Origin of the sequence: Actinoplanes sp. NPDC023714 (genome assembly GCF_040639855.1) — a bacterium.
Taxonomy (GTDB): Bacteria; Actinomycetota; Actinomycetes; order Mycobacteriales; family Micromonosporaceae; genus Actinoplanes.
Window position 1 is genome coordinate 1 of record NZ_JBFAAR010000016.1, and the last position, 115,343, is coordinate 115,343.

Sequence of the window (115,343 nt, forward strand, 5' to 3'; positions counted from 1 at the left end):
CGGTTACATTCCGAACCCGGTAGCTAAGCCCTCCAGCGCCGATGGTACTGCACTCGGGAGGGTGTGGGAGAGTAGGACGCCGCCGGACTCAACGTATGGAAAGGCCCACCCCACGAGGGGTGGGCCTTTCTGCTTTTCCGAAAGAATCACCCCAGAACCATTCCGTCGGTATTCGCCGGCGCCGGATCCGGATGGCGTCTCATCCGTATCGAGTTGAGCAGCCCCAGCAGCGCCGCCACCAGAGGGATCACCAGCGCCACCTGCAGCGAGATCGGCCGGGCCTCGGTGTTGATCCGCAGGATTTCGGCCTGGGTCGCCGGTGGCTGGCCGATCAGGAGTTCTTCCAGGTGGGTGTTCGTCATCACTTCGGCGTTCTCCTCGAGCACCTCCGCCACCCGTGTCTGCTCGGCGGGGGAGAGGACGTCGCTCGCCTCCGCTCTGTTCGTGAAGGAGAGGGACAGCGTGGCGAGCATGATGGCGCCCGCGAAGGCGAGGCCGAACGACAGCCCGAAGGACCCGCCGGCCGAGTTCACCGCGGCCGCCTCGCTCACCCGCTCCTCGGAGATCGGGGAGAGGGTGTAGTCGTTGAGCTGCGACACCAGCAGGCCCAGGCCGCTGCCGGCGATCGCCAGCGGGATCAGCAGCGCCCAGCCGAAGTCGGCCCGCGGCACCAGGGGGATCAGGATGGCGACGCCGACGGTGACCAGGAGGAAGCCCGCGCCCACGAGGTTCGCCGGGCGCTTCCGGCCCGCTCTCTTGCCGGCGATCAGCGCCACCACGAACATCGACAGCGAGAGCGGCGCGAGGGAGAGGCCGGCCTCCATGGCGCTGTATTCGAGGACCATCTGCAGGTAGATCGGCAGCGCGATCATCATGCCGCCGAGGGCGATCTGCTGGAGCAGCTGCTGCGAGATGCCGAGCCGGAACAGCGGGGACGTGAACAGGTCCGGGTCGAGCAGGTGCGGTTTGCCGGCGCGTTTGCGGCGGACGAGCCAGTAGGCGAGGCCGGCCAGGGCCGCGGCACCGAAGACCAGCAGGGCGAGGACGCGGGAGCCGCCCTCCTGCCAGACCAGGATGCCCAGGACGATGCCGCCCATGCCGACGACCGACAGCAGCGAGCCGACGACGTCGAGGGTCCGAGGGCCGGTGTATTCGACATTGCGGACCAGGCCGATGCCGGACAGCACCCCGGCGATGATGACGACCTCGAGGGCGAAGCCGACCCGCCAGGACAGGTAGGTGGTGATGAAGCCGCCCAGGAGGGGACCGACCGCCGCCGCGATCGCCGCGGCCGCTCCGACCAGGGCGTAGACCCTCCGCTGCGCGGCGCCCTGGAAGTTGCCGTGGATCAGGGACTGCATGGCCGGCAGGAGCAGCGATGCGCCGATGCCGCCGATGAGAGCCCAGAAGACGATGACGGCGATGAGATTCTGGGCGACGGTCATCGCGAGCGCGCCCACGGCGTACCCGAGAAGTCCCAGCACATAGGCGCGCTTGCGTCCGATGAGGTCGCCGACCTTGCCGCCGATCAGGATGAAGGCGGCCGAGACCAGCGCCTCGAGCGCGATCGCCGACTGGACGCCGCTCGTTGTGGTGTCGAGGTCGCGGACCACCGCGGCGATCGAGACGTTCATCAGTGAGGTGTCTACGACGAGGACGAACATCGCCATCGCCAGAAGGATCGCCAGGCGTCCGTCACGACCGCTCAGGGAGGCGGTGGGTTGCTCGTCCATGGACGAAGCGTCGGCGCGACGCGGCCGGAGGGCATCATCCGGGAGTGATGAACTCTCGCGGACGATCCCGGTCCAGCGCCTCGGAACCAGAAGAGCGAGACCCATGAGTACGGCGGATGCGGCTCATCGTCGTACCGATCGGGGGGTTGGAAAAACCAGGTGAGGGCGGATCCGGTCGGCTTCGGGCAGGCCGAGGTCGGTGGCGAGGGCCAGCGCCTGCCGGTAGTGCTCGCGTGCCGGGCCGGCCTCGCCGCGAGCACGGTGGGCGTCGCCGATGCCGGTCAGCGCGCGGGCCTGCTGATGACGATCCCCGGTGTCGAGCGCGACGGCGTGGGCCGCGCGGTGGTGGGCCAGGCTCTCGCTCGGGTGGCCGACGGCCAGGGCCGCTTCGCCGAGGCCGTTGAGCGCCCGGGTCTGGCCGTGGCGTTCGCCGGTCTCGCGGTGCAGGGTCAGCGCCCGCTCGTAGCGTTCGGTGGCCCGGTCCGCTTGCCCGAGCCGGCAGTGCAGGGTGCCGAGGCTGTCGTGGGCCCACGCCTCACCGGTGCGGTTGCCGAGCCGGCGGAACAATTCCAGGGCTCGCCGCAGATGACCGGTCGCGGGCTCGTGGTCTCCGGCCAGCAGTTCGGCGACGCCGAGGTTGCACAGCGAACGGGCCTCACCGGCGCGGTCGCCCAGGTCCCGGCAGATCGCCAGGGCGCGCTCGTGGTGGTCGCGCGCCGCCGCATAGCGACCGAGGCGTACCTGGATGAGGCCGAGGTCGTCGAGCGCCGAGGCCTCGCCGGTGCGGTCCCCGATGCGCCGGCGCAGGTCCAGGGCCTGCTGGTGGTGTTCGGTGGCCGGGCGGTAGTGACCGAGCCGCTCCGCGACGGCGCCGAGGTTCGCCAGGGCGCGGGCCTGCCCGATGAGGGAACCGGTCTGCCGGCACAGGCGCAGGGCCTGCCGGAGGTGATCGGCGGCCTCCGCGTAGCGGCCGGTCGTGAGGTGGGTCGCGCCGAGGTTGGTGAGGGCTTCGGCCTGTGCGGCCGGGTCGCCGGTGCGGCGGGCGGCGTCGAGGGCGAAGGCGTGGACGGTCCGGGCGTCGGTGGGGTGCCCGCCGTCGAGGTAGCGGTACAGGATGGCGGCCAGCGCGGTGGTGTGGCCGGGCCATCCGTGCCGGGCGGCGTGCTCGGCGACGGCGATGAGGGTGGGCCGTTCGGTGTCGAGCCAGGCGCGGGCATCCACCGCGGCCTCCAGGGCGGGGGAGGGATGACCCGGCGGGACGGTGGGTCGGCGGTGCTTCTCGGCGGGGTGGAGGGCGTCCATGGCGGCGGCCGCGGTACCGAGGTAATAGTCGAACAGCCTGGTGAGGGCGGCCCGGCGCGCGGCCGGCCGGTCCTCGTCGCCGGCCCGGACGGCCGCGTGGGCGCGGACCAGGTCGTGCAGGGTGTAGCGGCCGGGCCTGGTCTGCTGCAGCAGGTGGTCGTCGTGCAGCAGGCGCAGATGTGCCCGGGCGTCGGCGAGGGCGATGTCGCACAGGGCCGCCGCGGCGTAGGCGTCGAGCTCCTGGCCGGGGTGCAGGGCCGCCAGGCGCAGCAGCCGCCGCCGGTCGGCGGGCAGGTGCCGGTAGGAGACTTCGAGGGCGAGTTCCACGGCGGTGTCGAGGCGCCGGTCCCGATGGCGTTCGTCGAGGCGGTCGGCGTGGTCGGTGAGCGTCCAGCCCGCCGTGGCGCGGATGTGCCCGGCGACCAGGCTCAGCGCCAGGGGCAGGTGGCCGCAGCGCTCGGCGATCCGGGCCGCGGCGTCCGGGTCGGCGCCGGTGGGGATGCCGGGCGCGGCCGGGGTGGGGACGCCGGATACGGCCCGGGTGAGGAACGCCAGGGATTCGGCCGGGGTGAAGACGTTCATCGGCAGCCGGATCGCCGGGTGCAGGCCGGCCAGGCCGCTCCGGCTGGTGACCAGGACGAGACAGCCCGGGGTGGCCGGGAGCAGCGGCCGGACCTGCTCGGCGGAGACGGCGTTGTCCAGCACCACCAGCGCCCGCACCCCGGCGAGCCGGTCGCGGTAGGCGGCCGCGCGGGCGTCGAGCGTGTGTGGGATCTGCCGGCCGGGCATCCCGAGCAGCCGCAGGAATCCGTCCAGGACGGCGGCGGGATCGGCCGGCGGCTGGGCCGGGTCGGGGCCGAAGCCGCGCAGGTTCACGAACAGCACCCGCTCGAACGGGCCCAGCAGGTGGCCGGCGTGCACGGCGAGCCGGGTCTTGCCGACCCCGGCCATCCCCTCGATCACGGCGACCACGGCGGTTTCCCCGCTTCGGGCGGCGTGGCGGAGCCGGTCGAGCTCGGCGTCGCGGCCGGTGAACCCGTCGAGATCCCGCGGCAGACGATCCTGCACCCGGACCTGCGACACCGCCTCGATCTCCCCGCCCACGACCCGCAGCGCCTGCCGCCACGCCGCGACGTACCCGGTCTCCGGATGCAGCGCCTCGACCACCGCGATCACCAGGTCGGTGTCGAGCCGGCGCCGGCCGGGCCGGAAGCAGTACGCCACGGTGGACCGGGACACCAGCTCGCCGGCGGGCCGGCCGGCCGCCGTCCACGCCGCGCCGACCCGGTCCTTGATCACCTCGTACGAGGGGTCGCCGGCCCAGATCTTCAACCGGCGCAGCCGCGCGACGAGGTCGTCGACGCTCCTCGCCCGCGCCGGGTCGGGCGGGGCGGCCGGCTCCTCGGCCAGCGGCATCGCGCACCCCCGGAAAGCGGCGTCCGAATTCGTCCGAACCCCGGCCGCGCCGGGAATGGACGCCCAACTATAGAAGGCGACGGGGGACGGCGTCCGGGCCCGGACGGCATTGATCAACTTGCATGAGTCCCTACACTGAGCCTGCCGGCGTCACGGCGACAAAAGCGACTCGTGGAGGCGCATTCCCTCGTGCCCGAGAAGACGGTTCCACCAGGTAACGGGGGACGTCTGCGCACCGTCGTCGCAGCCGTGGTGGCCCTGGCGATCGCCGGGGGTGCGCAGTTCGCGATGGAGCGGGCCGACAACAGCTGGCTGCTGCTCGTCGCCGCGATGGTGATGGCCGCCGTCAGCATCTGGTCACTGGCCTACCGGGAGTCGATCGCCTGGCTGCTCGACTACCTCTACGGGCTGCCGGGGCGGATGCCGCGCCGGGCCAAGGTCACGGCTGCCGGTGGGGTGCTGCTGGTGCTGGCCGCGTCGTCGGCGGCGCTCTACGAGTCCGCCCGTGAGGCGGTCTGCCCGCAGGCCCTGGAGATGCGGATCCTCACCTCGCCGGAGGGATTGCAGGCGACCCGCGAGGTGGCGCACGAGTACGCACGATTCACCGCCCGGGGCCACGACGGATGCCCGGCCGTCTACCCGTACGTCTACGCCGCCGGCACCCTCGCGACGACCGGCGCGCTGACCCGGCAGTGGGCCGACTCGAAGGAGCAGAAGCCGCTCGAGGAACTCGGCCCCCGGCCGGACGTCTGGCTGCCCGACTCCATGCTGGACGTCCGCGAGGTGCAGGAGATCGCGGTGAAGGCCACGCTCCCGTCGCCGCTGCGGACCGTCACCTCGATCGCGACCTCGCCGATCGTGCTGGCCGGGACGGCGGTGCCGCAGACCGAGGGTGACGCCACGCTCTCCGCGGTGGTCGCGGGGCTGCTCGACAGGTCCGGCGCCGCGCTGTCCGCCGCCGACCCGGAGGCCAGCACAGCCGGACTGCTCGCCGCCGACGTCTACCTGCACGACGCGTCCGGTGAGGCGGTCGAGGCGGCGGTGGCCCGCCGGCGCGCGCAGATCGTCGCCGACTCCACCGTGGCGGGGACCGACGAGGTGAGCGTGCTCTGCGCCTACCTGCGCGAAGGCAAGGCGCCCCCGGCCGTGCTGACCAGCCTGCGTACGTGGCGGCGGTTCGTGAGCGGGCGCGCGCTCGGCGGCGCCGGGTGCTCGTCACCCCGTACCCCGCCTGAAGATCTTCCGGCGCCGGTGGTGCTCGATTCGGCTCCCGCGCTCGATCATCCCCTCGTCCAATTCACCTGGACCGGTCCGGGGCAGCGGGCGGCGGTCGAGGCGTTCCAGGCGTGGCTGCGCGGTGAGGACGCCGATGCGGTGCTGCGGGAGGCGGGTCTCGGCGAGCCGGATCCGGCGTGTGCCGGGCTGAACGGCAACGCGTGCGTGCCGCGCGATCCGGCGGAGACCCTTGATCGGTACGAGCAGGCGAAACGTCCCGGCCGGGTGCTGCTCGCCGTGGACTCGTCGGGGTCGATGGCGCAGCCGGCCGGTTCGCGCCGGACGACCCGGTTCGCGGTGGCGGCGCAGGGTGTCGCTGCGGCGGCGGCGCAGATGGGTACGAGGGACGAGTTCGGCCTGTGGACGTTCCCGATCCCGGACGGCCGGAAGACGTTCGAGCTGGTCGGGCCGGCGGAAGGGTCGGCGCGGCACCGGGAGACGGTGGTCGGGGCGCTGCGGGCCGTGAAGCCGGACGGCGGGACCCCGCTCTACGCCACGATCCAGGCCGGGATGCGTGAGCTGGGCAAGGTCCGGGGCGAAGGGCAGATCCGCGCGTTCGTGGTGCTGACCGACGGCGAGAACACCGGCGCGAAACCCGGCCTGAAGCAGACCGCCGCCGAGGTGGAGCGCATCGCCCGCGACGGCGTCCGGCTCTACGTGATCGCCACCGGCGAGGCGGAGTGCGGCGACGACGGGCCGCTCTACCAGCTGACCCGGGCCGGCCGCGGCGGATGTCTCACGGCGGGCGCGGCCGAGGTGCCCGACACCATGACCCAATTGTTCAAGACGTTGTGGAGCGGCGAATGACGACCCGACTGCGCGACCTGATCTCCGGGCCGATCGCCTGGTTCACCCTCGGCGTGATCGTCATGGTCGTCGCCACGGCCGCCCGCGAGCTGATCTTCTCCGGCGGCGAGGAACCGGCGCCGCGGGCCCAGGCCGGCAGCGCCGAGCTGGTCATCTACTCCGGCAAGGACGAGAGCATCGACGGCCAGCGCCAGAAGCTGATCGACGAGTGGAACGCCGACCCTGAGAACAGGAACACCCCGGCCCGCCTGGTGAGCCTGCCGGCGAACGCGGACGCCCAGCACAGCCAGATGCGCGCGACCGCCCAGTCCGAGGTCTCCGACGCCGACATCTACAACCTCGACACCACGTGGACCGCCGCGTTCGCCTCGGCCGGATTCATCCTGCCGCTCGACCCGTCCACCGACACCGGCGGGTTCCTGCCGGCCCCGCTCGCGACCTGCATGTTCGAGGGCCGGCTCTGGGCGCTGCCGTTCAACACCGACGCCGGGCTGCTCTACCACCGCAAGGGCGTGCTGGAGAGCGCGAAGCCGTCGGCGCTGCCGCCCAGCCCGAACGACGTGCGCGCGCTGCGGGACGCGGTGCGCGGCATCCAGGCCGGGTTCGTCACGCCGCTCGACACGTACGAGGGGCTCACGGTCAGCGCGCTCGAGGCGATCTGGGCCGAGGACGGCGAGGTGTACGACGCCGAACGCGACATCGTCGTGGTGGACAGCCCGGAGGCGCGGGCCGGCCTGCGCAAACTGGCCCAGTCGACGAAGTCGGTCGACGGCCTGCCGCCGGCGCTCTACCCGCCGGCGACGAGCCTCGACGAGAACGGCGGCCGGGAGGCGTTCCGCAGCGGCAAGGTGGCGCTCATGCGGGACTGGCCGATCGCGTACGGGCAACTGCGCGTCGGCGAACAGCCGCTGACCGATTTCGACGTCTGGGAGCTGCCGAAGCCCAGCGTCCTCGGCGGGCAGAACCTCGCGGTCGCCAGCAGCACCGACAACCCGGCCGCGGCGCAGCGGCTGATCCGGTTCCTCACCAGCGAGGAGAGCGAGCTGCGGCTGTTCCGCGACGGCGGGCTCGCGGCCACCCGGGCCTCGGCGTACACGAACCCGTCGGTGCTGGCGAAGCGCCCCTACGCCGAGACGCTGAAGAGCGCGCTCGACAAGGCCCGGCCGCGGCCGGTGACCACCCACTACGCGCTGTTCAGCAGCACCTTCCAGGAGATCGTCAAGGAGACCCTCGCGGCGGACGGCGAGCTGCCCGGCAACGCTGTCGCCCGGCTCACGAAGGCGCTGCACGGCCGGGTCGACTGACCTCTTCCGCCCATCGGAACGAGCACCGGCGATCGCGCCGGTGCTCGTTTTCGTATGCCCACCGTTGACAAAGCAGTGACACATCTGAAACTTTGAATTTCCTGCGCCGCAAGAAGTCGACAGTGCGGCGAAAATCCCCGACAAGGACCGCCATGAAACGTGTGTTGACGACGGCCCTCACGGCCGCGCTGATCCTCCTCGGCATCTCCCCTCCCGCCCATGCGGCAGCGGGCCCCAACCTGGCCGCCGGAAAAGCGGCCACCGCCAGCGGCTCCCTCGGCGCCCAGCCCGCCTCCGCGGTCACCGACGGCAACGCGTCGTCGTACTGGGAGAGCCCGAACAACGCCTTCCCGCAGTGGATTCAGGTCGACCTCGGCAGCGCCGCCACCGTCGACCAGGTCGTGCTCAAGCTGCCGCCGGCGTCTGCGTGGGCCACCCGCACGCAGACCCTGAGCGTGCAGGGCGGCGCCAACGGGTCGAGCTTCAGCACGCTGTCCGCCTCGGCCGGCCGGGTCTTCGACCCCGCGTCCGGCAACACGGTGACGATCGGCGTCACCGCGACAACGGCGCGATATGTCCGGATCAACATCACCGCGAACACCGGTTGGCCGGCCGGGCAGTTGTCCGAACTGGAGGTCTATGGGCCGTCGGGTCCGGTGGATCCTCCGCCGACCGGCACCAACCTCGCGCAGGGCAGGGCCATCGAGGCCTCGTCGAGCGTGCACAGCTTCGTCGCCGCGAACGCCAACGACAGCAGCCTCACCAGCTACTGGGAGTCCAACGGCTTCCCGTCCACGCTGACCGTCAAGCTCGGCGCCGACGCGAACCTCACCGGCCTCGTCGTGCGGCTCAACCCGGATCCGGTCTGGGGCGCGCGCACCCAGGAGTTCCGCGTCCTGGGAAGAGCCGCCGGATCGTCGGGCTTCACCGAGATCAAGACCCGGCAAGGGTACGTCTTCAGCCCCGTGGCGAACCAGAATTCCGTGACTGTCCCGCTCACGGCACGGGCCGCGGAGGTGCGCCTCGAGTTCTTCACGAACACCGGCGCGCCCGGCGCTCAGGTGGCCGACCTCCAGGTGCTCGGTAGCTGGGCGCCCAACCCCGACCTCGTCGTCACGTCGGCGACCTGGTCCCCGGCGAATCCCTCGGAGTCGTCGGCGATCACCCTGAGCGCGGTCGTCAGGAACAACGGCACGGCAGCAGCGGCCGCCAGCAGGGCCGACTTCCGGCTCGGCGGCACGGTCGCCGGCACCGCCGACGTCCCGGCCCTCGCGGCGGGCGCCTCGGCGACCGTCTCGGTGAACGCCGGCACGAAGGCGCAGGGCAGCTACCCGGTCGCGGCGGTGGCCGACGCGACGAGCGCGGTCGCCGAGACCGACGAGTCGAACAACACGTACACGGCCCCGAACCAGCTGGTCGTGGCGCAGGCGCCGGGACCGGACCTGACGGTCACCGCGATCACCACGAACCCGGCCAACCCGGCCGCCGGCGCTGCGGTGAGCTTCACCGTGGCGGTCACCAACCGCGGCACCAGCGCGGCCGGCGCCAGCACCACCCGGGTCGTCGTCGGCGGCGCCACGCTCACCGGCTCCACCCCGGCGGTCGCGGCCGGCGCGACCGTGACCGCGACGATCGGCGGCACCTGGACGGCCGTGAACGGCGGCGCCACCGCCACGGCGACGGCCGACTCCGGCGGCGTGGTCGCCGAGACCAACGAGCAGAACAACGGTCTCGCGAAGGCGATCGTGGTGGGCCGCGGCGCGGCGGTGCCGTACACCGAGTACGAGGCCGAGGCGGCCCGGCACAACGGGACGCTCGTGCAGGCCGACCCGCTGCGCACGTTCGGGCACACCAACTTCGGGTCGGAGTCGTCCGGCCGGCAGTCGGTGCGGCTCAACAGCACCGGCCAGTTCGTCGAGTTCACCTCGTCGAACCAGGCCAACTCCATCGTGGTGCGCAACTCGATCCCGGACTCCGCATCCGGCGGCGGCCAGGAGGCCACGATCAGCCTGTACGTCAACGACGTGTTCACCCGCAAGCTGACGCTCTCGTCGCGCAACAGCTGGCTCTACGGCACCACCGACGACACCGAGTCGCTGCAGAACACCCCGAGCGCGGACGCGCGCCGGCTCTTCGACGAGTCGAACGCGCTGCTCGGCCAGTCCTATCCGGCGGGCACCCGGTTCAAGCTGCAGCGCGACGCCGGCGACACCGCGGCGTTCTACATCATCGACCTGATCGACCTGGAGCAGGTCGCCCCGGCCGCCTCCCAGCCGGCCGGCTGCACCTCGATCACCCAGTACGGCGCGGTGCCGAACGACGGCGCCGACGACACGGCCGCCATCCAGCGGGCGGTCACCGACGACGAGAACGGCGTGATCTCCTGCGTCTGGATCCCGGCCGGTAGGTGGCGGCAGGAAGCGAAGATCCTCTCGCCGGACCCCGCGCGCGGGCAGTGGAACCAGAAGGGCATCCGCAACGTCGTGATCCGCGGCGCCGGCATGTGGCACACCCAGCTCTACTCCGACACCCAGCCGCAGAACGCCACCGGCGGCATCAACCACCCGCACGAGGGCAACGTCGGCTTCGACATCGACGACAACACCCAGATCTCCGACCTGGCGATCTTCGGCAACACGCAGAACCGGGCGAACCGCGGGCACGGCCTCAACGGCCGCTTCGGCAGGAACACGAAGATCAGCAACGTGTGGATCGAGCACGTCAACGTCGGCGCCTGGGTGGGCCGCGACTACTCGGACACCCCGGCGTACTGGAACCCGGGCGACGGCGTCGAGTTCACCGGCATGCGGATCCGCAACACGTACGCCGACGGCATCAACTTCTCCAACGGCACGCGCAACTCCCGGGTGTTCAACTCGTCGTTCCGCACCACCGGCGACGACGCCCTGGCGATCTGGGCCAACCCGTACGTCAAGGACCAGAACGTCGACGTCAACCACGACGACCACTTCCTCAACAACACGATCCAGTTGCCGTGGCGGGCCAACGGCATCGCCATCTACGGCGGCCGCGACAACTCGGCGCAGAACAACCTGATCTCCGACACCGCCAACTACCCGGGGATCATGCTGGCGACCGACCACAGCCCGCTGCCGTTCTCCGGCACCACGCTGATCGCCAACAACGGCCTCTACCGCACCGGCGGGGCGTTCTGGAACGAGGACCAGGAGTTCGGCGCGATCACCCTCTTCCCCTCGACGAAGGACATCGTCGGCGTCACGATCCGCGACACCGACATCGTCGACTCCACCTACGACGGCATCCAGTTCAAGAACGGCGGCGGCAACATGCCGAACGTAGCCGTCACCAACGTGAAGATCGACAAGTCCAACAACGGCGCCGGCATCCTCGCGATGGCCGGAGCCCGCGGCAACGCGATCCTCTCCAACGTCACCATCACCAACGCGGCCGACGGCAACATCGTCACCGAGCCGGGTTCCCAGTTCACCATCACCGGCCGCTGACCCACCCACCCCCACCCCGCCCCGCTCCCGGCCCCGCCCCCTCCCGATCTTGTTGATTCCCGCAGCGCCGGTGCTGCAGAGCTTCACAAGATCGGGAGGGGCGGGCCGAGGGGGCGGGCCGGAGGGAGGGGTGGTCAGCTTCCGGTTTCGTTGGGTGTGGAGAGTGGTGTCGCGTTGCTGGTGATGCCTACCTCGTGCAGGACCGGTGAGCCGCTGCCGCGCACCAGCTCCACCCGGTACTGGGCGTAGCGGGAACTACCGACGACACGATCACCGTCGGCCGCCCGCTTCCAGGCGGTCCAGCCCGCGCCGGCCGTCGAGGTGCTCCCGGTGCGGACGAAGACCCGCACGCCCGGACCCGACGCCTGGTAGGAGAGCCGGTCCCAGGTCACCAGCTGGCCCGCGTCGAGGACCCGGGAGACGAACGTCCCGGACCGGGCCCCGCCGGCCAGCCGCACACCGTCGGAGTCGACCCGCACCCGATCGGAGACGCCGGTTCGCAGGCCGGCGACCGTGTGGTCGGCGACGCCGGCCGCCGCCGAGACGAAGGTGGACGCCGGGGTGACTGTCATGTTGCCGGACTCGTCGACGGTGCGCAGCGAATACCGGTACGTCGCCGACGGCTCCAGGCCGGTCACCACGGCGCTGTGCCGGCGGCCGGTCAGGTCGGCCGGCCAGTTGCCGAGGCCCTCCACCTCGAGGGTCGCGGCGGCCGGCTCGTCGGAGCGCCACGACACCGTGGCGGTGCCGTCCGGCCGGGCCGTCACGGACACCCGGGAGACCACCGGCGGCGTCGTGTCGGGTGCCGCGGTGACGAGCGTGCGCACCGGCGAGACGACCGTCCGGCCGCCCGGGGTGGTGACCCGCGCCCGGTAGTAGTACGTGGTGCCGGGGGTGAGGCCGTTCAGTGTGACGGTCCGCTTCGCCGCCTGGGTGCCGTCCACCACCGTCGCGGTGAGCCGGGACGCGCTGGTCCCGTACTCGATGGTGGTGGAAGCCGCAGCGGACCCACCCAGGGTGACCGACGCGGTGGTCTGGTCGGCCTGCGCCGCCGCCGTGACCGCCGGGGTGGCGGCGGGCGGCGTGTAGACGGCCTGGTAGGCGCCCGCCGAGGCGGCGAACATCGCGTACTCGACGCCCTTGATCACCGTCTTGGTGAACGGGACCGGCGTGCCGGCGCGGGTCAGCGTGGACAGCGTCCGGCCGGCCGGGCCCGCTGTCGGCACCATGCCGGTCAGCCCGGTCGCGCCCGAGCCCACGTTCACGGTGAACGAGAGGTTGTCGCCGGACCAGGCGATGTTCGAGTACGACGACGCGTTGCGCCCGTCGACCCAGGAGAGCAACTGCTTGGCGGTGACGATCGGGACTCCACGGGCCTGCGCCGAGGTGAGGATCTGATCGCTTTCGAACATCGTGGTGGCGTCGGTGTGGATGTTCGCGGTGAACGCCCCGTAGTAGCCCTCCGCCCCGAGCGCCCGGTCGAGCAGCGTGTTCACGGTGAACGGGTAGCTCTGGTTCGACTCGTCGGTCATCTGGGTGGCGGCCTGGTAGACGTCGATGAGCCCGCCGGTCTTGCCGGAGAACCGCATCGGCATGCCGGAACCGGTCATGAAGCCGGGCCGGTCGGTGATCCACGAGCCCGGCCAGTAGTAGTAGTTGGTGTCGAGCCGGATGCCGTTGGCGCCCTCGGTGCCGGCCTGGGTGGACCAGTCCGACCAGACGATGCAGTGCGTCCGGTTGGTGACCGGGCCCTGCACCGCGTTGTACTTCGACCGCCAGGTCGCCAGCTGGTTGGTGTAGAAGCCGGTCAGCGTCGTCGGCGTCCAGTCGGCGCAGTTCGTGTTGACGTGCAGGCCCACCTCGAAGCCCCGGGACTGGTAGTTCGACGCCTGGCCGCCGGTCAGCGGCGCGTTCGGGAACACGTACGACGTGTACCGGGCGCACTGCCACTCGTCGACGACGCAGCCGGTCGGGCTGTTCGCCGCGAACTGGTCGAACCGGCTGGCCGTGCCGCCGACGGCGTGGTCGTCACCGGTGGCGACGACGACCGCCTTGAGGCTGCGCGGGAAGTACCAGAACTTGGGCAGCGGCTTGCGGTCGGCGTTCATCGCGCCGATCAGGTTGGCGAGCAGGCGCTGCTGCTCGTCGGCCTGCGGGACGGCGACCTTGGCGAGGTTGACCCAGTCGGCGCTGCCGCCGCCGAAGTACAGGTCGTCGGAGCGCCGCGGCTGGGTGCCGTCGCGTTCCTGGCCGTCCCAGGCCGGGTTGCCCTGCCGGGTGTAGACCAGCGACTGCGCCAGGTCGAAGCTGAACGCCGCGGCCTGACCGCCGCTCGTCCCCACGTTCACGAGCGACACCGCCGGGTCGGCGGTGGCCGTGGTCGCGTTCGACCAGAGCGTCGCGACGGCCCGGGCGCCGTTGAGCGTGTACCGGTCGGCGGTGCCGTGGAACTGGATGCTCTGGTCGGTGATCCCGGCGCCGGGCGAGCTCGTGGTGTCGACCTTCAGGTATCCCTCGGCGAGGGTCGTGGTCGTGGCGGTGAGGCCGAGCAGCCCGGCGAGCTGCTTGTCCGGCCGGAAAGCGATGAGGTTGCCGCCACCGGTGACCCAGGTGGTGAACAGGGTGACCTGGTCGGCGGTGAGCGCGGCCTGGCCGAGCAGCACGACGTCGTACTGGGCCAGGGTGGCCGCCGTGACCGTGCCGAGGTCGGCCGTGGCGAATTCGTTGAGGCCCTCGGTGCGCAGCACCTCGGCGAGGAACGGGCTGAAACCGGGCGTCCGGATCACCAGGACCGGGCCGCCGGGACCCTGGTCGGGCGGTGGCGGCGGTGGTGCCGCGGTGGTGAACGTCCAGGTCACCGGCGTCATGACGTTGCCGGCGGCGTCCCGGGCGCCGCTCACCGTGACCGTGTACGCGGTCGAGAACGCCAGCGCCGCGGCCGGGGTGAACGTGGCGGTGAGGGTGGCCGGGTCGTAGGCGAGCGCGCCGGTCACGCCGGTCGCCGTGATGCCGGCCTGGGTGACCGGCTCGCTGAACGTGGCGGTCACCGCGGTCGTGGCCGGGACGCCGCTCGCACCGGCGGCCGGGGCGCGGCCGGCCACGGTCGGCGCCACGGTGTCCACGGCGGTGGTGTCGAAGACGACGTCCACCCAGTAGTTGGTGGCCTGGAAGGTCTGGTTCGGGTAGGCGCTCGCCCCGTACCGGTAGACGCCGTTGCCGCCGTTGCCGCTGCTCGCGAGGGCGGTCAGCGGGCCGCGGGTGACGGCCGTGGCCAGGCCGTTCGCGGTGGAGGAGTAGAAGCCGGTGTCGGTGTGGTACGACGCCACGTACGTGGTGTTCGCGGTGACCGCGACCGGGCCGGCGAGGGTGGCGGTCTGCCAGCCGGTGGCCGTCTCGCCGGTGAAGGTGACCGTGGCGAGCCGGGTCCCGGCGGTGTTCCAGAGCGAGCCGGTGTGCGTGCCGGTGTTCCCGGCGCCCTTGTAGAACCGCAGCCCGGTGATGAATCCGGCGCTGGAGGCCCGGAACTTCACGCCGACCTCGACGGCGCTGTTGTCGGCGACCGCCGGGGTGGCCGGGGTCGCGGTCGGCGGCCAGATCGTGCACGGGCAGGACGACCCGGACGACGCGATCGTGAACGACCAGGAGAACGGCGTCATCGTGTTGCCAGCGACGTCCCGGGCCCCGGCCACCGTCGCGGTGTAGGCCGCCGACGCCGTGAGCGCGGCCGACGGCGTGAAGGTGACGGTCCGGGTGGCGGCGTCGTAGGCCGTCGTGCCGGTGACGCCGGGGATCGTGATCGCCGCGGTGCCGGCCTGGAGCGGCTCGTTCAGCGTGGCGGTCACCGTCGTGGTGGCGGGCACGCCGGTGGTGCCGGCGGCCGGCGCGGTGCCGGTCACGGTCGGCGGCGTCGTGTCGGTGGCGGCCGGGTCGAAGACGACGTCGACCCAGTAGTTGGTGGCCTGCCAGGTGTTGGTCGGGAAACCGCCGCCGGTGCCGTACCGGTAGAGGCCGTTCGCGCCGTCCTCGCCGTCGCGCAGCGCGTGCAGGGGAGCGTTGTCGACGCCTGACGCGGCGAACCCGCCGTCGTCGCTGGCGTACCGGCCGTTCGGCGCGTAGTAGGAGGCCACGTACGTGGTGTTCGCCGAGATGGCGATCGGGGTGGCGAACGTGGCGGTCTGCCAGCCGGAGGCGGTCTCCCCGGTGAACGTGACGGTGCCCAGGTTCGTGCCGCTCGCGTTCCACAGGTTGCCGACGTGCGTGCCGGTGTTGGCGCTGCCCTTGTAGAAGCGCACGCCGGTCACGAATCCGTCGGTGTCGGAGCGGAACTTCACGCCCAGCTCGACGGCGGAGGCGTCCGCGTCGGACGCGACCGCCGGCGTCGCCGTGCCGGGCCAGATCGAACAGGGACAGGGGGCGGCGGCTGCCGCCTCGGGGGCGGTGAGCACCCCGGCCACCAGGGCCAGCGATGCCAGGAGCGCTGTTATGGTCCGCCGAATCCGGCCGGCTGGTCGCATCAAGGCCCCTCCTCGGGACTTCAGGTGGCCGGCGCGAACACCACGTCGACCCAGTAGTTGCTCGATTGCCAGGTGCTGTTCGGGAATACGCCGCCGCTGCCGTACCGGTAGAGGCCGTTCGCGCCGTCGGCGCCGTCCTGGAGGGCGTGCAGCGGCCCGGTGTCGACGCCGCCGGTCGCGAAGTAGCCCTCGTCGCTGGCGTACCGGCCGTTCGGGGCGTAGTAGGAGACGACGTAGGTGGTGTTCGCGGCGACGGTGATCGGGGTGGCGAAGGTGGCGGTCTGCCAGCCGGTCGCCGACTCGCCGGTGAAGGTCACCGTGCCGAGGCTCGTGCCGCTCGCGGTCCACAGCTTGCCGACGTGCGTGCCGGAGTTGCCGCTGCCCTTGTAGAAGCGGACGCCGGTGACCTGACCGGCCACGTCGGACCGGAACCGCATGCCGACCTCGACCGCGGAGTTGTCCGAGTCGGCCGGTGTGCCCGGCACGGCGGTGGACGGCCACACCGAGTAGGAGGTCCCCGGCGGGGGAGTGGTGGGCGCCGCCGCCGTGGTGAAGGTCCAGGAGGTGGCCGCCATCGTGTTGCCGGCGGCGTCCTTCGCCCCGGAGACCGTCACCGTGTGGGCGGTGTTCGCCGCGAGGGCCGCGGACGGCGTGAAGGTGACCGTGTTCGTTGCCGCGTTGTAGGAGGTGGAACCGGTCACGGCGGCGACCGCGATCGCGGCATTGGTGACCGGCTCGCTGAACGTGGCGGACACGGCGGAGGTGGTCGCCACCCCGGTCGCCCCGGCGGCGGGCGTCCGGCCGGTCACCGTGGGCGGCGTGGTGTCCGGGGTGCCGCCGCCCGGGGTGAACACCACGTCGACGTAGTAGTTGGCGCTCTCCCACGACTGGGTTGGGAAGCCGGCGCCGTACCGATAGACGCCGTTGACCCCGTCCGCACCGTCGCGCAGCGCGTGCAGCGGCGCGTTGTCGGCGCCCCGCGTCGCGAAGTACCCGGTGTCGCCGGCGTAGTGGCCGTTCGGCGCGTAGTAGGAGACGACGTAGGTGGTGTTCGCCGCGAGCGTCACCGGCGCGGACAGGTTCGCCTGCTGCCAGCCGGACGCCGACTCGCCGGTGAACGTCACCGACGCGAGCTGCGTGCCGGTGTTCGTCCACAGCTTGCCCACGTGCGTGCCGGTGTTGGTGGCCGCCTTGTAGAACCGGATGCCGGTGACCTGGCCCGCGACGTCCGAGCGGAACCGGATGCCGACCTCGGTGCCGGTGCCGTCCGGGTCGGCCGGCGTCGACGGCGTGATGGTCGGGCCCCAGATGCTGCACGGGCAGGCGCGCGGTCCGACGGTGACCGGCCGGGTCACGTCGGCGCCCACGTTGCCGCTGTCGTCGGCGGCCCGGACCCGGATCACCACGGCGCCGGTGTTGCCCGGCCGCCAGGTGTAGGTCCAGTTCGCCCGGCCGGTGGCCGGGTGCCAGGTCGCGCCGTCGTCGGTGGAGACCTCGACGCCGCCGACCACGCCGCCGCCGGTGTCGGCCGCCGTGCCGGAGATGACCGTCGGCGAGCCGGCCTGCACTGTCGAGCCGGCCGCCGGCGCGGTGATGGCCGCGGTCGCCCCGGTCGTGTCGGTGGACTTCGTGGCGGCGGTCAGCCCGGGCTGCAGGGTGCCCGGCTGCACGCCCATGTCGGCGAGCAGGTTGACGGTGGCCTGCCGCATCGGTGTGCTGGCCGCGCCGGACCCGCGGTCGTGGTCGCTGTCCAGGCCCCAGGACCACTGCACGGTTCCGGCGCCGAAGACCAGCGCGCCACTGGCCGCGCGATAGAGCGTCAGGTTGTGGGTGGCGCTGCCGGTCGCGTACGTCGACCCGTAGTCCTGCAGAACGTCGAGCCCGGACGCCGTGGTGGTGGACAGCTTGATCAGGCCGCGCGGCCGGAACCCGTTGTCGGCGTCCTCGTCCCACTCGTAGCCGAGGGTCCCGCTGCCGAGGGTCGCCGTGGCGCCGGCGGCCTGGTTGGCGACGGTGGTGCCGCGCCACAGCCGCATCTTGCCGTCGGCGGCCGGGACCTGCAGGTTCACCGTGCCGGCGTTGACCTCGAAGCTCGTGCCGGTCAGCGCGTTCTCCGGGCGGCCGCCGTCGGCCGGCGGGCTGAACCGCGGGTCGCGCCAGGTGCCGGTCCACGCCGCGGTCGGGTCGATCTTGCCGTTCGCGTGGGTCTCCTTGTAGCAGACCATCGTGCGGTAGCCGTCCTCCCACCGCGTCTTCCAGAAGACCTCGTTGCCGCTGAGGAAGGCCAGGTTCACCCCGGCGTCGCGGGCCGCCTCGACGTTGGCGCGCTGCTGGCCGGACCAGTACTCGTCGTGGCCGACCGACAGGAACGCCTTGTGGTTCTTGAGCAGCGGGCCGCTGCGGTCGGCGTCGACGCCGGCGATGTAGCTGACGTCGTAGCCGTTCGCCTCGAGCCAGCGGACCATCGGGTACTCGGCGTTGAAGACGAAGTCCTCGGCGCCGGTGCCGCGGGTGGTGATCGGCCGGTTGTAGCTCACCTTGTAGGCCCGGCCGGCCGGCGACCCGGTGTAGAGGCTGTTGCCGCCGTAGGTGTTGTACGCCTGCCAGGTCGAGTCGGAGGTCTGGAAGACCACGTCGGAGCGGCCCGCGTCGTCGCGCACCACGAAGACGATGTGGCTGGCCCCGGAGGTGCCGTCGGTGCGCACGAGCCGGGCGAAGTAGATGCCGGAGACCGCGGTGGCCGGCACCGGCCAGGACGCCGAGATCTGCCAGTTCCCGCAGTCGACCAGGCCGGTCGCGGCCTGGCTCATGCAGTTCGGCTGGGTCTGCCGGCCGACCGGGTTGACGGTGGTGATGAACCGCGCGCCGTTGCCGCCGTAGTAGCCCATCCGGTAGATGTCGAGGCGGTACGACGCGGCCGACGACTTGATCTTGAAGTCCACGGGGGTGCCGGCGTTCACGCTGATCTGGGTGGGGAAGCCCTGGAGCGCGTCGCTGCCGTACCCGGAGACGTCCCAGGTGCTCTTCGGCGTGCCGGGCTTGCTGTTCTCGCAGGCGATCGCGTTGACCAGCGGCGCGCAGGGATCGGCCGAGGCGGGTCCCGCGAGCGGCACGGCCAGGCAGGTGGCGGCGAGGATGAGCACCAGCAGCGTCCGCCACCGGAAAGTCCTGAACTGACGCACCGGAATCGCCCCCCGGTCGATGTGGTGAAAGAAGTCAAACGAGAACGCTTCTGCCGATGATCCGAGTTGATCGATGCGGTGTCTATCGGCCGGGCGACAGGCGGGACGGCATGGGCGAAGTGCGAGACTAATCCGCCCGGCCAGTGGGACTCCGGGGACCACACGGAGCGAAAGCCCCGCCGATCAGGGGATTTCCCGGTGACGGGGACGGAACTATGGAGGGTTCGGCATTGACGGTCATGGCGTGGGAGCCCGGCGAGCGGGAGCTGTGGTGGTCGCGGGCCGAAGCCCTCGACCACGGGCGTGAGCAGCCGGACTGGGGTCTCGCGGTCACCGGCGCCGACCGGCTGTCCGATCTGGATCCCGAGCAGGTGCCGTGGCTGATCGCCAAGGGTCCGGAGGGTCCGGCGCGGGCGCTGATCGGCGCCGCCCCGGCGCTGAGCCCGTTCCAGCAGCGGCTCGACCTGGCCCGGGTCGCGGCGGCCCGGTTCGAGGCCGACGCGCTGCCGCTCGTGCTCGCCGAGGCCGCCCGCGAGGCCGACTCCCAGGGTCTGCTGGTGCTGCCGTTCCGCGCGCCCGAGGTGGCACCGCTGGTCGCGGGATGGCTGCGGCACCTCGGCTCGGCCCGTCTCTGGGCCCGCCTGTGGCTCGACCGGCACGCCGAGACCGCCGCTCAGGCGCTGGTTCCGGCCGCCGCGGGCAAGCCGGGCCGGGCGCGGCAGAACGCGAGGGAGGCGCTGGTCCGGCTAGCTGCCCGCGGGCACCGGCCGATCATTTCCAAGACCGCCGCCGGGTACGGGGTGAGCACCCTCGCCGTCATCGAGAAGGTGCTGGATCCGGCGGTGACGCTTCCCCCCGTACCCATGAAGCTCGATATCTTGAAGCGCTCACGGCTCGCGGATCTCCCGGAACCCCCGCCCGGAGACGCCGCGACGGCTCGGAGTGTGGAGTCGTCGGCGGCCGCGCAGCCCATGGTGGCGCCGCTGGAGCCCGGGGCACTCGACGGCGAGGACCCCGACGATCTCGCGAAGCTCGGCCGGACCCTGCTGGAGGGGTGGCTCGCCGACGGGATGCCCCCGGCCGACGCCTGGGTGGTGCTGGCGCAGGCGCACGTCGGCGACGACGCCACGATGGACGTGCTCGCGCCGCTGGTCCGCTCGTGGCCGGCGAAGAACAGGTGGCAGCGGGCCGTCGACGGGTACGCGGTGCTGGCGACCGCTGGCACCGACGTGGCGCTGCGGCACCTGCTCTCGATCGAGGCGGGGATGTCGGGCGGCCCGACGAACGACCGTGCCCTGACCTATCTGGATCAGGCCGCGGCCCGGCGCGGGCTGTCGGTGACGCAGCTGGCCGACCGGCTCGCGGTCACGCACGGGCTGGACGCCGGGGTGGTGCTCGGCCACGGGCCGCGGCGGGTCCCGGTGGTCCTCGACGAATACCTGGTCCCGAAACGACCGCCCGGGTCCGGCGCCCACCCGGAGTTCTCGCGGTTCACGAAGGACCTGCGGGCGACCGTGGCGGCGCAGACGAAGCGGCTGGAGAGGGAGATGCTCGCGCACCGGCTGCGCCCTGTGTCGCATCTGCGCGAGGTGGTGCTGCCGCACCCACTCCTCGGACCCCTCGCGCGCAGGCTGCTGTGGGCAGTGGTCGACCGCGACCGGCCCCTGGCGCTGCGGATCGCCGAGGACGGCAGCTTCGCCGACGTGCACGACTCCCTCGTGGCCGTCGACCCCGACGCGCAGCTCGGCATCGTGCACCCGGCCGAGCTCGGTGACGACCTCGCCGCGTGGCAGCAGCTGTTCACCGACTACGAGATCCTCCAGCCGTTCCCGCAGCTGCACCGGCCCGCCGTGATCCTCTCCGCCGAGCAGCGCGCCGCCACCAGCCTGACCGGATTCGGCACCCTCCCGGCGGACCGGGTCGAGAAGCTGTCGGAGTGGCCGTGGCAGAGCACCTCCCGGGGCGTGCACACCCGGCTGTCCCGGCGGCTGCCCGGAGACCTCACCCTGATCGTCGAGCTGTCGCCCGCGTCCGCCGAGCAGCAGATCACCGAGATCTGGATCGACGACACCCGGTCGGACCACTGGCAGCTCACCCGGCGAACCCCGATGGGGGCCCGCGACCAGGCCGCCCTGTCGGAGTTGCTGGTGGCGCTCCTCTCCTAGCGGTTCCCGGCCGTCACCGTCGTGACCTGGGTGCCGGAGAGGGTCCCGCCCAGGTAGAGGCCGCCGCCCGCCGCCGTCCCGGAGACCGTGCCGCCGGTGCGGACCGCGTACGTCGTCCCGCGCGTGATCTGACCCGACGAGAAGACCACGCCGCGGAACGCCTTCGCCGGCTGGTAGGCGGCGATCTGCGTGCCGGACGTCGTCGCCAGGTGCACGATCGTGCCGGCCGGCTGGTTCGCGCCGAACGTCACCGACACCCAGCCCTGCCCCGAGCCGGGCAGCGTGCTGGTGCTGGCGCTGATCCCGGACGAGATCAGGGTGCCGCCGGTGATGGCGAGCGCGCCGTTGGCGTCGAGGCCGCCCTCGCCGCCGCCGCGGGTCGCCGAGCCGGTCACCACCAGGGTGCCGCCGCCGATCGTGAGGGCGCCGTTGGAGTCGAGGCCGTCCGTGCCGCCGCTCGCCACCACCGTCCCGCCGGTCACCGCGATCAGCGCGTTCGGCGAGTTCTGCATCTCGCCGTACGCCGGGTCGGAGGCGTTGACCGCGTCGTCCGAAGCGGTCACCGTGGCACTGCCGCCGGAGATCAAGACCTTGAGACCCTCAATGCCTTCGTACGACTTCGTGACGCCCACGGTCCCGCCCGCGATGGTCACCGCCGTCTCGGCGTGCACGCCGTCGTCGGCGGTCGCGATCGTGGTGGATCCGCCGTCCACGGTGAGGTTCGCGTCCGAGTGCAGCCCGTCGTCCGAGGCGTTCACGGTCGTGGTCCCGTCGCTGATCGCCAGGAGGACGCCGGCCTTGAGGCCCTTCGCCGAGGTCTCGCCGGGCGTCACGGTGCTGCCGCCACCCGACTTCGCGGTGACCGTCCCGCCGTTCACGATCACGTCGGTCGCCCCGGTGATCGCGTCGCCGGTCGCCGTGACGTTCACCGAGCCGCCGGTCACCGCGACGTACCCGCGGGTCGCGTCCTCGTCGTCGTCCGACTTGAGGCCGTCGCCACCGGCCGTCGCGGTGACGCTGCCGCCGCTGACGATCACGTAGTCCTGCCCGCGCAGCGCGTCGTCCGGCGCCGTCGCGGTGATCGTGCCGCCCGCGACGACCAGGCCGTCCTTCACGTTGATCGCGTCGTTGACGGTGCCGGTCACGACGAGCGCTCCGGTGCCGGCGATGGTGAGGTCGGCGGCCGAGGCGATCGCGCCGTCCACCGACGCGGCGCCGTCGGTGAGCCGGTTCGTGGTACCGGCCTGCAGGAAGACCAGCACCTCGTCGGCGGCCACGACGTCGAGCGCGCCGGTTCCGCCGGTGATCGTCACACCGTTCAGGACGATCCGCACCAGCCCGGCCCCGGCACTGTTCACGACGATCTGCCCGCTCGTGAGCGAGCCGCTGAAGCGATAGGTGCCCGCCTCGGTGACCGTGACCGTGCTGCCGCTGACGGTCACGCCGGGGCTCGTCGTGGTGGCCGAGGAGCCGGTCAGGGTGACGGCCCGGACGTCGGACTCGTTCCAGGTCAGGTCGGCGGCCTGAAGGTGGCTCGCCCGGTTGGCGGCCAAGGCGGCAGCGGCGGCCGGACCCGCGGCCAGGGCGGGGGAGGGCACGGCCCAGGCGGCCAGGGTGGCGGTGATGAGGATTCTCTTGAGCACGGGGATTCCTTCTCCTCGGGGATTCATACGGCGAAGTAGCGACGCAGCTGTCGCCTCCACGGGGCGGCCGGCAGTTCGGGGCGCAGCGCGGCCAGCCCGGTGGCGTATTTGGATAAGCTCACCGGCCGGTGGCCGGCCGCCCAGAGCAGGCGGTCGACGGGTGAGGCGGCGGAACCGGTCTTGGTCTCGACGACCGCGAGGTCCGGCAGGCTCAGCTCGCGGCCGTCCGCATCGGTCCAGGTCAGGTCGGTGTCGACGGTGGCGCGGGAATTGCCGGCCGGCTGGAAGAGGGTGGTTCGCCGGTAGTGGGTGACGATCGTCGGCGTGTAGTCCCCGGTTCGCTTCCCGAGGATCTCGTCGACGAACCACCGACCGGGATTGATCGTGTCGTGGTGGCTCACCTCGTACGCAAGGCGCTCTTTGATGGTCCCCCCGCGAAAGCCCTCGGTCTTGACCTCGAGCCAGCACTGCGACGAGTCCAGATAGGTCCGGGTGCGGATCTTGAATCGTCGCCGCCGTCGATGCGCGGTGAGCCGGAAGCTGATCAGATCCGGGGTGTCGAAGTAGACCGACCGATACCGGAACGTCCGCAGCCCGTCGATCTCCAGCACCCGCGTGCACGGATCGACCCCTTCCATGATTTTGTGGGCAGCCGTCACGGGCAGCAGATACTTGCGGTCCACCCTCGTCTGCAGCGCCGCCTTCGCGGTCAGCTCGGCGAGATCGATCGCGGCCAGGTGGGTGGGCACGCTCATCAGCGCGCCTCGACCAGGGTGCGGGTCCGGCTGCCTGCGGGGTACGAGTACCGCACCTCGACGGTCGTCGTCTCGTTGACCAGATCGACCCGCTCGACGGCTGCCGCATGCACCCGCGCGCCGAGGATCCGCTCGAGCTGGGCGATCAGCGCCGTCCGGTCGGTCATCGCCGTGTCGAGCACCATGACCTGCCGGTGGTAGCCGCGGAACAGCCGCGGATGGTCGCCGAGATACATCACCACGAGGATCAGCGCCATCAGCGCCGGGGTGAGCCAGGCCGGCCCGCCGCTGAGCGGTCCGAGGATGCCGAGCGCGAGCGCCGAGAAGTAGTACGCCACCTCGTGCTGGTCCAGCTCGGTCGACCGCAACCGGATGATCGACAGCACCCCGAACAGGCCCAGCCCGAGCCCCGCCCCGACCGTGCTCGAGCTCAGCGATCCGGCCACCGCCAGCACGCCGACGTTGACCCCGAGATAGGCGACGACCAGGTCCCGGCGCCGGTGACGCGGGAAGTAGAGGCCGAACACCAGCAGGGACACCGCGACGAGATCGATCGCGAAGAGGGCGAGCCGGGGCATGATGGGAGACCTCCGGAAGGTTGCCGATAGATGAACGTCGATGGAACGGTGTCCGCTCAACCTCAAAGGAACCTCGGAGAGCCCTGTGCGCGGCCTGTGCCGTTAGGGTTTGCGCATGTCGTTGAAGTACAAGTCAGCGGCCGGTCGCTGGGTGCTGCTGGCCACCGTCCTCGGCTCGAGCCTCGCCTTCATCGACGCGACGGTCGTCAACATCGCGCTGCCGGCGATCGGCCGTGACCTCGGCGCCGACGCGGCCGGCCTGCAGTGGACGGTCAACGGCTACGCCCTCAGCCTCGCCGCGCTGATCCTGCTCGGCGGCTCGCTCAGCGACCGCTTCGGACGCCGCCGGCTCTTCCTGATCGGCGTCGGCTGGTTCGCCGCGGCGTCCCTGCTCTGCGGCTTCGCGCCGACCGTCGAACTGCTCATCGCGGCCCGGGTCCTGCAGGGCATCGGCGGCGCGCTGCTCACCCCGGGCGCGCTCGCCATCCTCGAAGCGTCGTTCGAACCCGGCGACCGGGCCCGGGCCATCGGCGCCTGGTCCGGCCTCGGCGGCATCGGCGGCGCGCTCGGCCCGTTCCTCGGCGGCTGGCTCGTGATGATCGGCAGCTGGCGCTACATCTTCCTGATCAACGTGCCGATCGCGGCGCTGGTCCTCTGGGTGACCGCCCGGCACGTGCCGGAGTCCCGCAACCCGCAGGCGGCCCGCTCCTTCGACGCGGCCGGGCTGCTGTCCGGCGCCGTCGGTCTCGGCGGCCTCACGTACGGCTTCACGGCCTGGCCCTCGCACGGCCCCGGCGACCCCGTCGTCCTGATCTCCCTGGCCGTCGGCGTGGCGGGCATGGCCGCCTTCGTGGCCGCCGAACGCCGCTCGGCCCACCCGATGCTCCCGCTCCAGGTGTTCCGCACCCCGGCCTTCACCGGCGCGAACCTGGTGACCTTCCTGGTCTACGCGGCGAACGGCGGCGTCTTCTTCCTGGTCGTGGTCAACCTCCAGGTGGTGGCCGGCTTCTCCCCGCTCGCGGCCGGCATCGCCCTGCTCCCCATCACGATCCTGATGCTGTTGCTCTCGGCCCGGGCCGGCGCGCTCGGCCAGCGCATCGGCCCCCGCATCCCGATGACCCTCGGCCCGATCGTCTGCGCGGCAGCGCTCGGATGGCTCTCCACGGTAGGAGCCGGCGCCTCCTACTGGACCGACGTCCTGCCCCCGGTGATCGTCTTCGGCCTGGGCCTGTCCCTGCTGGTGGCGCCGCTGACCGCGACGGCGCTGGGCTCCCTCGACGACTCCTACGCCGGCATCGCCTCCGGCGTGAACAACGCCGTGGCCCGAGCCGCCGGCCTCCTCGCCGTCGCGGTCCTGCCGCTGGCCGCGGGCCTCGGCTCCGGCAACCTGACCGACCCGGCGACCCTCTCCCCGGTCTACCGCAACGTCATGCTGATCTGCGCGGCGCTGATGACGGCCGGCGCGGTGCTGGCGTGGTTCCTGATCCCGGGCCGCCTGGAGAAGCCCGCCACGGACCCCAACTCCTTCTGCGACCCGTGCAGCCCTCCGATGCGCCCGGTCAGTGGGCGTCCGGCCGCTCATTCCAGCTGACCCACCCGCTGCCATGCTGGCTCGCGAGCCTGTCGAGCCATCCGGACCTGGGGCAGGCAGCCTGCCACACCTGACACTTCGAGTGACCGCCTGTCTCGGTACCGTCAGCAGGTGCTCGACTTCGACTCCTCGGTCCAGCCTCGAAGAATTTCCGAGTGGCTCTCCCTACTTGATGCTGTCTACCGGGCCGACCCGAGCGACGAGAAAACGTGGCTCGAATGGAAATCCCGTCTCGACCTGCGCTCCAAAGAGAACATGGCGACCATCGTCGCTAAGGCGATCATCGCTTTCGCGAATCGAAACCCTGATAGAGCAGCAGAGACTACCGGCGGAATCGGCGTCCTCATCATCGGCCTGGAGCCGGGCGCCGTCCACGGCGTAACCAAGGTCGACAATGCCGATCTTGACAAGTTGATCTCACCCTACGTCGGCGCCGAAGGTCCCATCTGGGAGCCGCACTGGACCGAGTACGCCGGAAAGCCGGTCCTCATCATTGAAGTCGCCGCTCCGCAGTGGGGCGATAGGATACACACTTTCCGCAAAGAGTTCGGGAACATCAGGAGCGGCACGGCCTACGTTCGCAAACTCGCCCGATCCGTTCCTGCAGCCGCCGACGATATTGACCGGCTCGCCGAAAGGTTCGCGGCCGGAATCCGCACACCACTGAACGTGACGGTCGGCGTTCGCTATCCCCAGCCCCTGAGCCGTTACCGCTGGATGCAGTCGGACTTGGACATGGTGCTCCACGAACGGCGTAAGGGACTACTGCGAGACCTTCCTGACACACGATTCCCCGAGGAACACGAGAGCAGCGTCAGAGACGGTCAGGTGAAGGCATTCATACGGCCACGAGCGATTACCTCAAGCCTCGGAGATGTCTTTTCTCAGCAGATCCCTGAGCACCGGACGCCGATCGAGTTCGAGAAGGAGGTCGAGGAGTATGCCAGAGCGATCGCCCAGCGTTGGCCCGCGATGATGCAAAAGCTGGCGGCTCGCTTCATCAGGCCGCCGAGGTTCGTGCTGACGAATCCCACCACGAAGAATTTTCACCAGGTACAGGTGGCGATCACACTGCCGGACGGCGTCGAGGCGGCTGAATACGAGCAAAACCCGCCAGGTTTCGACTTCGAGAAGTTGATGCCTGAACGGCCTCGCTCTTGGGGGCCTCGTCCGCTCCGAACCGACGACATGATTCTAGGTATGCAATTCGGTCAGATGGCCACTTTGTGGCGACCGCCACCGAGCATGCACTTCTCTGTCGAAGTACGACGTGATTCCGGCGTGATGCTCACGTTCCCGCCCGTGGACCTTCGCCCTCACGGTGAAGTCGTGCTGGCTGATGATTGGTGTGTCATCGCCTCGACCAGCCACGAGGACCCCGTTGTCGCAAGCTGGACCGCTACCGCGACGAACGCCGACGGCCCGCCGGCCACGGGAAGCTTCGTTGTGGACTTCACCGGGCCGCACGTCGACGTGATGGCAGAAGTGATGCGGCTGAGGGACGCATGACGAGCCACCCGGATATCAGAACCTCTGGGACCTCTCGTGGGTGGTCGCCGATCCGTTCGCGAAGGGTGGGCTGCCAGGAGTCCGCGGCGGCCACGACCAGCTGCCAGGCGAACCCCGCGATCGGCGGCGAGCTGATCGAGGAGCTGGATCTGCGGCAGGCGGCCCGCCACACCTGAGCGATCCTCCAAGGCACAACCCTCAAGAACGAACTCCGGGAACCGATGGCTGGAGCAACATCCGGACAGCCATGGAGGGCTCCCATGAGTGACATCCCGCCGCAGGAGTTCCCCGCCGGCTGGTACGCCGATCCCGGCAACGCCTCCGCCCAGCGGTGGTGGGATGGGCAGCGGTGGACCGACTTCGTCCAGCCTGTGGGCCCTCCCGCGGTCGCAGCCGCGGAGGCGACGCACGGCAGGCCGCCGGCGGCGGGCCCCCGGCATCGCGGACGGTCGAGCCTGGCCGGTGTCATCGCCGGGGCCGCGGCCGTGGTGGTGCTGCTGGGCGGCGGCGCTGCCGCGGCGGCGGTCAGTTCCTCGGCCGAGTCCGAGCTCTGCGGCATCATCAGCGGTGAGGAGTTGTTGCCCGGCGCCGGCGGGGACGACGCGGACCAACTGACTCGCATCGAGACGGCGGCCGGGCGAATCCGCACGCTCGCCGGGCGGCTCGTCTTCGACGCAGAGCTCAAGGACGCGGGCGTGGGCTTCGCCGATGCGCTGGAGAGCATGGCGACGTTTCTGCGTGCCGGTTATGAGGACACCGGAACTGTCGACGCCGTCATGGCCGCCCGCATGAACGAGATCGCGTTGGCCGGCCTGGAGAACCTGAGCCGGATGCAGCGGTCCTGCGGCCTGCCCGCCACGGGCCGGCTCGGTGCCGACCCGGGCGTCACCGCCGGCACGGCCGACGAGTCGGCGAAGTCCGACGTGCGGGGCGCCATCAGCGCGGTCGAGCAGTACTACACCGACATGGGCAACAGCTATCCGGCCACGGCGGTCGCCGCCGACAACAGCGACGGCGGCACCCCGCAGGTGACCCTCGGCGCCTCCGCGAAGACGATCACCCTGTCCGACAGCACGCGGCTGTACTACGTTCCCACCTCCTCCTACACCTACCGGATCTGCGCCACGAACGCCGGTGGCAGCGGCGCGTGGTACGAGTACGACTCCTCGGTCGGCGGCTCGGTCAAGGCCGTCAGCCCGCCCGCCGACCCGGCTCGCTGCGCCTGAGCTGACCGCAAGCGGTCGCTGAAGGGACTGCTCAGGAAGCGTCCACCTGGTATCCCTTGTAGATGGTTGTCGATCCGTTCGCGAAGGGTGGGCTGCAGGACGCCGAGGCCACGCTGAAGAAGCACGGCGTGGACGCCTACTTCCGGGCCGTCGAGGGGTGGACCGGCGACGGGTTCGCGATCCTCGACGGCCGCAAGGTGGTCCTGGCCGGGTCGAACGACTACCTCGGGCTCTCCCGCGACCCCCGGGTGATCGACGCGGCGGTGGAGGCGCTCGGGCGCTATGGGGCGTCGGTGAGCGGATCGCGGCCGCTGAACGGAACCGTCGACCTGCACGAACGCCTGGAGGAAAGGATGGCCGCCTTCCTCGGGCAGGAGGCGGCCGCCGTGACGACCACCGGCTATCAGGCGAACCTCGCGATCGCCGCCGCGCTGGGGCCGGCGGACGTGGCGTTCAGCGACGCCCGCAACCACGCCTCGCTGATCGACGGGCTGCGGCTCGGCGAGGGGACGATCCGGTCATACCGGCACGCCGACCTCCGTCATCTCCGGCGACGACTGGAGGCCGCGGCAGGAGACGAACGCGGGCTGCTCATCGTCACCGACGGGGTCTTCTCGATGGAGGGGGATGTCGCTCCCGTCGCGGGCCTGCGGGACCTCGCCGACGAGTTCGGGGCGAAGCTGGTCGTCGACAGCGCCCACGACCTGGGCGTGCTCGGCCCGCGCGGCGCGGGAATCGGCACCGGGGCCGACCTCATCACCGCCACCTTCTCGAAGGCGCTCGGCTCGACCGGCGGCGTGATCGCGGGACCTGAGGCCAACGTGCGACGGCTGCGCTACAACGCCCGGTCGCTCGTCTTCTCCGCCGGCCTGCCACCCGCCTCGGCCGCTGCCGCGCTGGCCGCCCTCGACATCCTCGAGGCCGAACCGCAGCGCCGGGAGCGGCTGCGCCGGCTGGCCCGCCTGCTGCACGACGGGCTGCGGGCGATCGGTCTGGACACCCGGCCGTCGACCACGCCGATCGTGCCGGTGCCGTTCCCGGACATGGCGGCGGCCGGCGCGTTCTGGGCCGGCCTCGAGCGGGCCGGTGTCGTGGTGAACCTCGTGGGCCCGCCGGCGACGCCCCGCGCGATGCTGCGGGTGACGCTCACGGCTGCCCACGACGAGGGTCACGCCGAGCGGGTGATCGGTGCTTTCGCCCGGGTGGCGGACCTGCTGGGAACGCCGAGGGCGCCGCGGCCGCTGCCGCCGGTGGAGCTCAGCTGAGCCGGCGCACCATGCGCAGGGCGCTGATGTGGTCGTCGGCGCGGGAGAGCGCCGCCCGCACCGTCTGCTGGGGCTCGAAGCCGCGGTACCGGTAGAACCCGATCCCGGCGCTGTCGCCGAGGAAGACCGAGACCCACATCTCGGTGCCGCCGGCCGCGCGGATCCGGTCGGTCACGTGGTTGAGCAGCAGGGTGCCGAAGCCGCGGTTGCGCGCCGCCGACTCCAGGTAGATCAGGGAGAGCTCGCCCGCGGTCGCGCTCGTCATGCCGCCACCGGCCGCGCCGACGACCCGGCCGTCCTCCTCGATCACCTGGTAGCCGAACCACTCCGGGTAGGACGCCTCGATGTCCTCGGCGACCCGGGACTCGTTGTAGAACTCGGTCACGCTGCGCTCGATGTATCCCTGGGGGAGCACGTTGCGGTAGGCGTCGCGGTAGGCCCGGGAGCAGACGCTCGCGATGCTGCTGGCGTCGGCCGGGACGGCTTGGCGGACAACGGCGGTCAACGATGTTCCTGGCACGCAGCCCACCCTAAAACGGTCCGGGCGCCGGAAGGGCACCCGGACCGTGATTAATTTTCTATGCCGTGGTGCAAATAGTGCCGTTCAGGGTGAACACGGACGGTAATACGTTGGGTCCGCTGTAGGAGCCGACGAACCCGACCGACGTGGACGCTCCGGGTGCCAGGCTCGCGTCGCTGGTGACCCGGACGGTGCGGCCCTCCTGGGTCCAGGTGGCGTTCCAGCCGCTGCTCAGGCTCTGCCAACCGGTCGGCCAGTCGAAGGTCAGCGTCCAGCTTCCGGTCGGGCGGGTGCCGGAGTTCACGATGTCGACCTGGCCGACATAGCCGTTGCCCCAATCGTTGGTGTCACGGAACGTCACGGTGCAGGACGACGAGGCGGGCGTGCCGGTCGTGAAGGTCAGCGGCGGCGACGGCGGGGATAGCCGCCCGGCGCCGTCCCGCGCCACCACGTTGATCGTGTAGCGGCGGCCCGGATCGAGGTTGCGCGCGGTCAGCGACGTGCCGGTGGTCTCGCCCCACAGCTCGCTCGCGCCGCCGTTCTGCCGGTACACCTCGTACTTCACCCCACTCGCCGTGGCCGGCCAGCTGATCGTCGCGGTGCGATCAGTAACGGTCACGGTGGGTTGCGCGGGTGCCTTCGGCGCCACGCCAGCGGTGGGTTGCGCCTTCAGGGTCAGGAGCGAGATTCCGTACGCCGGAAGCGTCTGTGCGGACGAGGTCCCCGCCGGGCCCGTCGCCACCGCGTCGTCACCGTTGCCGTACGCCGACACCACCGGCGTGCCGCTCGCCGGCGTGAAGCCGTGGTAGTTCAGCGACACCGTCTGGCTGTTGTCCGGGTCCTTGTTGATCAGCAGGACCGCGAGGTCGCCGTTGGCCCGGCGTACCGCGTGCGCGCTGACCAGCGGGTTGTTCGTGCCGGCGCCGACGAACCGGTCACCGGGCCGGGCGAGGTCCCCGACCAGCGAGAGCGCGTGGTACGGGGCGAACGGCGTGTTCAGCGGCGGCTGGCAGGCCGAGTTGTCGGCGTTGCAGTTGCCGCTGGACAGCAGGCCGTAGTCGCCGTAGTCGGTCTGGCCCTCGATCTCGGAGACCGTGCCGAGGCCGTTGTGCACGTTCCACCAGTGCACGGTGAAGACGCCCTGGGCGAGCAGTCCGCTGTAGACGTCGGCGAGGAAGAGCGCGCCGGGCTGAGTATTGCGCCCGGTATCGACGTTCGTCTCGGTCATGCTGATGCCGATGGAGCGCCCGGCGTACGAATGGATCTGGCTCTTGAGCAGTTGCACCGCGTCCTGGATCTGGGCGGGCTTGGTGAGCGCCTCGGCCGGCGTGCTGCCGCCGGGGTACCAGTGCACGTCCACGAAGTCGATCACCGATCCGGCGCGGGTGAGCACCTCCTGGTTCCAGCTGCCCTGGTCACCGGGACCGACGATGGCGTCCGGCCAGTTGCCCGGCATGGTCAGCACCGCGCCGATCTTGATGCTCGGGTCCACGGCCTTCATCGCCTCGGCGTAGGCCACGACGTTCTCGGCGTACTCCTTCGGGCTCTTGTCGGCGTGGTCGTCGGCCTCCCACGCGGAGCCGTAGTGACCGTTGCCGTAGTTCTCGTTGCCGATCGTCCAGTAGGTCGCGTCGTAGCCCTTGGTGATGTTGGCGTACCGGACCCACGCCGCCGCCTCCTCGGCGGTCCCGGTGCCGTAGTTGGCGATGATCATGGGCTCGGCGCCGGTGGCCTGCGCGCCCGCCATGAAGGTGTCGAAGTCGGTGTCCGGTGCGACGTAGCCGCCGGGCGCGGTGTGGTCCTCCCAGTGGTAGATGTCGGCGTAGGAGCCGCCGGGGTAGCGCAGCATCGTCACGCCGGCGTCGTTGAGCAGGCCGGACACGGCCGGGGTGCCGAGCTGGGAGTCCCAGATGGCGTGGTTGACGCCGACGGCGACGTCGCTGACGGTGGCCAGCCCGGCCCGGACGTCGATGTCGACGCGGGTGCTCGTCGCTGCGGCGGCGGCCTGGGCGCTCGATGGGGCGATGGCGGTTGCGGCGGCGAGCAGGACGGCGCTCGCGTACCGGTTCCAGGTTCTCAATGGAGTCTCCGTGGGGTGCGGAGGGATGGGAGCGCTCCCAATGGTCGGCCCTCGAAATGATGGATGTCAATGCAGGTGGTGGCGATGGTCCACACTGAGGCGCATGGTGATTGCCGCATACGTGGTGCTGCTGATCGGCGCCGTCGGCCTGATCGTCTATTCGATCGACACGCATCGGAAGAATCCGGTGAAGAAGCAGCTCAAGAAGCATCGCGCGGCGGCCAGGCGCTCGCGGCGGTCCGACTCGAGCGGTGGACATTCACATCACGGCTCGGATGACGGCGGCTCGTGGTGGAGCGGCTGGGGCGACGGTGGCGGCAGTGACGGTGGAGGCGGCGGCGATGGTGGCGGGGGCGGTGGAGGCGGCGACTGATCGGTGGCGCTCCAGGGCCTGATCCGCGAGGATCGGAGCATGCGAAGGCTCGCGGGGGTCCTGGCGTCGCTGGTGGCTTTCCTGATCGCGGTCGTCCTGATGCCCGGCGTCCCGGCCGCGGCCGCCGGGCTCCCGGCCGGGCTCAGCCACGTCGGCAACGCCAAGCAGCTCATCGTCGTCAGCGGTCGGAGCTGGAAGTCGACGTACGCGACGGTGCGCGCCTATCAGCGCGGCACCAACGGGAAGTGGACTCAGGTGTTCGGCTCGATGAGCGCCCGGATCGGGTACGGCGGCTGGGTGTGGGCGTCGAAGCGCGTGCAGGACACCGGGAAGACGCCGGCCGGGACGTTCACTATCACGCAGGCGTTCGGGGTGCGCGCCGATCCGGGCACGGCGCTGCCCTACCGCAAGGTGGACGGCAACGACTACTGGGCCGGCGACAACCGGGACGCGAAGACGTACAACCTCTTCCAGCCGTCGGCCTCGGCCAAGCGCACCTGGCGCGTCTCCCAGGCCGAACGGCTGGCGGCCTATCCGAAGCAGTACGCCCACGCCGCCGTCATCAACTTCAACAAGCCGTCCGGGGTGCGCTGGGACGCCAAGCGCAAGCAGTACGTGGCGTCCAAGCCGGCGAACACGAAGCGCGGCTCGGCCATCTTCCTGCACGCCAGCGGCAAGGGCTCGACGGCCGGCTGCGTGTCGGTGAGCAGGGCGAACATGGTCAGGCTGCTGAAGTGGCTCAAGCCGTCGAAGAAGCCCCGCATCGTGATGGCCCCTTCCTCGGACCTCAAGCGGGCTTAATCGTCGAGATCGTCGCCGAGCAGGGCGCGCAGCCTGGTCAGTGCCCGCGCGGTGCGCATCTTCACGACCGACTCCGACACCCCGAGGATCATCGCGACGGTCTCGATGCTGTGATCCTCGGCGTGCCGTAGCACCAGCACCGCCTGATCCTCGACGCTGAGCCGGGCCAGCGCCTCGACGAGCGCCAGCCGCAGTTCCGGCGAGCCGTCCGCGCGCCCCGCATGATCCGGCAGCTCGGCCACGACCACCTCGGAGGCGCTCCGCCGTCTCCGCTGGTCAAAGATCAAATTCATGAGGACCTTGCGACTGTACGCCTCCAGATTCGTCCCGGTACGCAGGCGAGGCCAGGCCGCGTACATCTTGGCGAAGGTCTGCTGGGCCAGGTCCTGAGCCAGGTGCCAGTCCCGGCACATCAGGTAGGCGCTGCGCCGCAGCCGGGTGCCGGCCGCCTCGACGAACGCCGTGAACTCGGCATCCCGGGCCGCCTTGGCGCGCCGGCGGCCGGCACCCCAGCCTCCCTTGCCGGTGTCACCCTTGCCGGCGTCGCCGGCGGGCCGGTACTGCGTCACGGTCTCGGTCACAGAACCCCTCCGACCGGCGCGCCGGCCGGGCAGACCCGCCCGACGACCTGCGCGACGCCGGGCTTCTCCGCATACTCCCGGCTGAACCCGGCGAACGCGTCCCGGTCGTTCAGCCTCAACCGGTACGACACGGGCAGCGACTCCGGCCGCACCGCCGCCACGAAGTCCGGGCTGTCCGCCCACAGCGCCACGAACCGTTCGTACGCATCTCCCCGGCTCTCGAAGACCAGCGCCCCGACCCGCGAGTCCCCCTCCAGTTCGCGACCCACCTCGGCCAGCTCCCGATCGGTGGGTTCGGACAGATAGATGACCGCATCGGTGGCCCCGTCCGCAACCGGATCCGGCGAACACTCCGGCGCCGGCGGTCGCATGGCCGCGGCCACCAGGTCCGTCGGCTTCGCGCCGCCCCCGCCGTCCCGCACGGTCGTATTCGCAAAGCCGACAGCCATCGCCACAGCCACCACCGCGGCAGCCGACCCCGCGACCCCCATCCGCCGCCGCTGCCGGATCCGCCCACCCTCCACCATGGCGACCCGAGCCATCTCCCCCGGATCAGCGCCGGGATCAGCACTCACCGCCACCTCGAAGCGCCTACACAGGTCCGGTTCCACAGCAGTTCTCCTCAATGTCCGCGGGTCTCTGCTTGATAGGACTGGCTGGACCACCGTTCAGGTCACACCCTCGCGAGCCGTGTTTCCGGCGCGATACCTTCCCGCGGCCCCTCTCGTACACCCGTGTGGCAGGGCGCCGGGAGGTTGTCCTTCAACCAAGCCGACGTGGGCGGCGGTCCCATTGAGCGACCGGGACCCGCTGACCGACGCCCCGTACCGCCCGAGCGCCTCCACCGCCGCATCGATCACCCGGGAGCCGCGCGAGAGCCCCGAGGTAGTCGTTCGGCAGCCGCGAACATCATCGGTGAGTTCAACAGGCTTGCGGATGCTCTGTCGCGGCACGACGTCGAAGCGACGAACCGGCTCAGGGAAGCCATGGTGAATACGGCTTGCACCGTCGACGCGGCGGCAGCCGTCGCCGGCGAGGGGGTTAGACAGGAGCTTCGGGCGTTCGCCGCCCTGATCCGGCGTGTACACGAGCGAACGCACGACGGGTCGTTCCCGGTCGTGAAGACGAATGTCGACTCCATCGCCCTTGTGTTCCGATCCTGCGACTTCGCGCCCCTTCCCTGGATTGTTGATCCGGCTCAGGCGGAGCTATTGCCGCCAGCCTGATCGGTGATGGTGGCGTCAGGTGTGGCGGGCCGCCTGCCGCAGGTCCAGGTCCTCGATCAGTTCGCGAGCGACCTCCTCGCTGATCACCCGGTCGCGGACGGCCGTGCCGACGGCGGCGCGCTGCGCGTCGAAGGAGGCGTCAACAGCGTCGACGCCGTCGAGGGAGGCGTCCGGTTCCCGGCGGGCGGCTTCGACCAGGGCGTGGCCCCGGGCGCGCATCGCCCGGTATTCGGCGCGCTCGGTGGTCAGGTCGAATTTCAGGCGGCGGGCCAGCCAGCCGATCGTGGTGCCCTGGATCAGCAGCGTGCCGAGGGTGACGATCAGGGCGATGGCCTGGATGGCGTCGCGGCCGGGGAAGGGGGCTCCGGAGGCGGTGTGCTCGGGGATGCCGGCCGCGGCGGCGAGGGTGAGGATGCCGCGCATACCGGTCCAGCCGACGAGGGTGGTCTCCTTCCAGGACGGGGGAGGAGGCCGGCGTGCGGAGCGGAAAGAGGCGGCGCGGCGCTGGATCCGGTCGTAGCGCAACCGCCATCGGCCGAAGAGAACGAAGACGGCGACGAGGCGGACGACGATCGCTGCGATTAGCAGCACGAAGGCCGCGACAAGGGTGCGGGCCGAGTTGGGTGAGGAGATCACCCATTTGAGCTGCAGGCCGATGTACGCGAACACGAACGTCTCCAGCAGGAAGTCGAGCGTCTTCCACACCTGCTCCTCCTGGAGGCGCGTGCGGTATCCGCCCGGGTACTGGAAGTTCGGATCGAGGGTCAGGTTGATCGTCACGGCGAAGGCGGCCGCGACGACGGCGAGGATGCCGGAGGCGTGCAGCTCCTCGGCGATCAGGAAGGCGGTGAACGGCAGCAGCAGGACCAGCGACGTCTCGAGCGTCGGGTTGCCGAGCCGGCGCCGGATCAGCAGCGTGATCGTGGAGAGCCCGCCGCCGATGGCGATCCCGATCAGCGCGTTGCGGAAGAACGCCGCGACGCCGCCGCCCCAGGTGGCGTGCTCGCCGTTGACCGCCGCGATCGCGATGGTGAACAGTGTCAGGGCCGTCGCGTCGTTGACCAGGCTCTCCCCGGTGAGGATCGAGGTGGCCCGTTTCGGCAGGCCCATCTCGTCGCCGTGCGAGACCGTCGTGATCGTGTCCGGGGGCGCGAGGACGGTGCCGAGCACGAACGCCGCGGCGACCCCGATCGACGGCAGCAGCAGCGAGGAGAGCCAGCCGAGCACCGCGGCCGTGAGCACCACGGTGACCACGCCGAGGTAGATGATCGCCTTGAGGTTGGCGCGGAAGGCGGTGACCGGCGCGTTCCGGGTCGCCGAGTAGAGCAGCGGCGGGATCACCAGGGCGAGGATGAGCTCGCTCTCCAGTTCCAGCCGCGGCACGCCCGGGATGAACGACGCCGCCGCCGCGAGCACCACGATCACCCAGCCGGGTTCGATCCGGTGCCGCCGGGCCACAGCGGTGACCGCGATGCCCACGCCGACGATGAGTAGGAGCTGAACGCCGTTCACCGATTTATCCTAAATGTCGAATTTGACTCCTTGGGCGAGTGGTAGCGACCCGGAGAAGTTGATCGTGTTGGTGGCCCGCCGCATGTAGGCCCGCCACGCGTCGGAACCGGACTCGCGCCCGCCGCCGGTCTCCTTCTCCCCGCCGAACGCGCCGCCGATCTCCGCGCCCGAGGTGCCGATGTTGACGTTGGCGATGCCGCAGTCCGAGCCCTCCGGCCCGAGGAACCGCTCGGCCTCGGCGAGATCACCGGTGAAGACGCTCGACGACAGGCCCTGCGGCACGTCGTTGTTCATGGCGACGGCCTGCTCGAACGTGGAGTAGGGGAGCACGTACAGGATCGGCGCGAACGTCTCCTGCCGGACGATGTCGGTCTGCTCGCTCATCCGTACGATCGCGGGCTCGACATAGAACGCACCCGGCGCCTCCTCCGCCAGGCGGCGATTGCCGCCTGCGACGATCCGCCCACCCTGCTGCCGCGCCGCCTGCAGGGCGTCCTGCATCGATTTGTACGAGGAATCCGAGATCAGTGGGCCGACGAGCGTGCCGGCCTCCAGGGGTGAGCCGATGGCGAGAGTGCGATAGGCCGCGGAGATCCGCTCCACCAGCGGGTCGATCACGGATTCGTGCGCGATGACCCGCCGCAGCGTGGTGCAGCGCTGCCCCGCCGTGCCGGCCGCCGCGAACACGATCCCGCGGGTGGTGAGCTCGAGGTCGGCCGTCGGTGTCACGATCGCCGCGTTGTTGCCGCCGAGCTCCAGCAGCGAGCGGCCGAACCGGTCCGCCACCCGGGGCCCGACCGCCCGTCCCATCCGGGTCGATCCGGTGGCGCTGAGCAGCGCGATCCCGGGATGGTCCACGAGCGCCTCACCGAGGTCGGCGCCGCCGATCAGCACCTGGCTGAGCCCGTCCGGAGCGCCGGTCTCGGCGATCGCGCGGTCCAGCAGCGCGGCCGAGGCGAGCGCGCTGAGCGGGGCGGCCTCGGACGGCTTCCACACCACTGGGTCGCCGCAGACCAGCGCGATCGCGGTGTTCCACGACCAGACCGCCACCGGGAAGTTGAACGCGCTGATCACCCCGACCACGCCGAGCGGGTGCCAGGTCTCCATGAGCCGGTGGCCGGGACGTTCCGAGCTGATCGTGCGCCCGTAGAGCTGCCGGGACAGCCCCACCGCGAACTCGCAGATGTCGATCATCTCCTGCACCTCGCCGGCGGCCTCCGAGGTGATCTTGCCGACCTCCAGGCCGACGAGCGTTCCGAGATCCTCCTTGTGCTCGCGCAGCAGTTCGCCGAAGCGCCGCACCAGGGCTCCGCGCACCGGCGCCGGCACGGTCCGCCACACCCGGAAGGCGTCATTCGCGCGATTCACCGCCTGCTCGGCGTCGCTTCGCGAGTGCATGCGTACGGAGAAGAGCGGCTCCCCGTTGATCGGTGAGGTGACCGGGCGGTCTCCGGCGACCGCGTCCAGGTCGACGCCGCACTGCTCGGCGGCGTCCCGGGCGCGGCGGCGCAGATCCTCGGCGGATGGCAGGCTGGTCACGGCGTCTCCTTCACACGATGTTCAACTCGGGGCGGGTGCCGGCCGCGGTGAACCGGTCCGCGCTGAATCCGCTGACGTCGACGAACGGCTCCCGGCGCAGGTAGAGGTCGCGCATCACCTCGCCGACGGCCGGGCCCATCAGGAAGCCGTGCCCGGAGAAGCCGGTCGCGTACAGGAAGTTCCCCTCCCGGCCGATCAGCGCGTTGTGGTCCGGGGTGTTCTCGTAGAGCCCCGCCCATCCGCTCGCGATCCCGACGTCGGCGAGCCGCGGCGCCCGGCGTTCGATGGCGGCGGCCAGTCCCGGCAGCCAGGCGTCGTCGCGGTCCAGCCGGAAACCGGGCGTCTCGTCCGGATCGGACATGCCGAGCAGCAGCCCGCGGCCCTCGCCGTGGAAGTAGAACGTCGTGCCGAAGTCGATGGTGAACGGCGTGTGCGGATCCAGCCCGGCGACCGGCTCGGTGGTCAGGATCTGCCGGCGCAACGGGGTCACCGGCAGGTCGACGCCGGCCCACCTCCCGATCTCGGCGGACCACGCGCCCGCCGCGCACACCACGGTGGGTGTGGTGATGGTGCCGGCTTCCGCCCGTACGGTGAAAAGCTCTTGATCGTGCTCGAGGCCCGTCACGGCACAGTGCGGAACGAGGGTCGCGCCGAACCGGCGGGCCGCCGTGGCATAGCCGAGGATGACCGATTCCGGCGTGCAATGCCCGTCGATGGGGGAGTAGGCGGCGGCCAGCAGATGATCGGTGGCGATCAGGGGTGAGAGCCGTTTCGCCTCCGCCACACCGATCATCCGCGAGGGAATGCCCAGGTCGTTCTGCAGGGCCACGTTCGCCTCGAACGCCGCCACGTCACCCGGATCGTCGAGCAGGAAGAGATAGCCCACCCGCTTGAAGTCGATCTCCTGACCGAATCTGTTCGGAAAGTCGGCGAACGTCTCGAGGCTGCGAGCCCCGAGCGCGATGTTGACCGGATCCGAGAACTGCGCCCGGACCCCGCCCGCGGCCTTGCAGGTCGAGCCGGATCCGAAGGCGTTCCTGTCGAGCAGCACCACGTCCCGGACGCCGGCCTTGGCCAGGTGATAGGCGGTGCTGAGCCCCATCACCCCACCGCCGATGATCACGACGGCGGCGCGGGAGGGCAGGGGGGAAGAGGGCATCACGGTCCTCCAGCCTTTCCCGTGATCCTCATCCGCGCGGGGGTGATAAATCAAGGCGTGCGGCTTTTGAAGCGTCGGCTTCGTCAAGGCGTTCGGCGCAGCAGGAGCCAGGCGTCGGCGGGGAAGAAGCGGCGGGCGATCGTCCATGCGATGCGGGAGTAGTACGGTCTCGCCTGCTCCTCGGTGAGGATGCGCGGGTCGGTGACCCGGTGGTCGGTGCCCTTCGACGTGATGATGCAGGAGCCGGCGGCCTGGACGTTGCGGACCCAGTTCGTGCGGGCGCCCCACGGCAGGTTGATGACGAAGCCGTCCGGGGTCGCGATGACGACGACCGGGACGGCCAGATCGCGTCCGGACTTGCGGCCCCGATGGTGCACGACCGCCCAGGGCGACCAGCGGCGGCCGGCGAGCTTCACGACGGTGGGCGTGGTGGCGCGGACGAGGTTCATGCGCCCATCGTCCCGCTTCGCCCGGATGGCGCACTTCCCCGGGATCCGTCAGCCGGTGTGGCGGTTTTCCGTCATGCCTTCCCGCGCGCGCAGTGCGTAGAGCACCGCATCGGTCCGGCCCCGGGCGCCGATCTTGCGGTAGAGGTTGCCGAGGTGGCGTTCCACGGTATGGACGGCGATGCCCAGCTGGCGGGCGATCTCGGCGTTCGAGTCGCCGGCGGCCAGCCGGCTCAGCACATCGTTCTCGCGCGGGGTCAGAGCCGGGGCGGCCGGCTTCTCCTGGCGGGCGAGGCCCGGCCGCACGAAGTCGGTGATCAGCCGCAGGTCGGTCGCCGGGTCCTCCATGAACAGCGTCGGCGTCGACCCGGGGCGCTCGACCAGCCGGGCGTCGGGCAGCGCCGCGGCGAGCCGGCGGAAGACCTCGGGCTCGATCTGCTGCTCGCCCTGGCGGTGCATCACCAGCGTGGGCGCCCGGACCGCGGCCAGCTCCCCGGTGACGTCGATCTTCTCGGCCGCGTCGAACCAGGCCCGGGCCACCGGGGCGGTGGTGGCGGTACGGAACGCCTCGGCCGTCCACCGGCCCGACGGCGCCGCGTCCCAGCCGAGCCAGGCGGTCGCGGCCGCGTCGGCGAACAGCCCCCAGTCCTGGTCGATCAGGGACAGCAGCGCCCTCGTCTGCGCCGGCCGCATCGCCTCGCGCATCCGCGGCGCCCCGCCGAACAGCACGAGACGCTCGACCGCCGACGGGTTGCGGGCCGCGAAGGCGATCGCCGTGGCGACCGAGTGGTAGTAGCCGAGCAGCGACGCCCGCTCGACGCCGGCGTGGTCGAGGACCGCCCGCAGGTCGCGCAGGTGGGCCTCCACCCCGAGGTCGCCGAGGTCGATGTCGCGGTCCGAGCTGCCGGTGCCGCGGCCGTCGTAGAGGATCACGGTGAGGTGTTGCGCGAGGCCCTCGTACGCCGCTCGCAGCCAGGAGATCCGCCACTGCGCCACGATGTTGCTGAGCGACGGCATCCAGACGAGGACCGGCCCCGCCCGAACTTCTGATAGCCGATCGTCACGCCGTCCCCGGTACGCGCGAAGCGCAGGCTCTCCACCCCCGGATCATTCCTCCTCCGACGGATAGGCCTCAACCCCGCGCCCCGCCCGCCGATGAAGCTCAGGATGCGCGCGTTCTTCCTGCTCTTCGCGGCCGCCGCCATGATCACTTACGTGATCGCGGGCGACGGCCGGCCGGTCGTGCAGCTGGTGATCGTCGCGACGCCGCTCCTGACGTTCGCGTACGCGCTCGCCAGCCGGCGCCTGCCCCGCCACCGGCCGTGGCTGATCTCCGTCGGCGGCCTCATCCTGCTGCTGATCGGCCAGCTCACCTGGCCGGGCTGGCTCGACGGTCACCTCGGCAGAGCCGAGGGCACACCCGCGGAACTCACCCTCTCCGCTTCCCACGGGCTCTTCCTCATGGGTACGGCGATGGCCCTGCGCCGCCGCCTCGCCTCCGACGCCAGTGGTCTGCTCGACGCGGCTTTGCTCGGACTCTGCGCCGGCGGCCCGCTCTGGGTGTGGGGTGTGCAGCCGCATCTGCCGGCGGACGTGTCACCCGTCGGCCTCCTGCTCCTCATGATCGACGTGTTCGCGATCTCCGGGGTGATCGGCTGCCTGGTCCGGATGGGCGTCGCGCGCGGCCCCGGCCGGGACTCGATCGTCTACCTGCTCCTCACGGCCGTGCTCACCCTGACCGCGCTGGTCACGGGACGGCCCGAGCCCTTGCTCATGGCGTTCCTCACGATCGCCGGAGCCCCGATCCAGCGCGACGCGGCCGCGGTGACCGAGCCGCTGCGGGGTGCGGCCGCGCCCGCCACGAGCCGGTTGACGCTCCTCTGGCTGGCCGTGGCGCTCTGCGTGAATCCGCTGCTCTCCGTCGTACAAATCCTCCGCGGAACCGACACCGCCAGCCTCATGCTCCCGGTGGGCACCCTCCTGGTCATCCCGCTCGTGCTGCTGCGCTTCCATCGGCTCGCGGTCCAGCGCGAACAGGCCGAACGAACCCTCGCTCACCAGGCCACCCACGACGAGCTGACCGGCCTCCGCAACCGCCGCCACATGATGGCCTCGATCGACCGGGCGCTGGCCGGCGGCTCCGCGGTCTCCGTGCTGCTCTGCGACCTCGACGGTTTCAAGCCCATCAACGACAGGTACGGCCATCTGGTCGGCGACGAGGCCCTCAAGGTCGTCGCCGCCCGCCTGTCAGCGGTCACCCGCCCCGCGGATGTGGTCGGCCGACTGGGAGGCGACGAGTTCCTGGTCGTCTGCGAGGAGGGCTCCCCGTCCGAACTGGCCGCCCGGATCCGCGAGACGCTGAGCCTGCCGATGTCGCTCTCGATAGGGGTCGTGTCGATCGGAGTTACCGTCGGTTTCGCCTCGGCGCCGCCCGGCTCCGCTCTCGACCGAGACACGCTGGTGGCCGAAGCCGACGCGGCGATGTACGCCGGCAAGTCAGCCCGAGCAGCCTGAGTCGGCCCTCGAAGCTTTCGGCCGGCTCCCGCCTTCGGCCCTCGGAACTCGCGGCTGGCTCTCGCCTTCGGCCCTCGAGGCTCCCGCCGTCGGCCCTTGAGGATCGCGGCTGGCTCGCGGCTGGCTCCCGCCTTCGGCCTCGGGGCCACGACCTAGCCTCCTAGGACGCCATTACCCTTGCGTCCCGGCGAGCCCGCCGCTCGGCGACCGCTGCAGGACCGCGACCTAGTCTCCTAGGATGCCGCCAACCTTGCGTTCCGGCGAGCCCGCCGCTCAGTGACAGTCGCAGGGCCGCGACCTAGCCTCCTAGGATGCCTGGAGTCGCGTTTCCTTCTGGGTGCCGATGGGCTGACCGGAGACGGCGAAGGGCGCCCCGGCTTGCTGGATCATCGCCTGCCGGAGCGCCCTCGGAGCCGGAACGACGGGTCACGGCCAAGCAACACCCGTTCCTCGACGTATGCTCCCGCAGTTGCAAAGCTTTTGCAACAAGCGACCCTAGACCCGACGCAGGACGGAGACGACCTTGCCGAGGATCACTGCCTCGTCGCCGTCGATCACGTCGTAGGCGGGGTTTCGCGGCTCGAGGTGCACGTGACCGCCGCGGCGCTGGAAGACCTTCACCGTCGCCTCGTCGTCGATCATGGCGGCCACGATGTCGCCGTTGTAGGCGTCCGGCTGCTGGCGTACCACCACGATGTCGCCGTCGCAGATCGCTGCGTCGATCATGGAGTCGCCCTGGACGCGGAGGCTGAAGAGGGTTCCCCTGCCGACGAGGTCGCGGGGGAGGTTGAGCATCTCCTCGTCGGCGGCGGTGTCGGCGGAGGCGAGGATCGGCGAGCCGGCCGCGATGGTGCCGACCAGCGGCACGCTGACGTTATCCGCGGAGATTTCGGATTTGTCGGAGTCGAGGAACATCCGTACGTCGATCGGACGGGTCAGCGAACTTCCGCGGCTCAGGAAACCGTACTCCTCCAACAGCCGCAACTGCCTGCCGACCGTGGAGGGCGACAAGCGCACCGCCGCGCTGAGTTCGCGGGTGGAGGGCGCGTACCCGTACTTCACCGCCCACTCCTGGATGACCGTCAAGATCTTGCGTTGCCGGTCGCTGAGCGCGGAGGTGTCGTGGAGCGGGGAATCGTCGAGGTGCACCCCGAGATCTTGCCTTATCGCCCGATACGAGCACGCCGCGGCACGCTGACGAGGGCGGGAACGGCGGAAACGAGTACGACCACCGCGAACCGTCGCGGTGGTCGTACCCAAGAAAGGTCTTCCGATCAGGACTTGAAGGCGTCCTTGATCTTCTTGCCGGCATCCTTGACGCTCTCGCCGGCCTGCTTGAGGTGCGACTCGCTCTGGTCGGCCCGGCCCTCGGCCTCGAGGCGCTCGTCGTCCGTCGCGCGGCCGACACCCTCCTTGACCTTGCCGCCGAACTCCTCGGCCTTGTTGTCCACCTTGTCGTCGAAAGCCATGGAAGGAACCTCCTAAGTCTGTTCCGTACGGAAGTTCTGGTACCCGGCAGCGCAAATCTCTAACGTCACGCACCGTGATAGAACAATCGCCCCAATCCGACCGTGAAGATCGTGATGCGAGGACGATGAAGGCGCCGACCAGGCCGTAGAAGACCAGCACATGCTCGACGATCAGCCAGATCACACCGCAACCCAGCCGCGCCGGGTTAACGCGCCCTAGCGCGGGTGGAACGCGAACGGGTCGGGCAGCTCTCGCCACGCCTCGAAGCCGTCGGCCAGCTCCTCGTCGGTGAGCAGGCACGCCGTCAGGGTCCGGTCGAGCGCCTCCGCGTCCAGGTCGACGCCGATGAAGGCGAGCTGGTGGTGGCGGTCGCCGTAGTACGGATCCCAGTCGAGGGTGGCCGCGATCCGCCGCTCGGGATGAACCTCCGGCCACGACGAATCGGGCAGATCGGCCAGCCAGCCGCCCGCGCCCTCGATGCGCAGCACGCTCGCCGACTCCCAGGACAGCACCATCTCGGGGCGGCTCGCCAGCCAGAAGTGGCCGCGCGAGCGGATGACCCGGCCGGTGATCTGTTCGAGGGCGGTGTGCAGCCGGGCCGGGTGGAACGGTCGCTTCTGCCGGAACACGCTGGCCACCACGCCGTCCACCGCGATCGGCTCATGCACGCCCACCGAACGCCCGCTCAGGCCCCGCACCACCGGCATCAGCGGCGCACGATGGCTCGTCGGGCGGCACAGGTCGGCGCCGGGCTCGTCGCGGACCGTCGCCCACGGCGCCAGCCGACGCACGAGTGTCCGGATCTGATCGGCTTCCCAGGGCTCGTCGCCCTCCGGGCGACCGGTCACGACCACCGCGTCGGCCTGCTCTATCTGCCGTGCGACCAGGTCCGCGATGCGTCGATCATCAAGAGCGTTCGCGTACGGGTCGACCGAGCACACCGGATTGTCGTCGGCCAGCCCGTCGAGGAGCAGGTCGGCCGCCACCGCCGTGCAGAGCATGCCCAGCGTCACGTCTTCGGGGACGTCCGATTCCGACCAGGCGATTCGGAGCTCGTCCGGTTCGTACCTCTCGGGCAGCAGCGTGACCAGCGACGGCGCCGGCGCCCGCCGCGCCTCCTTGACCACCACGGTGATCAGCGCCTGCGGGGCGAGGCCGGTGGCCCGCAGATCGAGCACCGCCGAACCGTCGAACCGCTGCGCCGCCGCGTCGGTGGCGTGCGGCCAGAAGCCGGCGAGCGGGGTGACAAGCGTCGTCATGTTCTCAGGCGCCATGAACGGATCTTGCCGTGTCCGGCCCGCCGGCGGCTCCCCCGGAACGGTGTGCCACCCGACACAGCCGGCCGAATCCGCCCACTCGCCGGCCCGGCCCGCGACGCGGCTGCAGCCCGTGGTCGGCCCGTCGGTCGGCTGCAGTCCATGGTTCGCGGAGCGGGCGTGAGGCGGCCATGTGCTGCAGCCGGTCGCACGGTCGACTCCGGCCCGAAAGCCGGGCTGTACCAGAGAGCGGCATTTCGGGCGCTGACCCAGCCGTGGTGTTCAGCCAGTGCGGGTTGGCTGTACGGGAGAGCGGCATTTCGGGCGCTGACCCAGCCGTGGTGTTCAGCCAGTGCGGGTTGGCTGTACGGGAGAGCGACATTTCGGGCGCCGACCCAGCCCTGGTGTTCAGCCAGCTCCGGTTGGCTGCACAGGAGGGTGGCAAATCGGACGCGCGGACAGCCCTGGCGTTCAGCCGGGCAGTCAGGCCGCCGCCGCGTGGGACCGGCGGTGGTGGGAGAGGTGCTCGTGGTGATCGTCGCCCGGGTGGGTTGCGGGGTCGACGTGCACGGTGGCGCCGGTCAGGCGCGGGATGTGGTGGGTCAGCTGGTGTTCGGCGTCGGCGGCGATCTCGTGGGCGGCCAGCAGGGTCAGGCCCGCGTCGACGACGATGCAGGCCTCGGCGTGCAGGTGGTGGCCGATCCAGCGCAGCCGCAGGCCGGAGACGTCGCGGATGCCGGCGACGGCGCGCAGTTCGCTCTCGGCGTGGTCGACGAGCGCGGGGTCGACCCGGTCCATGACGCGGTGGTAGACCTCGCGCGCCGCGTCCTTCAGCACGAACGCGATCGCCGCCGTGATGACGAGCCCGATGACCGGATCCGCCCATCCCCAGCCGAGGGCGGCGCCGCCCGCCGCGAGGACGACGGCGAGTGAGGTGTAGCCGTCGGTGCGGGCGTGCAGGCCGTCGGCGACCAGGGCGGCCGAGCCGATCCGGCGGCCCACGGTGATCCGGTAGCGCGCCACGATCTCGTTGCCGGCGAAGCCGATCACGCCGGCCGCGGCCACCCAGGGCAGGTGCGTGATCGTCTGCGGGTCGACCAGGCGGTTCACGGCGAAGAACGCCGACGCCACCGCGGACGCGGCGATCACCGCCACGATCAGGATGCCGGCCAGGTCTTCGGCGCGACCGAAACCGTACGTATAAGCCCGGGTCGCCGCCCGCCGGCCCAGCCAGAACGCGATCGCGAGCGGCACCGCGGTCAGCGCGTCGGCCACGTTGTGCACGGTGTCGCCGAGCAGCGCGACCGAACCGGAGAACGCCACGATCGACGCCTGCAGCGCGGCGGTCACACCGAGCCCGGCCAGCGAGATCCAGAGCGCGCGCAGGCCCTCGCGGGACGACTCGAGAGCGCTGTCGACCTTGTCGGCGGAGTCGTGCGAGTGCCGTGCGAACGGGTGGTGGTGATGATGACCGGACACAGCGTCACCCTAACCCCGGTACTAGGCATGCGACAACGTTGCTACTGCCAATGACGTGCAGAAAGGGATATGATCATGGGTGTCTTTCGTGCTCTTTCCCGGTCGCCATCACCTGTTGACCCGTTTCCAGGCGGACTATCTACACCAACTGGCCGGCCAAAGAACCATCGTCTGGGCGGTCACCTCCGCGAACCACGAGAACACCCGGCGGAACCCCGTTCCGTACCATCGCCGGGAAGCCGCGATCGAGCGCCTCAGCGCGCAGACCGGGCTGCGCTCGCTCGTCGTCCCGATCTTCGACACCGCCCCGACCGACGCGTTCGCCGAGGTCACGCTCAAGACCATCACGGTGGCGACGGGCATCGAGCTGACGCCGGAGAACACGATCCTCGCGTGTTCCACCCCCGAGGTCTCCGACCTCTACCGCAAGCTCGGATTTCCGGTCGCGCTGGTCGAGGCAGACCCTTCCTTGCGTACGATCCCCGCCCGTCCCTGGGATGTCCTGCTGCGCCTCGCGGCGGGCGACGAGGAGTGGCGGAAGCTGGCGCACCCCGCCACCATCGACGTGTTCGAGCGCTACCGGCTGGTCGAGTCGATCCGCGCCGTCGTGAACGACCCGCTCGTCGGCGACGAGGGCGGGCTCACCGCGACGCGGGACTACCGGACGTACGTGGAGGCGTTCGCCGACGCGGCCGACCGCAAGTGGAAGGCGGTCCGGCAGTACGTGCAGCCCGGCCGGATCGTCGACGTCGGCTGCGGGGCCGGCTCGCTGCTCGAACTCGCCGACCGTGAGCCCGCGCTGCACGAGAGCGACCTGATCGGCGTCGAAGTGGCCCGGCACCTCTACCAGGAGTGCGTGCACAAGAAGGCGCAGGGCGTGTTCCGCAACGCCAACGTCTACTTCTACCGGCGCAACGTGCTCGGCGGCGCCATCTTCGCGGACCGGTCGATCGACACGACGCTGACGTTCGCTCTCACCCACGAGATCTGGTCGTACGGCCGGCAGCGCGAGTCCCTGCTCCAGTTCGCCCGCCGCATCTTCGAGCACACCGCACCCGGCGGCGTCTGGATCAACAGCGACGTGTGCGGCCCGGCCGACCCGCGCAAGTCCGTCATCCTGCGCCTGACCACCGACGACGGCGCGAACCCGGCCGAGCCGCGCCGCGACCTGGCCGGTCGTGACACCGCGGAGGTACGGGAGTACGTCGGCGGCCTCTCCACCCGGGCACGCCTCGACCAGTTCGCCGTCGACTTCGCGTTCCCGTGCGCGTTCGAGCCGGTGGGCGACGACGCGGTGCGGATCGAGCTGGCGGCCGCGATGGACTACCTGACGCGCAAGGACTACACCGACAACTGGCTGTCCGAGACGCACGAGCAGTTCTGCGGCCTGAGTTTCGCCGAGTGGTCGGAGCTGCTCGCCGAGGTGGGCTTCACCCTCGACCCGGCCTCGGGTCCGCTCCGCAACGACTGGATCGTCGAGAACCGCATCGCCCCGGTAGCCTCGCTGACCGATCTCGACGGCCGCCCGCTCGAATGGCCCGACACACACCTGTTCACCGTGGCCCGCCGCCCCCGCAACGGCTGAGGAAGCCGGCCCGCCGCCCCCGCAACGGCTGAAGAGGGGGCGGCCGGTCGCCCGTACACATCAAGGGTTAAGCCGCCTTGGCGAGGGCCTCGTATTCGTCGTCGGTGAGCTGGACGTCCGCGGCCGCAAGGTTCTCCTCCAGGTGGGCCACCGAGGACGTGCCCGGGATCGGCACCATCACCGGCGAGCGGCGCAGCAGCCAGGCCAGGGCGAGCTGACCGGTGGTCGTGCCCGGGTGCGCCTTCGCGACCGTCTCCAGCGGACCGCCCGGGCGAGCCAGCGTGCCGGCGTCGACCGGCGCCCACGGGATGAACGCGATGCCCTCCGACGTGCAGTAGTCGAGCAGTTCCTCGGCACGGCGGTCGCCCAGGTTGTACCGGTTCTGCACGGACGCGACCGGCAGTCCGGCCGCCTGGGCCGCCTTCACCTCCTCGACCGACACCTCGGAGAGACCGACCTGCTTCGCCAGTCCCTCGTCGAGGAACGCCTTCATGACGCCGAACTGCTCATCCCGCGGCACCTGCGGGTCGATGCGGTGCAGCTGCCACAGGTCGATCTGCTCGACGCCGAGGCGGCGCAGCGACAGCAGGATGCACTGCCGGAGGTATTCGGGCCGGCCGACGACCTGCCAGATGTTCGGGCCGTGCCGGGTGAAGCCGCCCTTCGTCGCGATCACCACGTCGCCGTAGCCGCTGCCGTCGTGCAGCGCTTCCCGGATCAGGTTCTCCGACACCTCCGGCCCGTAGGAGTCGGCCGTGTCGATGAACGTGACCCCGAGCTCGGCCGAGCGGCGCAGCACCCGGATCGACTCGTCGTGGTCGCGCGGCGGCCCCCAGATGCCGTCGCCGGTGATCCGCATGGCGCCGAACCCCAGCCGGTGGACGCTCTTGCCGCCCAGGTCGATGGTGCCGCTGTTGGAAAGAGTCATGAGTTCACATCTACCCCCTGTCCGGTGATCCGCCCCCGCGAAGTTGACGAGTCTCACCCCGGGAATAGATCGCGTCCCGCAGCCGCCGCGCCTCCCTCACCAACCGCGTCGAGCCGGGACCCGCAGCGAACTCGTCAAGCGCGGGAATCGGCCAGACCATCGCGACCTCGCAGCCGAGCGCGAGAAGATCGGCGAGCCCACGAGGAGGCGCGGAAAGGAGCACCGGCAGCGCGGCGGCGATGACGTCCCCGACCGCGCGCGAGGCGCCGGCCCGATGAGCGTCGGTGAGGGCGAGCACGGTCCGGTTGAGTTTCACGAACCCGCGAACCGCGAGGTCACCGAGATCCCGCCCGACGACCGACCCGAAGGACGCGCCGGGCTCGGCCGCCATCAGCAGGAACGCGTCGACCGCGGCCGTGCGGTCCACCTCGTGGCGAGCGCTCAGCGCGTATGCCACAGCCAGCGACATCGCCGCCCCGAACGGACCGTCCCGCTCGGCCAGCGCCGGCAGCAGGGTCGCGCCACCCCGCTGGTCCCGGTCGGCCAGCTCGGCGAACGAGGACAGCGACCACGCCGCGCTCACCTCCCGATGATGGGGGAGTGCCGCGGCGAGCAGCGACGCGTTCGTGATCCAGCGGCGGGCGTCGAACGCGAGCACCGGATAGCGCGTCAGCGTGAGCAACTGCTCCTCGACGGCCGGCCGCCCGGGCCGCGCCGGAGTCAGATCGACGACGATGCGAGCGGGCGGGCCGCCCTTCTCCGCCGACTGCACGAGCCGCGTACTCATCGGATCCGGCAATCCACCCCCGGCCAGCCATGCGGAAAGCTGTCGCCCGGCCGCACACGTCAGCTCTCCGGCCACCGACGCATCGGTCCCGCGCGGCAGCCGGATCAACGCCTGCTCGAAGTCGATCGGCCACGGCTCCCACCCCTCGGCGGCTGCTTGCCGCAGCCGGGCCACGAGCGTTTCAGCTGCGAGATTCCCGTCCCGGTGGGTGGGTGTCGAGAGGAGCAAGGGTACGGGGGACCGCCGCACCCGCGCGGCCACCTCCGCGACCCGCAGATCGAGGAGCCGGTCGGGCGCACCACCGACGACCGGTTGCGGATCGCCGGGCTCCCCGGAACCGTCCGGGGCGAGCAGAACGTGCAGCGCCAGGTTGAGGTGCCGGTAGCGCGGCAGCAGCGGCCACCGCATCTCGCTGATGTCCCCGTCGTATTGATCCAGCAGATGCCGCAGCGGCGCCAGATCGTCCGAATGCCGGAGGGCGGCCGGCGAATCGCCGCCGGGCCGCTGGATGGGCTCGGGACCGGTCGAGGGTCTCAGGGTGACCAGCGCGGCCAGGATCCGCTCCCAGCGCTCGGCCGTCTCGTCGTGCCGCAGGGCCGCGATCTCCCCGGCCAGCTCGGCCACGCCGGTGATCGGCGCGGGCATCGGGCCGGCGGCGAGCCGGGCCGGCAGCGGGACGACCGGCGCGGGGACGGGCTCGGCCGCAGCCAGGATGGCGGCCACCTCGGCGGCGCGGGACGGGTCCCGGCGGGCGGCGGTGGTGAGCCAGGCACGCTGTCGCTTGACGAGGCCCTTCTCCTTGCGGACCAGCACTGCCTCGCTGATCTCCAGCAGCAGAGTGAGGTCGATGCCGGTGGCCCGCAACGTCTCCTGCGCCAGGGAAGCGACGGTGGACGGTCCGACGGTGAGCATCCGGGCGTAATCGCCGGTGAGGGCCGCCACCTCGCCGGCCGTGGGCGCCAGGGCCTCGTGCAGCTCGAGGAAACCGCGCAGATCGGACGGCCGCCCGCCACGAGCCAGCCGGTCGACGGTCGAGCCGAGAACCACCTTCCGATCGAGGCGTCCGCCGACGGTCAGTTCAGCGATGACGGCGGTGAGGCGCGGCTGCTCCCGCCACGCCTCGATGGACGGGTCCCCGACCGTCGCCGCCGACAGGGCGGAGCCCAGCTCGTCGAACTCGAACAGGGCGGGCAGCATCACGTCGAGGTGGGTGAGGTTCGTCCGGCGCAGGTTGCTCAGCCAGCCGCGGACCACCGCCGGCGTGACCGGGGCCGTCGTGCCGGCCTCGGTCATCAGCGCCGCGATCAGGGGCCAGCCGGCGCGCCACGGGTCGTCGCGGTCGAGCTTGGTGAACAGGCGACGGCCCAGGTCGGCCAGCCACGGCAGCCGGCGGGCGCGGGCGATCCCGGCGGCGCTGCCGACCGGGATCTTCGCCCACTTGCCGCGCATGTCGGGCCGCAGCAGCAGCGACGCCGTGCGGGCCGCGGACGGCTGGCTCGCGAGGACGGCGAGGCCGCGCGCGCCGCTGGGATCGGAGCGCGACCACCACCAGTCCTCCGGCCGGATCGACTCGAACCGGGCGCGCACCTCGGCGCCGAAGGCCAGGCGCTGCTCCTCGGACGCTTCCAGGAGCAGCGCGGTGACCCCGGCGACGTCGCCGCCGCGGGCGCGCTCATCAAGGACGTCCCACGTGAGACCAGCGGACTCCCGGCTGAGATCGATGGACATGCCGCAGAACCTAGCGGGACCCCCCGACAAGAACCGGCATCGCTTCCGTGAGCATGGCGTGCCAATCCGGGAGCGGATCCACGCCGGTCCCGGCCCAGGCGTCGTGGCCGAGGACGCTGTAGGACGGACGTTTTGCGGGCCGCACGAACTTGTCGCTCGTGGTCGGGCGCACCCGCTCCGGGTCGAGGCCGGCCAGCGCGTACGCGGCCCGGGCCAGGCCGAACCAGGTGGTCGAGCCGGCCGCGGTGCCGTGGTAGACGCCCGGCGCAGCGGAGGAGCGGGCCAGTGCCACCAGCTGCCGGGCCAGGGCGTACGACCACGTGGGCGGGCCGACCTGGTCGTCGACCACGTCGACGGTGTCCCGGGAGGCGGCCAGGTTCAGCATGGTGCGCACGAAGTTCGGGCCGTGCTCGCCGTAGAGCCAGGCGGTGCGCACGACGTAGCCACCGGCCGCGAGGACCGCCTGCTCGCCGATGGCCTTGCTCCGCCCGTACGCATTGATCGGGTTTTGCGGGGTGTTCTCGGCAATGGGCGCCGATGCCGTCCCATCGAACACGTAGTCCGTAGAAATGTGGACGAGCCGGTCACCGGCCACCGAGGCCAGCCCCGCGACGGCATCACCGTTGATCGCCGTGGCGGCGGACTCGGACGACTCCGCGGCATCCACGTTCGTCCAGGCAGCCGCGTTGATCACGACATCCACGCCGTCGAGCGCCGCCCGCACGCCTGACAAGTCGGAGATGTCCAGGTCGGCCCTGGTCAGCGCGACGACATCGGCATCGGCCAGCACCGACTGGAGATCCCGCCCCAGCATCCCACCGGCACCCAGGATCACCCAGCGCATCAGAGGGCGCTCCGTGCCTTCAGCGGCTCCCACCACGCCCGGTTCTCGCGGTACCAGGCGACCGTCGCGGCGAGTCCTTCGTCGAGCGTGACCTGTGGTTCGTACCCGAGCTCGCTCTTGATCTTGTCAATGGAGAGGGAATAGCGGCGGTCATGTCCCTTACGGTCAGCGACCGGCTGAACACTCTCCCAGTCGGCGCCGCACGCGTCGAGGAGACGGCCGGTCAGCTCCCGGTTGGAGAGCTCGGTCCCGCCGCCGATGTTGTAGACCTCGCCGGCCCGGCCCTTCTCCAGCACCAGCTGGATGCCCCGGCAGTGATCGGACACGTGCAGCCAGTCACGGACGTTGCCGCCGTCGCCGTAGAGCGGCACCTTCTTGCCGTCCAGCAGGTTCGTGACGAACAGCGGGATGACCTTCTCCGGGAACTGATGGTGACCGTAGTTGTTGGAACAGCGCGTGACGACGACGTCCATGCCGTGCGTGCGGTGCGCGGCGAGGGCCATCAGGTCGGACGCGGCCTTCGAGGCGGCGTACGGCGAGTTCGGCGCGAGCGGCCAGGTCTCGGTCCACGACCCCTCGTCGATCGAGCCGTAGACCTCGTCGGTGGAGACGTGCACGAAGCGCCCGACGCCGGCCGCGCGCGCCGCGTCGAGCAGGACCTGAGTGCCGAGCACGTTCGTCGTGACGAACGGCACAGCGGAGTTGATGGATCGGTCGACATGTGATTCGGCGGCGAAATGGACCACCACGTCGTGACCGGGAAGCAGGTCACGCAACAGGTCGGAATCGGAAATGTCGCCTTGAACGAATTGGAGTCGGGGATCCGACACCGGGAGGTTCGCGCGATTACCCGAATAGGACAACAGATCCAGAACGGTCACCGAGGCTCCGGCTGCCCCCGGGAACTCGTCCTGCAAGAGGGCCCTCACGTAGGCCGATCCGATGAAGCCGGCACCACCGGTTACGAAAATCTGCACGGGTGGGGAGTGTAGACGCTGGCGCCCACTGTTTAGGGTTCCCCGGTGCGCGGAATCTTGCTGGCCGGAGGTACCGGCTCCCGACTCTGGCCGATTACCAAGGCCATGTCCAAACAGCTAATGCCCATCTTCGACAAACCGATGATTTACTATCCGCTGACCACTCTGGTATCGGCCGGGATCCGCGAGATCCTGGTGATCACCACACCGGAGGATCAGCCTCACTTCGAGCGACTGCTCGGTGACGGTACGCAGTTCGGCCTCGAGCTGACCTACGCCCAGCAGCCGAAACCGGACGGGATCGCGCAGGCGTTCCGCATCGGCGCCGACTTCATCGGGGACGAGCCGGTCGCCCTCATCCTCGGCGACAACATCTTCCACGGCGTGGGCCTCGGGCGACAGCTGTCCCGGTTCGATCAGCCGGACGGCGGCCGGGTCTTCGCCTATCCGGTAGCCGACCCGGAACGCTACGGAGTCGTCGAGTTCGACGAATCGGGCAAAGTGCTCTCGATCGAGGAGAAGCCGGCGAAGCCCAAGTCGACCTATGTGGTGCCGGGCCTCTACTTCTACGACGCCGACGTGGTGGAGATCGCCGCGAAGCTGACGCCCAGCGCCCGCGGCGAGCTGGAGATCACTGCGGTGAACGAGGAGTACCTGCGCCAGGGCCGGCTCGACGTGACCGTTCTCGACCGTGGCACGGCGTGGTTGGACACCGGCACGTTCCAGTCCATGGTCCAGGCCTCGGAGTACGTGCGGGTCATCGAGGAACGCCAGGGCTTTAAGATCGGCTGCGTCGAGGAGGCGGCCTGGCGACTCGGTTTCATCTCCGACGACCGGCTGCGCGAGCTGGCTGACCCTCTGCTCAAGAGCGGTTACGGCCAGTATCTGATCCGTCTTCTGGAAACCGGAAGATACGGGGGAGTCCTATGAAAATCCGGCCACTGACCATTGAGGGCGCCTACGAGGTGACGCCCGTCCAGCACCGCGACGCCCGGGGCACGTTCCTCGAGTTCTACCGCTTCGATCACCTCGCGGCGGCCGTCGGCCACCCCCTGAATCTCGCTCAGGGCAACATCTCCGTCTCGGCGCGTGACGTCGTGCGCGGGATCCACTTCGCTGACGTCCCGCCCGGGCAGGCGAAGTATGTGACGTGCGTCAAAGGCGCGGTGCTGGATGTGATCGTCGACATCCGGGTGGGGTCGCCGACCTTCGGCGCGTGGGAGGCGGTGCGCCTCGACGACGAGGAGCGCAGGGCGGTGTACCTCGCCGAGGGCCTCGGTCACGGCTTCTGCGCGCTCACCGAGGGCGCCACCGTGTCCTATCTGTGCTCGGCCGAGTACCGCCCCGGCCACGAGCACGGCATCCACCCGCTCGACCCCTCCCTGAACATCTCCTGGCCTGCGGAAACGCCGCTCCTCTCGGGCAAGGACGGCGAGGCGCCGACGCTCGAGGAGGCCCGCACCGCCGGCCTTTTGCCCCGTTATGACGAATGCCGTGACCATGTCGCAACGCTGCGTCAGAATCACGACCGTGCATCGTCCTAAGTGGCCGATTGACCGCCCGCGCGGCGGGTGTTAGCCGGGGCCGCCGGAAGCGGTTCCCGGCGCGGATGTGGGATGATCCATCACGGCTTTTCGGTATCGTCCGATTCGGATGTGTTGCCCTGCTATGGCGTTCGCCCTCATCCGATCCGCCATTCTCGTCGAACGGAAAGATGTAGCGCGATCGTGCGTGGGTCAGCAGTCTGTCTGGTGTGTCGCACGGGTTTCCACCCAAGGGGAATTTCGGTCTGATGTCCCACTCTCCAGGCATCTCGGCCATGCCGGGTGAATCGGACGTAAGGTTGATCGCAGTCGATACGGGGGCATGAGCGTGCAAACAATCGAATCAGTGGAGACGCTCGATCTCGCTGAGGAGGCACGGCAGCTCAAGGCCGGTCCCCGCGCCACCAAGGCCCGCGCCAGCTGGCAGAGCCGCTACACCCGGCGACTCTGGGTCATCGATTTCGTCGTCGGCCTCTGTGCGGCCTCCTGGGCCCTGGTCCTCCGTTTCGGATCGACCGGCACCGAGCCCTACAACCGCGGCTACCTGATCATCACGGCGCTTTTGCCATTGGCGTGGATCGCATGCCTCGCGATGAACCGGGCCTATGAGCCACGCCACCTTTTCGTCGGCACCGACGAGTACGCCCGGGTGTTCCGTTCCGGATTGGCGCTCACGGCCGGCCTCGCCATTGTTTCCTTCTCGTTCGACCTTCGTTTGGCGCGCGGTTACGTGATTATCGCGATGCCGCTCGCGATCGCCGTCGACATCTTCGCCCGCTACGTGTTCCGGCAGATGCTGCACCGCTCCTGGGCGCGCGGCGAACGATTGAACCGCGTCATTCTCGTCGGTCACGAGCGCGCCGTCGCCGACATGGCCCGCCGGCTGCGCCGTGAGCGTTTCCACGGCCTCGGCGTGATCGGCGCCTGCCTGCCGCCGGGCGTGACCCGCAGCCGCTTCGTGGACGGCCTCCCGCCGATCTACGGCACCTTCGACGGCGTCGCCACGGCGGTCGCCCGCTCCGACGCCGACACCGTCGTCGTCCTCTCCTGCCCGGAGATCGACGGCCCGGCCCTGCGCCGCCTCGCCTGGCAACTCGAGCGCGACGAGATCGACCTGATCGTCGCGAGCACCCTCGTCGACGTGGCCGGCGACCGCACCACGATCCGCCCGGTCGACGGCCTCCCGATGCTCCACGTCGAACACCCGCGCCTCAAGGGCAGCGCCCGATTCGTGAAGAACCTCTTCGACCGTGTCGGCGCCCTCCTGCTGCTCACCGTGATCTCACCGTTGCTCGCCGTGGTCGCCGCGCTCGTCGCCTTCGGACCCGGCGGCCGCGGCCCCGCGATCTTCCGCCAGGAACGAGTGGGCAAAGACGGACAACTCTTCGTGCTCTACAAGTTCCGCACGATGGTCGTCGACGCCGAGGCGAAACTGGCCGAACTCAAGGCCCTCAACGAGCACGACGGCGAACTCTTCAAGATCCGCAAAGACCCCCGCGTCACCCCGATCGGCCGCTTCCTGCGCCGATACTCCCTGGACGAGCTGCCCCAGCTGGTGAACGTCCTCAAGGGCGACATGTCGCTGGTCGGCCCCCGCCCGCCGCTCGCTGCCGAAGTGGCCGGCTACCCCGCCGACATGCGCCGCCGCCTAGTGGTCAAACCCGGTCTCACCGGCCTCTGGCAGGTCTCCGGCCGCTCCGACCTCTCCTGGGAGGAATCGATCCGCCTCGACCTCACCTACGTCGAGAACTGGTCGATGGCCATGGATCTCGCCATCCTCGCCCGCACGGTCAGCGCGGTCGTCCGGAGCTCCGGCGCCTACTGACGGTCACGTGGTGGGTGCGCCCTTTTCAGGGGTACGAAGATTAGCGGCCGCTCCCAACCGCACCACAACCGTCCCCGGCCCACGACGCGGGCTTTCTGCCGGGTGAAGGCCGTTGAGCGCCTTTCGCTATCGCTGCATCGGTCACCCCTGACCAGTCCCAGCCGCCCCAGCCCTTCGCGGGCGACGGCTCCTACCCCCACCGGGTCACGCCGGCTGCAGCCGGACCGAGGGGACTGCGGGCGGCGAGTGTGTGGCCGGGACGCGGGGGAGGGGTGGCGGTAGCGCTTCGGCTGGTGGGGGAGTGGTCAGGGGTGACCATGCACCGATAGCGAAAGGCGCTCGGCGGCCTTCACCCGGCAGGTGCCCGCGTCGTGGGCCGGGGACGGTTGTGGTGCGGTTGGGAGCGGCCGCTCACCTTCGTACCCATGTAAAGAGGAAGAGGGACGGCGGCCGCTCGTGCGGGGGTGCGGGCCGACGAACGGCCGCCGTGTCTGGAGCCCCTTGAAACGATCAGGAAGGGGAGTTGGCGGGGGTGAGGGCGCTCTGCGGCGGGCGCGGCTCGTCGAGCTCGGGCCAGCCCGCGGCCCAGGTGCGGCGCTCCTGCCAGACCTTGGGCCAGTCGACGCCCCGGGAGCGGTCGCGGCCGACTATCGCCTTCGCCAGGCCGCGCCAGGCCACGCCGGTCTTCATCAGGGCGATGGCCAGGCCGGCGCGAGGGCGGGACCAGTGGCGGCGGGCGTAGGTGGCCTTGCCGCGCAGGATCTTGATGCGCTGGCCCTCCGAGCTGGAGGAGGCGCCGCCCACGTGGATGACCGACGCCGAGGGTACGACGACCGGGCGGGCGCCCAGGGCGGCGGCGCGCGTGCAGAGGTCGATGTCGTCGCTGTAGAGGAAGAAGATCGGGTCGAAGCCGCCGAGGCGGTTGAAGAGTCCTCGTTCGATCAGCATGGAGCAGCCGGAGACGGCGGGGACCTCGCGGACGGTACGGCGGTCGTAGCCGGGCAGCAGCTCCGGGTTGGCCCACGCCCTGCCCGGGAAGACCGTGGAGAGGCCGGTCGCGAAGCAGAAGTTGCTCCACACCGTCGGCAGGCCCCAGCAGGAGTACATGTCGTCGGTGCCGTCCGGGTGCAGCGTGCGGCCGGTGTAGATGCCGTGCTCGGGGTGGGCCCGGGCGAACTCGAAGAGTGCGGCGACCGGGTGGCCGACCGGCGCGGCGTCCGGGTTGAGCAGCAGCAGGTGGCTGCCTTCGCTGGCGGTGGCGCCCCGGTTCACGGCGCGGCCCCAGCCGACGTTCTCGGTCAGGCGGATGAGGCGGACCTCGGGGAACGCGGCCGCGATGTGGTCGGCGGAGCCGTCGTGCGAGGCGTTGTCGACGACCGTCACGTCGAAGCTGACGTCCGGGGTGCGGCTGTCCAGCAGCAGGCGCAGGCAGCGCCGGGTGAGCTCGCTGGTGTTGTAGGAGACGATGACGACGGAGACGTCAGGGGTGGTCACCGAGCGTCACCTTTCCGGAAGCGGCCGACAGTGGACGAGGACAGCAGGCGCACCGCGAACGGCACGTCGTGCAGCAGGTAGCGCTTCGCGAGCCGGCCCGGCTCGGACAGCAGCCGGTGCACCCACTCGAGGCCGGTGTCCTGCATCCACTTGGGTGCGCGCCGGTGCGTGCCGGCCACGAAGCCGATCGCCGCGCCGCAGCCCATGAACCAGGCGTTCGGCAGCAGCGGGCGCAGGCGTTCGATGACGCGCTCCTGCTTCGGGAAGCCGAGGCCGACGAAGACGAAGTCGGGTTTCGCGGCGGCGACCTCGTCGAGCATCGCCTGGTATTCGTCGGGCCGCTGATCGAAGCCGTAGGCCGGGCTGAGGTGCCCGATCCCCAGGGAAGGATGACGGTCCCGGAGAACGGCGGCGGCCTGCGAACCCGCGCCCGGTTCACCACCGAGCAGGTAGATCGAGCGGCCGGTCGCGGCCATCGCCGCGGAGATGCTCCAGATCAGGTCGGAGCCGGCGACGCGCTCCGGCAGTGGGTTGCGCTCGATGCGGCTCGCCCAGATCAGCGGCTTGCCGTCGGCGACCACGACGGTCGAGGACTCGACGTGCGCGCGGGCCTCCGCGTCGGAGCCCGCCAGCCGGAGAATGTCCACATTGGGGGTGATGATGCGACCGCCCTTGCCCGCCGACAAGTCACCCAGAACGCGATTGACCACATCTTCTTGGTGTAAAGGGTCGAATCCGACACCCTGGAGGACGACTCGATTCCGTTGGGGCGCAACGGTTTCCTGGGCACTAGACACATGGAGAACCTACCGGCGTCCCGCCACTGGCAAGAGCGACGAAACGATAGACGGTTCCCTCCGTTCGACGGGTTGCCTCATCCGATCGGAGCCGTGACGATCACACGCGTGTCTATCAGCGTCATCATGCCCGCTTACAACGAGGCCGCCGGAATCGGCCGGATTCTCTCCGATTTGCTGGGGGATCCCGACTTCGGTTCCGACATCGAAGTGATCGTCGCTGCCAACGGATGCACCGACGATACGGCCGATGTGGCCCGATCCTACGGCGTGCGTGTGATCGATATCGCAACGCCGTCGAAGACCGCCGCGTTCAACGCCGCCGACGCGATCGCCACCGGTGACGTACTGATCTATCAGGATGCCGACATCCCGGTCACGGCGGCACTCCTGCGTCAGCTCGCCGCGGCGGTCGCCGAGCCCGGCATCGAGGCCGCCGTCCCGGGCCGGGAGATCGACGCGTCCGGTTCGGCCTGGCCGGTCCGCGCCTTCTACGCGATCAACGGCCGGCTGCCCGTCTTCAGTCGCCGGCTGTTCGGCCGCGGCGTCATCGCGCTCTCCCGCGAGGCCCGTTCGCGGTTCGACCGCTTTCCGGAGATCACGGCCGACGACATGTTCCTCGACGCGATCGTGGCGGCCTCCGAGAAGGCCGAGGTCGCGACGCCGGTCCGGGTGGGTGCTCCCAAGACCTCAAGCGATCTTGTACGTCGTGTCGCGCGTGCGCGAGACGGCAATGCCGAGTTCTGGCGTTACGTGGACGCCGGGGCGGAGGGGCACGTGCTCGCCCTCGACCCGGTGGCCGGGCCCAACCAGTGGGCGTGGCTCGGCTCGGTCGTGCGCCGCAAGCCGGCTCTGCTGCCGTCGGCCGTCTGCTACGCCGGGATCGTGGCGCTGGCCGAGGCGAAGCGGCGGTCGCCGGGCTGGGATGTGAAGTCGGGATGGGGCCGGCCGGCCGCGCCGATCCCGCGCCAGCGGTCCGGGGCGCACGACGAGACGAAGGTGCGGGAGAAGTGAGCGGGGAGCAGCAGCAGGGCGGCGGGCGTCATCGTCGGCCGAAGGCGGTCGGTGTGGCCGTGGGGGTGGCACTGGGAGTGCTGCTGGCGACCGGGGCGGTGGCCGCGACGCGGTTCGTCGGGTCGCCGGAGTCCTCGGGGGATGAGCCGGCGGCGTTCGTGCAGCCGTCGGTGACGGCGGCGTCTGCCGGGCCGTCACGTGAACCGTCGCCGACGCCCGGCAAAACGTCCAGATCGCCCTCGAAGAAGGCCTCTGCGAAGCCGTCTCCCTCGAAGTCGAAGAAGACGTCGGGCTACCCCGGCCCGGACGACACCGGCGTCCCGGAGGGCACGAAGCTCAGGACCGTCGGCGAGGTGACCATCACGAAGGCCGGCACGGTCCTGGAGGGCGTCAAGGCCAAGTGCGTCATCGTGCGGGCCAGCAACGTGACCGTCCGCAAGTCGCTGATCCGCGGCGGCTCGTGTGGCAGCGCCCGGCAGTTCGAGGTCGCCGACAACGTCAAGAACGTGCTCATCGAGGACGTCGAGATCGACGGCGCGAAGGTGCACGCGCGCGGCGCCGGCCTCGGCGGCTCCGGCTTCACCTGCCGCCGGTGCGACATCCACGGCATGGCCCGCGGCGTGCAGCCGAACGACAACGTGGTGATCGAGGACTCCTGGATCCACGACCTCTACGGCACGAGCAACAGCGAGAACGCGGCGTTCCAGTCGAACGGCGGCTCGCACCTGGTGATCCGGGGCTCGAACCTGGAGATGAACGAGGTGCCGTTCGGCGGCATGGCGCTCGCGCTGATCGGCGACTACGCGGTGCTCGACGACATCCTGGTCGAGAACAACCTGTTCAACGGCGGTGGCAGCTACGCCATCTGGGCCGGTGACGCGGCCGACGACAAGGACCCGAAGTTCAAGGCGCGCAACACCCGGTTCCTGAACAACGCGTTCGGCCGGAAGATCTACCCGAAGTGCGGCTACTACGGCCCGGTGGCCGGCTGGGACGGCTCGATGCCGGGCAACAGGTGGTCGGGCAACCACTGGCTGGACAGCGGCAAGAAGATCGTCGCCTGATCTCCCCGCCGCCGTCCAGGCGTCCTGGCGTCCTATGCCGGGATCTTGTACACGTGGTGGCCCCAGCCGTCGAACTCGTCGGTGAACGTGCCGGACGCGTCCGCCTTCACCGTGCGGTTCTCGCCGACCACCTCGACCGTCGCGCCGGCGGCGGCCGCCACCGTGAAGGACGCGTCGCCGCCGTTGCCGGTGTTCTCGGCGGCCACGACGTACGTGCCCTGCTTGTCCGCCCGCAGCGTCGCGTCGGCGCCCTTCGCGGTCAGCCCGGCCGGCTGGCGCTGCGCGTTCAGGATCGGCGCGAGGGACTGCACCTCGGCGTTGACCCGGGTCACCGTCTTGACGGTTTCCGGGTGGTCGAAGAGGCCGTCCTCGGTGAGGCCGCCCTTGAAGAAGTCGTGCACGAAGTAGACGATGCCGTTCGCGCCGTGCGCCAGCATGCTCCAGACCGCGGCCTCGACGGCGGCCGGCTCGATCGTCCCGTCCTTCGAGAACGGCGGCCAGTTGCCCGGCGCGTCGGCGAACGGGTGCCCGGTCTCCACGAAGCCCCACGCCGGCTTGGACGCTCCGCACAGGTTGCGGGTGTTCGTCACGGCCTGCCCGTAGTAGTTCGGCAGGTGCTTGTCGGCCGGTTCGTACCCGTCCGTCGCGGCGTAGTAGTCGGAGGACGAGATGTCCACCTCGGAGCAGTACTGCTTGAGGCCGGCCTCGTCGTCGTGCGCGCCGACCCACGGGTAGAGGGCGAACGCCTTGCCCCAGTTGTTGTAGATCGGGCGGCTCGGGTCGAGCGCCTTGATCCGCTGGGCCTGTTCGGTCACCTCTTTCGGCGTGATGTGCTTCGGGTTGGTGCTCATGTCCTGCTCGTCGCCGAGGTGGTAGCCGGTGAGGCCCTCGGTCTCGGCGAGCGATCCGTCCATCACCGCGGCGGTGCCGACCTCGTCGCCGGCGAAGACGTACAGGCCGTCTTCACGCAGTGTTCTGAGCCGCGCCGCCGAGTCTTCACGGGTGGGGAACTCCCACTGCCCGAGGAACGTGTTGATGCCGGCGTTCTTGTAGTTGACCGAGTTCTTCTTCCCGTCGCGCTCGCGGTTCGGATCCTGCAACCAGACGCCGATCGGGAAGAAATCCGGTGAGGAAGGCAGGCTGTTCGGCCACTTCTCGTAGTACGACGGGACGAATTCTCCGCTGTCCGTCAGAGGCGCCGCGGCCTTCGGGGCATCGCCCGACACCGGTGCCGGGTCCTCGTCGTCTCCGCGGGTGACGCTATAGATGCCCACTGTTGCCGCTACCACAGCAGCAGCTGCGACGAGGCCGATTTTCCGGGCGTGTTTCATGCAATCATTCTCCGGTGCATCGTGTGGGAAGGCCGGCAGGACCGGGGCCGCTGCAAAGGCGCGGCGGGGCCAGATGATCGCCGCGGGAGCGTTGCGGCATCATCCCATCTCGGAGGTCGGTGCCCGAACTGTAGCGGGCAGACTGCCGGTTCGACGGACATCCGTCCGGACCAGATTTGACTAGTGTCGGGGTTCGGACTTCCTCCCGGAGGTCCGGGTGCGCTGCTTCCATCATGGGCGAGAGAGCCGTGACGGCAAGATTCCGGTGAGAGGGTAATAGTGGACTTTTGGGACCTGACGCGGCTGGTTCTACGACGCTGGTACGTCGCCGCGCCAATGCTCCTGCTGACCATCGGCGGCGCGGCGTGGACGTTCACCAGTGTCGAGCCCGACTACATCGCCACCGCCCACGTTCAGCTCGTCACCCCGTCGACCGTTCTGCAGACCCCGGACACCAAGGTCAAGACACCGACCGAGGTCGCCCGTAACCCCTGGCTGGACCTCGGCCTCGGCGCGCTCAGCGCGGCCGGCTCGGTCACCGTCCAGGACCAGGAGATCGTCGAGCAGCTCGAGGCCGCCGACCTCAGCACCAACTTCACCGTCGAGACCAGCAACCAGGTCCCGCTGGTGACGTTCGAGGTGGTCGGCAGCTCGAAGGAGGAGGCCACCAAGACGGTGGACTTCCTCGCCAAGAACTTCGACAACAACGTGCTCGCCCTTCAGGAGTCCTACGGCGCCCCGAAGAACGAGATGATCAGCACGAAGCGCCTCGACCTCGGCAGCAACGTCACCGAGTCGACGTCGAAGGTGAAGCGTGCCCTGGTCGCCGTCGCCGGCGCCGGTCTGCTGCTCACCGCCGCGCTGACCATCTCGGTCGACGCCTACATGCGCCGCCGCAACCGCCGCAGGGAACTGCTCGAGGCGGGTCCCGAGGCGCCGGCCACCACCGAGACCTCGTCGCCGGTGCCGGTGCAGCGCAACGGCAGCTCGGCCGCCCCGCAGCCGGTGCAGCCGATGCAGTCGGTGCAGTCGCTCGCCGACCGGGCCGGTCTGGACCGGACCGTGCGGATCACCGCGCCGACCATGTCCCGGGCCGGGAGCACGCCGGTCAACGGCGCCGCGAACGGCGGCGCCGCTCCGGCCGCGAACGGCGGCGAGGCGAAGAACGGCATCGACGCGCCCAAGTCGCCGCCGCCCGCCGACGCCACGATCGTTCTGCCCAACAACATCTACGGCGGGATGTACGGACGGCGTGGTGAGAACAAGGATCGTCAGTGAGCCTGAGCACCGCCCCGCAGCTCGCTGATCTGGAGCCGTCGTTCGTCGGCTCCCGGACCTACGCCACGCGCCGGCGGTTCATGCGGCTGGACGCGGGTGTCCTGCTCAGCCTCATGATCTGCCTGCTGACGCTGATCCCGGCGTCGCTGATCCTCCCCGGCATGACCGACGTCGGGCGCCCGGCGCTCGTCGTGGCCCTGCTCATGTGGTTCTGGTGGATCGCCGCGAAACTCAACCCGAACCTGGTGATGGTCGGGCCGAACCCGATCCGCTTCGCGGTCCTGGCCTACGTCGTGGCGATGCTCGTGTCGTACGCCGTCGGCTTCCTGCGCGGCCTCTCGGTCATGGAGGCCAACGGCGCCGACCGGGCGCTGCTGATGATGCTGGCCTTCACCGGCGTGATCCTGATCATGGCGGACGGCCTGCCCAACTGGGAGCGCCTCAACGGCGTCCTGCGGGTCTTCGTCTGGTGCTCGGCCTTCATGGCGGTCGTCGCGATGTTCCAGGCCGTCCTCAAGCTCGACGTCACGCAGTACCTGATGGTGCCCGGCCTGCAGCCCAAGGGCTACATGCCGGACTTCGAGACGCGGGGCGCCGCGATCCGGGTGGCCAGCACCACCGGTCACTACATCGAGATGAGCGCGTGCATGGCGGTCGCGCTCCCGCTGGCGATCCACTTCGCGCGCTTCTCGGTCGAGAAGTGGCGGCGGCGCCTGTTCCTCGTCGCGGCGCTGCTCGTCGCCGCGGCCATCCCGCTCACCATCTCCCGCACCGGCGTCGTGGCCGCCGGCATCGCGCTCGCCGCGATGCTGCCGGTCTGGGGCTGGCGCATGCGCTACAACATCTTCGCCATGGGCGTCGGCCTCATGGGCGTGCTCATGGTGGCCAAGCCGGGCCTGCTCGGCACCATCCGTGACCTGTTCACGGGCGCCAACGAGGACACCAGCATCCAGGCCCGGACCGATCGGTACGGCATGGTCGGGCACTACTTCGCCCAGCGCCCCTGGCTGGGCCGCGGCACCGGGACGTGGATCCCGCCGCAGTACCAGATCCTCGACAACCAGTGGCTGACCCTCGCTCTCAACGGCGGCATTCTCGGCGTCGCGGCCCTGGCCGCGCTGCACGTCACGGCGATCACGCTGACCGTGATGGCCTGGCGCCGGTCCGGCAGCGAGGAGCAGCGGCACCTGTGCGCCGCCCTCATCTCGGCGCAGCTCGGCGCGTTGTTCGTGGCGGCGTTCTTCGACTCGCTGAGCTTCAGCACCTACGCGACGGTCATCTCACTCATGATCGGCGCCTGCGCCACCGTGTGGCGCTTCACCCATCCCTCGCATGAGGTCCGCACCTCGCGGTCGCGGGGTCTCGGAGACTGACTGCGCCGCCTCGTCACGAGGTGGCCAAAAGGACTACCGGCCCCGGCCGGTCGTCGTGATCATAAAAACCTGCTGAAGGTGGCCGCCAGAGACGTCGGCGGTTACATTCAGGCCGCCTCTCCGTCGTGGGAGCAGAGGCGTTGAAGAGTGGGTGGCGAAGCAGTGTTTCCTCGACGCGACAATGTCGCTTTACGTAACCCTTTCATTGCACTCAGGCAAAGAATGGGCAATCGTCGATCAATGTGGGCCGCGGTTTCCGTGATCGTTGCCGGCGCGGCCGCCGTGGCGGTCCCGACCATGGCCTCAGCAGCGACGGACCCGTGCGCTCCGGCTGTGAACCCGATCGTCTGCGAGAATTCCAAGGACGGCTCGCCGAAGTCGGAATGGCAGATCTTCGGTGCCGGTGATCCCACTATCCAGGGCTTTACCACGGACGCCAGCGTGAATGTCGGCGGCACGATCGACTTCAAGGTGAAAACCGACGCCGACGACTATGAGATTAAGATCTATCGGCTTGGATATTACAAGGGTGACGGCGCTCGCTACATCGACACCGTGAACCCGTCGGTGGACCTGCCGCAGTCCCAGCCGGACTGCCGCAAGGACCCGGCCACGGAGGCCTTCGAATGCGGTGAGTGGGGCGTCTCCGCCTCCTGGGCCGTGCCGTCGACGGCGGTCTCCGGGCTCTACATCGCGCTGCTGCGCCGCGAGGACACCGGCGGCGACAGCCACATCCCGTTCGTCGTCCGCAACGACGCCAGCCACTCCGCGCTGTTCTTCAAGACGTCGGACGCCACCTGGCAGGCCTACAACAAGTACGGCGGCTCCAGCTTCTACGAGGGCGACGCCAACGGCCGGGCCTACAAGCTCAGCTACAACCGCCCCTACGCGACCCGCGAGGGCGTGACGGCGCGCGACTGGCTCTTCGCCAACGAGTACCCGATGCTGCGCTTCCTGGAGCGCAACGGCTACGACATCAGCTACACCACCGACGTCGACACCGACCGGTACGGCTCGCTGATCAAGAACCACCGGACGTTCCTCTCCGTCGGCCACGACGAGTACTGGTCCGGCCCGCAGCGCGCCAACGTCGAGGCGGCCCGCGACGCCGGGGTGAACCTCGCGTTCTTCAGCGGCAACGAGGTCTACTGGCGGACCCGCTGGGAGCCCAGCGCGGACGGCAGCAACACCCCGTACCGGACCCTCGTCTCGTACAAGGAGACCTGGGGCAACGACGACATCGACCCGTCCGACGAGTGGACCGGCACCTGGCGTGACCCGCGATTCGCCTCGTCGACCGCGAAGGGCGCCGGCAACCCGGAGAACGGCCTGACCGGCACGGTCTACATGTCGAACCACAACGAGCTGCCGCTCACCGTGCCCGGCCGGATGGCCGGCCTGCGGCTGTGGAACAACACCGCGGCCGAGGACCTGTCCGCCAACGGCTCGATCAGCTTCACCGAGAACACCGTCGGCTACGAGTCGGACGAGGACCTCGACAACGGCTTCCGGCCGGCCGGCCTGATCCGGCTCTCCGAGACGACCGGCCCGACGCCGGAATACCTGCGCGACTTCGGCAACACGGTCTCGGCGGGCACCACCACGCACCACATGACGCTCTACAAGGCGGACAGCGGCGCGCTGGTCTTCTCGGCCGGCACCATCCAGTACGCCTGGGGCCTGGACGAGGAGCACGACCCGACCCGGGGCGACCCGGCCGACGTCAACATGCAGCAGGCGACGGTCAACCTCCTCGCCGACATGGACGCCCAGCCGGCGACGCTGATGTCCGAGCTCCAGCCGGCCACCGCGTCCGAGGACAAGGTCGGCCCGACCACGGTGATCAGCTCGCCCGCGGCGAACACCAGCGTCAAGAACGGCGCGAAGGTGACCCTCACCGGCACCGCCTCGGACACCGGCGGCGGCGTCGTCGCGGGCGTCGAGGTCTCCACCGACGGCGGCGAGAGCTGGCACCCGGCGGAGGGCACCGACTCCTGGACGTACTCGTTCCACAGCACCGGGATGGGCAGCCAGACCGTGGTTGTCCGGGGCATCGACGACAGCGCGAACAAGGGTGAGCCGGCCTCCCGGCAGCTCACGCTCACCGGTGTGAGCACGATGTTCGGCCAGGCCAAGCCGAAGGTCGAGAGCATCAACGACGAGCAGCAGGCCGAGCTCGGCGTGCGGTTCACCCCGCAGACCGACGGCCTGGTCACCGGCATTCGCTTCTACAAGGGCGACGGCAACACCGGCACCCACACCGGCACGCTCTGGACCGCCGACGGCGAGCGCATCGCGAAGGCGACGTTCTCCGACGAGACCGAGTCCGGCTGGCAGCAGGTCGAGTTCTCCCAGCCGGTCAACGTCGACGAGGGCACCAGCTACATCGCCTCGTACAACGCGCCGCGCGGGCACTACTCGGGTGACGCGTGGGCGCTGAGCTACGGCGTGAAGGCGGGCCCGCTCGCCGCCGACCCGTCGCGGCCGGGACACCGGTCCGGCCTGTTCAGCTACGGCACCGGCGCGCCGACCGAGTCGTTCCAGGACACCAACTACTACGTCGACGTCATGTTCAAGCCGTCCGCCACGACCCCGCCGTCGGTGGTCGCGGTGAGCCCGCTGGCCGGCGCCGTCGACGCGGCCGCCGACGTCAAGCCGAAGGCCACCTTCAGCGAGAAGGTCACCGAGTCGTCGATCCAGTTCACGGTCCGCGACGCCGCGAACGCCCCGGTGGCCGGCTCGGTGTCCTACGCCTCCGGCACCCGGTCCGCCACCTTCACCCCGGCGGCGGCGCTGACCACCCCGGCCACGTACACCGCCACGGTGACCGCGTCGGACGTCGACGGCAACGCGATGGAGGAGCCGTTCACCTGGACCTTCACCACCGACCCCGATGCGTACGTGGGCCGGCTGTTCCCGGTCAACGCGGCGCCGGCCACCGCGTCGGTCAACGATCCGACGGCGGTCGAGCTCGGCGTGAAGTTCGAGCCGGCGACCGACGGTGAGATCATCGGCGTGCGCTTCTACAAGGGCGCGGGCAACACGGGTACGCACACCGGGTCGATCTGGGCCGCGAACGGCGACCCGATCACCAGCGCGGTGTTCGAGTCGGAGACCGCCACCGGATGGCAGACGGTCTACTTCGACGAGCCGGTGGACGCGACGGCCGGGACCACCTACGTGGCGTCGTACCACGCGCCGAACGGGCACTACGCCGGCGACGCGCACTACTTCGAGACCGAGCTGACCCGCGGTCAGCTGAGCGCTCCGGCGGGCGGCAACGGCGTCTACCGGTACGGCAACGGCTCCTTCCCGAACGAGTCGTACAACGACACGAACTACTGGGTGGACCCGCTGTTCGTGGCGGAGGGCACGACGGTCAGCCCGACGACGCCGTCGCCGTCCCCGTCGGTCTCGCCGTCGGTCTCGCCGAGCGCGTCCCCGTCGGTCTCGCCGTCGGTCTCGCCCAGCGCGTCTCCCTCGGAGTCGGCTTCGCCCAGCACGTCCCCGTCGGCCTCGCCGAGCACCTCGCCGAGCGCGTCTCCGAGCGCGTCGCCTTCGGTGAGCCCGAGCGAGCCGCTGGTCGAGAACCCGACCCCGACGCCGCCGGCGAGCGCCGGCCCGCCGGTCGGGATCTTCGCGGCCGACGCCACCCCGTCGGTGGCGGGCTGGGACGACGCCGGCGCCCTCGAGGTCGGTGTGAGGTTCGTCGCTGACGTGCCCGGCACGGTCACCGGTGTCCGGTTCTACAAGGGCGCGAAGAACACCGGCACGCACACCGGCACGGTGTGGGGCCCGGACGGCGCGGTCCTGGCGACCGCGACCTTCCAGGACGAGACCGCCTCGGGCTGGCAGACGGTGCTGTTCGACAAGGCCGTCACGATCACGCCGGGCGTCGAGTACACGGCCTCGTACCACACCACCACCGGCTATTACGCGGTCGACCTGAACGGGCTCGCCGACGGTCTCGTCGCGGCGCCGCTGCGGGTGCCGGCCACCGGGGCGGTCTACCGCTACGGCAACGGCGGCGAGGCGCCGACCGCGACGGGCAAGCACAACTACTGGGTGGACGTCCTCTTCGTCAAGCAGTAGGCCCACCGTCCTAACACGACCGCCGTCCGTATCGACTTCCCGACACGGGCGGCGGTTGTCTCGGCTCCTCAGGGTGCGGGAGCCTGTTCATCGATACAGAGAAAGGTGTCTGGGTACGTCATGACCGTCAAAACGGCACCACGGCTGATGAGAGGCCGCCCCCGGATCTCGGTAGTGATCCCCTGTTACAACTACGGCCACTTCCTTCCCGAGTGCGTGCGCACGGTCCTCGACCAGCCCGGTGTCGAGATGGACGTGCTCATCGTCGACGACGCCTCCCCGGACGGCAGCGCCGAGGTGGCCCGCGAGCTGGCCGCCGCCGACCCGCGGGTCAAGCTGCTCGCGCACGAGAAGAACAGCGGTCACATCGCCACCTACAACGACGGCCTCGCGGCCGTCGACGGCGACTACGTGGTCCTGCTCTCGGCCGACGACGTGGTCGTGCCGGGCGCGCTGGCCCAGTCGGCCGCGCTGATGGAGTCCAACCCCGGCGTCGGCATGGTCTACGGCTTCGCGCCGACCTTCGTCGACGTGCCCCGCGAGCCCCGCACCCGGGTGCACTCGTGGACCGTCTGGGAGGGCCCCGAGTGGCTCGAGCAGGTCTGCCGCCGCGGCGGCAACCCGCTGGCCACCCCCGAGGTCATGCTGCGCACGTCGCTCATGCGCGAGCTCGTCGGGTACGAACCGGAGCTGCCGCACTCCGCCGACTTCCTGCTCTGGCTGCGCGCCGCGTCCCGGGCCCAGGTCGGCCGGGTCAATGGCGTCGACCTCGCCTTCTACCGCGTGCACGGCGGCAACATGCACACCTCGCAGTTCTCCGGCGTGCTGACCGACCTGACCGAGCGCTGGAAGGCGTTCGAGTGGTTCTTCGCGCACGACGGCGACGCGGTCGACACGCCCCGGCTGCGGGCGTCGGCGGCGCGGGCCGTGGCCCGGGAGGCGCTGATCGCCGTCCGCCAGTCCTACGAGCTGGGGGAGCCGGCCGCCGACGCCGCCGAGCTGGTCGCCCTGGCCGAGAAGATCGATCCGGACTGCCGCGGGGGCAGGTTGTGGACGGTCTGCCAGAACTACCTGCGCCGTGGCGCGCGGGTCCCGGTGCGCCTCACGGCCACCGTCGACAAGGCCATTTTTCACGCTCGCTGGCGGCGCTGGCGGCGGACCGGAGTGTTGGGTGCGGTGAGGTCTCTGTGAGTCAGTCGGATCAGCGCGGTGACGCCGTCATCGTGTTGTCGCAGCTCTCCAAGGTTTACGAGCCCACACCCCGGTGGATGCGGGTGTTCGCCCGCTCCCACCTCACCGAGAACGTGCGCGCCCTGGACGGCGTCGACCTGTCGGTGGGCGCCGGCTCGATCTGCGCGATCGTCGGCCCCAACGGCGCCGGCAAGACCACGATGTTCCGCATCATCATGGGCCTGACCACCGCCACCAGCGGCACCGCGAAGGTGCTCGGCCTCGACGCCGAGGGCGACTCGGAGCGGATCCGCCAGGTCGTCGGCTGGATGCCCGCCGAGGACCGCAGCCTGCTCATGCGCGCCACCTGCCGGGAGAACCTGCAGATGCACGGCCGCCTGCAGGGCATGCCGCGCAAGCTGCTGGCCGAGCGCATCGACCACGTGATGGAGCAGGTCAACCTGATCCCGCAGATGCAGTCCGTGGTGGCCGGCCTCTCGGCCGGCATGAAGGCCCGGCTGCGGCTGGCCCGGGCGCTGCTGCCCGGCCCGCGCGCGCTCATCCTCGACGAGCCGACCGGCGCGGTCGACCCGATCGCCGCGCACGGCCTGCTGGAGCTCATCACCAGCCTGGTCGCGCAGGAGCAGCTCGCCGTGCTCATCTCCTCGCACCGCCTCGAGGAGATCGAGGCCCTCCAGTCGCACGCGCTGCTGATGGACCGCGGCCGGGTCAAGTACGACGGCGACCTGGACGCCCTGCGCAGCGAGTGGGACCGGCCCAGCCTCGAGCTGGTCGCGGCCGACCCCGCGTCCGCCGGGCTGATCGCCGACGACCTCCGGGCCCGCGGCCTCGACGTGACCACCGAGGACCTCAGCGTGCGCGTCCAGCTCGACGGCAAGCACCGGGTCGGCGCGGTGCTGGCCGGCCTCGGCCCGCTCGCCGACTCCGTCGAGCACGTACGCGAGATCCCGATGCCCCTGCGTGACCTGATCGCCCAGGTCTACACCACCGGAACGAAGGCGGAAGCCACGCGATGACCGCTGCCACCCTGTCCTCCGAGCGCCGGTTCGGCCGTAAGGTGCTGGACACCCTCGAGGGCTACATCCGCATCGACCTGGTCGAGGAGCGGATGTTCCCGCTCTCGACGGTCCTGCGCTACGCGGCCGTGGTCTTCCCGGTGCTGCTGTACTACTTCCAGAGCACGTTCCTCGGCACCGGCCAGGACGTCTTCGTCTTCATGCTGATCGGCACGGCGGTCATCGCCGGCCTGCAGGACGCGCTGACCGGCCTCACCAGCCGGCTGCAGTTCGCGCAGGAGCGCGGCACGCTCGAGACCTACCTGATCGAGCCGGTGCCGTGGGCGCTCATCCCGGTCGCCATGAACATCTGGCGCAGCGTCACCGGCGCGGTGCTGGCCTGCCTCATGGTCGGCATCGGCTGGCTGCTCGGCGCGCCGATCCACGTCGCCGGCATCCCGCTCAGCCTGGTCGCGCTCTTCCTCGGCATCGTGGCCTGCAACGCGCTCGGCACGTTCGCGGCCGCGTTCATCGTGCTGTTCAAGCGCGGCGAGCCGGTGGTCATGCTGTTCAGCCTGGCCGCCTCGGTGCTCGGTGGCGCGCTGTTCCCGATCAGCGTGCTGCCCGAGTGGATCCGCTGGCTCAGCTACCTCGTGCCGCATTCGTACGTGATCAGCGCGGTGCGTCAGCTGCTGGCCGGGGAGACGTCGCCGGACGAGCTGTCGCCGGCGCTCTCGCTCGGCATCCTCGCGGTGTTCTGCGTCGTGACGATGACGTTCGGCCTGTGGCTCTTCGACCGTTCCCTGCGGCTGGCCCGCAAGCTCGGCATCCTGAGTATCTGAGAGAGGGCAACCGGTGAGCGGAGTGGGAGAGAGCGCCGCACGGTCGCGGGAGGCGCTGCGGCTGTTGCGCAGGCAGGGCGCCCGCGGTTTCGCGCAGCGGGTGGCTCGGGTGGCCTACAACAGGCTCGGCGCCTCGTCGCTGGAGTTCCCGCTGCGGTTCGAGGACGTGGCCGACTCACGCGGCCTCAAGCTCGCGGCGCCCGCGGCCCGGCCGGCCCGGGGCACGCCCCTGACGATCGGCTGGATCTGCACGCCGCCGGCCGCCGGCTCGGGCGGGCACACCACGATGTTCCGCATGATCGAGGCGCTCGAGGCGGCCGGTCACCGGTGCGTGCTCTACCTGTACGACATGTTCGACGGCGACGTCGACCGGCACCGCGGCGTCATCCGCGGCTCGTGGCCGAAGGTCCGCGCCGAGGTCCGGTCGGTCGCCGACGGGCTGGCGCCGATCGACGCCTACGTCGCCACGTCCTGGCCGACCGCGCACGTGCTCGCATCCCGCGACGACCTGGCGACCCGGCGGCTCTACTTCGTCCAGGACTTCGAGCCCTGGTTCTACCCGCAGGGCGCGGAGTACGCGCTGGCCGAGGACACCTACCGGTTCGGGTTCCGGACGATCACGGTGGGGCGGATGCTCGCCGGCATGCTGGGCGAGCAGTTCGGTGTCGAGGCCGCGGTGGCCGAGTTCGGCTGGGACGACGCGGTCTACCACCTGACCAACCCGCAGCCGCGCAACGGCGTGGTCTTCTACGCCCGGTCGGACACGGCCCGGCGCGGGTTCGCGCTCGGCCTGCTGGCGCTGCGCGAGTTCCACCGCCGGCACCCCGAGCAGGAGATCCACCTGTTCGGCGACCCGACCGCGCAGGTGCCGTTCCCGGCCACCAACCACGGCCGGATGACGCCCCGGCAGCTCGGCGAGCTCTACAATCGCTGCGCCGCCGGGGTGGCGCTGTCGTTCACGAACCTGTCGCTGGTGCCCGACGAGATGCTGGCGTGCGGTGTGGTGCCGGTCTGCGGCGAGTCGCCGTACGCCCGGGCCAGCCTGGACAACCCGCACGTGCGCTGGGTGCCGCCGACCCCGCTGGGGCTGGCCGAGGCGCTCAGCGACGCGGTCTCCGGCCGGAGCGCCTCACCGGCCGAGATCAGCGCGAGCGTCCGGCCGGTCGCGTGGGACACCGCGCAGCGCGCCACGCTCGCGGCCATCGAGGACGAGGTCTACGGGGCCTGAGCGGCGGCCCCGTCGGTGATCACCTGACCACCGACGGGGACCAGGCGTCGGCCACGAGCACCTGCGGGCTTCCGCTGCCGTCGGCCGGCACCTGCCAGATGTCGCTGGTGGTGGCGCCGTTGCCGGCGGTGCGCGGCAGCCCGTACAGAATGGTGTCGTCATCGAGCCACTCGGCCTGGTCGTCGACGCTGTTCGTCTCGGCGAGCACGGTCTCGGTCTTGGTGCGCAGGTCGTAGACCGCGAGCCGCCACTTGCCGGCCGGCAGGTCGCCGTGCTTCTTGAACGCGATCCGGGTCCCGTCCGGCGACAGCGACGGGCACTCGACGTCCTCGCGCAGCGCCGTCACCGTCTGCTTCGACAGGCTGCCCTCGGTCAGCCAGGTCTTGCCGCCCGACGACGCGGTCACGTAGAACCTGTCGTCGTCGGCGAACGTGACGCCCCACAGGTTCTTGTCCACCGCGGTGATCGTCCTACCGTTCACGACCAGCTTGAACTTCTCGATGTCGCCGACCACTTCGCCGTCGGTGCGGGTCACGATCGTCCGGGTGGAGAACTGTCCCGGGTTGGCGTACGAGTCCCCGTACACGAAGGTCGTGGTCGCCACCAGCGAGCCGTCCCGGGACAGCCGGGCCCGGCTGGGCAGGCCGGTCAGCGGGAGGTCCCGGACCGGGCCCCAGACCGTGTCCAGCAGCTGCGACTTGTAGGTGGTGACGATGCCCCGGTCGGCGGAGAGGCAGATGGCGTCCGCGGTGGTCGCGTAGACCCGCTCGCAGGAGGCCGGGGTGAACGCCCGGGGGCCGCCCGGGTCCGCCAGCGGCGCCATGGCGACCTGGCCGTAGCCCTGGCCCAGCGCGGTACTGCGGAAGACGATGTGCGGCTGCGAGCGCAGCGTGGCGACGTCGCCGGCGGTGGCCACCGCGGGGGCCGCGGCGAGCCGGTCGGCCTGGTCCCGGCGTTCCTTCCAGACGTAGCCGCCGGCGCCGGCGAGCGCGACGACCAGGATGACCACCAGCAGGGAGACCCGCAGACGGGTGCTCATGCGGCGACCTCCGGCCGGCTGTCGATGCCGCGCAGCATGACCCACGCCGCGGGGATCGCCGCGGCCAGCAGCACCGCGAAGACCACGAGTGACTCGCTCGGCCCCTGCACGGCCCAGAGCAGGCCGAACATCACCGAGGACGCGAAGCGGGCCAGCGCCACGACGGTCTGCGCCGCCGAGATGCCGCTGCCCCGGGCCTCGGCCGGCACCAGGCGGCTGACCAGGGCCGGCAGCACGCCGTCGGTGGCCGCGTAGAAGACGCCGAGCAGCAGCAGCGTGCCGAGGGTCAGCCCGAGGCCGCCGGACGGCAGCGCGCCGAGGACGTAGGCGAGCAGCAGCGCGCCGTGCCCGGCCACCAGGACCTTGGCCCGGCCGACCCGGTCGGCGAGCCGGCCGAACGGGACGGCGAGCAGCAGGTACGCGATGTTCGTGCCGACGTAGAGCAGCGGGAAGTAGGTGGCCGCGAAGTCGTCCCGGTCCTGCAGGGCCAGGTAGAGGAAGCCGTCGCCGACGGTCAGCAGGCCGAGCACGCCGGCCGCGACGAGCGGCTTGCGCAGCGGCCTCGCGGTGATCTCGCGCATCGCCCGGCGCAGCCCGATCCTGGCCTTCGCGGAGCTGGTGCGCAGGTTCGGCACGAAGAGCACGAGCACGGCCAGGCCGGCGATCGCGACCGCGAACGAGACGACCCAGATCGAGTCGTAGCTGTTCGGCACGGCCGCGAGCAGGGCGAACGCGACGATCGGGCCGATCGCGGCGCCGATCGTGTCGAGGGTGCGGTGCACGCCGAACGCGCGGCCCAGCATCTTCGGGTCGGAGGCCTCGGCGATCAGCGCGTCCCGGGGCGCGGTGCGCAGCCCTTTGCCGAGCCGGTCGGCGGTCACCACCGCGACGATCGCGCCGAAACCGGCGGCCGGGAGCATCAGCAGGCGGCTGACCGCGGAGGCGCCGTAGCCGACCACGGCGATCCACTTGGGCTGGCCGCCGCGGTCACCGGCGTAGCCGCCGGCGATCCGTACGAATGCACTGACGCCCTGATAGATGCCGTCGAGGAAACCGTAGGCGACGGTGCTGAGCCCGACCGCGGCGGTGAGGTACAGCGGCAGGACCGAGGCCACCATCTCCGACGAGACGTCGGTCAGCAGGCTCACGATCCCGAGCAGCACGACAGTGGTCGAGACGCGCCGGACGACGCTGCGCCCTCCCGGCTCCTCGTTCGACCCGGGCCGGTCCCGCAGCGACACGTACACGTTCGTCAACCACCTTCCGGGCCGCGATGATCACAGACGGCCGGGCCCACCCTATCGGCGCTGGCGAGCGCCGGTCGCGGTCCGTTCTGCCCTATTCTTCCGGCAGTTCGGACCGCGATGTCACGACGTTCAGCCAGCCAGCGCCGACTTCAGGGCCTCGGCGACCCGCTCCTGCTGCTCGCGGGTGAGCTGCGGATAGATCGGCAGGGACAGCAGCTCCGGCGCGACCGCCTCGGCGACCGGGTAGGAGCCGCCCAGGTAGCCGAACGCGCCGGTCTTGTGCACCGGGTACGGGTAGTGGATGCCCGCGCCGATGCCGTCCTCGTTCAGCCTCGCCAGCACCTCGTCGCGGCGGCCGCCGGGAACGCGGACGCAGTAGATGTGCCAGACGTGCTCGTTGCCCTCGAGCGTCACCGGCAGCGTCACGTCCAGGCCGGCGAGCAGCTCGTCGTAGTAGGCGGCGACCGCGCGGCGGCGGCGGTTGCCCTCGGCGAGCCGGGCCAGCTTCGCCCGCAGCACGACCGCCTGCAGGCCGTCGAGCCGGCTGTTCACGCCGATCAGGTCGTGGTGGTACTTGCGCAGGCCACCGTGGCTGCCCAGGGTGCGGACCGTGGTCGCCCAGTCCTCGCGGGCGCTCACCACCGCGCCGGCGTCACCGTAGGCGCCCAGGTTCTTGCCCGGGTAGAAGCTGGTGGCCGCGATGCCGTCGACGCCGGCGCCCCTGCCGTGCCGGGTCGCGCCCTGGCACTGCGCCGCGTCCTCGACCAGCACGACGTCGCTCCCCGCGAGACCGGCGCGCAGCCGGTCCACCGGGGCGAGCTGACCATAGAGGTGCACGGGCGCGATCGCCTTCGTGCGCGGGGTCACTGCCGCGAGCGCGGCTTCGACGTCGATGAGATACGTACGGGGGTCGCAGTCGACCAGAACCACGTCGGCGCCGGTGCGCGCGACCGCCTCGGCCGTCGCGATGAACGTGTTGGCCGGCAGGATCACCTCGCTGCCGGGGCCGACACCCACGGCGCGGAACGCCAGCTCGAGGGCGTCCGTGCCGTTCGCCACGCCGACGCAGTGCTCGACGCCGGAGAACGCCGCGTACTCCTGCTCGAACGCGGCCACCTCGGCGCCGCCGACGAACGCGGTCTCCGCGATGATGCGCTTGAAGCCGGCCTCGACCTCCTCGGCCACCTCCGCGTGGGCGGCGGCCAGGTCGACGAGCGGGATCTTGCTCATTTCTGGGTCAACTCCTCGAGCTTGGCGCTGCGCTCCTCAAGCTTGGCGCTGCGCAGGAAACGGGCCGGGCTGCCGACCCAGACCTCATCGGGCGGAACGTCACGCAGCACGACCGAGCCCATGCCGATCTGCGACCAGGCGCCGACCGTCACACCCTCGCGGATCAGGGCGCCGGCTCCCACGTACGCGCCGCGTCGCAGGATCGCACCGCCGCCGACGCGCACGCCAGAGGCGATGGTCCCGAAGTCCTCGACCAGATCGTCATGGGTGAGCACCACCTGGGGCATGACCGCGACGTGGGCGCCCACCGACAGGTCGGCCGTCAGGACCGTCCCGGCCAGCAGGACGCTCCCGGGGCCGACCGTGCAGCCGGCGCCGATCTCGGCGGACGGGTGCACGACCGTGGCGTACCGCTCGTCCGGCAGGCCGAGCCGCTCGACGATGGCCTGCCGCGCGGTGTAGTTGCGCGGGTTGCCCACGCAGACCACGACCGCGGTGTCCGCCATGCCGACCACGCTGTCCACCGGGCCGAGGATCGGCAGGCCGGACCGCAGGGTGCCGTGCAGGGCGGGGTTGTCGTCGACGAAGCCGGTGACCCGCCAGCGGGAGGCGGCCGCGGCGGCCGTCTCCCGGGCGAAGCCGCCGGCCCCGACGATGACCAGGTTCTTCACTTGCGGGCCCTCACTTGCGGGCCAGGTCGCGGAGGATGCCGACGATGTAGTCCTGGTCGCCCTCGGTGAGCTGGTGGTGCAGCGGCAGGATCAGCGAGTTCCTGGTCAGCCGCTCGGTCACCGGCAGCGGCGGCGGGGTGACGTCCGCGTAGGCCGGCTCGAGGTGCGAGGCCATGATGCCGCGGCGGGCCGAGACGCCCTTCGCGGCGAGCGCCGACAGAACCTCGTCCCGGTCCACCGGGAAGCCGTCGAGCAGCACCCAGAACGACTGGTAGTTGGTCTGCCCGTAGGCCGGGTCGCGGACCGGGATCAGCCCGTCGATGCCGGCGAGCAGCTCCTGGTAGCGCGCCGCGAACTGCCGGCGCTGCGCCACCAGGCCGGCGAGCCGGGTGAGCTGCACGAGCCCGACCGCGGCCTGGATGTCGGTCATCCGGTAGTTGTAGGCGGTCTCCAGGTACGCCTCCAGCACCGGCTGCTTGCTGGCGTGCCGGTCGGCGGCGGAGACGTTCATGCCGTGCTCGCGGAGCCGCTTCAGGCGGACCGCGGCGTCGGCGTCGTCCACCGTCACCATGCCGCCCTCACCGGTGGTGATGAGCTTGCGCGGGTGGAACGACCAGGCGGCCACCGCCGCCCCGGTGCCGGCCGGTTCCCCGTACGCCGTGGAACCCGCCGCGCAGGCGGCGTCCTCGACCAGGGTGACCCCCCACCCGGCCGCGGCCTTGCGCAGCGCCGCCGTGTCGAACGGAACGCCGCCCTGGTGCACGGCGATGACCGCGCGGGTGCGATCGGTGCGCACCGCGTCGACCGTCTCCACCGTCACGTTGCCGGTGGCCAGGTCGACGTCGGCGAAGATCGGCGTGGCGCCCACGTAGCGGACCGCGTTGGCGGTCGCGATGAACGAGAACGACGGGATGATCACCTCGTCGCCGGGGCCGACGCCGTGCAGTACCAGCGCCAGGTGCAGGCCGGTCGTGCAGGAGCTGACCGCGACGCCGTGGCCGGCGCCGACGATGGCCGCGAACTCCTGCTCGAACTTCGCGACGCGCGGGCCCTGCGCCACCCACCCGGAGCGGACGGCGTCGGCAGCGGCCTGCGCCTCCTCCTCGCCGAGCAGGGGGATCATGACGGGGATCTTGCGCTGTGGCTCGCTCACTTGGACGCCCGCCACCAGTCGACGAGGCCCTGCAGGCCCTCGGTGAGGGAGAGCTCGGGACGCCAGCCCAGCTTCCGCTCGGCGGCGCTGATGTCGGCGAGCCGGCGGGTGACGCCGTTGACCGCGCGGGCCGGGCCGTGCTCCGGGGCGAGGTCGGACTTCATCACGTCGGACAGCGCCTGGGCGAGCTCCTTGAGGCTGGTCTCCTGGGCGCTGGCGATGTTGAAGACCTCGTCGGTGACGTCCGCCTTCGCCGCCAGGATGTTGGCCCGGGCGATGTCCGCGACGTGCACGAAGTCCATCGTGGCGAGGCCGTCGCCGAGGATCAGCGGCGGGGTGCCCGCGGTGATGCGCTCCATCCAGCGGATCAGCACCTCGGTGTAGAGGCCGTGGATGTCCATCCGCGGGCCGTACACGTTGAAGTAGCGCAGGGCGACGTAGTCGAGGCCCTTCATCGCGTGGAAGCTGCGCAGCGTGGCCTCGTTGAACGCCTTCGCCGCGCCGTAGAACGTGTCGTTGTTGTACGGGTGGTGGCGCTCGGTGGTCGGGAACTCCTCGGCCAGGCCGTAGACCGACGCCGACGACGACGCGACGAGCTTCTTGACGCCCTCCTCGGCGGCCGCCTCGATCACGTTGAACGTGCCGTCGACGAGCACCTCGTTGGCGAGCCGGGGCTCCTCGGCGCACTGCGTGATGCGGATCGCCGCCAGGTGGAAGACCAGGTCCTGGCCCCTGGTCAGGTCACGGACCAGCTTCTGGTCGCGGATGTCGCCCTCGACCAGCTTGACCGGGCCGTTCTCCAGCGCCCACGCGAGGTTGTCCCTGCGCCCGCGCACGAAGTTGTCGAGAACGACGATCTCGGCGGCGCCGCCGCGGACCAGTTCGTCGACGACGTGCGAACCGATCGTGCCCGCCCCGCCGGTGACGAGAGCGCGCGCGCCCTCGATCTGTACCCCAGTCACGCCATGTGCCCTTCGTCGAGCTTGATCATTGTTCCGCCTTCGGCGAGGCTCCGCGAAGCCGCCTGAAGGATCTCCAGCACGCGCAGCCCGGACCGGCCGTCGGTCAGCGCCGGCGTGCCCGTCGTGATGGCCCGCGCGTACTCGTCCACCATCGTGCGCAGCGCCTCGCGCTCCACCAGCGCCGGGGCGACCATGTCGCCCGAGCGGTAGGAGATGCGCAGGTCGCGGCGCTGCTCGTCGCCGAGCTCGTCGGCCGACGACACGTCGACGCCCTTGTCGTAGATCGAGATCCGCTGGCTGGGGTTCAGGTCGTCCCAGACCAGGGTCTTCTTCGCGCCGCCGACGATCGCCGTACGGATCTTCACGGGCGACAGCCAGTTCACGTGGATGTGCGCGATCGCGCCGTTGCTCAGCTCCAGCGTGAGGTAGGCGACGCAGGCCCGGCCCGCGCCGATGCCGTCGGCGCCGTGCGCGGCCACCGCGATCGGCCGGACGCCCGGCGGCAGCACGAAGTCGAGGATCGACAGGTCGTGCGGGGCGAGGTCCCACACCACGTCGATGTCCTTCTGCACCAGGCCCAGGTTGATCCGGACCGAGTCGAGGAAGTGCAGCTCACCCAGCTCACCGGCGTGCAGCAGCTCGCGGATCTTCAGCACCGCGGGGGTGTAGCAGTAGGTGTGGTCGCACATCAGCGTCAGGCCGCGCCGGTCGGCCTCCTCGACGAGCTGGACGCCCTCGTCGTAGGTGGCCGCGAGCGGCTTCTCGACCAGCACGTGCTTGCCGGCGCGCAGCGCGGCCAGGGCCACCGGCAGGTGCGTGCCGGCCGGGGTGGCGATCGCGACGGCCTGCACCTCGGGGTCGGCGAGGACCTCGTCGAGGCTGGCCGAGACCTGCACCGTCGAGTAGCCGCCGAGGACCTTCCTGGCACGCTCGACGTCGAGGTCGCAGAGCCAGCGGAGCCGGAAGTTCGGCGACGCCTGGAAGTTGCGGACGAGGTTGGGGCCCCAGTAGCCGGCCCCGATGACGGCGACGCCGATCGGCGCGGTCGTGGGCTGTGGAGAGGTCACGGACGTCCGTTTCGTTCGGGAAGCCGGGGCTTCGGGTTCATTCGATGTCCTCGCACCGCAGGACCACCGTCCACGGCGGGTTGTTCGGCGGCGCGATCACCAGGCCGGTGTTCCCACCGTCGAGGGCGCAGGCGGCCTGTGCCCGGTCGAGCTCGGCGCTCCAGGTGAGCCCGTCCGCGCGCGGGTTGTCGATCCGCAGGTTGACCGCGGCGACCACCGCCAGCAGCGCGGTGAGCGCGTAGAGCGGGACCCGCGTGCCGCCGGGTGCCGGTTGCAGCAGCGCCACCAGCGCGACCACCACGAGCATGGCCGGCGCGACCGCGTAGCGCGGGGTCGCGGCGCCGGAGAGCACCACCGGCAGCAGGTACATCAGGGCGCTCTGCAGCGCGGCCGCGACCGCCAGGACCCACAGCGGGCGGGTGACCCGCCGCAGCGCGACCACCAGGGCCGCGGCCACCACGAGCCAGGCGATTCCGGCCAGCACCACCCAGCGCCCGTTCACGTCGTCGCCCAGCCAGCGCTGGCCGATCAGCGGCGCCGGCACCGCGCGCAGCACGTACCCGGCGACGGCGCCGACCGGGTCGAGCGCCAGCGCGCGCTCGCTGGAGCCGGACAGCAGCCCGGCGACCTGGAGCACCAGGCCGAGGCCCAGGGCGCCGGCCAGGAGCCGGCCGTGCCGGTCGCGGTTGACCAGCCGGAACGCCGCGAGCGGCAGGTAGGCCAGGACCAGGATGTCGCTGCCGGCCACCAGGAACACGGTGACCACGGCGACGATCTGCCCGGCCCGGCCGCGCGGCGACCACAGGAACAGCCAGAACAGCACGTACAGGCCGTACCAGTGGAAGTTGGCGATCGAGTTGAGCACCTCGTCCTGGGCGACCGGCACGAGCACCACGACGGCCGAGACGAGCACCCGGGACAGCGTCGACGGCAGGTGGCCGGCACTGGCCACGAAGACGAGCAGGGCCAGCAGGGCGGTGGCCAGCGACGCCGAGATCGCGAGCACCGCGGCCGCGGCCTCCGGTGGGAAGGCCGCCGCGACGGCGGCCAGCAGGCGGGGTACGACGTGGAAGTAGCCGGCGTACGACGTCGTGAGCGCCGACCAGGGGCCGTCGGTGACGGCCTGGCTGTAGAAGACGCTGCCGTCCTCGGCCCAGACCGTGTCGAGGGCGCCGTGCCCGGGCTGCCGGAGCAGCCCCACGGCGGTGCCGGCGACGACCGCGACCACCGCGGCCAGGATCGCTCTGCCGGTCACCGGCCGCGCGGGCGGCGCGACGAACAGGTCGCGCGCCGCCTTCACGAGCGGTGCCGGGCTGGTGGTGAGGGTCAGAGCCGGCCCTCGGCGACCGCCTGGGTCACCCACGGAATCACCTCGTCGAGCATGTCGTCCAGGGAGGTGGTGGCCTCGAAGCCGAGAACCTCCTTGGCCTTCGTGACGTCCGGGACCCGCTTCTGCACGTCGTACTCGAACGGGTCGTCCGAGACCAGGCTGAACGGGACGTCCGCGCCCTTGATCTTGCGCCAGATCACCTCGGCCAGCTCCTGCACCGTGGTGCCCTCGGCGGTGGAGATGTTGAAGTCCTCGTTGCGGGCGGCCTCGTGCTCCATCGCCACGACGATGCCGCGAGCGAGGTCGCCGCCGTACGTGTAGTGGCGCACCTGGCTGCCGTCGCCGAGGATGTGCAGCGGGTCCTGACCCTTGAGCACCTTCTGCACCAGGTCCGGGACGACGTGCGACATCGCCAGCTTGACGTTGCCGGAGAGCACCTCGGCCTCGCCGAGCGCGCGGCCCTCGCCGACGCCGACGCAGTTGAACGGCCGGACGATGGTGTAGGGCAGCTTGTACTGGTCCCAGGCGGCCTTCGCGTAGTACTCCACCGCGAGCTTCTGGAAACCGTACGAGGACAGCGGCGGCGGGACGATCCGCTCGTCGCCCTCCTTGGACGGCCAGCGGTCGGTCGACTCGAACACCATCGACGACGACAGGTAGGTCATCTTCTGCAGCCGGCCCTCGCGGTGCGCCTTGATGGCCGCGTCGCAGGAGGCCGCCATGATCCGCTCGTTGGTGGCGAGCAGGTCGTAGGCGTACGCGTGGAAGTACGAGATGCCACCGATCATCGCGGCGCCGGCGATGAAGTGGTCGCAGTCCGACGCGAGCCGGGTGACCAGCTCCACGTCGCGGGCGTCACCCTCGGTGAAGTGGTAGTTGGGGTGGTTGTCGTACGAGTGCGAGACCGGCCCGTACTTGGAGAAGTTGTCCAGCCCGACGACCTCGTGACCGCGGGACAGCAGTTCCTCCACGACATACCCGCCGATGAAGCCGGCGGAGCCGGTGATCAGAACTTTGGACACGATTTCCCCTATCTGTTAGCTGTTGTGGTCGATGGCGACGGGACGGGCGGGCATCTCGGCCGCCTCGACCCGCTTGGCGCGGGCGCCGAGTTGTTCCAGCGTGAGCCGCCTGCCGTAGGCGAACCTATACCAGCGCAGGTAGCTGGGAAGGAATCGACCCATGTCAAAATGCGACTCACCGAGCTGGCGGTCGAGCCAGATGGTGGGGATCTCCGCGACGGGCAGCCGCGCGCGGCACGCCTTCGCGGTCAGCTCCAGGCCGATCTCGAAGCCGACCCGGGACTCGATCCCGACCTGGCGGACGAAATCGGTGCTGTACGCCTTGAAGCTGTTCGTCGCGTCCTGGGTGCCGACCCGGGTCATCTGGTAGAGGCTGCGCCCCGCCCACCGGGACAGCAGGCGCTTCAGCCGCGGGCCGCCGACCTGCTGGCCGCTCGGCATGTAGCGGGACGCCGCGGCGACCACCACACCGCGCTCGACCAGCATGGCCAGGGTGTCGATCTGGCGCGGGTCGTCACAGCCGTCGGCCATCGTCACGACCGCGACCGGCGCCAGCGCCGCGTCGATGCCGAAGCGGATGGCGTTGGCCGGGCCCCGGCCGTACGTGTTGAGCACCGGCCGCACCCGGGAGTCGGCCATGGCCAGCTTCTCCGCGTACGGGACGGTGGTGTCGTCGGGGGTGTCGTGGACGATGAGGATCTCGGCCGGCAGGGTCACGTCGCGCAGCAGGCGCTCCATGTGCGGCAGGATCGCGTCACCCTCGTTGTAGACCGGGATGACGACCGTGACGCGGGGTTTCACACCAGCACTCCGCTGCGGGTCAGCCCCCACATGTCGATCAGGGGGAGGTCGGTGTCGAGCTCGGCGTACTCCTGGTGCGGAGCCGCGATGATGAGCACGTCGGCCTTCTCCAGCACCTCGTCCAGCGGAACGAAGCGGTCGTCGGCGATGTGCGGGTCGGTGCAGAGCACCGACTTGGCCTTGAGCGTCAGCAGCTTGCGCAGCTTGTACGCCAGGCTCTCGCGGGAGTCGTCGCTGCCGGCCTTGAACGCCATGCCGAGCACGCCGACGGTCAGCTCGCTCAGGTCGAAGCGGGCCTCGACCCGTGACACCAGGTAGTTCGGCAGGCCCTCGTTGATCAGCATCGCCGCGTGGCCGAGCACGAACTTGTTCTGGTTGAACGCGGCCAGCTGCATCGTGTCCTTGAGCAGGCACGGGCCGGCGGCGAAGCCCGGCATCGGCACGTCGGCCGCGCGCGGGTAGTCGTAGGTGATGGCGTGCCGGATGCGGGCGTAGTCGACGCCGTAGTCGTTCGCCATCATCCAGAACTGATTGGCCGTGGCGAACTTAATGTAGCGCCACGTATTGGTGAACAGTTTCGCCAGCTCAGCCTCCTCGGGGGAGACCGGGACAATCTGTTCGGTCAGATTCCGGAAAAGCTTCTCCGCACGGAGGCTGACTTCCGGGCTGCGCGCCGCGACGATCTGCGGAAGGTCGAACAATTCGGTCAGAGCCTTGCCCTCGGCGATACGCTCGGGACAGAAGGCCAGATCGACCTCGATGCCCCGATTCCGGAGCATTTTCTCAGTGAGCGCCGTCACTCCCGGATACACCGTGCTGCGCAGCACGACGAGCTGACCGGGCACCAGGTGCTCGGCGCAGCGCTCGAGCGCCCGCGGCACCACGCCGAGGTCGGGGTTGAGGTGCTCGTCGACCGGCGTGCCGACCACGACGATGAGGTGCTCGGCGGTGCTGACACTCGCCGGATCCGTTGTGGCGGAAAGCCTCCCGGCCGCGACGACCTCGGTGAGCAGCGCGTCCGCACCCTCTTCGTCGAAGGGCATCCGGGCATCGTTCACTGTGGACACTGCGGTCTCGTTGATGTCGTACAGGGTGACCGACTGGCCACGCGAGGCGAGCGCGATGCCCAGTGGCAGGCCCACCCGTCCGCAGCCGCCGATGATGACGACGTCACGTGTGAATTGCTTTGTCCCCACTGGTGTGTTTCCCCCCAAACCGACGGACCGGCTCCGGTGACGGGTCGGATCCCTGTGCTGTGGTCCCGAGGCCCGGAACGGCTCGATGCTATAGAGCACCGTGGTGCCTGACCGATGGGTTTGTCGAGTTCCGAACAAGGGGTTGAAACGAGGGGTCAGGGACCATTAGCCGGTCCGCTGGAAGCGTCACCGTTTCGGCCGATTCCGTTACCGTATCGGTTCCACCGAATCGCCGACAGCACTAGTCTCGCGTCATGACCGACACCACAGCGCGCGACGGTGTGACCGTCGCGCCGACCGCCGACGTCGACGACCGTGCCGCCATCGGCGCGGGCACCCGGATCTGGCATCTCGCCCAGGTCCGCGAGGACGCGACGCTCGGCCGCAACTGCAACGTCGGCCGCGGGGCGTACGTCGGCCCCGGCGTCAGCATCGGCGACAACGTGAAGCTGCAGAACCACGCGCTGGTCTACGAGCCGGCCGTGCTCGCCGACGGCGTCTTCGTCGGGCCGGCCGCGGTGCTGACCAACGACGAGTACCCGCGGGCGGTCACCCCGGACGGCCGGTTGAAGACCGGCGACGACTGGCACGCCGTGGGCGTCACGATCGGCGAGGGCGCGGCGATCGGCGCCCGGGCGGTCTGCATCGCGCCGGTGAGCGTCGGCCGGTGGGCTCTCGTGGCGGCCGGTGCCGTGGTGACGAAGGACGTGCCGGACTTCGCCCTCGTGGTCGGCGTCCCGGCGAAGCGGATCGGCTGGGTGGGCCGGGCCGGCCGGCCGCTCGAGACGAAGGGCGGCGGCGTCTGGGTGTGCCCGGAGACGGGCGCGGAATACCGCGAGGAGGACGGCGTCCTCACCGAAAAGGGGATCTAGGTCGCCAGCGCCGCCCAGACGACCTTCCCGCCCGGCGCCGGGGTGCTGCCCCAGCGCCGGGACATCGCGTCGACGAGCAGCAGCCCGCGCGGCGCCAGCGGGTCGGCCGAGGCGGGCCCGGGCAGCACCGGCGGGGCGGACGACCCGTCCCGGACCGCCACCACCAGATAGCGGCGGCCCAGGGTGAGCCGCAGGTCCAGCATCGTCTGCGCGTGCACCACCGCGTTGGTGACCAGTTCGCCGGCGACCAGCCCGGCCCGGCCGGACAGGTGCGGCAGCCGCCACCGCGCGCAGGCGCAGGTGGCCAGGTCGCGGGCGCGCTGGGCGGCGCCGCTGACCGGGAGCAGGACGTCGCTGATGACCGGATTCCGGCGGCCCGGCTTCGCGGCGAGGGCCTCGTCGACGCTCGCGTGCACGGCCAGGCCCCTCCCGAGTTGCCGGGAGAGGCCGGGGTCGGCGGTCGAGAAGATCAGCGGGGTGCCGGGCCAGCGGGCGGCGTGCTGGGCCGCCGCGTGGAAGACGGTCGCGGCGGCCGGCTCGACGAGCACCGTGCCGGCCAGGTCGACGACGACCGCGTCGGGCTGCTCGACCAGGCATTTGAGCAGGGCGGCGCGGACCCGGGGCGCGGAGGCCACGGAGAGCTCGCCGCTCAGGCGGATCAGCAGGCGCGTCCCGATCGGCTCGACGTCGCACCGGATGGCGGTCACGGTGATTTGAGCGCCGATCGGCGGGTGGCCGGGTGCGGGCGGAGCTCCATGGCGGGGGAGGACAGCACCGCCGCGACACCGGCGGCGACGAGCGCGTCGGCGACGATGTCCCGCGCGTTGATCACGTAGTACGAGCATCCCCGCACCAGCGCCGACTGACGCCCTTCGAGCAGGCTGCGGATCCCGGCCGCGGCGAGGTACGGCACCCGGTCCAGGTCGACGACCAGCGCGTGGATGCCGGCCTGGTCGGCGGCGTTCTTGATGATCACGCTGAGCGCGTCGCTGCTGTCGTTGTCGACGTCGCCGTGGACGGCGAGCCGGACGATCCCCTCACCCTCGTCGTGCTTACGAACCATGAACGGGCCGTTCATTCGCAGTCCTCTCGTCGGGCACTAGTGATCCTGCTGCACCGGTCGAGACGAAGACAATTCCTCTGCATTTGGTTCATTCTGCGGGGCGACGGCCGTTCAGATGCCCCGAAACGGGGAACGGCCGGTGTCAGACAGCAGGGTGCACGACCACGACAGTGGCCGGGCTGTGCCGCAGCAGGTGCTGGCTGACCGACCCGAGCAGCATGCCCCGCACCGCGCCCCGGCCCCGGCTGCCCACCACGACGAGCTGCGCGTGCGAGGAACGGACGACGAGCGCGGCCGCAGCGGGGGAGGCGACCGTCGTGGCGGTCAGGTACACCGCCGGATGGCTCTCTTTCGCGTTCGCCACGGTGACGTCGAGGTGCGCGTCGAGCGCGGGCGCCGGCGGCAACGCCGGGCCGTCTACGGCACCTCCGGCGTCGCCTCGGCCGGCCGCCGGCTGTGTCCTGTGTTACTCGTGCCGCCCGGCGCCCCGACGCGGCCGGCGCCGGTGGGGAGGGCCTCTAGAGTTGCCGCATGAGTGATCGCCCTTTGACGCTGATGGCCGTGCACGCCCACCCCGACGACGAGGTCACGAGCACCGGTGGCGCGCTCGCCAAGTACGCCGCCGAGGGTGTCACCACGATCGTCGTGACCTGCACCGACGGCCGGTGCGGGGATGGGCCGGACGGCGTGAAGCCGGGGCAGCCCGGCCACGATCCGGAGGCCGTCGCCGCGACCCGGCGCCGGGAGCTGGAGGCCAGCTGCGCCGCGCTGAAGGTGTCGCACCTGGAGATGCTCGGCTACCACGACTCCGGGATGATGGGCTGGGACACCAACACCGCTCCCGGGTCGTTCTGGTCGGCCCCGGTCGAGGAGGCGGCCCGCAGGCTGGCCGCGCTGATCGAGAAGTACCGGCCGGACGTGCTGGTCACCTACGACGAGAACGGCGGCTACGGCCACCCCGACCACATCCAGGTGCACCGGGTGACGATGGCGGCGGCCGCGCTCACCGAGGTGCCGAAGCTCTACCTGAGCGTGCTGCCGGAATCGGCCATGAAGGAGATGGGCGAGCGGATGCGCGAGCTCGGCATCGGCTTCGACGAGCCGAACTCCGAGGAGGCGCAGCCGGAGGGCTGGCCGGACGAGAAAATCACCACCCGGCTCGACGTCCGGTCCGTTCTGGATCAGAAGTTCGACGCGCTGTCGGCGCACGCGAGCCAGGGCGACGGCGCGTTCTTCATCAACCTCGGGCGGGAGACGTTCGACGCGGTGATGGGCACCGAGGCGTACGTGTTGATGAACGCGGACACGACGGCGGAGACGGACCTGTTCGCAGGACTGCGCTGACCGGTCGCGAAAGATGATCAATCGCGGAAGCACGCCGCCGTCTGCGGCGCCTCCGCCTCCACCAGCTTCATGCCGATCCGCTTGAGCTGACCTACCTCCTCGGCCGTGAGCACGTCGAAGATGAGCCGCCGCGCCTCCCGCACGTGATCGGGCGCGGCGGCGACCACGACCGCCATCCCGGCGTCGGTGAGCTCCGCCTCGACGCAGCGGCCCTCGGGGCTGTCCGAGGTGCGCCGGCGTACCCACCCCTGCCGTTCGAGCCGGGTGACCGCGTGCGACAGCCGGGAGATCGAGCCGCCCGCGAGGTGGGCGAGCATGCCCATGCGGACCAGCCGATCCGGGGTCATGGAGAGCCAGGACAGGATCTGGTATTCGAAGAAGTTGATCCCGGCATCCCGTTTGAGCTGGGCGTCGATCGCCGGTGGCAGGGTCGCGAACATCGCGGTGAGTGCCATCCAGGCGTGCCGCTCGTCGTCGGTGAGCCAGGGGACGGCTGTGCGATCGGTCACGACTGAGCACGATACCCGACCTGGGCACTTGAACATTCAATACTTGCGGTGGCAAGCTTAGGGCGCGTTGAACATTCAACTCCGCATAACCAGGGAGAATCCCCAATGGCAGTCCTGCGCATCGACGCCAGCATCCTCGGCCCGAACTCCGCGAGCAGCGCGCTCGCCGACCTGGTCGAGCAGTCGCTGACCTCGGCCAAGCCGGGCACCGCGTTCGTCCGCCGCCACCTCGGCCAGAACCCGATCGCCGCGGACGTGTGGGCGACCGCCATCGGCGCCGGCTACACCCCGGCCGACCAGCGCAGCGACGCGCAGAACGCCGCCGTCGCCCTGGCCGGTGAGCTGGCCGACGAGCTCCGCAACGCCGACGCCGCGATCCTGGCGCTGCCGTTCTACAACTACGGCGTCTCGCAGCACGTCAAGACCTGGTTCGACGTGGCGATGGCCGGCGGCGAGAACGGCGAGAAGTTCCTCGAGGGCAAGCCGGTCGTGGTGCTCACCACCCGCGGTGGCGCCTACGGTGCGGGCACCCCGCGCGAGGGCTGGGACCACAACACCGACTACCTGCGCCGCGTCGTGGGCGACATCTGGGGCGCCGACCTCACCGTGATCGAGCGCGAGTTCACCCTGGTCGGCGTGAACCCGGCGCTGGACCAGTTCACCGAGACCGCGAACCTGATGCACAAGACCGCGCAGGAGGCCGCCGCCGACGCCGGTCGCGCCATCGCCGACAAGATCTGATCTTCGACCGAAAGGGCCGCGCCGCGATTGGCGCGGCCCTTCTACGCTTCCACCGTGCGACGGTTTTCGATCACCGCGGTCGCGGTGGGCACGGTGGTCGTTCTGCTCACTCTGGGTGCCATTTCCTTCGTACGATGGAAAGCCGCCGGCCGGCCGCACGAGATCGCCCCGCCCGCCGGGGCGAGCGCCTGGCTCCCCGAGGGCGAGGTCACCCCGGCCGAACGCGACGTCGGCGACCGCGCCGCCATCATCGGCAGGTGGCTGCGCAACGACCGGGGCGACGCGACCGTCCGCATCTACGCGATGCCGGCCGGCTCGCCCTGGCTGCGGGCCCGCAAACTGGTCGCCACCCAGCTCGACCACTGGGAGCAGATCGGCGACTGCGCGGACCGGCCACAGGCCAGGATCCTGGAGTGCGGATGGCGGGAACCGACCCGCTGGTGGCCGCGCGAGGTCCAGCTCACCATGCTGCGCCGCCCGGCCGGTTCCGCCCAGGACTTCGTGATCATCGGTTCGGGACGAGGGGACTGAGCATCCAGCTCGTCACCACGGCGGCGTCCTGCGGGCGCAGGATGCCGTAGCCCTGGGCCAGGTCGCACCCGTACTCCCGGAGCCGCTCGAAGACCGCGCCGTCCTCCATCCCCTCGGCGACGACCCGCATGCCGAGGCGGTGCGCGAGCTGCACGGTGCTCTGCGCGCAGCTCGCCGAGCACGCTGAGCGCCTGCTCGGCGTCGGTCATCAGCACGCTCTCGGTCACCTCCAGCTCCAGGGCGGTGGTCGGCAGGGCGTACCGGTGGAGGAGGTCGGCGATCCGCTGCGGCAACGCCGGCTCGCGAAGATCGGAGACGGAGAGGTTGACAGCGACCGGCACCGGCATCCCCCGCTCCTGCCAGTCCCGCGCCTGGCCGGCCGCGAGCTCCAGCACGACCGTGGTGATCCGGCCCATCAGCCCGGCGCTCTCCGCCGCGGTGAGGAAGGCGTCCGGGTAGACCAGCCCGCGCTCCGGGTGCGCAGGGTGGACCGGTCGTCGCCGTCGGCCGGGCAGATCGCGATGCCGATGCTCGCGTCGACGTGCAGGTCCACCTCGCGCAGCGCGAACGGCGCCCGCAACGTGCGGAGCACGGCGTCCACCACGGCGGCCGCACCCGTCGTACCCATGCCCGGCATGACCAGGCCGAACTCGTCGCCGCCGAGGCGGGCCAGCATGACCGGCGGCTCGATCGACTCGTGCAGCCGCCGGCCCACCATGCGCAGCAGGCTGTCCCCGACGTCGTGGCCGAAGCTGTCGTTGACCTCCTTGAACCGGTCCAGGTCGACGAACGCGACCGCCAGCTCGCCGCCGCCCCGGCCGGCCAGCAACTCGTCCAGGTGCTCGACGAAGTGCCGCCGGTTCGCCAGCCCGGTGAGCTCGTCGGTGCGGGCCTGGCGGCGGGCCGCGCCGAGCGCCTCCGCGCCGCGCACGCTGAGCATCATCCGGACGATCGCGGCGGCCACCGCGACCACCGCGAGCGTGCTGCTCACCGGTGCCACGGTGCGCGTCGTGAACGCCGCGTACGCCATCAGCGTGAGGCAGAGGAAGGCGAGCGCCGCCGGGATCGCGGTGCTCACCAGCATGCTCGGCCGGCGTCCGGTGACCGGGCCGGCGCTCTCCGGCTGGTAGGCGGCGAGCGTCAGCAGGGTCATGCCGAGGGTCCACATCAGGCCGAGCGAGGACGGCACGTCGGCGCCCTGCCAGAGCAGCACCATGCTGATCGCGTCGGCGGTCGCGAACAGGCCCATGCCCGCGATCAGCAGGATCAGCACGCGGTCGGCGCGCCAGCCGCACAGCGCCCACGCGCCGAGCAGGCACCCGGCCACCGCGATGTCGGAGAGCGGATAGGCCGCGTTGACGATCACCCCGAGCGCGGTGGCTCCGGGCGCCGGGTCGACGGCCTCCAGCACCGGCAGCGAGACCAGCGCGGACACCGCGGCGGCCGCGATCACGCCGTCGAACAGGGCGGGCGCGCTGACCCGGGGTAATCGGGCCCGCAGCAGCAAGACCAGGGCCACGGCGAAGCACGGATAGAACCCGAGCCAGAGCGCGTCGGCCGGGGTGACCAGGGGCTCCGGGTCGAGGTCGGCGACGTGCAGGTTCCAGTAGAGGTTGCCGGCCGCGTACGCCAGCATCCCGGCGGCGAGCGCGAGCCAGGCGATCCGGCTGCGCGCCCGGGTCGCCACCATGAGGCCGGGAAGCAGGTAGAACGTGTTGTTCACGGCGGTCGCGAGCGCGCCGCCGCCGAACGCCGTCCCGAGGTCCGCCAGGACGTAGAGCACCGTGTCGGCCAGCAGCAGCGCGACGAGGACCGACCACGCCACCAGTTCGCGACGCGGCGTCCTCGCGAGGATCGCGCCCGGCCGCACATCAGGACTATCGGAACCGTCCGGGATTTCGTGAGACGCCGGCGACCAGATGGGCACCGAAGAGCATCAGCCCGGTCACCACGGCCGCGAGCGGGTCGACGCCGGTCGTCACGGACACCACTGCCGGCTCCTCGGGCAGCATGGTCGAGGCCGCCGTGACCCCCGCGACGCCGGTGAGCAGCGCCAGCCCGGTGAGCGCGGACCGCGTCGCCCGCCGCACCAGCGCCAGCGCGAACAGCCCGCAGGCCAGCAGCAGGAAACCGGTCTCGGCCAGGATCCGGGCGAGCGAGGGCGCGGTGGCGGTGGCCTGCCACACCGCAAGACCCCTGATGCGTACGAGGACCGCGAGCCAGAGTCCGAGCAGCCCCGCCCAGCGCAGAAGGCGCTCCGGCCGGGGCTCGACCGGCCGCAACGCCAGGACGGTCAGCACCACGGCACATCCCATCCCGAGCGGCCACGGCGCCGAGAAGAGCGCGCCCGCGACGGCGACGGCACCGCCCGCGAGCGCCGCGATCCGCATCCGTCCAGCGTACGGGCGCGTCCACCGCGCAGGCGGGAGGACCAGTGACCCCACCGGGATGACGACGGCGCCTCAGCGGACCGCGTGGCGGACCCGGCGGACCACGCGCCCGCTCCAGCGGATCGCGCGCCGGCTCAGCGGATCACGCGGTACGTGATGTGCGTGGCCAGCGTCGCGGGTCGTGAGCGCAGCTGTTCGAGCGTCAGTGGCGGCACGCCGTCGAAGAGCCGCCGGCCGGTGCCGATCGTGACCGGCGTGACGGTCAGGGTGAGCTCGTCGATCAGCCCGGCCGCGAGGAACTGGTTCACCGTCGAGGCGCCGCCGGCGATCGCGATCCGGCCGTCACCGGTGGCCTCGCGCGCCCGCTCGAACGCGTCGCGCACCCCGCCGGTGACGAAGTGGAACGTGGTCCCGCCGGCCATCGGGAGGTCCGCGCGCTCGTGGTGGGTGAGCACGAAGACCGGTTTGTGGTACGGCGGCTCCGGACCCCACCAGCCGGTCCAGGACTCGTCCCAGGCGCCGCGGATCGGCCCGAACATGTTGCGCCCCATGATGAACGCGCCGGCGTTGACGATCTCGTCGGTGATCTCCTTGTTCTCCTCCGGCGTCTCGAACATCCAGCGGTGCAGCTGATCCACCGGACCGTCCCCGAACGGCCTGTCGGCGGTCTGGTTCTCCCCGGCCGCGAAGCCGTCGGCGGACACGGAGAGGAAAGCGGTGACGAAGGCCATGTCGACTCCCTTGGCGTTGACCGGTTGCAATCCGCTATCGGTTGGCACCGTAGTCAAGACCGGTTGTAGAGTGCAAGTGGTATCCGGGAGGAACATGTGACAACCGCCGAGGAACGCCGCTCGGGCTGCCCGATCAACCTCTCGCTGGAGGTCCTGGGCGACAAGTGGTCGCTGCTGATCATCCGCGACATGATGTTCGGCAACCGCCGCCACTTCCGTGCCCTGCTCACCGGCTCCGAGGAGGGCATCGCGTCGAACATCCTGGCCGACCGCCTGCGCCGGCTCACCGAGCTCGGCATGATCACGTCGGTGCCCGACCCGCGCCACAAGCAGCGGATGTTGCTCAGCCTCACCGAGCCGGCCATCCAGCTCGTCCCGGTCCTGGCCCAGCTCGGCGCCTGGGGCCGCCGCCACCTCCCGGTCACCCGGGAGCTGGCGATCCGCGCCGAGCTGCTGGAGCGCGGCGGCCCCGCCCTCTGGTCCGACTTCATGGACGAGCTGCGCGAGCTGCACCTCGGCGTCGAGCGCCCGCCCGGCACGCCCTCGGTCCTCGACGGGCTGACCGCCGCCTACCTGGCCGAGGCGGCCCGCCCGGCGAGCTGATCCGCGCGGTCCAGCACGGTGGTGAGCACCCGGGCCGCCGTCTCCAGGTCGGCCGCGGGCAGGTCGCCCCAGAGCCGGTCGGTGACCGCCGTGTTGGCTTCCCGCACCCGGGTCCACAGGGCGCGGTCCTCGTCGCCGACCGGGCCGCCGCCGGTCACGGCCAGGGTGAGGGCAATCCATCCGGACTCGTCGAGGCCGGTGCCCTCCAGATGGCGGGCCAGGATGGCGGTGAGGGCCTTCTCGGTGCGGCCGATGAGCTGGGTGCCGAACGGGATCATCGCTTCTCCTCAATGGTTAGTAGGACTAACGCCAAGCTAGAACGTTAGTGTCACTAACGCAAGTGCTAGGATCGCGGCGTGGAACACGGGGCGGAACGGCTGCGGAACCTGCGGACCCGGCTGCTCTCGTTCGCCGCGACGCATTCCGATCGCCGGGTGAACGAGGAGCTGTCCAAGGCGGACGCTCGCAAGTGGCACTTCGCGGTGCTCGCCACCCTCGACGAGTTCGGACCGCTCAGCCAGGCGCAGCTCAGCGACCGGACCCGGATCTACCGCAGCGACCTGGTCTCGGTCATCAACGAGCTGACCGATCGTGGTCAGGTGGTGCGGGCGCCCGACCCGGCCGACCGCCGCCGCAACGTCGTGACGCTCACGCCGGCCGGCCACCGGCAGCTCGCCCGGCTCGATCGGATTCTGGCCGGCGTGGAGGAGGAGATCCTGGCGCCACTCACCGCCGAGGAACGCGACCAGCTCACCCGTCTGCTGACCGCCATGGTGGAGCGATTCAAGGTTATTTAAGACGCTTCGCAAGTTCCTCGCCCTGGCCCTCACCGCCGGGGTTGCCGGCGCCGTCGGCGCCCTCGGCGTCACCCAGGCGTCGGCCGCCGCACTCGACCCGAATCTCCCGCCCGGCGGCAACTTCGACCTGGCGATCTGGCAGCTCCAACTCCCGACGGGCTCGCCCGGCAAGCCGGACACGATCTCCCCGGCGCGGCTGAAAGGCGCCTCCGGCTACACGAACGCCGCCTATTTCTGGACCGACAAGAACGACGGCTCGATGACGTTCTGGGCGCCGGAGAAAGGCGTCACCACCCCCAACTCGAAATACGCCCGCTCCGAGCTGCGCGAGATGAACCGCGACGGCAGCGCGGCCGACTGGACCCTGGCCGGCAACCACACGCTCAGTGCCCAGCTGCGCGTCGTCTCGGTGACCAAGAACGTGGCGGTCGGCCAGGTGAAACTGGGCACCGGCGGCACCTCGACGAAACCGCTCGCCGAGCTCTACTACCGGGCGAACGGCGACATCTACCTGGGCACCCAGAACTCCCCGGACGCGAGCGGGCAGACCCTGCACCGAATCACCAACGTGCCCCTCGGCGCGAAATGGACCTACGTCAAGGCCGGCTCCTACAACCAGTCGTCGTCGGAGAGCACCACGAACGGCGCGAAGGTGAAGTTCTACAGCCTCACGGTCCAGCACTGACCGCCGGCGGCTCCTGGCGCGCCCGTCCGCGCCGGCGGAGGAGGGCGTGGAGGGCGGCCAGCGGGATCACGCCGATCGGGTACCAGAGCATGTCGGCCGGGTCGAAGTGGGCGCCCAGCACCAGGCGGGCGATCACGCTGCGGCCGCAGAGCAGTGCCGGCACCGGCGTGAGCTGGAGCAGCTCGACCGCCCAGCAGAAGGCGATCGCGGTGAGGGCGGCGGTGAGCGGGCGGGTCGCGGGGAACAGGACGACGACGCCCGCGTAGATGAGTGCGGCGTAGAGGGCCGTGCCGGCGTTCTGGGCGAGAGCGGTCGAGCCGTCGAGGGCGCCGGCGCCGCCCGATAGCAGGCGGACGGCGAGCCCCGCCGCGAGGATGACCGCCGCGGCGGCGATCGCCGTCACCCTGATCCGCCACGTCCCTCCGGTCACGCCGCGACGATAGGGGACCCCGGCAAGAGGGCCTCGTCCCGGGCCCGGGCGTGCGCCGACCGGCGGGCGGCCTCGGCGTCGGCGGTCACCAGGTTCGGGCGGAAATGGATCGTACGGATGTCGGTGATGCCGGACCAGCGGAGCCATTCCTCGACATAGGGCGCCTGGAAATCGGCTCCGAACGCCGGGCCGCGCGCCGGACCGTACACGGCACTGGTGTAAATGACCGCGGCGCGCTTGCCGCGCAGCAAGCCGGTGTATCCCTCGGCCGCGTCGAAGCCGAACAGGAGACCGGGCTGGCTGATGACGTCGATGAACTGCTTCAGGATGTACGGCACCCCGGCGTTCCACATCGGCACGCTGAAGAGGTAGCGGTCGGCGGCGTCGAAGCGGCGGAACGTGTCGACGGCGGCCTGCCACGCGTCCGCCGCGGCGCCGGTCGGCCGGGTGCCCGCGAAGATCGCCATCTTGGCCGCGGCGGCGTCCGGGCCGAACGCGGGCAGGGTGCCGTCCCAGAGATCCCACTCCTCGATCGTCACGCCGGGTTCGGTCTCCCGCACGGTGTCGAGGTAGGTCGCGGCCAGCGCCAGGGACTCGGACTGCGGGCCGCGGGGCGAGGCGGAGATGTGCAGAAGCTTGCTCACTGTGGTTCTCCTCTACTTGAAGTGCGTGCGCACGCACATTTCTACGCCAGTGCGTGCGCACGCACAAGACTTGGGTACGCTGCCGTGATGAGCGACACCGACACGGCCGCCTGGGCCGCGCTGCTCCGGGTACACGCGGCGCTGGTCCCGCTGCTCGACCGGGAACTGCAGGCGGCCTGCGGACTACAGCTGGCCTGGTACGACGTCCTGCTCGAGCTGAACTCGGCCCCCGACCGGCGGCTCAGCATGACCGAACTCGGGCAGAAGGCGGTGGTGAGCCGCACCCGGGCGAGCCGGGTCGTGGACGCCCTCGCCGCGGCCGGGCTGGTCGTGCGGGAGAGCAACCCGGACGATCGCCGCTCGGCCTGGGCCACGATCACCGAGGCCGGCCGGCAGCGGCTGCGCGAGGCGGCGCCGACCTACCTGGCCGGGATCGAGAAGCACTTCACCAGCCGGATGGAGAAGGAGGAGGCCCGCGCCGTGGCGGGTGCCCTCGGGAAGGTCCTGGCCGCTTCGTGAGGCAGCCTTCAGCCCAGCACGGTTCCGTTGGCGAGCAGCGCCTGTAGTTCGGCGGTGTGCTGCTCGGTGAGGTCGGGGCGGCCGTGGTACTGCGCCGGCGTGTTCTGGAACAGCAGCGCGCGGCCGTCCGCGACGAGCAGGCTCTGCACCGCGTTGAGGGCCGGGGTGATCTGGTTCGAGCCGGGCGGGACCAGCCCGGCGATCGCGTGCACGAGCTCCGCCCCGCCGCCGACCTCGCGGACGGCGACGACCTTGGCGACGTACGCGGCGGTCGGGTGATCGGTGAAGATCGGCCCGAGGTGCCCGGCGATGTCGGCGCCGGCGACCTGGCTGCCGTCGAAGCCGACGATCAGCGCGTCCGCGGCGAACGCGGCGGCGTACCGGTCGGCGTCCCGCTCGTTCCAGGCGGTGAGGATCTCCAGGTAGAGGTCCCGTGTGGTCATGGGCGGTCCTTCCTCAGGGTACGAGCGGGCCCCGCAACACCTCACGGGCGACGGCCTCGTCGCCGGTGAGCCGGGCCCAGGGGAGAGGGCCACGGTTCCAGAGTGCCAGCAACAGTTCTTCCGCCGTACCCTCGAGGTGCGCAACCGGATCCCCCGGCCCGACCACCCACGTGGTCGTGAGATCGGAAGCGGTCAGCCGGACCGCCGCGGTCGGCTCCGCCGCCAGCCCGCGCCGGACCATCCGCGGCACGAAGACCTCGATCACCTCGGCGACGCCGTCCCCGGCCAGCTCCGGGTCGATCGGATTCGGCAGCCCGCGCGCGTGCCGGGCGTCCCAGAGGTGCACGACCGTCTCCAGCAGCCGGCGGCGCCGCCAGAACCCGACGGTGCGCGGCGGCGCGAACGTCCACGCCTCGGTCGCCGGATCCGCCCCGAGCGCCGTGACCAGCGTGTCGGCGCTCGCCGCGAACCAGGCCCCGAGCCCGTCCTGCGGAACCGGCGGCCGATGGTCGCCGCGCCGCTCGGTGACCGCGGCGGCCGCCCAGAGGTTGCCCTGCCCGAGGTGCCCGGCCAGATCGCGCAGCGTCCAGTCGCCGCAGTGCTCGACGGCGACGCCGAGATCGCCGTCCAGCACGTCCGCGAACGCGTCGAGGTCGCGGCGCAGGAGCCCCAGGTGGTCCAGGTTCATCCGCCGCAGAGTACCCGCGAAGTCACGTTCGCGAAGTACCGTCTCTGGGTAAGGGGAAGGCCGCGATGGGCGTAGCCGCGGACAGGGTGGTGACCAGCATGTCTACCAAAGACACACGCCGGGAGTTCGACCGGATCATCGGCCGGCTGGCCGCGGAGGACCCGAAGTTCGCAGCACCGCGCACGCTGAGCAGGCAGATGCTGGTGGCGCTCGCCGTGGTCGGCGGCCTGGTCTGGGGCGGCCTGTCCGTGCTCATGGTGGTCTGGGGAGCCGCCGGCGTGGCCCTCACCTGTGCCGTCGTGGTCGCCGTCGCGCTGGCCGTGGCACGGTGGCGCCTCTTCCTCTGACACCGTCGTCAACTCGTCAACTCGTCAGCTTCGCCAGGTTCTCCGGGCTGAAGAACTCGGCGGGGGACGTCACCCCCGAGTTGAGCCGGGCGAAGGCGTCCATCTTCGCCTGGTCGCCGATGATCGCCGAGACGAGCTGGACCATCTGCGCGTCCGGCGGCTGCAGCGACGCGATGCCGAGGGTCATCTGGTAGACCGGCATGGCCCGGGCGTCGCGCGCCTCGTGATAGCCGCGCAGCGCCTCGGCGGAGCCGTCGTTCAAGGCCGCGGCCAGGTTCTCGGCGTCCAGGAACGCGTCGGTGATGCCCTGCGCCGTGATGTAGTCGCGGTTGTATCCGGCGTCGCCGACCAGCGCCCACCCGGGTCCGGAAGGCACCCGGAAGTAGTTCGGCACCGATGTGCCGGCCAGCTTCGATTCGAGCTTCGCGCCCCGGATGCGCTCGTCGAAAGAGGGAGACAGAGCAAAGGTACGACGGAGCTCGCCCTCGATGTCGTTGCGGTGCTCGGCCAGCTCGGCGTAGGGCCAGCCGCCGATCACCAGCGTGAGGTCGTCGTTCGTCGGGCAGACCGCCCAGCCCCGGCCCGGCCGGCTGTACGCCTCGAACGTGTCGGTCGGCAGGTTGCTCCAGTATCCGTAGTAGCCGACGGTCAGCGGCCCCTGGTCCTGGTAGACCTTCGCCTCGACGGCCTTCGCGACCGCCGAGTTGCGGCCGTCCGCGCCGACCACGAACCGGGCCCGCTCCACGGTCGAGCCGCTGCGGATCCCGACCACCCGATCGTCCTCGAACAGGATCTCCTCGACACTGAAGTCCTCGCGGACCTCGGCGCCGGCCTCCGCCGCGGCGTCCAGCAGGATCTTGTCGAGGAGCGTGCGGCGCGGAGCGTAGGCGTACGGCGACTCGGGCGTGCCGGGCGCGCCGGCCAGGCTGATCGGCCCGAAGTCGAACGAGTACCGGCCCACCGGCGGGCATCCGGTCGCCGCGATCCGGTCGAGCAGGCCCCAGCGCTGCAGGGCGGCGGCGCCCGGCGGGTGGATGACGTGGGTGGAGACCGTGTCGCTCGGGAACGTGGCCCGGTCCACCAGCAGCGTGCGCTGCCCCTGCCTGGCCAGCAGCATCGCGAGCGGCGCGCCGGCGCAGCGCGCGCCGACCACGATGACGTCGTATTCGGGGTTCGTCATGGATGTCCTCACATCGATCTTGCGGCCATAGTGGACGGTTCAACCAAGGCTGTCCATGGGCCGACCGGACCTCTCGAAAAATGTCATACCCCGGTGGCAGAGTCGCGGCGTGCTGAAAGTTGACATCGTCGATGAGGCCACCAGCGGGCGCCGGCCCGTGCGGTGGCAACTCGAGTTCCTTGATGACCGGCCGACGCTCCGGGAGCTCATCCTGGCGTTCTCGGCGCTCTCGGCCGCGCCGCAGCGGGCGGTCGAGTCCTTCTCCCGCAACGGGTTCGTCGTGCTGGTCGGCGGCCGCCAGGTCGAGGACCTCGACGAGACGGTCGACCTGAGCGGCGGCGCCGAGGTGACGTTCCTGCGGCTCGTGCCGCTGGCGGGCATCTGACGACCCCCGCGCGGGCGGTGGAGGCGCGGCTCGCGATCGGGCATGAGCTGTCCTGCGCCACGTGGCGCACGCAGCTTCTCGCGAGCGAGAGCCGGCTGAGGCGGTTGAACCCGGCCGACGCGGGGACTCCTGCATGATCGAGACACAGGGGCGGACCGGGGGTGGAATCGTGCGGCGGATCAACGAACGGCTGGTCAACTGGGCCAGCCTGCTCGAGGAGGAGACGCTGCGGCAGGCCGAGAAGGCGTCGCAGCTGCCGTTCATCCACCCGCACATCGCGCTCATGCCCGACGCGCACCTCGGCAAGGGCGCCACGGTCGGCTCGGTCATCCCTACTCTCGGGGCGATCATCCCGGCCGCCGTCGGGGTGGACATCGGATGCGGGATGGCGGCGGTCCGTACCCAGCATCACCGCGACGAGCTGCGGGGACATCTGGGCAGGCTGCGGACGGCGATCGAGCAGGCGGTCCCGCTCTCGGCCGGGGCCTACAACACCCGGCTCACCGCGTCGGCGCGGCGCCGGGCCGACGCGCTGGCCGCCGAGGCGGAGACGGCCGGGTTCGATCCGGCCGGCTATGCGAAGAACTGGAAGCTGCAGATCGGCACGCTCGGCAGCGGCAACCACTTCATCGAGGTGTGCCACGACGAGAACGGCGCGGTCTGGCTGTTCCTGCACTCCGGCTCGCGGGGCGTCGGCAACAAGATCGCGAGCCATCACATCCGGGTGGCGCAGGATCGGGGGCTGTCCGTGCCGGATCGCGACCTCGCCTACCTGGACGAGGGGACGCGGGAGTTCGACACGTACATGCGGGAGCTCCGCTGGGCGCAGAACTTCGCCCTGGCCAACCGCGACGAGATGATGGACCGGGTGATCGCGTGCTTCGAGGCGTACACCGGGGACGCGGTCGAGCAGCGGGAACGGGTGCAGTGCCACCACAACTACACCGATCGGGAGACGCACTTCGGCGAGGAGGTGTGGCTGTCCCGCAAGGGCGCGATCAACGCGGAGCGGGGCCGGCCCGGCCTCATCCCCGGCTCGATGGGCGACGCGTCGTACGTCGTGGTCGGCAAGGGCGACGCGACGTCGCTGAACTCCTCACCGCACGGCGCGGGCCGGGCCTTCTCCCGGTCGAGGGCGCGCAAGACCTTCACCCGCGAGCAGCTCCGGACCGCCATGAAGGGCATCGAGTACCGCGACACCGACGCCTTCCTCGACGAGATCCCGCAGGCCTACAAGCCGATCGACGTGGTGATGCGGGACGCCGCCGACCTCGTCGAGATCCGCCACACCCTGCGCCAGCTCGTCAACGTCAAGGGCGACTGAGCCGCGCGATCGCCTCCCGGACGAGCTCCTGGAAGATCTCGTCCGCCCACACGACGTCGTCGACCGAGCTGGGAACGTCCGGCCGGTCGTCCCGCGCGAGCAGCTCTCCGAGCCCCGGAACCGTCTCGGCGGCCCCGAGCTCGACGACGATCGCGGCGCCGTGCCGGCCGTCGTGGTCGGTCATGCCCCGTACCAGGGTCTCCGCCAGGTCGGCGGTGGGCACGCCCAGACGTGCGAGGGCGCGGGCGGCGGACAATCGGCTCCGGGGGTCGTCGAGGCGCGCGCGAAGGCCGGGCATCAGGCCGCGGAGAGACCCGCCCGGATCGGCGGCCAGGTCGGCTATCAGGTCGGCGGCGTCGCGGGACGGGGCGTCGCCGGCGTCGAGTACGGCGCGGATCGTGGGGAGGACGGCGTCCGGCCCGGCGACCGCGGCCACCACCCGGGCGGCGAGCAGCTGCCGTTCCCGCTCGGAGTGGAGGAAGGGCGCCTCGCCGGTCAGGTAGGGCGTCGCCACCGGAAGCAGCCGTTCGAGGCCGTCCACCTCCGGCAGCGAGAGCGAGGGCACGCCCGTCGTGCCGGTCAGCGCGGTGCGGAGGGCGTCGACGGCCACGGAGTCGTCGCCGGTCACACGGGCCACGGCGAAGGCCGCCGGCAGGCCGTCCATCGCACGCCAACAGGGCACGGCCGCCGGTTCGTCATGCCCGAGATGCAACAGCGCGGCGGCGATGGGCGGCGCCTGGGGACCGCCGTGGTGCAGAGCCTCCACCAAGGCCGGGATCAGGGGGCCGGCTTCGTCGCCCCAATAGGTGATCAGCGGGGCCAGGAAGGCGGCGTGGCCGGGGAGTTCGGATCGGATGGCGTCGCGGACCTCAGGGGTGAAACGGACGGCGCCGGGAGCGAAGCGCGGCTGGTGGGTGGCGGCCTCGCAGGCCGGGCGGACCCAGCGCGGGTCGCCGAGGCGCATCAGGATTTCGATGGCCTCGTATTCCCTGGTGAAGGCTCGACTGCCGGCCACCTCGGGATAGCGGGCGGCGATCCCGGCGACCGTGTCGCGGTAGGCGTGGACGGCCCAGCCGCCCCGGCGGAACGCGGTGAACGCGGCGGCCCGTACGTCCTCGTCCTGATCCTCCAGCAGCGGCGCCACCAGCGGCAGGAGCGCGGCCGGCGCGGAGCGGCGGCGCGCGCAGAGTTCGTTCATCGCCCAGATCCCGGCGCTGCGGGTCGCCGCCTTCGGCGAGTGGAGCATCGCCGCGAGGGTCCGCCGCGCGCCGGAGGGGGAGGCGGCGGTCAGGAGCTCCTCGTACCACTCGCCGCCCGGCGCCCAGTACCACGCCACCGAAGCGCCGTCGTCGATCGCGGCGACCACCGCCGCGATCCGGTCGGCGTCGAGATCGTGGCCGGCGCGGAGGAGGGCGAGCGCGGCGGCCACGCACACCGGCGGCTCGCCGTGCAGCACCAGATCCCGGACGAACGGCGTGGAACCGATCGCGAGCGCCAGGGAAGCCCGCACCGCCGAGTCGGACTCGACCTCCCACCGTTGCGGAAGAGCCGACCCGGAATAACCGCCGGACATCCGGACCGCGTAGGCCGCGGCCTCGCGGACGGTGGGCTCGGGGTCGTCGAGCAGAAGGGTGAGGCGGAGGCTCTGGGCGGCCACCGCCTGGCGGACGTCGGTGGCGCTGGTGCCGTAGGCGTGGCGTGGGTCGGCGAGCATGCCGAGCATCCACACGAGGCGGTCGCGGCCGTGCGGGGCGGACTCGGCCAGGCCGGTGAGGAAGGGGATCGCCGGGACGGTGGCCGGGTAGACGGTTCCCTGGTGGAAGATCGAGCCGTGCAGGCCGGCTACCGCCTCGGACGCCTCCTCGCGGTCCGCCGAGGCCGCGGCGCGGAGCAGGCCGGGAGTGTCGCCGGCGCTGCCGTAGGCGTGGGTGAACCGCTCCCAAGCGATCTCGTCGAGTCCGTCCAGCACGCCGCGCAGTCTATGAGGTGGTGATCGGGAGGGCGGCGTAGCCGCGGAGGACCAGGCGGTCCCGGCGGGTGGGGGCGCCGTCCAGGGCCAGGGCCGGCAGCATCGTCAGGAGCAGGGGGAACGCCACCTGGGCCTCCAGGCGGGCCAGTGGGGCGCCGAGGCAGTAGTGGGCGCCGCCGCCGAAGGAGACCGGCTGGATACCGGGGCGGTCCGGGTCGAGGACGTGCGGGTCGGGGTAGCGGGCCGGGTCGCGGTTCGCGGCGCCCAGCAGCATGGTCAGGGGCGTGCCTGGAGCGAGGTGGAGGCCGTCGCCGAGGTCGAGCGCCGTCCCGGTGAAACGGGTCGTGAGCTGCACCGGTGAGTCGTACCGGAGGATCTCCTCGACCAACGCGGGCGCGAGGCCCGGCTCCCGGCGCAACCGATCGCTCAGATCGGGGCGCTCCAGCAGGAGAGCGAGACCCGTGCCGAGCAGGTTCGTGGTGGTCTCGAAGCCGGCTACGAGAAGCAGCACCAGGTTGGCCAGCAGCTCCTGGCCGGTCAGCGTCCCGTCGGCGGCGAGGGCGCTGGTCAGGTCCTCCCGCGGGCTGCGCCGCCGCTCGGCGATCAGGCCGGCGAAGTAGTCCTCCAGCTCACGCCCGGCCGCGTCCGCGGTGCTCATCTCCTCCTCGGTGCTGATCGGCTCGAGGACGACGGTCAGGTCGGCCGCGCGCCGGCGGAACCATTGACGATCGGAATCGGGCACGCCGAGCAGGGCGCAGATCACCGCGATGGGCAGCGGATAGGCGAACGCGCTGACGAAGTCGGCCCGCTGCGGCATCTCCTTGATCAAATCCTCGGCCAGCCCGGTGATCACGTCGCGCATGCCGGCCACCCGCCGGGCCGTGAACGTGGAGGCCGCGGCCCGGCGGACCCGGGTGTGCTCCGGAGGGTTGTACTGCAGCATCGACATCACGATCGAGGCGACCGCGCGGTTCTCCCGCCAGTCCGGCCACGAGTCGTCGTAGTCGCCGGCGTCGGCGACCCGCAGGCTCGGCTCGCGCAGCAGGCGGTTGGTGAGCTCGTGCGTCGTGACGAACCAACGCCCGTCGAGCGCCCGGAAGATCGGCGAGTGCTCGCGGAGGGCGTCATAGGCCGGGTACGGATCGAGCCTGCCCTCGGCGGCGAACAAGGACGCGAGCGCGGTTTCGTGGTCCATGGAGTCCAGTGTGGCCCGCCCGCGCTCCCCGCCCGTGTTCCGCGCCCGCGCGCCGCCCGCGCTCCCGCCCGCGCCTCCCATCCGCGATCTTGTTAATCCGTGCGGCAGCGGGGCGGACGGAATCAACAAGATCGCGGGAGGGAGGCGCTCTCGGCCCGCGATCTTGTGAGTCTGTGCGGCAGCGGGGCGGGCGGAATCAACAAGATCGCGGGCGGGGGAGCGCGGGGGGAGGCGCGGGGCGCGCGAGGTGGAAGTGGTTCGTCAGAGGACCTCGGCGGCCAGCGCGAGTGGGTTGCCGAAGCGGTGGGCCGTGATGCTGACCGCCTGCTCGTGGATGAAGGGGAGCAGCTCCACCTGACCGGATTCGGTCACCGGGCCGGCCCAGATCGCGAGGTCGGGGCGGCCGCCGGTCGCTTCCAGCAGGGCCTTCGCGGAGCCGCCGATGAGGCGGACCCGGCCCGAGGACAGGTTCGCCGCGAATGTCGCGTCGTCCTCCACTACGGCCTGCGGGAACCGCGCCGTCAGCTCGGCGGGCAGCGGCGTGGCCGTCGAGATCCGCATCTCTGAGCCGGCCAGGGTGCCCGCCGCCAGAACGCGGACGAGATCGGCGAGCGACCCGCCGCCGGCCTGCGTGCCGCCGGCCGACCCGCCGTCGACCGACCCACCGCCGGCCTGCGTGCCGCCGGCCGACCCGGCGCTGGCCGGCCCGCCGCCGGCCTGGGCGCCGTCGAGGGCGGAGGAGGCGAGGCGGACGGTGACCGGGCAGGGCAGGTAGCGGAGCACGTTGCGCTCGGCCTCCAGACCGGACACGTCCGACGCCGCCATCGGGAACGCGGCGTCGCTGCGGGCCGCGCGGTCGAGCCGTTCGCGGTCGTCGGCGGAGAGGACGGGGGCGACCGCGGAGAGCAGGGTGCGGACGCCCAGGTCGGCGACGGAGGCCGTGGCGGTGGCCGGGCGGGACTCCCAGCCGGTGAGGCCGACCAGGTAGTTCGGGCCGCCCGCCTTCGTGCCGGGGCCGACCGCCGAGCGCTTCCAGCCACCGAACGGCTGGCGGCGGACGATCGCGCCGGTGATGCCGCGGTTCACGTACAGGTTGCCGGCCTGGACGCGGTCGAGCCAGGTACGGATCTCGCCAGCGTCCAGCGAGTGCAGGCCGGAGGTGAGACCGAAGTCGACCTCGTTGACCAGGTCGATCGCCTCGTCCAGATCAGAAGCGGTCATGATGCCGAGGATCGGGCCGAAGTACTCGGTGCGGTGGTAGGCCGAGCCGCGGCGCACCCCGTCCCGCACGCCCGGGCTCCACAGCTTGCCCGAATCGTCGAGCTTCCGGGGCTCCAGCAGCCACTTCTCACCCTGACCGAGACTGGTCAGCCCCTCCAAGAGCTTCCCGGAGGCCGGCTCCACCAGCGGGCCGACCTGGCTGCGTGGGTCGGAGGGGTAGCCCACCTCGAGCGACGAGACGGCGTCGAGCAACTGCGTACGGAATCGGTCGGAATGCGCGACCGATCCGACCAGAACGACCAGCGAGGCGGCCGAGCACTTCTGGCCGGCGTGACCGAAAGCGGACGACACGACGTCCTTGACGGCCAGGTCCAGGTCGGCGCTCGGGGTCACGATGATGGCGTTCTTGCCGCTGGTCTCGGCGAGCAGCGGCAGGTCCGCGCGGAACGAGCGGAACAGCTCGGCGGTCTCGTAGGCGCCGGTCAGGATGACCCGGTCGACGAGCGGGTGCGCGATCAGCTCGCGGCCCAGCTCGTTCTCCTCGACCTGGAGCAGGGTGACCAGGTCGGGGTCGGCGCCGGCCGCGCCGAGCGCGTCCCGGATGACACCGGCCAGCACGGTGCCGCAGCGTTCGGCCGGGCCGGCCGGCTTGAGGACCACGGGGGAGCCGGCGGCCAGGGCGGCCAGCACCGAGCCGGCCGGGATGGCGACCGGGAAGTTCCACGGCGGGGTCACCAGGGTGAGCCGGGCCGGGACCGGGACGGCGCCGTCGGTGTCGGTCAGCGCCGCGGACAGCTCGGCGTAGTAGTGCGCGAAGTCGACGGCCTCGGAGATCTCCGGGTCGGCCTGGTCGGCGGTCTTGCCGGCCTCGGCCGCCATCACCTCGAGGAACACGTCGCGGTGGGCTTCCAGTGCCTCGCCGATCCGGTGCAGGACGGCCCGGCGGTCGGCGCCGCCCCAGGTCGCGGCGGCGGCCTTCTCCATGGCGGCGTCGAGGTGTTCGCGGTCGCCGATCCGCGGCAGGTCGAGGCCGAGCCGGGAGTCGGCGGAGCGGGCCAGGATCTCCCGGACCCGCGAGCGGTTCACGGCCACGGCCGGGTCGGTGTCCGGCGTGTTGACGAACCGGCCCGGCTCCGAGCGAGGGACCGCGGCGTACCGGTCGGCGACCCGGTTCGGGGCCGGCACGGCGTCGTCCAGCGCGGCCAGGGACGCGAGGAAGCGCTGCTCCTCGCGGGCGAACAGCTCGGTGTTCGCGTGCAGCTCGAACACCGCCGACATGAAGTTGTCCGAGCTGGCGCCCTCCTCGAGCCGCCGGATCAGATACGCGATCGCCACGTCGAACTGCTCGGGACGCACCACCGGGGTGTAGAGCAGCAGCCCGCCGACCTCACGCCGCACCGCCTCGGCCTGGCCTTCGGCCATGCCGAGCAGCATTTCGAACTCGATGCCACCGCGCACGTCGCGCTTTCCGGCGAGGATCCATGCGTACGCCACGTCGAACAGGTTGTGACCGGCCACGCCCAGGCGGACGTTCCGGATCCGGTCGGGGTGCAGGGCGTAGTCGAGCACGCGCTTGTAGTTGGTGTCGGTCGCCTGCTTGCTGTCGCAGGTCGCGACCGGCCAGCCGTGCAGCTCCGCCTCGACCCGCTCCATCGGCAGGTTCGCGCCCTTGACGAGGCGCACCTTGATGCCGGTGCCACCGCGCTCGCGGCGGGCGGCCGACCAGACCTGGAGGCGCATCATCGCGTCGAGGGCGTCCGGCAGGTACGCCTGGAGCACGATGCCGGCCTCGAGGTTCAGCAGCTCGGGGCGGTCCAGCAGCTTCGTGAAGACCGCGATCGTGAGGTCGAGGTCCTTGTACTCCTCCATGTCGAGGTTCACGAACTTGCCGGTCTCGGCCGCGAGCGTGAAGAGCGGGGTCAGCTCGTCGACGATGTCGGCGACCGACTCCTCGAACGCCCACGGGTTGTGCGGGGCGACCGTCGAGGACACCTTGATCGACACGTAGTCGACGTCGGGGCGGGCCAGCAGGCGCTCGGTGCTCTTGAGCCGCTGCGACGCCTCGCCACGGCCGAGGACCGCCTCACCGAGGAGGTTGACGTTCAGCCGTACATCGCGCTTTTTGATCTTGGAAATCGCCCTGCCGAGCTTCGCGTCGGTGGCGTCCACGATCAGGTGGCCGACCATGTGGCGCAGCGCGCGGCGGGCGATCGGGACGACCACGCCCGGCATGAGCGGGGCGAAGAAGCCGCCCGCCTTGACCGCGGCGCGCAGGTGCGCCGGAAGGAACGCCGGGATGTCCGCGGACAGCGAGCGCAGGGCCCGGGCGCTGACCCGCAGGTCCTCGGGGCGGATCACACCGTCCACGAAGCCGACAGTGAAGGCCAGCCCCTTCGGGTCGCGCAGGACACCGGCGAGCTGCTTCGCCGAACCGCCGACGCGCACGTCGGCAGCCTCGCGCAGCCAGCGCCGTACCAAAGCGATCGACTCTTCGGCGATCTCAGACATCGGGATGCTCCTTCCGGTTTCGGCAACAGTGTGAGTCCGGGCATCCGGTTAGGAAAAGCGAAGCTTTCTGACGTTTACTCTTCAGTTCGGCTTATCTGTGGAACGAGGGGCGGCTTATCTTGGGGACGTGCTGGAGATCCGTCGTCTGATCCTGCTCCGCGAGCTGGCCGTCCGGGGCACGCTCGCCGCGGTCGCCGAGGCGCTCAACTTCACCCCGTCGGCGGTGTCCCAGCAGCTCAGCCTGTTGGAGAAGGAGACCGGCACCCAGCTGCTGCGCAAGGCCGGCCGGGGCGTCCGGCTCACCCCGCAGGCCGAAGTGCTGGTCGCGTCGGTCGGCGAGATCCTGGACACCCTGGAGCGCGCCGAAGCCCGGTTGCAGTCCGCGACGACGCAGGTCACCGGCACCGTGCGGCTGGCCGTCTTCCAGTCGGCGGCGCTCGCGTTCATGCCGGCGACGCTGCGGGCCATGGCGCTGCGCTTCCCGGACGTCCGCGTCGAGATGGTCCAGCGCGAACCCGAGGAAGCGCTGCGCGAGACCTGGGCGCGCGACTTCGACATGGTCATTGCAGAGCAGTACCCGGCTCACGCCGCTCCGCACCATCCCGGCCTCGATCGGCGTGATCTGACCACCGACGCGATCCGGCTGGCGCTGCCCGCCGAGGAGGTCTCGCTGCGGCCGGTCGGGTCGCTCCTGGAGGCCCGGCACATGCCGTGGGTGATGGAACCGCGCGGGGCCGCGTCCCGGCACTTCGCCGAGCAGCTCTGCCGCAGCGCCGGGTTCGAGCCGGACGTCCGCTACGAGACGGCCGACCTGCAGGCGCACATGCGGCTCGTCGAGTCGGGGAACGCCGTCGCGCTCATCCCGGACCTCGTCTGGGCGGGGCGGGAGACGTCCTGCCGGCTCCTGGAGCTGGACGGACGCCCCCGCCGCACGATCTTCACGGCCCAGCGGCTGGCCGGCTCGGCGTCACCGGCGGCGCGGGCGCTGCGGGAGGCGCTGACCGAGGCCGTCCGGATTTAGCAGGGCGGGTAGTTCCCTCGTACGCCGATGGTGAAGCGACAACCGAAGCTCGCGGCAGCCACCTTGCGCCGATCCAGGATCGCGTCGCCCGCGGGGCGGCGGCCCGTCTCCACCCAGCGCACCAGATCGTCGAAGCCCTGGCGCAGCTCCGGCTGGCTGAAGCCGCAGTGCGTGATGTCGCGGACGGCGCGGGAGACGAAGAGGTGCGCGCGGCCGTTGCGGAGCGTCTCGCGGGCGTATTCCTGCTCCATGGAGAACGGGACGAACAGGTCACCGATGCCGTGCAGCGAGAGGACCGGGATGCGAGGCTTGCCGTCGATGCGCGGGACGCCGTTCAGGCCAGGATCGGCGACGGCGGTCCGCTTCACGCGCAGCACATCCCGGTTGAGCCGCCACTCCGCGGCAGTCGGCTTCCAGCCGTCGGTGCTGCGGTAGAACGTGTGCCGGTTGTCGGTGAGGTTGCCCGGCGCGATCCCGGCCGTGCCACCGGTCAGTCCCGGATAGAGGCTGAACAGGAACGGCAGCCCGGCCTGGCTCGCCGCGTTCCAGTAGGCGAAGGCGCTGTCGAAGTTCGGTCGTTCACCGCCACTGCGGCGTTCGAGGACGTTGGACCATTGCTCTTTGTCCACTTTTTTCGTGATTTCGGCGACTTGCGGTGCGAAAGTGACCGCGTCCGTCGGGAACGCGATGTCGACGCCGGCCAGGGCCGCCGCCGTGACGTTGGCGTCCAGGAAGTAGTCGAAAAGCTCGACGTCGCCGAGCACGCCGCACGTCGGCATGGCCCCCGCGAACGCCCGCGGGAACTCCTCGATCGCCACGGCCGTGACGTGCCCGCCCATCGACGCGCCGGTGATGTAGACCTTCCGCGCCGACCTGCCGGTCTCCTGGCGGAACACGTCGATCAGCGCATGCGTGTCCCGGACGCCCTGCCCGACGTCGTAGCCGTTCGTGGCATAGCTCGAAGCGGCCCAGGCGAATCCGCGGTCCAGGTAGTGCTGCCGCAGGGCCGGGTTGTCGACGTAGACCGTCGTGCCGGTGCCGCGGTAGCCGTGCGCGTAGACGACGAGCTGCCCGTTCCAGCGTTTCGGCACCTCGATGCGGTAGGCGGCGTCGTCCTCGATCCCGGTGAAGACGCGGGCGTCCGGCAGGGCGGCGAAGGGGGTGCCGTCGAGCTCACAGTCCGGGTCGGCGATCGTGTACCCGGGCCGTCCCTGAACCGGCGCGGTGCATGCGGCTTCGGTGGGGCCCGCTTGGGCCGGCGCCGGCGTCATGGCCAGCAGGGACAGGGCGAGCGCCGCGGCGATCCGGTTCCGGCTGAAGATCATTTGCGTTACCTCCCGGTAACATCCAATGATCAGTGGAGATCGATGTCAAGGCGGCGCGGGGCCGGTTCTGCCGGCTCTCCCGCGGCCGCTCGATCAATGGCACTGTCGCGACCGGTGGGTTTGCCCGGCTTCTTTCCTCGTCAGCGCATAAAAGGACCAACCCCTCCCTCGGGGTGGGCACGTTGCGCCGGAAGCCGGGAACTCGTCCCCGGCCGCGCCGCTTCTTGGCCGCGCCGCTTCTTGGCCGCGCCGCTTCTTGGCCGCGCCGCTTCTTGGCCGCGCCGCTTCTTGGCCGCGCCGCGGTTGGGCTGCGCCGCGGTGGAGGCAGCGGGCCGGGGCGGCGGGCGCGCGGTGGGTCCCTTCCGGCCCCGGAAATAACGGTCCCGGTGGCGGCGTTCGGTTGATCGCGCACGGCGGAAGCCGACGCCGGCGCGGAAAGAGGTCGAGCGTCATGAAGGTCCGCAACTCCCTGCGTTCGCTGAAGAGCAAGCCGGGCAGCGTCGTCACCCGGCGCCGTGGCCGCCAGATCGTCGTCAACAGGAAGAACCCGCGCTGGAACGGCCGTCAGGGCTGACCGCCCCGTGAGCAGCGCCGGAGCATGCCGTCATCGCAGCGTTCCGGCGCCCTCACCGCTCGACGGAGCGAATGCCCTCCTGGCCGTCATCGCATTAGTCACGGGGCGTGAAATCGTCGATGCGCATTGAAGTGGACGGCGAAGTGTTCGACGTCGTCGCAAGCGGCGACGACAATCCTGGCGCCTACCATTACAGGTGGACGTCAGGTCGGGATCCCGATTACGGCTTCACCGCGGCCTGGTCGGATCACCGGCCGCCGGCAATGAGTGAGCATGAGGAGTCCATCCGTGATTTCCTCTCTCAGATCGACCCCGAGACGGGTTACATGCGCGAGTAGGTGAGGCGATTCCGGGTCTGCCCACGGTGGAGCTCGCTGGCCGTTTTCTTCTCGATGATGCGACGGAATGACGACCTTCCGGAATGCGCACGTGGGTGAACGTGAGGCACGCGGTCCGACGCCGCGGCCAGCCGCACGATCCTGGATCGCTGTGTCATGCCCGGCGACGCCGCGAGCCGCTTCGTCTCCGGCCGGTTCGCCGCCGACTGGGTCGTCCCCGGTCGGCTCGTCACCGGCCAAGTCGTCCTGGCCTTGGCTTTCTTGCTGCTCAAGGGTGCGAGGCTCAGAGGCCACCGTCGGCGCGCAGTGTTCGTCGGGCGCGATGTGCCTATCCGGCGCAGTGCGCTCATCTGCCGCACCGCGCTCATCTGCCGCACCGCGCTCACCTGCCGTGGCTCGCTCACCTGCCGTGGCTCGCTCACCTGCCGTGCCGCGTTCACCTGCCCTGGCTCGCTCACCTGCCGTGCCGCGCTCAACTGCCGTGCCGCGCTGACTCGCTGCGCCGGGCGGAATCGCCGGACGCTGGGCGCTGCCGCCGGATCGAGGGCCGGGTGACTCCTCCTCTGCCTCGTGCAACTGTCGGAGGCGCCGGGCGTGGCGCTGGATCAAGCCCCACGAACGGTGTCGTTGATGCTCGCGCCGGAAAGCGTCGGCCTCCGGCGAATAATGGTGACGCAGCGTCCGATTTCGCAAGTGCCTCGTGGGAAACAATGCCGGCTGCCCCATGCCTCCATTGTCCGCGCCACCGTCGCCCCCACCATTCCGGCAGCCCGAATTTCATTTCCAGAAATCATTCGAGCCGGACTGGATGATCCGCATATCCGGCGCTTATGGAAAAGGCGATGAGCCAGGCTGGGAGCCGGCGGCATGGCGGCTGGAATGACCGGCGGCGCATGAGCTTGCGCCGTGGGACGGCCTGGCGTTGCAGGCAGGCCGCCCGCCGCGAGTCCGGGGACTCATGCGACAACTCGTACAAAAAAGGTTTTCAGGCCTCTATCAAAGCGGTGCCGGCGGCGCGGAGCTCTCGCAGGACCGGGTGATCGGCCGGCGCGTCGGTGATGATGGCGGTGACGTCGGTTGCGGGGAGGACGACGAAGGGGGAAGCGGCGCCGATCTTCTCGCTGCTGGCCAGGACGATGACGTCGGCGGCCCGGGAGGCCAGGGTGCGCTTCATGGCCGCCTCGTCGGCGTCGCCGGTGGTGAGGCCCGCCTCGTGGTGCACGCCGGTGACGCCCAGCAGGAAGAGGTCGGTGGTGATCAGGCGGGCTGCCTCGGCCGCGGCGGCGCCGGACGTGACGGCGGAGTGCTTGAAGAGGCGGCCGCCCAGGATGTAGACCTCGACGGTCGGATGGTCGACGAGCGCGGCCGCGACGGTCGGGCTGTGCGTCACGATCGTGGCCTCGAGATCGCGGGGCAGGGCGGCGGTGACCGCCAGCGCCGTGGTGCCGCCGTCGAGGAGGGCCGTCATGCCGGGGCGGATCAGGGCCGCGGCGGCACGGGCCACCCGCTCCTTGCCGTCGAGGGCGACGGTGGTCCGGGTCGCGTAGTCGGCCACCGCGGGCGAGACCGGCAGCGCCCCGCCGTAGACCCGCTGGCACAGGCCCGCCGACGCCATCTCGCGCAGGTCGCGGCGGATGCTGTCCTCGGCGATGCCCAGTTCGGCCGCGACGTCCTTCGCCACGAGTTTGCCGTCCGCCTGCAGCCGGGCCAGCAGGTAGTCGCGTCGCTCCGCCGCAAGCATTACGTGTTTCTCCTCATTGTTGTCGACTGTTGCGCGTTTCGAGTGTACGGTTCGGGCCGTGAAGAAGCCAATGCTCATTCTCATCGCCGGCCCGTACCGGTCCGGCACCGGTGACGACCCCGCGAAGATGGCCGCCAACCTGGCCCGGCTCGAGGAGGCTGCCGGCCCCATCTACCAGGCCGGTCACGTGCCGATGATCGGGGAGTGGGTGGCGCTGCCGGTGTTCCGCTACCTGCTGGACAAGGACGTCTTCTACGACACCGCGCACCGGCTCCTCCAGCACTGCGACGCGGTACTGCGCCTGCCCGGCGAGTCCACCGGCGCCGACCAGGACGTGAAGATCGCGCAAGAACGCGGAATTCCGGTGTACTACGACCTCGCCGAGATCCCGGCATGACGGCCGGAATCGACACCCCGGACGCCCGCGGACGCACCGGCCTCGACCGGGTCGGGCGCGATCTCACCGGCAATCCCGACGTGATCATTCGTGACGTTGAGTTACTGGCGACGGCCTGGCATGTGCTGCGGCGGACCACCTACGACTACCGCCGGCGGGACGGGACGTGGACCCGGGAGCAGCGGGAGACCTACGACCGGGGCGACGGCGCGACCGTGCTGCTCTATGACCCCGATCGCCGTACCGTGCTGCTGACCAGGCAATTCCGGTATCCGGTCTACGTCAACGGGCATCCCGACGGCATGCTCGCCGAGACCGCGGCGGGCCTCCTCGACGGCGACGATCCGGCCGCCGCGATCCGGCGCGAGGCGAGCGAGGAGCTCGGCGTGACGGTGGGCGATCTCGAGCCGGTGTTCGCCGTGTGGATGAGCCCGGGTTCGGTGACGGAGCGTGTCCATTGTTTCGCCGCTCGCTATGACGGGTCCTCGCGGCGGGGGCCCGGCGGTGGCCTTGTCGATGACGGCGAGGACATCGAGGCGTGGGAGGTGGGGTTCGACGACGCGCTCAAGCAGATCGAAACCGGTCAGATTGCCGATGCTAAGACGATCATGCTGCTGCAGTGGGCTGCGCTTCAAGGACCTTTTAAAAGCTGATTTTGTACGAGTTTTCGATGGAGGCGCCCGGACTCGCGGCGGGCGGCCTGGTTGCAGCGCGAGGCCGTCCCACGGCGAAAGCTCATGCGCCGCCGGTCATTCCGGCCGGCATGCCGCCGGCTCGGCGGTGTGGCGGCCGGTTTTCGTCGGCGGCTCGGTGTGGGTGGCGGCCGGTCCGGTCGCTCGGCGGTGTGGCGGTCTGCTCGGTTGGCTCGCTCGGCGGCATGCGGTCGTCTCGTCGCGGGTCGGCGGCTGCTCTGCGGTCGGCGGGCTGTTCGGGCGTCGCCGGTTGCCCGGGATCGGAGCCCGTGCCACCGTGGCGGAGTGGACGAGAAACCCCGCTTCGCGATCCGTCGTGGGGCGGTCGAGCTCTCCCGCCGTCAATGGTCACTCCTCGGCGGCGTTCTCGTCATCGGCATCACCTCGGCGATCCTCCTCGTCGCCACGGTGTCACCGGCCGCCGGCGCCATCGCTCTCGGCATCACCGCGGTGACTGCCGCCCTGACGATCGGATTCGGTCACCGTCCCAAAGCGCACCGCTAAATCATGCCCGCACGTCAGTCGGTCTCAGCTCTGGTCGGCGGCGCGCCGGCGGAACTGTTCGTCCGGCTCTTCTCTGCGCTCGAGCACGCCCGCCCAGTGACCGGCCGAGCTCATACTACGCCCCGTCCCCGTCCGCCCACTCGGTCAGGGCGGCGGACAGCGTCACGATCGGCATCGTATGTGAGGTGGCGCGGGGTGGTGGCTGCAGCGTGCTGCCGGTGTGACCGGGTTGAGCAATACGCTGCAGCCGGGATATCGGGTCAGGCCTTGTGGAGGCGTACGGCGACGGTG

The 115,343-nt window shown here is 71.0% G+C and carries 99 protein-coding genes, 1 rRNA gene and 1 pseudogene (1 of these 101 running past the window's edge); 43 read left to right on the top strand and 58 right to left on the bottom strand.

Annotated elements, in window-relative coordinates:
* Positions 1–88 (top strand): 5S ribosomal RNA (gene rrf, locus AB0G10_RS41015); the annotation flags it as partial.
* A 58-nt stretch (positions 89–146) separates the two neighbouring features.
* Here rrf and AB0G10_RS41020 read toward each other — a convergent pair.
* Together AB0G10_RS41020 and AB0G10_RS41025 are read right to left on the bottom strand one after the other, a co-directional pair.
* Positions 147–1,733: an MFS transporter gene (locus tag AB0G10_RS41020; RefSeq protein ID WP_360935219.1), complete on the bottom strand. Its 1,587-nt coding sequence runs from the start codon at positions 1,731–1,733 to the stop codon at positions 147–149.
* Between the two features lie 123 nt (positions 1,734–1,856).
* Complete coding sequence (locus AB0G10_RS41025; RefSeq protein ID WP_360935222.1) at positions 1,857–4,451, bottom strand: tetratricopeptide repeat protein; 2,595 nt, start codon at positions 4,449–4,451, stop codon at positions 1,857–1,859.
* Between the two features lie 189 nt (positions 4,452–4,640).
* On the opposite strand from AB0G10_RS41025, the gene AB0G10_RS41030 reads away from it, so the two are divergent.
* The 3 genes from AB0G10_RS41030 to AB0G10_RS41040 all read left to right on the top strand — a co-directional run bounded on the left by AB0G10_RS41030 (position 4,641) and on the right by AB0G10_RS41040 (position 11,322).
* Positions 4,641–6,533 carry a VWA domain-containing protein gene (locus AB0G10_RS41030; RefSeq protein ID WP_360935225.1) on the top strand — a complete coding sequence of 631 codons (1,893 nt, stop codon included), beginning with the start codon at positions 4,641–4,643 and terminating at the stop codon, positions 6,531–6,533.
* A complete protein-coding gene (locus AB0G10_RS41035; protein WP_360935228.1) occupies positions 6,530–7,837 on the top strand; it encodes an extracellular solute-binding protein in 1,308 nt (435 codons plus the stop codon). The genes AB0G10_RS41030 and AB0G10_RS41035 overlap by 4 nt, the downstream gene beginning before the upstream one ends.
* 152 nt (positions 7,838–7,989) lie before the next feature.
* Positions 7,990–11,322, top strand: coding sequence for a CARDB domain-containing protein (locus AB0G10_RS41040; protein WP_360935231.1), 3,333 nt, complete (start codon positions 7,990–7,992; stop codon positions 11,320–11,322).
* A 134-nt stretch (positions 11,323–11,456) separates the two neighbouring features.
* On the opposite strand, the gene AB0G10_RS41045 is transcribed toward AB0G10_RS41040, so the two are convergent.
* Both AB0G10_RS41045 and AB0G10_RS41050 read right to left on the bottom strand, forming a co-directional pair.
* Complete coding sequence (locus AB0G10_RS41045; RefSeq protein WP_360935527.1) at positions 11,457–15,836, bottom strand: DUF4082 domain-containing protein; 4,380 nt, start codon at positions 15,834–15,836, stop codon at positions 11,457–11,459.
* A gap of 20 nt (positions 15,837–15,856) precedes the next feature.
* The gene (locus AB0G10_RS41050) at positions 15,857–19,018 is read right to left on the bottom strand and encodes a N,N-dimethylformamidase beta subunit family domain-containing protein (RefSeq protein WP_360935234.1); all 3,162 of its coding nucleotides are present in this window, start codon (positions 19,016–19,018) and stop codon (positions 15,857–15,859) included.
* Between the two features lie 239 nt (positions 19,019–19,257).
* On the opposite strand from AB0G10_RS41050, the gene AB0G10_RS41055 reads away from it, so the two are divergent.
* A complete protein-coding gene (locus AB0G10_RS41055) occupies positions 19,258–21,183 on the top strand; it encodes a DUF4132 domain-containing protein (protein ID WP_360935529.1) in 1,926 nt (641 codons plus the stop codon).
* On the opposite strand, the gene AB0G10_RS41060 is transcribed toward AB0G10_RS41055, so the two are convergent.
* The 3 genes from AB0G10_RS41060 to AB0G10_RS41070 are packed head-to-tail and all read right to left on the bottom strand — an operon-like array spanning position 21,180 to position 24,159.
* Positions 21,180–22,826 (bottom strand): carbohydrate-binding domain-containing protein, encoded by a 1,647-nt coding sequence (locus tag AB0G10_RS41060; RefSeq protein WP_360935237.1) that lies wholly within the window; start codon positions 22,824–22,826, stop codon positions 21,180–21,182. The genes AB0G10_RS41055 and AB0G10_RS41060 overlap by 4 nt on opposite strands.
* 23 nt (positions 22,827–22,849) lie before the next feature.
* Positions 22,850–23,581 carry a polyphosphate polymerase domain-containing protein gene (locus AB0G10_RS41065; RefSeq protein ID WP_360935240.1) on the bottom strand — a complete coding sequence of 244 codons (732 nt, stop codon included), beginning with the start codon at positions 23,579–23,581 and terminating at the stop codon, positions 22,850–22,852.
* A complete protein-coding gene (locus AB0G10_RS41070; protein WP_360935243.1) occupies positions 23,581–24,159 on the bottom strand; it encodes a DUF4956 domain-containing protein in 579 nt (192 codons plus the stop codon). The genes AB0G10_RS41065 and AB0G10_RS41070 overlap by 1 nt, the downstream gene beginning before the upstream one ends.
* 115 nt (positions 24,160–24,274) lie before the next feature.
* Between AB0G10_RS41070 and AB0G10_RS41075 the strand changes: the two genes are divergently transcribed.
* The 4 genes from AB0G10_RS41075 to AB0G10_RS41090 all read left to right on the top strand — a co-directional run bounded on the left by AB0G10_RS41075 (position 24,275) and on the right by AB0G10_RS41090 (position 29,750).
* Positions 24,275–25,750 carry a DHA2 family efflux MFS transporter permease subunit gene (locus AB0G10_RS41075; RefSeq protein ID WP_360935246.1) on the top strand — a complete coding sequence of 492 codons (1,476 nt, stop codon included), beginning with the start codon at positions 24,275–24,277 and terminating at the stop codon, positions 25,748–25,750.
* Positions 25,751–25,861: 111 nt separating this feature from the next.
* Positions 25,862–27,259 (top strand): ATP-binding protein, encoded by a 1,398-nt coding sequence (locus tag AB0G10_RS41080; protein ID WP_360935249.1) that lies wholly within the window; start codon positions 25,862–25,864, stop codon positions 27,257–27,259.
* 260 nt (positions 27,260–27,519) lie between these two features.
* Complete coding sequence (locus AB0G10_RS41085; protein ID WP_360935252.1) at positions 27,520–28,485, top strand: DUF2510 domain-containing protein; 966 nt, start codon at positions 27,520–27,522, stop codon at positions 28,483–28,485.
* Between the two features lie 62 nt (positions 28,486–28,547).
* Positions 28,548–29,750, top strand: coding sequence for a pyridoxal phosphate-dependent aminotransferase family protein (locus tag AB0G10_RS41090; protein ID WP_360935254.1), 1,203 nt, complete (start codon positions 28,548–28,550; stop codon positions 29,748–29,750).
* On the opposite strand, the gene AB0G10_RS41095 is transcribed toward AB0G10_RS41090, so the two are convergent.
* Positions 29,743–30,255 carry a GNAT family N-acetyltransferase gene (locus AB0G10_RS41095; RefSeq protein ID WP_360935257.1) on the bottom strand — a complete coding sequence of 171 codons (513 nt, stop codon included), beginning with the start codon at positions 30,253–30,255 and terminating at the stop codon, positions 29,743–29,745. The two genes, AB0G10_RS41090 and AB0G10_RS41095, sit on opposite strands and share 8 nt — an antisense overlap.
* Before the next feature lie 73 nt (positions 30,256–30,328).
* Complete coding sequence (locus tag AB0G10_RS41100) at positions 30,329–32,296, bottom strand: cellulose binding domain-containing protein (protein ID WP_360935531.1); 1,968 nt, start codon at positions 32,294–32,296, stop codon at positions 30,329–30,331.
* A gap of 157 nt (positions 32,297–32,453) precedes the next feature.
* Between AB0G10_RS41100 and AB0G10_RS41105 the strand changes: the two genes are divergently transcribed.
* Both AB0G10_RS41105 and AB0G10_RS41110 read left to right on the top strand, forming a co-directional pair.
* On the top strand, positions 32,454–32,723 hold the full coding sequence (locus tag AB0G10_RS41105) for a hypothetical protein (RefSeq protein WP_360935260.1): 270 nt from the start codon (positions 32,454–32,456) through the stop codon (positions 32,721–32,723).
* A 39-nt stretch (positions 32,724–32,762) separates the two neighbouring features.
* Entirely contained in the window at positions 32,763–33,524 is a 762-nt protein-coding gene (locus tag AB0G10_RS41110; RefSeq protein ID WP_360935263.1) for a L,D-transpeptidase family protein, read from the top strand.
* Here the strand turns inward: AB0G10_RS41110 and AB0G10_RS41115 are convergent.
* On the bottom strand, positions 33,521–34,105 hold the full coding sequence (locus AB0G10_RS41115) for a SigE family RNA polymerase sigma factor (RefSeq protein WP_360935266.1): 585 nt from the start codon (positions 34,103–34,105) through the stop codon (positions 33,521–33,523). The two genes, AB0G10_RS41110 and AB0G10_RS41115, sit on opposite strands and share 4 nt — an antisense overlap.
* Positions 34,102–34,680: a permease-like cell division protein FtsX gene (locus AB0G10_RS41120; RefSeq protein ID WP_360935269.1), complete on the bottom strand. Its 579-nt coding sequence runs from the start codon at positions 34,678–34,680 to the stop codon at positions 34,102–34,104. Before AB0G10_RS41120 ends, AB0G10_RS41115 begins: the two co-directional genes overlap by 4 nt.
* Before the next feature lie 159 nt (positions 34,681–34,839).
* Between AB0G10_RS41120 and AB0G10_RS41125 the strand changes: the two genes are divergently transcribed.
* The gene (locus AB0G10_RS41125; protein WP_360935272.1) at positions 34,840–35,331 is read left to right on the top strand and encodes a hypothetical protein; all 492 of its coding nucleotides are present in this window, start codon (positions 34,840–34,842) and stop codon (positions 35,329–35,331) included.
* Between the two features lie 15 nt (positions 35,332–35,346).
* Here the strand turns inward: AB0G10_RS41125 and AB0G10_RS41130 are convergent, their stop codons facing one another.
* From AB0G10_RS41130 to AB0G10_RS41150, 5 genes are all read right to left on the bottom strand, one after another.
* Positions 35,347–36,843: a sodium:proton antiporter gene (locus tag AB0G10_RS41130; protein WP_360935274.1), complete on the bottom strand. Its 1,497-nt coding sequence runs from the start codon at positions 36,841–36,843 to the stop codon at positions 35,347–35,349.
* A gap of 9 nt (positions 36,844–36,852) precedes the next feature.
* The gene (locus tag AB0G10_RS41135) at positions 36,853–38,382 is read right to left on the bottom strand and encodes an aldehyde dehydrogenase family protein (protein ID WP_360935277.1); all 1,530 of its coding nucleotides are present in this window, start codon (positions 38,380–38,382) and stop codon (positions 36,853–36,855) included.
* A 10-nt stretch (positions 38,383–38,392) separates the two neighbouring features.
* Positions 38,393–39,541 (bottom strand): FAD-binding oxidoreductase, encoded by a 1,149-nt coding sequence (locus tag AB0G10_RS41140; protein WP_360935280.1) that lies wholly within the window; start codon positions 39,539–39,541, stop codon positions 38,393–38,395.
* An 83-nt stretch (positions 39,542–39,624) separates the two neighbouring features.
* Complete coding sequence (locus tag AB0G10_RS41145) at positions 39,625–39,990, bottom strand: nitroreductase family deazaflavin-dependent oxidoreductase (protein WP_360935283.1); 366 nt, start codon at positions 39,988–39,990, stop codon at positions 39,625–39,627.
* A gap of 48 nt (positions 39,991–40,038) precedes the next feature.
* The gene (locus AB0G10_RS41150; RefSeq protein WP_360935286.1) at positions 40,039–41,004 is read right to left on the bottom strand and encodes an alpha/beta fold hydrolase; all 966 of its coding nucleotides are present in this window, start codon (positions 41,002–41,004) and stop codon (positions 40,039–40,041) included.
* Between the two features lie 150 nt (positions 41,005–41,154).
* On the opposite strand from AB0G10_RS41150, the gene AB0G10_RS41155 reads away from it, so the two are divergent.
* Positions 41,155–42,501, top strand: coding sequence for a GGDEF domain-containing protein (locus tag AB0G10_RS41155; RefSeq protein WP_360935289.1), 1,347 nt, complete (start codon positions 41,155–41,157; stop codon positions 42,499–42,501).
* Between the two features lie 495 nt (positions 42,502–42,996).
* Here the strand turns inward: AB0G10_RS41155 and lexA are convergent, their stop codons facing one another.
* From lexA to AB0G10_RS41175, 4 genes are all read right to left on the bottom strand, one after another.
* Positions 42,997–43,650 carry a transcriptional repressor LexA gene (gene lexA / locus AB0G10_RS41160; RefSeq protein ID WP_360935292.1) on the bottom strand — a complete coding sequence of 218 codons (654 nt, stop codon included), beginning with the start codon at positions 43,648–43,650 and terminating at the stop codon, positions 42,997–42,999.
* A gap of 125 nt (positions 43,651–43,775) precedes the next feature.
* On the bottom strand, positions 43,776–43,970 hold the full coding sequence (locus AB0G10_RS41165) for a CsbD family protein (protein ID WP_360935295.1): 195 nt from the start codon (positions 43,968–43,970) through the stop codon (positions 43,776–43,778).
* Between the two features lie 216 nt (positions 43,971–44,186).
* A complete protein-coding gene (locus AB0G10_RS41170; protein ID WP_360935298.1) occupies positions 44,187–45,245 on the bottom strand; it encodes a GTP-binding protein in 1,059 nt (352 codons plus the stop codon).
* Positions 45,246–45,710: 465 nt separating this feature from the next.
* Positions 45,711–46,706 carry a cation diffusion facilitator family transporter gene (locus AB0G10_RS41175; protein ID WP_360935301.1) on the bottom strand — a complete coding sequence of 332 codons (996 nt, stop codon included), beginning with the start codon at positions 46,704–46,706 and terminating at the stop codon, positions 45,711–45,713.
* Between the two features lie 115 nt (positions 46,707–46,821).
* Here AB0G10_RS41175 and AB0G10_RS41180 point away from each other — a divergent pair, with 115 nt between their 5' ends.
* On the top strand, positions 46,822–48,291 hold the full coding sequence (locus AB0G10_RS41180) for a class I SAM-dependent methyltransferase (protein ID WP_360935304.1): 1,470 nt from the start codon (positions 46,822–46,824) through the stop codon (positions 48,289–48,291).
* Positions 48,292–48,358: 67 nt separating this feature from the next.
* Here AB0G10_RS41180 and AB0G10_RS41185 read toward each other — a convergent pair whose 3' ends face one another.
* The 4 genes from AB0G10_RS41185 to rfbB are packed head-to-tail and all read right to left on the bottom strand — an operon-like array spanning position 48,359 to position 53,555.
* Positions 48,359–49,219: an aldo/keto reductase gene (locus tag AB0G10_RS41185; protein WP_360935307.1), complete on the bottom strand. Its 861-nt coding sequence runs from the start codon at positions 49,217–49,219 to the stop codon at positions 48,359–48,361.
* 10 nt (positions 49,220–49,229) lie between these two features.
* Positions 49,230–51,734, bottom strand: a complete 2,505-nt coding sequence (locus tag AB0G10_RS41190; RefSeq protein ID WP_360935310.1) for a hypothetical protein — start codon at positions 51,732–51,734, stop codon at positions 49,230–49,232.
* A 10-nt stretch (positions 51,735–51,744) separates the two neighbouring features.
* On the bottom strand, positions 51,745–52,578 hold the full coding sequence (rfbD, locus tag AB0G10_RS41195; protein ID WP_360935313.1) for a dTDP-4-dehydrorhamnose reductase: 834 nt from the start codon (positions 52,576–52,578) through the stop codon (positions 51,745–51,747).
* The gene (rfbB, locus tag AB0G10_RS41200) at positions 52,578–53,555 is read right to left on the bottom strand and encodes a dTDP-glucose 4,6-dehydratase (protein ID WP_360935316.1); all 978 of its coding nucleotides are present in this window, start codon (positions 53,553–53,555) and stop codon (positions 52,578–52,580) included. The genes rfbD and rfbB overlap by 1 nt, the downstream gene beginning before the upstream one ends.
* A gap of 45 nt (positions 53,556–53,600) precedes the next feature.
* Between rfbB and rfbA the strand changes: the two genes are divergently transcribed.
* From rfbA to AB0G10_RS41215, 3 genes are all read left to right on the top strand, one after another.
* Positions 53,601–54,485, top strand: a complete 885-nt coding sequence (gene rfbA / locus AB0G10_RS41205) for a glucose-1-phosphate thymidylyltransferase RfbA (protein ID WP_360935318.1) — start codon at positions 53,601–53,603, stop codon at positions 54,483–54,485.
* The gene (gene rfbC / locus AB0G10_RS41210) at positions 54,482–55,099 is read left to right on the top strand and encodes a dTDP-4-dehydrorhamnose 3,5-epimerase (RefSeq protein ID WP_360935321.1); all 618 of its coding nucleotides are present in this window, start codon (positions 54,482–54,484) and stop codon (positions 55,097–55,099) included. The genes rfbA and rfbC overlap by 4 nt, the downstream gene beginning before the upstream one ends.
* A gap of 322 nt (positions 55,100–55,421) precedes the next feature.
* Complete coding sequence (locus AB0G10_RS41215; RefSeq protein ID WP_360935323.1) at positions 55,422–56,924, top strand: sugar transferase; 1,503 nt, start codon at positions 55,422–55,424, stop codon at positions 56,922–56,924.
* 510 nt (positions 56,925–57,434) lie between these two features.
* Here AB0G10_RS41215 and AB0G10_RS41220 read toward each other — a convergent pair.
* Positions 57,435–58,418: a glycosyltransferase family 2 protein gene (locus tag AB0G10_RS41220; RefSeq protein WP_360935326.1), complete on the bottom strand. Its 984-nt coding sequence runs from the start codon at positions 58,416–58,418 to the stop codon at positions 57,435–57,437.
* Entirely contained in the window at positions 58,415–59,065 is a 651-nt protein-coding gene (locus AB0G10_RS41225; protein WP_360935329.1) for a WecB/TagA/CpsF family glycosyltransferase, read from the bottom strand. Before AB0G10_RS41225 ends, AB0G10_RS41220 begins: the two co-directional genes overlap by 4 nt.
* Before the next feature lie 276 nt (positions 59,066–59,341).
* On the opposite strand from AB0G10_RS41225, the gene AB0G10_RS41230 reads away from it, so the two are divergent.
* A complete protein-coding gene (locus tag AB0G10_RS41230; protein ID WP_360935534.1) occupies positions 59,342–60,229 on the top strand; it encodes a glycosyltransferase in 888 nt (295 codons plus the stop codon).
* Entirely contained in the window at positions 60,226–61,293 is a 1,068-nt protein-coding gene (locus AB0G10_RS41235; RefSeq protein ID WP_360935332.1) for a hypothetical protein, read from the top strand. The genes AB0G10_RS41230 and AB0G10_RS41235 overlap by 4 nt, the downstream gene beginning before the upstream one ends.
* A gap of 32 nt (positions 61,294–61,325) precedes the next feature.
* On the opposite strand, the gene AB0G10_RS41240 is transcribed toward AB0G10_RS41235, so the two are convergent.
* Positions 61,326–62,519: a beta-galactosidase gene (locus tag AB0G10_RS41240; RefSeq protein ID WP_360935335.1), complete on the bottom strand. Its 1,194-nt coding sequence runs from the start codon at positions 62,517–62,519 to the stop codon at positions 61,326–61,328.
* Positions 62,520–62,960: 441 nt separating this feature from the next.
* Between AB0G10_RS41240 and AB0G10_RS41245 the strand changes: the two genes are divergently transcribed.
* The 7 genes from AB0G10_RS41245 to AB0G10_RS41275 all read left to right on the top strand — a co-directional run bounded on the left by AB0G10_RS41245 (position 62,961) and on the right by AB0G10_RS41275 (position 73,623).
* Positions 62,961–63,902, top strand: coding sequence for a hypothetical protein (locus AB0G10_RS41245; RefSeq protein ID WP_360935338.1), 942 nt, complete (start codon positions 62,961–62,963; stop codon positions 63,900–63,902).
* The gene (locus AB0G10_RS41250) at positions 63,899–65,275 is read left to right on the top strand and encodes an O-antigen ligase family protein (protein WP_360935341.1); all 1,377 of its coding nucleotides are present in this window, start codon (positions 63,899–63,901) and stop codon (positions 65,273–65,275) included. Before AB0G10_RS41245 ends, AB0G10_RS41250 begins: the two co-directional genes overlap by 4 nt.
* A gap of 441 nt (positions 65,276–65,716) precedes the next feature.
* Entirely contained in the window at positions 65,717–69,367 is a 3,651-nt protein-coding gene (locus tag AB0G10_RS41255; RefSeq protein ID WP_360935344.1) for a DUF4082 domain-containing protein, read from the top strand.
* A 120-nt stretch (positions 69,368–69,487) separates the two neighbouring features.
* The gene (locus AB0G10_RS41260) at positions 69,488–70,558 is read left to right on the top strand and encodes a glycosyltransferase family 2 protein (RefSeq protein WP_360935347.1); all 1,071 of its coding nucleotides are present in this window, start codon (positions 69,488–69,490) and stop codon (positions 70,556–70,558) included.
* Positions 70,555–71,574, top strand: coding sequence for an ABC transporter ATP-binding protein (locus AB0G10_RS41265; protein WP_360935350.1), 1,020 nt, complete (start codon positions 70,555–70,557; stop codon positions 71,572–71,574). The genes AB0G10_RS41260 and AB0G10_RS41265 overlap by 4 nt, the downstream gene beginning before the upstream one ends.
* On the top strand, positions 71,571–72,395 hold the full coding sequence (locus tag AB0G10_RS41270) for an ABC transporter permease (protein WP_360935353.1): 825 nt from the start codon (positions 71,571–71,573) through the stop codon (positions 72,393–72,395). The genes AB0G10_RS41265 and AB0G10_RS41270 overlap by 4 nt, the downstream gene beginning before the upstream one ends.
* Positions 72,396–72,408: 13 nt before the next feature.
* The gene (locus tag AB0G10_RS41275; protein ID WP_360935356.1) at positions 72,409–73,623 is read left to right on the top strand and encodes a hypothetical protein; all 1,215 of its coding nucleotides are present in this window, start codon (positions 72,409–72,411) and stop codon (positions 73,621–73,623) included.
* 19 nt (positions 73,624–73,642) lie between these two features.
* On the opposite strand, the gene AB0G10_RS41280 is transcribed toward AB0G10_RS41275, so the two are convergent.
* The 11 genes from AB0G10_RS41280 to AB0G10_RS41330 form a co-directional block, all read right to left on the bottom strand.
* A complete protein-coding gene (locus tag AB0G10_RS41280; protein WP_360935359.1) occupies positions 73,643–74,662 on the bottom strand; it encodes a hypothetical protein in 1,020 nt (339 codons plus the stop codon).
* Positions 74,659–75,909 carry an MFS transporter gene (locus tag AB0G10_RS41285; RefSeq protein ID WP_360935537.1) on the bottom strand — a complete coding sequence of 417 codons (1,251 nt, stop codon included), beginning with the start codon at positions 75,907–75,909 and terminating at the stop codon, positions 74,659–74,661. The genes AB0G10_RS41280 and AB0G10_RS41285 overlap by 4 nt, the downstream gene beginning before the upstream one ends.
* 129 nt (positions 75,910–76,038) lie before the next feature.
* The gene (locus AB0G10_RS41290; protein WP_360935362.1) at positions 76,039–77,139 is read right to left on the bottom strand and encodes a DegT/DnrJ/EryC1/StrS family aminotransferase; all 1,101 of its coding nucleotides are present in this window, start codon (positions 77,137–77,139) and stop codon (positions 76,039–76,041) included.
* Positions 77,136–77,810: an acetyltransferase gene (locus AB0G10_RS41295; protein ID WP_360935365.1), complete on the bottom strand. Its 675-nt coding sequence runs from the start codon at positions 77,808–77,810 to the stop codon at positions 77,136–77,138. The genes AB0G10_RS41290 and AB0G10_RS41295 overlap by 4 nt, the downstream gene beginning before the upstream one ends.
* A 10-nt stretch (positions 77,811–77,820) precedes the next feature.
* A complete protein-coding gene (locus AB0G10_RS41300) occupies positions 77,821–78,933 on the bottom strand; it encodes a DegT/DnrJ/EryC1/StrS family aminotransferase (protein WP_360935368.1) in 1,113 nt (370 codons plus the stop codon).
* 26 nt (positions 78,934–78,959) lie between these two features.
* Positions 78,960–79,925 carry an NAD-dependent epimerase/dehydratase family protein gene (locus tag AB0G10_RS41305; protein ID WP_360935371.1) on the bottom strand — a complete coding sequence of 322 codons (966 nt, stop codon included), beginning with the start codon at positions 79,923–79,925 and terminating at the stop codon, positions 78,960–78,962.
* Positions 79,922–80,992: a Gfo/Idh/MocA family oxidoreductase gene (locus AB0G10_RS41310; RefSeq protein ID WP_360935374.1), complete on the bottom strand. Its 1,071-nt coding sequence runs from the start codon at positions 80,990–80,992 to the stop codon at positions 79,922–79,924. The genes AB0G10_RS41305 and AB0G10_RS41310 overlap by 4 nt, the downstream gene beginning before the upstream one ends.
* 37 nt (positions 80,993–81,029) lie before the next feature.
* Positions 81,030–82,355: a hypothetical protein gene (locus AB0G10_RS41315; protein ID WP_360935377.1), complete on the bottom strand. Its 1,326-nt coding sequence runs from the start codon at positions 82,353–82,355 to the stop codon at positions 81,030–81,032.
* Positions 82,319–83,344 carry an NAD-dependent epimerase/dehydratase family protein gene (locus AB0G10_RS41320; protein ID WP_360935380.1) on the bottom strand — a complete coding sequence of 342 codons (1,026 nt, stop codon included), beginning with the start codon at positions 83,342–83,344 and terminating at the stop codon, positions 82,319–82,321. Before AB0G10_RS41320 ends, AB0G10_RS41315 begins: the two co-directional genes overlap by 37 nt.
* A gap of 15 nt (positions 83,345–83,359) precedes the next feature.
* Positions 83,360–84,145 (bottom strand): glycosyltransferase family 2 protein, encoded by a 786-nt coding sequence (locus tag AB0G10_RS41325; RefSeq protein ID WP_360935383.1) that lies wholly within the window; start codon positions 84,143–84,145, stop codon positions 83,360–83,362.
* Entirely contained in the window at positions 84,142–85,440 is a 1,299-nt protein-coding gene (locus AB0G10_RS41330; RefSeq protein ID WP_360935386.1) for a nucleotide sugar dehydrogenase, read from the bottom strand. Before AB0G10_RS41330 ends, AB0G10_RS41325 begins: the two co-directional genes overlap by 4 nt.
* Positions 85,441–85,595: 155 nt before the next feature.
* Between AB0G10_RS41330 and AB0G10_RS41335 the strand changes: the two genes are divergently transcribed.
* The gene (locus AB0G10_RS41335) at positions 85,596–86,213 is read left to right on the top strand and encodes an acyltransferase (RefSeq protein ID WP_360935389.1); all 618 of its coding nucleotides are present in this window, start codon (positions 85,596–85,598) and stop codon (positions 86,211–86,213) included.
* On the opposite strand, the gene AB0G10_RS41340 is transcribed toward AB0G10_RS41335, so the two are convergent.
* From AB0G10_RS41340 to AB0G10_RS41350, 3 genes are all read right to left on the bottom strand, one after another.
* The gene (locus tag AB0G10_RS41340) at positions 86,210–86,920 is read right to left on the bottom strand and encodes an STAS domain-containing protein (RefSeq protein WP_360935392.1); all 711 of its coding nucleotides are present in this window, start codon (positions 86,918–86,920) and stop codon (positions 86,210–86,212) included. The genes AB0G10_RS41335 and AB0G10_RS41340 overlap by 4 nt on opposite strands.
* Complete coding sequence (locus AB0G10_RS41345) at positions 86,917–87,291, bottom strand: STAS domain-containing protein (RefSeq protein WP_360935395.1); 375 nt, start codon at positions 87,289–87,291, stop codon at positions 86,917–86,919. The genes AB0G10_RS41340 and AB0G10_RS41345 overlap by 4 nt, the downstream gene beginning before the upstream one ends.
* 127 nt (positions 87,292–87,418) lie before the next feature.
* A complete protein-coding gene (locus AB0G10_RS41350; protein WP_360935398.1) occupies positions 87,419–87,682 on the bottom strand; it encodes a universal stress protein in 264 nt (87 codons plus the stop codon).
* A 125-nt stretch (positions 87,683–87,807) separates the two neighbouring features.
* Here AB0G10_RS41350 and AB0G10_RS41355 point away from each other — a divergent pair, with 125 nt between their 5' ends.
* Positions 87,808–88,620 (top strand): PIG-L family deacetylase, encoded by an 813-nt coding sequence (locus AB0G10_RS41355; RefSeq protein ID WP_360935401.1) that lies wholly within the window; start codon positions 87,808–87,810, stop codon positions 88,618–88,620.
* A gap of 17 nt (positions 88,621–88,637) precedes the next feature.
* On the opposite strand, the gene AB0G10_RS41360 is transcribed toward AB0G10_RS41355, so the two are convergent.
* Positions 88,638–89,129, bottom strand: coding sequence for a MarR family winged helix-turn-helix transcriptional regulator (locus tag AB0G10_RS41360; RefSeq protein ID WP_360935404.1), 492 nt, complete (start codon positions 89,127–89,129; stop codon positions 88,638–88,640).
* A gap of 105 nt (positions 89,130–89,234) precedes the next feature.
* Between AB0G10_RS41360 and AB0G10_RS41365 the strand changes: the two genes are divergently transcribed.
* Together AB0G10_RS41365 and AB0G10_RS41370 are read left to right on the top strand one after the other, a co-directional pair.
* Positions 89,235–89,870, top strand: coding sequence for an NAD(P)H-dependent oxidoreductase (locus tag AB0G10_RS41365; RefSeq protein ID WP_360935407.1), 636 nt, complete (start codon positions 89,235–89,237; stop codon positions 89,868–89,870).
* Between the two features lie 54 nt (positions 89,871–89,924).
* Positions 89,925–90,401: a hypothetical protein gene (locus tag AB0G10_RS41370; protein ID WP_360935410.1), complete on the top strand. Its 477-nt coding sequence runs from the start codon at positions 89,925–89,927 to the stop codon at positions 90,399–90,401.
* On the opposite strand, the pseudogene AB0G10_RS41375 reads toward AB0G10_RS41370, so the two are convergent.
* The 4 genes and pseudogenes from AB0G10_RS41375 to AB0G10_RS41390 form a co-directional block, all read right to left on the bottom strand.
* Positions 90,376–90,916, bottom strand: a pseudogene (locus tag AB0G10_RS41375) (EAL domain-containing protein). The gene AB0G10_RS41370 and the pseudogene AB0G10_RS41375 overlap by 26 nt on opposite strands.
* Complete coding sequence (locus AB0G10_RS41380; RefSeq protein ID WP_360935413.1) at positions 90,817–92,271, bottom strand: GGDEF domain-containing protein; 1,455 nt, start codon at positions 92,269–92,271, stop codon at positions 90,817–90,819. The pseudogene AB0G10_RS41375 and the gene AB0G10_RS41380 overlap by 100 nt, the downstream one beginning before the upstream one ends.
* A gap of 7 nt (positions 92,272–92,278) precedes the next feature.
* Positions 92,279–92,791, bottom strand: a complete 513-nt coding sequence (locus AB0G10_RS41385; protein ID WP_360935416.1) for a hypothetical protein — start codon at positions 92,789–92,791, stop codon at positions 92,279–92,281.
* 134 nt (positions 92,792–92,925) lie between these two features.
* Entirely contained in the window at positions 92,926–93,522 is a 597-nt protein-coding gene (locus tag AB0G10_RS41390; RefSeq protein ID WP_360935419.1) for a dihydrofolate reductase family protein, read from the bottom strand.
* A 96-nt stretch (positions 93,523–93,618) separates the two neighbouring features.
* On the opposite strand from AB0G10_RS41390, the gene AB0G10_RS41395 reads away from it, so the two are divergent.
* A complete protein-coding gene (locus AB0G10_RS41395; protein WP_360935422.1) occupies positions 93,619–94,125 on the top strand; it encodes a helix-turn-helix domain-containing protein in 507 nt (168 codons plus the stop codon).
* Here the strand turns inward: AB0G10_RS41395 and AB0G10_RS41400 are convergent.
* On the bottom strand, positions 94,092–94,403 hold the full coding sequence (locus AB0G10_RS41400; protein ID WP_360935425.1) for a hypothetical protein: 312 nt from the start codon (positions 94,401–94,403) through the stop codon (positions 94,092–94,094). The genes AB0G10_RS41395 and AB0G10_RS41400 overlap by 34 nt on opposite strands.
* A gap of 78 nt (positions 94,404–94,481) precedes the next feature.
* Here AB0G10_RS41400 and AB0G10_RS41405 point away from each other — a divergent pair, with 78 nt between their 5' ends.
* Positions 94,482–94,922 carry a MarR family transcriptional regulator gene (locus AB0G10_RS41405; protein WP_360935428.1) on the top strand — a complete coding sequence of 147 codons (441 nt, stop codon included), beginning with the start codon at positions 94,482–94,484 and terminating at the stop codon, positions 94,920–94,922.
* Positions 94,923–95,055: 133 nt separating this feature from the next.
* Entirely contained in the window at positions 95,056–95,607 is a 552-nt protein-coding gene (locus AB0G10_RS41410; RefSeq protein WP_360935540.1) for a polysaccharide lyase family 7 protein, read from the top strand.
* Here AB0G10_RS41410 and AB0G10_RS41415 read toward each other — a convergent pair.
* Together AB0G10_RS41415 and AB0G10_RS41420 are read right to left on the bottom strand one after the other, a co-directional pair.
* Positions 95,591–96,037: a DUF2809 domain-containing protein gene (locus tag AB0G10_RS41415; protein WP_360935431.1), complete on the bottom strand. Its 447-nt coding sequence runs from the start codon at positions 96,035–96,037 to the stop codon at positions 95,591–95,593. The two genes, AB0G10_RS41410 and AB0G10_RS41415, sit on opposite strands and share 17 nt — an antisense overlap.
* On the bottom strand, positions 96,034–96,681 hold the full coding sequence (locus tag AB0G10_RS41420; RefSeq protein ID WP_360935434.1) for an NAD(P)H-dependent oxidoreductase: 648 nt from the start codon (positions 96,679–96,681) through the stop codon (positions 96,034–96,036). The genes AB0G10_RS41415 and AB0G10_RS41420 overlap by 4 nt, the downstream gene beginning before the upstream one ends.
* 87 nt (positions 96,682–96,768) lie before the next feature.
* Here AB0G10_RS41420 and AB0G10_RS41425 point away from each other — a divergent pair, with 87 nt between their 5' ends.
* Entirely contained in the window at positions 96,769–97,200 is a 432-nt protein-coding gene (locus AB0G10_RS41425; RefSeq protein WP_360935437.1) for a MarR family transcriptional regulator, read from the top strand.
* An 8-nt stretch (positions 97,201–97,208) separates the two neighbouring features.
* On the opposite strand, the gene AB0G10_RS41430 is transcribed toward AB0G10_RS41425, so the two are convergent.
* On the bottom strand, positions 97,209–97,643 hold the full coding sequence (locus AB0G10_RS41430) for an SgcJ/EcaC family oxidoreductase (RefSeq protein ID WP_360935440.1): 435 nt from the start codon (positions 97,641–97,643) through the stop codon (positions 97,209–97,211).
* Positions 97,644–97,656: 13 nt separating this feature from the next.
* Positions 97,657–98,331, bottom strand: coding sequence for a maleylpyruvate isomerase family mycothiol-dependent enzyme (locus AB0G10_RS41435; protein WP_360935443.1), 675 nt, complete (start codon positions 98,329–98,331; stop codon positions 97,657–97,659).
* 98 nt (positions 98,332–98,429) lie between these two features.
* Between AB0G10_RS41435 and AB0G10_RS41440 the strand changes: the two genes are divergently transcribed.
* Positions 98,430–98,678: a DUF3040 domain-containing protein gene (locus tag AB0G10_RS41440; protein ID WP_360935446.1), complete on the top strand. Its 249-nt coding sequence runs from the start codon at positions 98,430–98,432 to the stop codon at positions 98,676–98,678.
* A gap of 16 nt (positions 98,679–98,694) precedes the next feature.
* On the opposite strand, the gene AB0G10_RS41445 is transcribed toward AB0G10_RS41440, so the two are convergent.
* Positions 98,695–99,858 carry an NAD(P)/FAD-dependent oxidoreductase gene (locus AB0G10_RS41445; RefSeq protein WP_360935449.1) on the bottom strand — a complete coding sequence of 388 codons (1,164 nt, stop codon included), beginning with the start codon at positions 99,856–99,858 and terminating at the stop codon, positions 98,695–98,697.
* A 109-nt stretch (positions 99,859–99,967) separates the two neighbouring features.
* Here AB0G10_RS41445 and AB0G10_RS41450 point away from each other — a divergent pair, with 109 nt between their 5' ends.
* Together AB0G10_RS41450 and AB0G10_RS41455 are read left to right on the top strand one after the other, a co-directional pair.
* Entirely contained in the window at positions 99,968–100,243 is a 276-nt protein-coding gene (locus AB0G10_RS41450) for a hypothetical protein (RefSeq protein WP_360935452.1), read from the top strand.
* 133 nt (positions 100,244–100,376) lie between these two features.
* Positions 100,377–101,567, top strand: coding sequence for an RtcB family protein (locus AB0G10_RS41455; protein WP_360935455.1), 1,191 nt, complete (start codon positions 100,377–100,379; stop codon positions 101,565–101,567).
* Here the strand turns inward: AB0G10_RS41455 and AB0G10_RS41460 are convergent.
* The 3 genes from AB0G10_RS41460 to AB0G10_RS41470 all read right to left on the bottom strand — a co-directional run bounded on the left by AB0G10_RS41460 (position 101,554) and on the right by AB0G10_RS41470 (position 108,460).
* Positions 101,554–103,536 (bottom strand): hypothetical protein, encoded by a 1,983-nt coding sequence (locus AB0G10_RS41460; RefSeq protein ID WP_360935458.1) that lies wholly within the window; start codon positions 103,534–103,536, stop codon positions 101,554–101,556. The genes AB0G10_RS41455 and AB0G10_RS41460 overlap by 14 nt on opposite strands.
* A gap of 10 nt (positions 103,537–103,546) precedes the next feature.
* Positions 103,547–104,731 (bottom strand): cytochrome P450, encoded by a 1,185-nt coding sequence (locus tag AB0G10_RS41465; protein WP_360935461.1) that lies wholly within the window; start codon positions 104,729–104,731, stop codon positions 103,547–103,549.
* Between the two features lie 261 nt (positions 104,732–104,992).
* Positions 104,993–108,460, bottom strand: coding sequence for a bifunctional proline dehydrogenase/L-glutamate gamma-semialdehyde dehydrogenase (locus AB0G10_RS41470; RefSeq protein ID WP_360935464.1), 3,468 nt, complete (start codon positions 108,458–108,460; stop codon positions 104,993–104,995).
* 127 nt (positions 108,461–108,587) lie between these two features.
* Between AB0G10_RS41470 and AB0G10_RS41475 the strand changes: the two genes are divergently transcribed.
* Entirely contained in the window at positions 108,588–109,481 is an 894-nt protein-coding gene (locus tag AB0G10_RS41475) for a LysR substrate-binding domain-containing protein (protein ID WP_360935467.1), read from the top strand.
* Here the strand turns inward: AB0G10_RS41475 and AB0G10_RS41480 are convergent.
* Positions 109,478–110,806, bottom strand: coding sequence for a prolyl oligopeptidase family serine peptidase (locus AB0G10_RS41480; protein WP_360935470.1), 1,329 nt, complete (start codon positions 110,804–110,806; stop codon positions 109,478–109,480). The two genes, AB0G10_RS41475 and AB0G10_RS41480, sit on opposite strands and share 4 nt — an antisense overlap.
* A 451-nt stretch (positions 110,807–111,257) precedes the next feature.
* Here AB0G10_RS41480 and AB0G10_RS41485 point away from each other — a divergent pair, with 451 nt between their 5' ends.
* Entirely contained in the window at positions 111,258–111,380 is a 123-nt protein-coding gene (locus tag AB0G10_RS41485; RefSeq protein WP_360935473.1) for a ribosomal protein bL36, read from the top strand.
* A gap of 107 nt (positions 111,381–111,487) precedes the next feature.
* Positions 111,488–111,718: a hypothetical protein gene (locus AB0G10_RS41490; RefSeq protein ID WP_360935476.1), complete on the top strand. Its 231-nt coding sequence runs from the start codon at positions 111,488–111,490 to the stop codon at positions 111,716–111,718.
* A gap of 985 nt (positions 111,719–112,703) precedes the next feature.
* Here the strand turns inward: AB0G10_RS41490 and AB0G10_RS41495 are convergent.
* Complete coding sequence (locus tag AB0G10_RS41495; RefSeq protein WP_360935479.1) at positions 112,704–113,459, bottom strand: DeoR/GlpR family DNA-binding transcription regulator; 756 nt, start codon at positions 113,457–113,459, stop codon at positions 112,704–112,706.
* 58 nt (positions 113,460–113,517) lie between these two features.
* Here AB0G10_RS41495 and AB0G10_RS41500 point away from each other — a divergent pair, with 58 nt between their 5' ends.
* From AB0G10_RS41500 to AB0G10_RS41510, 3 genes are all read left to right on the top strand, one after another.
* On the top strand, positions 113,518–113,856 hold the full coding sequence (locus AB0G10_RS41500; protein WP_360935482.1) for a DUF4406 domain-containing protein: 339 nt from the start codon (positions 113,518–113,520) through the stop codon (positions 113,854–113,856).
* Positions 113,853–114,509: an NUDIX domain-containing protein gene (locus tag AB0G10_RS41505; RefSeq protein ID WP_360935485.1), complete on the top strand. Its 657-nt coding sequence runs from the start codon at positions 113,853–113,855 to the stop codon at positions 114,507–114,509. The genes AB0G10_RS41500 and AB0G10_RS41505 overlap by 4 nt, the downstream gene beginning before the upstream one ends.
* A gap of 324 nt (positions 114,510–114,833) precedes the next feature.
* Positions 114,834–115,052 (top strand): hypothetical protein, encoded by a 219-nt coding sequence (locus AB0G10_RS41510; RefSeq protein WP_360935488.1) that lies wholly within the window; start codon positions 114,834–114,836, stop codon positions 115,050–115,052.
* Positions 115,053–115,312: 260 nt separating this feature from the next.
* Here AB0G10_RS41510 and AB0G10_RS41515 read toward each other — a convergent pair whose 3' ends face one another.
* Positions 115,313–115,343: the end of a phosphatase PAP2 family protein gene (locus tag AB0G10_RS41515; protein WP_360935491.1), read on the bottom strand. Its footprint extends 1,835 nt past the window's final position; the window shows 31 of its 1,866 coding nt (coding positions 1,836–1,866); the start codon falls outside the window, past its right edge — the gene reads right to left on this strand; it ends in the stop codon at positions 115,313–115,315.

Coding starts and splice junctions, on each gene's coding strand:
- AB0G10_RS41020 (WP_360935219.1), bottom strand. CDS start 1,733: ATGGACGAGCAACCCACCGCCTCCCTGAGCGGTCGTGACGGACGCCTG.
- AB0G10_RS41025 (WP_360935222.1), bottom strand. CDS start 4,451: ATGCCGCTGGCCGAGGAGCCGGCCGCCCCGCCCGACCCGGCGCGGGCG.
- AB0G10_RS41035 (WP_360935228.1), top strand. CDS start 6,530: ATGACGACCCGACTGCGCGACCTGATCTCCGGGCCGATCGCCTGGTTC.
- AB0G10_RS41040 (WP_360935231.1), top strand. CDS start 7,990: ATGAAACGTGTGTTGACGACGGCCCTCACGGCCGCGCTGATCCTCCTC.
- AB0G10_RS41045 (WP_360935527.1), bottom strand. CDS start 15,836: ATGCGACCAGCCGGCCGGATTCGGCGGACCATAACAGCGCTCCTGGCA.
- AB0G10_RS41055 (WP_360935529.1), top strand. CDS start 19,258: ATGGCGTGGGAGCCCGGCGAGCGGGAGCTGTGGTGGTCGCGGGCCGAA.
- AB0G10_RS41065 (WP_360935240.1), bottom strand. CDS start 23,581: ATGAGCGTGCCCACCCACCTGGCCGCGATCGATCTCGCCGAGCTGACC.
- AB0G10_RS41070 (WP_360935243.1), bottom strand. CDS start 24,159: ATGCCCCGGCTCGCCCTCTTCGCGATCGATCTCGTCGCGGTGTCCCTG.
- AB0G10_RS41075 (WP_360935246.1), top strand. CDS start 24,275: ATGTCGTTGAAGTACAAGTCAGCGGCCGGTCGCTGGGTGCTGCTGGCC.
- AB0G10_RS41085 (WP_360935252.1), top strand. CDS start 27,520: ATGAGTGACATCCCGCCGCAGGAGTTCCCCGCCGGCTGGTACGCCGAT.
- AB0G10_RS41090 (WP_360935254.1), top strand. CDS start 28,548: ATGGTTGTCGATCCGTTCGCGAAGGGTGGGCTGCAGGACGCCGAGGCC.
- AB0G10_RS41105 (WP_360935260.1), top strand. CDS start 32,454: ATGGTGATTGCCGCATACGTGGTGCTGCTGATCGGCGCCGTCGGCCTG.
- AB0G10_RS41110 (WP_360935263.1), top strand. CDS start 32,763: ATGCGAAGGCTCGCGGGGGTCCTGGCGTCGCTGGTGGCTTTCCTGATC.
- AB0G10_RS41140 (WP_360935280.1), bottom strand. CDS start 39,541: ATGCCCTCTTCCCCCCTGCCCTCCCGCGCCGCCGTCGTGATCATCGGC.
- AB0G10_RS41145 (WP_360935283.1), bottom strand. CDS start 39,990: ATGAACCTCGTCCGCGCCACCACGCCCACCGTCGTGAAGCTCGCCGGC.
- AB0G10_RS41150 (WP_360935286.1), bottom strand. CDS start 41,004: ATGCCGTCGCTCAGCAACATCGTGGCGCAGTGGCGGATCTCCTGGCTG.
- AB0G10_RS41155 (WP_360935289.1), top strand. CDS start 41,155: ATGCGCGCGTTCTTCCTGCTCTTCGCGGCCGCCGCCATGATCACTTAC.
- AB0G10_RS41165 (WP_360935295.1), bottom strand. CDS start 43,970: ATGGCTTTCGACGACAAGGTGGACAACAAGGCCGAGGAGTTCGGCGGC.
- AB0G10_RS41170 (WP_360935298.1), bottom strand. CDS start 45,245: ATGGCGCCTGAGAACATGACGACGCTTGTCACCCCGCTCGCCGGCTTC.
- AB0G10_RS41185 (WP_360935307.1), bottom strand. CDS start 49,219: ATGACTCTTTCCAACAGCGGCACCATCGACCTGGGCGGCAAGAGCGTC.
- AB0G10_RS41190 (WP_360935310.1), bottom strand. CDS start 51,734: ATGTCCATCGATCTCAGCCGGGAGTCCGCTGGTCTCACGTGGGACGTC.
- rfbD (WP_360935313.1), bottom strand. CDS start 52,578: ATGCGCTGGGTGATCCTGGGTGCCGGTGGGATGCTGGGGCGGGATCTC.
- rfbC (WP_360935321.1), top strand. CDS start 54,482: ATGAAAATCCGGCCACTGACCATTGAGGGCGCCTACGAGGTGACGCCC.
- AB0G10_RS41215 (WP_360935323.1), top strand. CDS start 55,422: ATGAGCGTGCAAACAATCGAATCAGTGGAGACGCTCGATCTCGCTGAG.
- AB0G10_RS41230 (WP_360935534.1), top strand. CDS start 59,342: ATGCCCGCTTACAACGAGGCCGCCGGAATCGGCCGGATTCTCTCCGAT.
- AB0G10_RS41245 (WP_360935338.1), top strand. CDS start 62,961: ATGCTCCTGCTGACCATCGGCGGCGCGGCGTGGACGTTCACCAGTGTC.
- AB0G10_RS41260 (WP_360935347.1), top strand. CDS start 69,488: ATGACCGTCAAAACGGCACCACGGCTGATGAGAGGCCGCCCCCGGATC.
- AB0G10_RS41270 (WP_360935353.1), top strand. CDS start 71,571: ATGACCGCTGCCACCCTGTCCTCCGAGCGCCGGTTCGGCCGTAAGGTG.
- AB0G10_RS41280 (WP_360935359.1), bottom strand. CDS start 74,662: ATGAGCACCCGTCTGCGGGTCTCCCTGCTGGTGGTCATCCTGGTCGTC.
- AB0G10_RS41290 (WP_360935362.1), bottom strand. CDS start 77,139: ATGAGCAAGATCCCGCTCGTCGACCTGGCCGCCGCCCACGCGGAGGTG.
- AB0G10_RS41300 (WP_360935368.1), bottom strand. CDS start 78,933: ATGATCCCCCTGCTCGGCGAGGAGGAGGCGCAGGCCGCTGCCGACGCC.
- AB0G10_RS41335 (WP_360935389.1), top strand. CDS start 85,596: ATGACCGACACCACAGCGCGCGACGGTGTGACCGTCGCGCCGACCGCC.
- AB0G10_RS41345 (WP_360935395.1), bottom strand. CDS start 87,291: ATGAACGGCCCGTTCATGGTTCGTAAGCACGACGAGGGTGAGGGGATC.
- AB0G10_RS41355 (WP_360935401.1), top strand. CDS start 87,808: ATGAGTGATCGCCCTTTGACGCTGATGGCCGTGCACGCCCACCCCGAC.
- AB0G10_RS41365 (WP_360935407.1), top strand. CDS start 89,235: ATGGCAGTCCTGCGCATCGACGCCAGCATCCTCGGCCCGAACTCCGCG.
- AB0G10_RS41385 (WP_360935416.1), bottom strand. CDS start 92,791: ATGCGGATCGCGGCGCTCGCGGGCGGTGCCGTCGCCGTCGCGGGCGCG.
- AB0G10_RS41390 (WP_360935419.1), bottom strand. CDS start 93,522: ATGGCCTTCGTCACCGCTTTCCTCTCCGTGTCCGCCGACGGCTTCGCG.
- AB0G10_RS41400 (WP_360935425.1), bottom strand. CDS start 94,403: ATGATCCCGTTCGGCACCCAGCTCATCGGCCGCACCGAGAAGGCCCTC.
- AB0G10_RS41425 (WP_360935437.1), top strand. CDS start 96,769: ATGAGCGACACCGACACGGCCGCCTGGGCCGCGCTGCTCCGGGTACAC.
- AB0G10_RS41430 (WP_360935440.1), bottom strand. CDS start 97,643: ATGACCACACGGGACCTCTACCTGGAGATCCTCACCGCCTGGAACGAG.
- AB0G10_RS41435 (WP_360935443.1), bottom strand. CDS start 98,331: ATGAACCTGGACCACCTGGGGCTCCTGCGCCGCGACCTCGACGCGTTC.
- AB0G10_RS41440 (WP_360935446.1), top strand. CDS start 98,430: ATGTCTACCAAAGACACACGCCGGGAGTTCGACCGGATCATCGGCCGG.
- AB0G10_RS41445 (WP_360935449.1), bottom strand. CDS start 99,858: ATGACGAACCCCGAATACGACGTCATCGTGGTCGGCGCGCGCTGCGCC.
- AB0G10_RS41455 (WP_360935455.1), top strand. CDS start 100,377: ATGATCGAGACACAGGGGCGGACCGGGGGTGGAATCGTGCGGCGGATC.
- AB0G10_RS41465 (WP_360935461.1), bottom strand. CDS start 104,731: ATGGACCACGAAACCGCGCTCGCGTCCTTGTTCGCCGCCGAGGGCAGG.
- AB0G10_RS41470 (WP_360935464.1), bottom strand. CDS start 108,460: ATGTCTGAGATCGCCGAAGAGTCGATCGCTTTGGTACGGCGCTGGCTG.
- AB0G10_RS41480 (WP_360935470.1), bottom strand. CDS start 110,806: ATGATCTTCAGCCGGAACCGGATCGCCGCGGCGCTCGCCCTGTCCCTG.
- AB0G10_RS41485 (WP_360935473.1), top strand. CDS start 111,258: ATGAAGGTCCGCAACTCCCTGCGTTCGCTGAAGAGCAAGCCGGGCAGC.
- AB0G10_RS41495 (WP_360935479.1), bottom strand. CDS start 113,459: ATGCTTGCGGCGGAGCGACGCGACTACCTGCTGGCCCGGCTGCAGGCG.
- AB0G10_RS41505 (WP_360935485.1), top strand. CDS start 113,853: ATGACGGCCGGAATCGACACCCCGGACGCCCGCGGACGCACCGGCCTC.